A 114723-nucleotide genomic window follows, 5' to 3' on the forward strand; every position below is an offset into this window, starting at 1 on the left:
GCGCGGGCCGCCGCGTCGATCTTTTCGAGCAATGCGACCTTTTTGGTGAATTCTACGCCGTCGAGCGGGCTGGCATCGGTGTAGAGATGGCGATTGGTCGCCACCGGCGGCGCAGCCAGCGGGCTTTTCGTGGTGTCGAGCAGCGACAGCGTTTCGCCCGCGCGCCGGATCGCGGCGGCCGAAATCTCGTTCGCATGGGCAAAACCGGTCGTCTCACCCGAAACGCCGCGCAGGCCAAACCCCGCTTCGCGCGAGTAATCGGCCGTGCGCAGGCGACCGTCGTCGAAGGAAAAGCTCTCGCTTGCCGTGAATTGCAGGAACAATTCGCCATCGTCGCAGCGCGACAGCGTCTCTCGCGCCAGGGCCTGCGCGGTATCGGGATCAAGCTGTTCGGGGCGATAGAGAAGCGAGCGGGGATCGGCGGGAATGGTCATCAGGCCAATATAGGCAGCGCTTGCCCGTTTGGACAGCGCCGCGTTATTGAAGGATCAGATCCGCTGTTCCTGTGCCGCACCGACCGAGGGATCGACGCCCGTGACATCGTGCGCGGGGCCGCCCGCCAGCACGAAGCGACGGTCGCAATAGCCGCAGTCGACATAGCCCTTTTCGTCGATTTCCAGAAACACGCGCGGATGGCCCAGCGCCGAGGGGCGATAGCCGCTGCCGGCACGAATATCGCTGGCGCCGTCGCATTTGACGCGAGTGGTTTCGGTAAGGACGATTTCGGGCGTGTCGGTCATGGCATTGCCGATTATCAGCGGGCTTCGCGGATTTCCAGATCAAAACGTGCGCTCTTTGTGCCGCTTCGCCCTTTACGCGCGCACATGCGTGCCCCACATGACCGGGCATGAACCCGCTTGCCCAATCCGCCATCTCGATCCGCAACCTGTCCAAGACCTATGCCCCCACGGGCAAGGGGACGGCGCCCAAACAGGCCTTGAGCGATGTCAGCTTCGATGTTCCGCGCGGGATGATCTATGGCCTTCTGGGTCCCAATGGCGCGGGCAAATCGACGCTGATCAATATTCTTGCCGGCCTCGTTTCCAAGACCGAGGGCGAGGTTTCGATCTGGGGCTTCGACATCGACAAGGACCGGCGCAACGCCAAGGCCAGCATCGGCATCGTGCCGCAGGAAATCGTGTTCGATCCGTTCTTTTCGCCGATCGAGGTGCTGGACGTGATGGCAGGCTATTACGGCGTGCCCAAGACCAAGCGCCGCAGCGAGGAATTGCTGAAGGCCGTGCGCCTTGAGGACAAGGCCCATGCCTATGCGCGTTCGCTATCGGGGGGCATGAAGCGCCGCCTGCTGGTGGCCAAGGCGATGGTCCATTCGCCGCCCATCCTGGTGCTGGACGAGCCGACGGCGGGCGTCGATGTCGATCTGCGCCGCCAGCTGTGGGAACTGGTCGTCGATCTGAACAAGCAGGGCGTGACGGTGGTGCTGACCACCCATTATCTGGAAGAAGCCGAAGAGCTTTGCGACCGCATCGCCATTATCAATCATGGCAGGCTGATCGCGGACAAGCCGACGTGCGAACTGGTCGGCATGGCGCGCGAAAAGGTCGTGGAAGTGACGCTGGACCGCGCCATCGGTGCGCCGCTGACGCATCCGGCGTTTCTGAAGTCCGAATTGTCGGACGAAAACACCATGGCGATCACATTCGACAAGGACCGCCTGACTGCGGGCGAGGTGCTATCGCTGGTCCAGCAACAGGGCTGCGCCATCGTGGACGTGACGACGCGCGAACCCGATCTGGAAGATGTTTTCGTTCAGCTGACCCGCGACCAGCTGGCCGATCAGCCCGCCTGATTTTTCAGAACATTGGCTTTGAACATCTGCTCCAGCTGCTCTGAAATGCGGGCAGGGCGCAGGCTTTGCGCGTCGACGCAGCACCAGCTGCTCTCGATCTCGGCCAGGATCTCGGCACCTTTGTCGATCGTGCGTTCGATGATCGTGCGGTAATAGGCGCGCGCGCCGCGAACCTTTTCCAGCACCGTATGGGCGACGACATCATCCCCCAGAAAGGCGGGTCTGCGATAGGTAATCTCGTGCTTCAGCGCGACCCACAGGCGGCTGCTGACCGCTTCCTCTGGCGCATGGGCGCGCCAGTGCGACAGCACCACGTCCTGCACCCAGCCCAGATAGCGCGAATTGTTCACATGCCCCATAAAGTCGATGTCCGAGGGATCGACGGTGATCGGCATGGAGAACGGGCTTGCTGACATGGGTGTAAATTACACCTTTTTCCCGATTCGCGAAAGGCGGGATTGCCCCGATTTCGGCACGGGATGCCCCCGATGAACCCCTATTCGTGCCGCAGCGCATCGATCGGGTTCAGATTTGCCGCCCGCCGCGCCGGAAAATAGCCGAACACGATCCCGATCGCGCCCGAAATCAGGAAAGCGGCGATATTGATGCCAAGGTCGAAGACCCATGGCAGTTCCATCAGCGGGATCAGGAAGAATACCAGCAGCTGCGCCAGCGCCAGCCCCAATATGCCGCCGATGCACGACAGCACGACCGCCTCTACCAGAAACTGCATCAGAACCTCGCTCGCCACCGCGCCGATGGCAAGGCGGATGCCGATTTCGCGCGTGCGTTCGGTAACCGATACCAGCATGATGTTCATGATGCCGATGCCCCCCACGACAAGGCTGATCGCGGCGATTGCGGCGACGATGGCCGTCAGCATGCCGGTTGTTTCCTGCAGGGTGTCGGAAATCTGCTTGGTATCGAAGATGTTGAAATCGTCGTCCTCGCCTTCCTCCAGATAGCGCCGGTCGCGCAATATGCGGGTCAGCGAGGCCTTGACCTGTTCGTTGTCGTAATTGTCGTCGATGCCGATGACGATGGTGCGGATGTCGGTAGTGCCAAGGAAGCGGCGCTGCACCGTCTTGACCGGCATGATCACTACATCGTCCTGATCCGAACCGAAGCCGCCGCCCTGTCCGCGCGCCGACAACAGGCCGATCACATCGCAGCTGACATCACCCACGCGGAACCGTTTGCCCAGCGGGTCGACGCCGCGGAACAGCTTCTCGCTCAGGGTCGAACCCACAAGGCACACGGCCTTGCCCGCCGCCTGTTCCTCTTCGCTGAACAGGCGGCCCGCATCCAGCGGCCATGGCTGGATCTGGAAATAATCATTGGTCGTGCCGCTGATCGTGGTGGACCAGTTCGCCCCTTCGTAAATGGCCGTGGCGCTGGACGATGCCTGCGGGGCGACCGCCTTGACCCCGCCCAGTTGCTGGCGGATCGCGATAATGTCGCCATTGTCGAACTGGCGCGGCGTGGCCCCGCCGCCGCCGCGCCCGAAACCGCTGCCCGGCGTTACCTGCAATACGTTGGAGCCCAGCGCCGAAATCTGTTCGGCCACGCCTACCGATGTCGCGCGGCCCAAAGTGACCATGGTGACAACGGCAGCGACGCCGATCACGATGCCCAGCATGGTCAGCAGCGACCGCATCGCGTGACGCCGTATCGACCGCAGAGACAGATAGACAGTGGTCCCCAGCATCAGGCGGTCCCCTCTGCTTGCGTGTGTCCGTTTCCGGCCAGATCACGGTCGATCAGCCCGTCGCGGAAATGCACGATGCGCTTGGCGAAATCGGCCATCTCTGGCTCGTGCGTGACCATCATCACGGTGATGCCGTCGCGGTTCAGCTCGGCCAGAAGCTCCATGATCTCGACCGATCTCTGGCTGTCGAGATTGCCGGTCGGCTCGTCCGCCAACAGCACTTGCGGATTGGTCACGATGGCGCGGGCTATGGCGACGCGCTGCTGCTGACCGCCAGACAATTCGCCCGGCGTATGGCCCGCCCAAGGGCCCAGCCCCACCTTGTCCAGCGCAGCCATCGCACTCTCGCGCCGCTCGCGCCGGTTGTCGCCGCGATAGAGCAGGGGCAGTTCGACATTTTCCAGGGCGGTAGTGCGGGGCAGCAGGTTAAAGCCCTGAAACACGAATCCCAGATAGCGCCGCCGGAGCAAGGCGCGCTGGTCGCGATCAAGCTCTTCCACATGATGCCCGCGGAACAGATATTGCCCCGCTGTCGGCACGTCGAGGCAGCCCAGAATATTCATCATGGTCGACTTGCCCGAACCCGACGGGCCCATGATGGCCACGAAATCCCCCTCGGCCACGTCGAAATCCACGCCCTTCAACGCGCGGAACGCGGTTTCCCCCGCGCCGAACACCTTGGTTATCCCGCGCAGGGATATCAGCATGGAAGGGGCGGGCGCGTTCATGCCAGCGGCCTATTCCGCGCCTTCGCCCGCGCTGTCGGATTGCTTGCCGGTGATGATTTTCATCCCTTCCTTCAGCTCTCCCGACACGACCGAAGTCATCAATCCGTTGCTGTCGCCCAGCACCACCTGCACCGGCTGCGGCTGCCCGTCATCGCCCAGCACATAGATCAGCTGGCGTGCGCCGCGCCTGATGGTGGCGGTCTTGTCGGCATTGTCGCGGCGGGGCGGGCCGATCTGGATGCCGCCCGCGTCCTCGCCGCCCGCATCGGGCCGGAACGACAGGGCCGCATTGGGGATCATCAGCACATCGGTCAGGTCCGAGGTGACGATATCCGCCGTCGCGGTCATGCCCGGGCGCAGTTTCAGATCGGGATTGGCCACCGACAGATCGGCGGCATAGGATACCACCTGCCCCGTCGTGCTGGTCGATGCGCTGCTGGTGCCCGACGAGCTGGCGGCCGATGCAGTCAGGTTCGATCCGATTTCCACCCGCGTGATCGTGGCGGGAAACGCCTCTCCCGGAAAGGCATCGACGGTGAAGCTGGCCTTCTGGCCGCGCTGCACCGTGCCGACATCGGCCTCGTCGATGGCGACTTCCAGCTTCATTTCGGACAGATCCTCGGCAATCACGAACAGGGTCGGCGTGCTGAACGATGCAGCGACCGTCTGGCCGGGGTCTACCTGCCGCGCCAGCACCACGCCCGCGACGGGGGACCGGATAATCGCGCGTTCACGCTGCGTGCGGCTTTGCGCCAGCGTCGCTTCGGATGCGACGACATTGGCCTGCGCCACGCCCAGCGCGGCCTCTGCCCGTTCCAGATCGGCCTTGCCGGTCTGCAATTCGGTCAGCGACGGCACCTTGCCGCCCGACAGCTTGCGCACCTCTTCCAGCCTTGCATATTGCGCCTTGGCCTGTGCCAGCGTTGCCTTGGCCTGCTCGACCTGCGCGCGATTGGCCGACAGCTGCGCCTCGCCCTGACGGATCTGGTCCTCGATCTGTTCGGGATCGATTTCGGCCAGCGCCTGTCCCACCGTCACGCGGTCGTTCACATCGACGAGCACGCGGGTGACAAGGCCCGATAATTGCGAACCCACCGTCACCTGATTAGTCGGAGCCAGCTTGCCCGTGGCCGACACGCTGGTGACCAGCTGGCCGCGCTTTGCCTCGCTCGTCACATAGCCGGTTGCTTCCTCTCCGCCGAAACAGCGCGAAAGCAAAAGCAGCAGCAGAACGACGCCTGCCGCGATCAGCCAGAATTTGGGGCGGCGATACCAGACGGGCCTTGCCTTCTCGCCAAGGAAGTCTTCGACGGATTCATCGGCCATGGTCAATCCTGCCCTTCGTCGGCTGCGCCATAGAGCGGCGGCATATTGTCGGGGTCGCTGTAATCGCCGGTGGGGTCCCATCCGCCGCCCAGCGCATCGAACAGGGCGATCAGCGCATTGGCACGGTCGGCATGGGCCTGCACCAACCCGTTGCGGGAATTGAGCAAGGCGATTTCCTGCGTGTTCAAAGTGGTGAAATCGGTAAGGCCGGTGCGATATTGCGCGCGGGCATAAATGGCCGAATTATTGGCCGCATCCAGCGCGGTGGTGAAATATCCCGCCCGCTCGTCCGCGCTTTGTTTGGATACGACGGCATTCTCCACATCCTCCAGCGCGGTCAGCACCGTGCCGCGATAGCTGGCAAATGCGCCGTCGGCGGCAGCCTCGGCCGAACGGGCCTGCGCGGCCAGCTGACCGCCCGCGAAGATCGATTGCGCGATACCGGCGAACAGGCCGCCGGTGATCGTGTCGAACAGGTCCGAAAAGCTGGTGGCATTGGTGTCGAGGCTGCCGTTGATCGACAGGCTGGGCAGCAATTGCGCCTCTGCCACGCCGATCCGTGCGGTGGCGGCAGCCAGCTGGCGTTCGGCAGAGCGGACATCGGGGCGGCGGCGCAGGATATCGGCGGGAATGCCCGCGCCTGCCTGTTCGGGGCCCAGCGGGATCGGGGCCGGTTCGTCCAGCAGCGGCTTTACCGCGCCCGGCGCCTGCCCCGTCAACACGCCGATGCGCGAGACGGCGGCATTATATTGCTGGCGGATCTGCGGGATCGTGGCAGCGGCCTGCGCACGGCTGGACCGCGCCTGTTCCTGATCGACCGCAGACACCAGCCCCGCCATCACGCGCCAGCCCGCGATTTCCAGATTCTCGTCCTGAATGGCAAGGCTCGCCTCTGCATTGGCAAGTTGCGCCTGATAGGCGCGGGCCGCGACGTAATTGCGCGCCACCTCGCTCTCTACCGCGCGCATGGTTGAGGCATAGTCGAAGCCCGCCGCTTCCAGATCGGCACGGCTGGCCTGAACCCCGCGCCGGATGCCGCCGAACAGGTCGATCTGATAGCTGGCGTCGAGGCCGAGCGAGAAACTGTCCGCCCCGCCGCCGCCCGCGACGACCACCGTGCCGTCGGGCTGGGTCAGCGTGGTGCCGCCGCCGCGCAACGGCTCTGTCCGGTTATAGCCGCCCGAAACCGAGAGCGAGGGATAGAGTGAGGATTGGCTGACGACCAAAGCCTCGCGCGCTTGCCGCAAGCGTGAAAGGGCGAGGTCGAGGTCGGTATTGCCCTGTACCGCCTGTTCGATCACGCCGGTCAGCACCGGATCGTCGAACATGCGCCACCAGTCGACCAGCGCGGCGGTTTGCGCTTCGTCAGGGGCGGGCGTGGGCACTGACCAATCGGCGGGCACCCCCAGCGCCCCGGCCTCTGCCGGTTCGTAATCCGGTCCGGACATGCAGCCCGCCAGCAAAAGGGCCAAGGCAGGCGCAGCCATGATATGGCGCGGCGTGAACAATTATCTGACTTCCCTGAGCATATTATTGGCGCATGCTTGTTATTAGCTGCGATGTGGGCCCTGTTTTCTTGTCGAGGTCAAGCCCGCAACCCGCTGATTAGGGGCAATTGTGCGTAACTTCCTCTTGCCGATAGCCTGAATTGTCGCTCTGCTTGAGTTCGGCCCCATGCATCAGGGTTTTTCATGCAGTCCGGCACGGTCTCGTCATGGTGTTATCGGGGTCAAACCGGATGCGAAACTTCAACCAACTTGGTAATTTCCAGCTTAAATTCGGACATTTCGCACCATTCTGGATGTAAAATTTTGTATCAGCGGTGTCCATTGAGGGCTTGGGGGGAAATGGTGTGACGAATATTTCACCAATGCAGAGCGTAAGGCCGATGCGGAGAGTAAGGCTGGCCGCCATCATTGCGGCAGTCACTTGCATGTCGATGGCGGGGCAGGCCGGTGCGGTGCAGGGCGCCAAGATTTCCTCGCACATCGAACTGGCCGAGGCGGCCGCCGATTTGCAGCCGGGCGAATGGGTCTGGGCCCCGCAGATCGCCGCAGACGGCCCGGTGACCGTGCTGGTCGATCTGACGTCGCAACTGGCGACTGTCTATCGCAATGGCGTGGCCATCGGCATCTCGACCGTGTCGACGGGCAAGCCGGGCCATGAAACCCCGACCGGCGTGTTCCAGATCCTGCAAAAGGACGCCGATCACCGGTCGAGCACCTATAATAACGCGCCCATGCCCTATCAGGAGCGCCTGACGTGGGACGGGGTGGCGCTGCACGCGGGCGGACTGCCGGGCTATCCCGAAAGCCACGGCTGTGTCCATCTGCCCTATACTTTCGCGAAAGAGCTGTTCCAGATCACCAGCATGGGTGGCACCGTGGTGGTTACGGGGCGGGCGGGCGATCCGGTGACCCATCCGGCGGGCGGCGTGCTGGCCCCGATCGACGAACTGGGCAATGCGGCGCAGCACCATGCGCTGTCCGCCGACGAGCAATGGGAATGGAACCATCAGGTTCCCGACGCGGGGCCTCTGTCGATTATCGTTTCGACCACCGACCAGCGTGTGGTGGTGATGCGCAGCGGGCAGGAAGTGGGCCGCGCCCGTGCCGTGATCGACGGCTTCATGGGCGCGCATGTCGCCACGCTGCATGTGTCAGCCGACGGGGCGCATCACTGGATGCTAATCGGCGTGCCGGGGCATGAGGATGAGGCAGGGCGCGAACTGGATGCCGCCGCGCTCAACCGGTTGCGCCTGCCTGAAGGGTTCCGCACCATGCTGAACGACCGGATCGGCGAGGGGACGACCGTGCTGATCACCTCGGCCAGCGTGGGCGCGCATAACAGCGGAAAGCAAATGACCCTGATGGCGGCGAACGATTAAAACGTGCCGATCGCGCAGGTGATTACCGGTCCACCAGCGCAGTGATACGGTGCAGGAACGGGTGATGCGGCGCGGGCCCGCGCTGGATCTGGCTGAAAATGCCGCCCGCCATGCCCGCCAGCTTCGTTTCGACGCACAGGATCTCCTCGCCCTTGCGGATGTCGATATGGGCGCGCAATTGGCCGTCGAACGTCAGATTTACGCCCTCTGCAGCGGGAAATTCGGCCAACAGCATCTGCCGTAACTGGCCCAGTTGCTCGCTAAGTCCGCGATCGGCGGCGGTTTTTGGAAAGGGCTCTACCTGCCCCGAAGTTTGTGCGGCACCACTGGACATGAAGACCCCCCATCTAAACGACCTGACCCTGCGTTAACTTTTACCAGAACGCTGCCGATTCGGCGAGCGCGATAAGGGGGCCGGATGCGCTTTGCCATGATCGATACGGCTTGCGGCCCGATCGTTTCGCGGCCAGAAACGCATCCATGCCGAACGCGCCGCAAAATTGCCGAAACCGCCATCTGCTGGCGGAACTTCGCATCGCTCTGTTCGTGATCGCTGCCTTACTGGCCACCGCGATGCTTGTCGGCGGACCGGCCCGCGCGGCTGCGCCCGCGGCGGGCACGGCCCTTGTCACCAAGGACGAAACGCAAAAGGCCCTCGCCACGGCAGAGGCGATGTTCGCAGGCTTTGACGATAATGCCGCAAGGGCACGTGCCCTGCTGCTGACGCCTGCCGACGATTTTTCCAGTGACGAGACGGCGAAGCTGAACGAAGTGCGCCGCCAGCTTGCCGCCGACCGCGACAAGGCGAACGGTTTTGCCGAACAGGGAACGACCGCTTCGCGCGTGCTGAAGGCGCAGATCGCGGCACTGGGCCCCGAACCCGCCGATGGCGAGAACGAGCCCGAAGCGGTCACGGAACGGCGCAAGCAATTGGAGACCGAACTGGGCAAGGTTCTGGCCCCGACTTTCCGTCTGAGCGAGGCTGGCGCGCGCGCCAGCGTTCTTGTGACCGAGCTGGACGAGCGGGCAAGCTCGCTCAGGAAACAGCGGCTGACCCAGCGGGGGTTTTCGCCCCTCGATCCGCGTCTTTGGATGCGCAGTGTTCGCGAACTGGGCAATGCGGTTGGCATCGCCCGCGCCCATATGGCGACCAGTTTCGCCAAATATGACGCGGGCGAAGTGACCGGTGCCTTCGCGCTGGCCGTGGGATTGCTGCTGTTCGGGCCGGTCGCGGGCTATGTCATCTGGCGCAGGCTGGGCAGGCGGCTGACGGCCTGGCACTTGCAGGAAAATTCGATCGCGCGCCGCCTGCTGGTCGCGGTGGCGGCGGATGCCACAATCGGGCTGATCTTTGCCATCGCTCTCTTGGCAGGCGTCTTCGCGCTGATGATCTTCCTGCTGCCAGTGGTGCCGGTCGAAACGCTGGCGGGCCTGGTCGCGGCCGTGGTTTCGGCCAGCCTGTTCGTGGCCGTGGCGCACTGGATCGGGCGCGGCATATTGAATTCGCCGTTCCCCGAATTGCGCCTTGTCACCCTGCCACCCGCCCGCGCGAAAAAGGCATTGCGCGCGATCAAGCTGATGGCGGGGGTGCTGGGCGTCGAACAGGTCATCGGATCATTGGAAGAGGCCGGGCAGATCGGCCCCAATTTCGCGCGGCTCGCGTCGGCCATCATGGTCGGATTCGGCGCATGGCTGTTGTGGCGACTGGCCAATTATCTGCGCGAGGGGCGGCGCTTTTACGAAGAACAGCAGCGCGCCGAACCGCACGGCCCGTCGCCCGACCACGGGATCGATTTCTCGACGCCGATGGCCCGCTTGCTAAAGCTGTTCGCGATGGTGTCGATCGCTGCCGTTCTGGTGGGCTACGAACTTCTGTCGCGCTTTTTCTTTTCGGCCAGCCTGCTGTCGCTCTCCATCATTGGCATTGCGGTCTATCTGCACCGGTCCTTCGTGCTGGTGATCAGCGCCTTTGCCACCGGTTCGCTGTCCCGCTATCGCCGCGGGCTGCACCTGTTGCCGCTGCTGACCGGCCTGATCGAGACGATTGTCGTCATCATGCTGCTGGCCGTCGTCTGGGGCTATGACGCGAACGAGATCGGCGACGGGCTGATCATGCTGCGCGAGGGCGTGTCGTTTGGCGATGTGCGGCTGTCGTTGGGCGATGTGGCGACCTTTGCCGCCGTGTTCTTCATCGGCTATTTCGTGACCCGCTGGCTCCAGCGCTTCCTCAAGGTTTCGATCATGCCCGAATTCGCGATGGAGGCAGGGGCCGAGGCCGCGATCCTGACCTTTATCGGCTATATCGGCATATTCCTTGCCGCGCTGATCGCGGTGGCGACCACTGGCCTCGACCTGTCCAGCCTTGCCTTTGTCGCGGGTGCCCTTTCGGTCGGGCTGGGGTTCGGCCTGCAATCGGTGGTGGAGAATTTCACCAGCGGCATCCTGCTGCTGATCGAAAGGCCGATCAAACAGGGCGACTGGATCGAGGTGGGCGAATATTCGGGCATTGTGCGCAAGATCGCGGTGCGGTCCACCCATATCGAGACATTCGACCGCCACCAGATCATCGTGCCCAATTCGCAGCTGATTTCAGGCGTGGTGGTCAATCGCAGCTTTAGCACGGGCCCGGCGCGCATCGTGGTGCCGGTCGGCGTTGCCTATGGCACCGATCTGGAACGCGTGCGAAAGATCCTGCTGGAAATCGCCAATGCGAATGACGATGTGCTGGCCGATCCCGAACCGGCGGTCGCCATGGTCGGATTTGGCGAGAGTTCGATCGACGTGAAAATCCTCGCCTTTGTGCATCAGGCGACCGATGGCGCGCCCACGGCTTCGGCGATCAATTTCGAAATTGCGCGGCGCTTCGCGGAAGAGGGGATCGAAATTCCGTTCCCGCAACGCGACCTGCATATCCGCACCGCGCCACCGGCCCTGGACGGCAGTGCGAAGCCGGCCTGACCGGCCCGTCGAACCGATCTGAGCAACCAAAAGAAAACGGCCCGCTTCCCATGGGGAGGCGGGCCGCTTCTTTGCCGGAAAACCGGTGGTCCGATTACTCGGCCGGAGCAGCTTCGACAGCGGCGTCAGCAGCGGGAGCTTCTTCAGCAACCGGAGCAGCAGCTTCGTCAACCACAACGTCGGTTTCTTCGACGATGGGCTCTTCGACGACGGGCTCAACAACTTCTTCAACGGCTACTTCTTCGGTGGTCGCTTCTTCAGCGGGTTCCGAGCAAGCGGTCATCGCGAAAGCAGCGGTGCTGGCAGCGAGAACGAGAGCAATCTTCTTCATGTGTAAATTCCTCGAATGCCCGACTCACAACGAGCGGGCAGCGTCCTAATATGCGATATCATGGCAGGCTGTCCATATTCTTGCCACATTCTCGCCAAAATTTATTTCACGCCACTTACGGGTGAACGATGGGCGGCTGCGGAGCTTCCTCGTCCTGCTCGTGCACTTCGATCAGGCCGCGACCGACATGGCTGTGGCGATGGCCGTACAGGAAATAGACCGCCAGCCCGATGGCGCCCCAGGCAGGCAATACCAGCATCGCCTCTACCGGCAGGTTTACGTAAAGCGCGATACAGCCCGCCACCGCCAGCGGGGCGACGATCCACACTGCGGGTGTTTTGAACGGGCGTTTGCGCGCAGGATCGCGGCGGCGCAGGATCATCACGGCCATCGCGACCATGAAAAAGGCGAACAGAGTGCCCGAATTGGAAATATCGGCCAATTGCCCCACCGGCAGCAGCGCGGCGGCAATGGCAACGCACACGCCGGTGATCATCGTCACGATATGCGGCGTTTTCCAGCGCGGGTGGATGGTCGCCAGCTTCTCGGGCAGCAATCCGTCGCGCGCCATCACAAAGAAGATGCGAGTCTGGCCATAGAGCATCATCAATATGACCGAGGGCAGTGCCAGATTGGCGGCGATGCCGACCAGATTGCCTGCCCATCCCTGGTTCACCGCGCGCAGCACATGGGCCAGCGCTTCGTCCGAACAGACCAGCGGCTGCGCCCCTTGTGCGGCCAGCGCGGCACATTCGCGCGCGAATTCGGCCGATCCGGGCGCAACGCCCAGCGATGTCGGCTGCGCCCCGATGGTCCCGATCGCGCCCACGGTGACCAGCAGATAGAACAGGGTGCACACGACAAGACTGCCGATCAGGCCGATCGGAACATTGCGCTGCGGATCGCGCGTTTCCTCTGCCGCGGTCGATACCGCGTCGAACCCGACATAGGCGAAAAAGATCGACGCCGCCGCGCCCACGATGCCCAGACCGCTGGTGCCGGCGGGGCCGAACCAGCCATTGGGGGCAAAGGGCGTGAAATTGCCGCTTTCCATGCCCGGCACGGTCAGCGCGATGAACAGGGTCAGCGCGGCAACCTTGATCGCGACAAGGAAGGCATTGAAATTGGCGCTTTCCTTGGTGCCGACAACCAGCAGTGCCGTGACCGCCAGTGCGACGCCGATGGCGGGCAGGTTGATGATGCCATGGGTAAAATCGACACCCTGCAACGACCATGCGGGGCCCGCCGATAAATAGGATGGCAAGGCAAAGCCGGTCGAACTTTCGATCAGCCCCATGAAATAGCCCGACCAGCCGACACAGACTGCCGCTGCCGCCACCGCGTATTCAAGGATCAGCGCCCAGCCGACCATCCATGCCAGCAATTCGCCCATGACGGCATAGGAATAGGTATAGGCCGAACCCGAAACCGGCACCATCGACGCCAGTTCGGAATAGCAAAGGGCCGCCACCGCGCACACGCCGCCCGCGATCACAAAGCTCCATATCATGCCCGGTCCCGCCTTTTGCGCGGCGGCGGCGGTCAGTACGAAAATACCGGTTCCGATGATCGCGCCAATGCCCAGCAGCATCAGCTGTATCGGGCCAAGCGAGCGGGGAAGGGCGTGTTTTTCCGCCGTGGCCAGAATGGCGTCGAGCGGTTTGATCCTGCTGGGCATCAGATGCAATCTTTCGGCAGGCGTGACTTTACGCAACCATGCGCAGGGCGGGAACACGGCCGCCCGACGGATCGATCACGCATATTCATCGCGGAATTGGGGGATGGGCACGTCTACTTCGCCTCAATCAAGGAAGGCATTGAAGCCGCCGCCTGATTCAGATCGGGCACGTGCCGGGTGGCGATTTACGACAGATTCGCGGCATCAGCCATCGAAATTTTGCGCATGGCTGCAAATTCCGTGCGGAAGTCGTTTTACTCCGTGCCCGTCGCTTCGTCCTGCGGATCGAGAGGTGGCTGGTTGCGCGGCGAAGGGTTGGTCGGCAGTGCGAAACCCTTGCCCACATGCAGGCGGTGCTTGACGATGACATATTCGCCCTTGTCGGTATCGAAGAACGCATATTGCACTTCAGGCCGCTCGCTCTCGGCGCGGCGCGACATGTCCTCGCCCAGATCGGGATGGCATGCGCGGCGCTGGTCGCTGGCATACCACGCGTCGAGCAGGGCCTGTTCCTTGGCGCGAACCTCCTCTTCGAAGAAATTCTTCTGCGGTTCGGACCCATTGGCATAGCTGGCCGCCGCGCTGGCCGCATAATCGCCGATGTCGAGGCCCGAGGCATATTGCGCCACATGCGCCAGCTCGTGAAAGAACAGCCGCTCGTTCAGTTGGTTGAGCTGCGCCGGATCCTTGGGCACGGCGATATAGATGTCGTTCTGCCGCGTGATGCCCAGCACGCCGCGGCCGAATGCGACCTCGTTGATGATGTCGTCATTGCGGAATTCGGGATGGAAGCGCACGCGTTGCCAGTCCGCCTTGCCGATCAACGCCTCCTGCTCGTTCAGAAACGAGATGACACAGGGGTGAAGCGGCGTTCCATTGCGGCGAAGACCGGCGATGTCGACAGGGCGCAGGCCTGCTTCGGGCATATCGTCATACGCCAGCACCGCATTGCGCGCGGCGGGGGTGATCTTGGGCGTGCCGACGGTTTCCAGCACCCAGAACGCGCCCGCCGCACCGCCCAGCGCGCCCGCCAGCAGGCCGGTGATGCCCGCGCCCGCGATCGCGAATGCGAGCATGCGGCGGGGACGCCGGCGCTGCGGTGCGGCGTTCTGTGCGCCGGTATCGGGCACGGTGTTTTCCAAGGTGTCGCGCCTCCTTCATCAAGGGGCGAAACGGACGATCGCGGGCCAGTGCCAAGGGGCACGGGTTCCCGCGCCCATCCGGCTTCGCGGTCTACCCGTCCATCATGGCTGACACCATACACCGGCATGCCTTGCGACACGCTTAATTTTGCCGCCTTAATGGCGCGCGGTTTTGGCCCTTGTTCCGCCGCAATCGGGCGGAATTCCGCCGTTTTTCCTATATGATTGCGCTGGTGTCGAAGCGCCCCGCCGACATGCGTTCCGCGACAGCCTGCGCGCCTTTTCCTGCCAGCATTTCGCGCAATTCGTCGCCCAGCGGGTCGTTGACCAGAGAGCCATCGGCAAGATGCGCCAGCCATGCGCGGAATGCCGCACGGATCGCGGGGCAATCGCCGCCGCGCGCGGCGTGCCATGCCACCGTATCCAGCCAGCGTTGCGGGATCTTTTGCGACCCGTCCATGGCGATCTGCGCCAGCCGGTGCCGAACGGCCGGTTCGGCAAAGCGTTCGATCAGGCTGTCGGCATAGGCCGCCAGATCCTGATCGGGCGCGGCGTCGATGGTGGGGGCGGCTTCCTCGATCATCAGGCGGTGCGCCAGTGCTCGCAATTCGGGATCGGCCACAGCCTCGTGCACAAAGGTAAGGCCGCGTTCCAGCCCGCAATAGGCCAGCATGGAGTGCGCGCCGTTCAGCATGCGCAGCTTGGCCGTTTCATACGGGGCGACATCGGCCACAAGCTGCGCGCCGTGATCCTGCCAGCGGGGGCGGGGGCCGGCAAAGCGGTCCTCGATCACCCATTGGCTGAACGCTTCGGTCAGCACCGCGCCTTCGTCGCGCATGCCAAGCGTCGCCTCCAGCGCGGCGCGGTCCTCTTCGGTGGTGGCAGGGACGATGCGGTCGATCATCGTCTGCGGGCAGGTGCAATGCTCTGCAAACCAGCCCGTCAGCGCGGGGTTCTTCGCCGCCAGCCAGTCGTGCATCAGGCGGTTCAGCTGCGTGCCGTTATCCGCCAGATTGTCGCAGGACAGCAGCGTCAGGCCAGGCAGGCCCGCGTCCTTGCGCCGCGCGAGCGCGTCGGCCAACAGCGGGTAAAAGCTTTTTTCGGCAAGCGCGATATCCAGCGAGCCGTCGGCGGCGCGGGCATAGCCCTTTTCGGTGACGGTAAAGCTGACGATCCGGCAATCGGGCGATGCGATGCGCGCGACCACTGCTTCGGGGTCTTGCGGCGCCACGATCACTTCGCGGACAGCGCCTACCACGCGGGTGGAGGATGTACCGCCCCCGCGCGCCGTTACCGAATAGAGCCCGTCCTGCGGGTTCAGCTGATCGGCCACGCCTGCCGAACGCAGCGATACGCCGCAGATCGCCCAGCCCTGATCGCCAGCATTCATCGCAAGGTCGGTGTACCATGCCTGATGCGCGCGGTGGAACGCGCCAATGCCGAAATGGACGATGCCGATGCCTTGGCGCTGGCGGTCATAGGACGGGACCGCGACGTCGGCAGGCAGCGCGCCGAGTGTTTCCGACGACAGCCTCACAGGTGATAGGCCTTTTTGACGAGGTTATACGACAGGTCCTGCGCCAGTTCGGCGGCTTCCCAATCCTCGATCCGGTGCTCTGCGACCAGCTGTGCCAGAAAGCCGCAATCGATCCGGCGGGCAACGTCATGGCGCGCGGGAATCGACAGGAAGGCGCGGGTGTCGTCGTTAAAGCCGACCGTGTTGTAGAAACCGGCGGTCTCGGTGGTGTTGTGGCGAAACCGGCGCATGCCTTCGGGGCTGTCGTGGAACCACCACGACGGGCCCAGTTTCAGCACCGGATAATGCCCTGCCAGCGGCGCGAGTTCGCGGGCATAAACGCTTTCGTCCAGCGTGAAGAGAATGATGGAGAGGTCGCGGCTGTTGCCGAACCGGTCGAGCAGCGGTTTCAGCGCGTGGACGTAATCGGTTCGCGTCGGGATGTCGGCCCCCTTGTCGCGTCCGAAATTCTCGAACAGCCAGCCGTTGTGGTTGCGGAACGATCCGGGGTGGATTTGCATGACAAAGCCATCGTCAATGCTCATCGCTGCCATTTCGGTCAGCATCTGGGCGCGGAACAGCTCGGCATCCTCGGCACTCGCCCTGCCACCCTTGACCCGGTCGAACAGCAGCGCGGCTTCGGCCGCCGACAGGTTCGCGGTGGCGGCAGTCGGGTGGCCGTGGTCAGTGCTGGTCGCGCCCATCGTCTTGAAGAATTCACGCCGTTGGCGGTGGGCATTCAGATAGCCCTGCCATGTACGGCAATCTTCGCCTGTCAGTTCCGAAAAACGGTCGAGATTGGCACTGAACCCTTCGAATTCGGGGTCGACCACCGGATCGGGGCGATAGGCAGTGACGACGCGGCCGGTCCATCCGCTGTCACGGATCGCGGCGTGATGTTCCAGCGTGTCGAGCGGGCTCTCGGTCGTGGCGATCACCTCGATCCCATAGCGATCAAACAGCGCGCGGGGACGGAACGCGTCGGTCGACAGCGCCTCGGTAATCGTGTCGAAATACATGTCCGCCGTTTCGGGCGACAGCTGTTCCTTCATCCCGAAAGCTTCGGCGAACACCCAGTCGAGCCACATGCGCGAAGGGGTGCCGCGGAACAGATAATAGTTGTCTGCCAGAATGCGCCACGCCTTGCGCGGGTCGGCGGGATGGCCCGAAATGCCAAGGTCTTCGAGCCGGACACCTTGCGAATAGAGCATGCGGAACAAATAATGGTCCGGAACCAGCAGCAGTTCGGTCGCATTGCCAAAGCTTTCGTTTTTGGCGAACCAGCTGGGGTCGGTGTGGCCGTGCGGGCTGACGATCGGCAGGTCCTTTACGCTGGCGTAAAGTTCGCGGGCGACCGCGCGGACGGCCGGATCGCTGGGCAGCAGGCGATCGGGGTGCAGGTTGAGCGGGCGGGGCATAAATCTCTCCGTTGCGCCGCTGAAGGCCGGACGCGCAAGACATGGGGCGCGTTGCCGGAATCGCGGTCTTGTGGTAACCGGTGTCAAAAGCGGTCATGCAACCACTTTTTGATGGAATCAACCGGCCAGACAGGCAAAAAGGGCCGGTGGAGAAAGATAATATGAATTACGAATCAATCGATCAAGTCCGCATGCCCGCGGTCATGCGTTGCCATGCCAACGATACGGTGCTGGTCGCGCTGCGCGATATTGCCGCGGGGGAGACGGTGGAAGCGGCGGGCGAGACGGTTACCGTTGGCGCCGCGATCCGTTCGGGGCACAAGATCGCTTTGCAGGATCATGCGGCGGGCGATCCGGTGATCCGCTATGGAGAGCAGATCGGTCTGGCAAGCGCGCCCATCGCGCGCGGCGATCATGTTCATTCGCATAATCTGAAGACCGCGCTGTCGGGCGAAGTTGCCTATGGCGATTTCGCGGGGCCGCAAGCCGATACCGGCGCGGCAAAGCTAGGCAGCTGGCGCGGGTACAGGCGGGCGGACGGGCGCTTTGCCACGCGCAACGAAATCTGGCTGATCCCCACGGTCGGCTGCGTCGCCCCGATGTGCGAAATGCTGGCGCGCGAGGCGGAGCAGCGCCACGCGCACGCGATTGCGGCGGGGCGGATCGACGGCATCGTCGGCTTTGGCCATCCGCATGGCTGTTCGCAGCTGGGCGATGATCTGTCGGGCACGCGCGATGCGTTGGCGGCGCTGTGCGACAATCCCAATGCGGGCGGCGTGGTGCTGATCGGGCTGGGCTGCGAAAGCAACCAGCTGGATGCGATGATCGAACATGTTCCCGAACGCAGCCGGTCGAAATTGCGCGTAATGCGCGCGCAGGACCCGGGCGACGAATATGACCGCGCCAATGCGCTGATCGATGGGCTGGTCGAGGAATTGTCGGGGCTGGAGCGCGAGGAAGCCCCCGCCTCCGCGCTGGCTGTCGGGCTGAAATGCGGCGGTTCGGACGCGCTTTCGGGCGTAACCGCCAATCCGCTGCTGGGCCGTTTCAGCGACCGCGTGGCGGCCAGCGGCGGGCGGCTGGTGCTGACCGAAATTCCCGAGATTTTCGGGGCCGAAACCTCTTTGTTCGCGCGCAGCGTTTCGGGCGAGGTGCATGACAAGGCGACCGGCCTGCTCAACCGCTTCAAGCGCTATTTCCTTGAACAGGGACAGCCCGTTTCGGAAAACCCCTCTCCCGGTAATATCGAGGGCGGGATTACCACGCTGGAAGAAAAATCGCTGGGCGCGGTGCAAAAGGGCGGCAAGGCGCCGCTTGTCGATGTGATTGATTACGGCGGCACGGCGGACAAGACGGGCATGACCCTGCTGGAAGCGCCGGGCAACGATGCCGTATCGTCAACCGCTCTGGCGGCGGCGGGGGCGACGATGATCCTGTTCACCACCGGACGCGGCACGCCGCTGGGCTTTCCCGTGCCGACGGTGAAGGTCGCGTCCAATTCAAGGCTGGCCGCGAACAAATCCGGCTGGATCGATTTCGACGCGGGCCGCATGTTGAGCGAGCCGGCGGTCGATGTGGACGAGGATTTCGCCCGCACCCTGCTGTCCATCGCCAGCGGAGAGAAGACCGCCAGCGAAAAAAACGGCCAGCGCGTCATCTCGATCTGGAAGCGCGGGGTGACGCTTTAGGGCAGGCTAAATTCGCAGATGCAGCAATTTCCGGTTTGCATGCCGCGCCCGATCACGCCCATATTCAAAGCGGTTCAAGTGACGGGGTGGTCTGCATGAAAATCGGAATTGCAGCATGTTTTCTGGCGATGGCTTCGCTGGGGGGAACGCCTGCCCATGCGCAAAGCGGGGAAGGGGTCGAATCCCCTGCCAGGCCCGTGTTGGTTCCTGCCGATTTCGACGTGCCGGTACTTGTGGAGGCGGACGGGTTTACGCTTGTTCCGCTGGGGCCCGATCTCGTGCAGGTCGATTACGACGCCTATATGTCGTCGATCGACCATCTGCAGCAGACATTCTCGCGCAGCACGGCATGGCCGCACGAGAATATCTCTGACGAAGACGCGATGCGCGACATGGAAACCGAGCAGGCGCGGTTCGACGCGCGCGAATCCTTTGCCTATGGTGTGCTGACCCCCGATGGCAGCCGCGAACGGGGCAGCGTCTATGTCCGGCCCAGCAAGGTCGCGGGCTATGACGCGGTGGTCATGCTGTGGGTGACGCAGGCGGATTACGACGCAGGCTTCGACGGCGCGCTTTACGAATGGGTGAAGGGCTGGGTCGCGTCGGAATGGCCGTTCGAAAACGTGGCCTATCCGGGCCGCGCCATCGCGTGGGAAGAATGGGACGCGATGATCGCGGCTGCTGGAGAGTGACCCGCTAATTCCAGAGTTGTAGCAGCCCCAGCGACAGCCACGGGATATATGTGATCAGCACCAGCGCCAATATCAGCGTGCCATAGAACGGCCAGATCGTTTTCACCAATGTCGTCACCGGTATCTTGCCTACGGCAGAGCCGACGAACAGCACCGACCCCACCGGCGGCGTCACCAGACCGATGCCAAGGTTCAGCATCATGATGATGCCGAAATGCACCGGATCGACGCCCATGTTCATCGCAACCGGCAGAAAGATTGGCGTGGTGATCACGATCAGCGGGGCCATGTCCATGAATGTGCCCAGCACCAGCAGCATGATATTGATGATCAGCAGGGTCAGGATCGGGTTGTCGGTGATCACCGCGATCAATCCGGCAAGGGCAGCGGGCACTTCCAGCAGGGCCAGCGCAAAACCGAATGCCGTTGCCGCCGCGATGATGAACAGCACCATGGCGGCCGTGCGCACCGATTTGCCCGCGGCCTCCCAGAACTCTGTCCAGCCGAGGCTGCGATAGACGAAAATGCCGATCACGATCGTATAGATCACCGCAATGGCCGAGCTTTCGGTGGGGGTAAAATATCCCGACAGAATGCCGCCCATGATGATGATCGCGGTCATCAGCCCCGGAATCGCATAGATGGCGGCGGTCACGAATTTGCGCCATCCGGGGAAGCTTCCCTTGGGTAGGCCGCGTTTCTTGGCGACGATATAGGCCGTGGTCATCAGCATCAGACCGGTCAATATGCCCGGCACGATGCCCGCGACGAAAAGATCGCCGATGGAAACGCCGATGCCCGATGCGGCCGAATAGATGATCATATTGTGCGATGGCGGGATGAGCAGGCCAACGATGGCGGCGGTCACGGTCACGTTCACCGCGTAATCGCCGGGATAGCCCTTGTCCCGCATCAGCGGCACAAGGCTGGACCCGATGGCCGACGCGCTGGCGATGGCGCTGCCCGAAACGGCGCCAAACATCATCGACGCGCCCACATCGACCAGCCCCAGCCCGCCGCGCACACGGCCCAGCGCGGCATCGGCCACCCTGACCAGACGGTCGGCAATGCCCGCGCGATACATCAGATCGCCGGCAAAGATGAAGAAGGGGATCGCCATCAGCGTAAAGACGCTGATGCCCGAAGCCATGCGCTGTACGGCGACGACCAGCGGGATGTCGATCACCGCGAAACAGGCAAGCGCCGCGCCGAACAGTGCGAATGCGACCGGCACGCCAATGGCGAGCAGCACGAACAAGACGCCGAAAAGTACCAGCAATTCCATCAGTCGGCGCTCCCCGGCAAAACGTCGTCTTCCAGCCCGTCGTCATGGCGGGGCCTGAACATGTTTTCGATGGCGAACACTGCCATCAGCAAGCCGGAAACCGGCAATGGTGCATAGGCGAGCGCCCGGCTGAGCCCCAGCGACGGGATCACGTGTTCGCGCACCGCCCACAACAATTGCGTGCCGTAAATCGCGATGCACAGCCCCATCAGCGCGACCAGAATATTGATCACCCGGTGCAGCGTTGCGACGCCCTTTTCCCCGATCAGATCGTCGAGCAGGGCGATGCGGATATGGAACCCTTCGCGTACGCCTGCCGCCGCGGCGAACAGCACGTACCAGATCATCAGCAACAGGGCTGATTGTTCGGTCCACGAAGGGCTGGAATCGAGGATGAAGCGCCCGAACACCTGCCAGCCGACCACGGCGGTCATGATAACAAGGCCCAGCGAGCCGAGGCGGGCCAGCCAGTCGGAGATCGTTTTCATTCGGCCATCTCCCTATTCGTGGTGCCCGCGGCGGCCATTTCCTTGCCCAGCGTTACGATCCGCTGCGCGATATCCTGTTGCTGCGGCGTGATCAGGAACTGGTCCCAGACCGTTTCCATCTGTTCGGCAAAGGGCGCGGTGTCGACTTCGTTCACTTCCACGCCCGATGCGATGATGCGGCTGCGGCTGTCGGTGACGCGCTGGTCCCAAAGCTTGCGCATATAGGGCACGGAATCGCGCGCGGCCTGCCGGATCATCTGCTGGTCGTCGCCCGACAGCTTGTCCCAGCTGACTTTCGACATCAGCAGGATTTCCGGCGTGAAAAGGTGCTGGGTCAGGCTCATATAGCGGGCCACCTCGTAATGGCGGGCGCTTTCGAAACTGGGCCAGTTGTTTTCCGCCCCGTCGATCACCCCTTGGGCCAGCGACTGGTACACCTCGTCGAACGGCATCGGCACGGCATTGGCACCCAGCGCGTTCAGCATGGCGAGATAGAGGTCGGAGGAGGGCACGCGCAGTTTCAGCCCGCGCATATCGTCGGGCGTGCGGATGGCGCGGCGGGTGTTGTAAATGCTGCGCGCTCCGGAATCGTAGAAGCACAGGCCGATATAGCCCTGGTTCTCCATCGCGGTCAGGATCTCGTCACCGATCGGCCCGTCCAGCGCGCTGCGCATATGGGCGACCGACTGGAAGATGAACGGCAGCGACGGCGGGATCGTCATCGGCTCTACCGAGTTCAGCGGGGCGAGATTGACGCGGTTGAAATCGATGCCGCCGAACGCGGTGATTTCCAGCGTATCCCGCTCGTTACCCAGCTGCGAACCGGCGAATACCTTGATCCCCATGCGCCCGCCGCTGCGGTCGGACAGCAGGCGGCCCATATGCTGCACCGCCTGCACGGTCGGGTAATCGCCGGGGTGCGTATCGGCGCCGGTGAACAGGCCCGACAGGCGCGGCTGGCAACCCGCCAGCGCAAGCCCGACACTCGCCGCGCCGCCCGCGATCAGTCCGCGGCGCGAAATGGAAAAGTTTTGTTTCATACGGCGTCCGGATCGAAAGCGCGAAAGGTGAAATTGCGGAACCTGGCCGTGCCGGCCCGCGCGGAATACAGCCCCGGACGCAGCATAAGGAAACCGTTGCGCACATTATGGTGATAGCCTGACACTTCCATCCCCCGGTCGAAACGCAGCCATGTCTGCCCGCCGTCGCCGCTGGTGTCGAAAGTGACGATGTGGCGATCGTTGGTGACCCGCATCCTCAACCGTCGGCCATGCGGGTTCAAGGGGCGCGCGCGCTCTATCCCGTATTGGTGGGTGACGAAGCGGTCCTCGTCGAAACCGACACCGGCATAGAGCTTGTCGTCATAGAACAGCACCAGACCGGCCCGGCCGCCAGCCTCGATCTCTATATCGCATTCGAACATATAGGCCGGATCGCCCGCCGTGATCAGCAGCGGAGAGCCGGAGGAGGGTGCGTCGCCCTTGCCCTTCAGATGCAGCGTGCCATCGGCAACCCTGATCCGCTCCGCCTCTGTCGGGGAAGGGCGGAAGAACGACCATTTGCTGCCCAGCGCCAAAGGCTGCGAGAAATCGTCGGACAGCGCCATGCCATGCGGCACCGCTTCACCGCCCCTGGGCGCGGCAATGGGCTGCGACAGATCGCCGCCGGTCATTTCGAACCAGCCGTCATCGGTAAAACGCACCGGATCCATCAGGCACTGGCGGCCCAGCGTCCAGAAGCCGTTTTCATAGCCGTGATAGAGCGACCACCAGCTGCCGTCGGGCGCTTGCACCAAAGATGCGTGCCCGCGCGACCACCATGCCTCTGACGCGCTGGTCGTGCGCACCAGCGGATTCGCTGGATGATCTTCCCACGGGCCGTGTAGCGATTTCGATCGTGCCGCGATCACCATATGGCCGGTGGGCGGTCCCGCCGTGCCGCCCACCGCGGTGATCATATAGAACCAGTCCCCGACCTTGTGGATCTTGGGGCCTTCGGGTGCAAAACCCTCGACAATCCAGTCCGACGGATAGCGCCACGGGTCATAGACATGCTCCACCTTTCCGGCGAGCGAGAGATTGTCGTCCGACAGGCGCACGCGGTCTCCGCCCGAGAGGAACAGCCAGCGCGATCCATCCTCTGCCACGGCGTGGCAGGGATCGATATGATCGTGCAGCCCCAGCGGGACGGGATCGCTCCACGGACCTTCGATATCGTCGGCCCAGGTGACATAGATGTCGTTTTGCGGCTGCGCCTTTACAGGAATATAAAGGAGGTATTTTCCGCGATCCTTGTGCAGGCTGGGGGCCCAGACCGAACCGATATATTTGTGCAGCGCGGGCTTCAGCGGCTGCCAGTTCACCAGATCGCGCGAATGCCAGATCAGCAGGCCGGGATAGGCGTCGAAGGTGGAAAAGGTGACATAGTAATTCTCGCCATCCTTCAGGATCGCCGGATCGGGCCGGTCGCCCGACAGCACGGGGTTCAGGAACCGGTCGTCACCCAGATCGGCAATGCGTTTGCCCTCGCCATCGCGGCGCCAGTTCGTGGCGCGCGGGCGAGGCGCGGTGCTGGTTTGCGCCAATGCAGAGGCCGCACCCGTGCCGCCCGTCAGTCCGGCCAGCGATAGCAGCGCGGCTCCGCGAAACAGATCCCTGCGATGTGATTTCAAATGCGCCTTCGTCATGCTGCGATATCCAATCCGGCCCGATTCCTGCGGACCTCTCCCGTTAATTCTGTTCGGTTCAGGCCAGTTCGGTTCAGGCCCGTTTCAATCAGGCGAGACCCTGCGTGCGGGCCCAGTCGCGCCAAAGCTCGGGCCAGTGCCCGACGGGTTTGCCCGCCGCCTTGCGCAGACCAAAGCCATGGCCACCGTGCTGGAACAGATGGGTCTCTACCGCGATGCCGCGTGCCCTTAATGCTGCACGCAGCAAAAGCGCGTTTTCGACCGGCACGACATCGTCATCCTCGGCATGCAGGATGAAATGCGGCGGTGCGTCGGTGGGCACATTGCGGTCGGGCGAATGGGCAGCCTCCAGCGCCTTTGGCGGGTTGGGGCCCAGCAGCAACTCGCGGGATCCGGCATGGGCGAATTGCGGGTCCATCGAGATCACCGGATAGATCGGCGCGGCGCAGAACGGCTTGGCCGAAAGCGCATCGGCTGCGTCGCCCGGCGCATAGGTTTGCGCAGCGAAGCGCACGGCCAGATCGGCGCAGAGATGCCCGCCTGCGGAAAAGCCCATGGCGGCGACGCGTTCGGGGTCGATGCCGAAATCGCGATGGCGGTGGCGGATGATGCGTATGGCGCGCTGGGCATCGGCCAGCGGCACGTCGGCACGGTTCGCCCAGCCGTCATAGGGCAGGCGATAGAACAGGACGAAACAGGTGAATCCGCGCGCCGTGGCCCAACGCGCGAATTCATACCCTTCCTTATCCACGACAACATGCTTGTAGCCGCCGCCGGGGATAAGGAGGAGCGCCGCCCCGTTGGGGACATCGGGGCGGAATACGGCAAGACGCGGCACGGAAATTCCGAGCACGGCCCGGTCGGTGATGAGTGGATCGGTGGACCGTTCCGTCGTCACTTCGCTGGGGAGGGAGCCGGGTGAACCGGGCGGGCCCTTGGGCCACGTCTTGCCGGGCCACAAATCAATCGTTTCACGAGGTTGCGGGAGGCCCGGAGAGCTTGGGCCTCCCGCGCTCGGCGGTGCTGTTTGCGCCTCACCGCGAGTAGATATCAGGGTGGAAAGGACAAGGCCTGCGGTAAGAACCGATCTTCGATCAGAAATCATCGCGTTGCAACCCTGTCCCTTCGCCTCACCTATACATCATACATATCACATTTCAAACCGTGCACCGAACATGATGATGCGGCCGAAGTGATTGTTTTCATAGTTCCGCTTCGTATCGAGATCGGTCCAGCGATAACGATAGTCGTCGGTCAGGTTGGTGCCGTCGAGCATCAGCTCGATGCTGTCGGTCAGCTGATAGCGGATCGCCGCATCGAGATTGAACGACGAGCTGTACCCTTCGAGGAAGTTGCCGTTGCCGCTCGACCCGGTGTTGTAACCGTCGCGATAGGCGCCCGACACACGGACCGAGAAGGTGCCATTGTCGTAATAGACCGTACCGTTGGCCGAATATTCCGACACGCCGGCAAAGGTGACATTGCGGATTTCGCCGGTGTTGGTCGTCACGTCCTGCGAGCTGTCGACATAGGTCACGTTGCCGAGGACGCCGAAGTCGCTGATAAAGCCGTCACCGAATGCCGAGAACGGCAGGTTCAGGCCAACTTCCACACCCTGGATCACGGCGCCTTCGCCGTTCACCGTGGTGCGCGCAACGAACAGGCGGTCGGGATCGGTGCCGTTGACGACAGCGTCATAGGCGGGCGTGCCATTGTTCAGCAGCGAGAGCGGCAGGCCGCTTTGTGCGTAGGTCACGTCCTGAACGTCGCTGATCGGGAAGCTTTCGACATCCTTGCGGAACAGCGCGACCGAGGCGATGGCGCCCGGAGCGAAGTAATATTCGAAGGAGATATCGTAGTTCCACGCCCGATACGGGTCGATGAACGGATTGCCCGACGAAATGCCGAAGTTGAACTGGTCGACCGAACCGCCCGGCGTCAGCGAGCCGAGGCTGGGGCGGGTGATGACCTTGGCGACCGCGCCGCGAACGATGAAATTATCGGCGGGGAAGATGTTCAGGTTGATGGCGGGCAGCAGATCGTCATAGCTGCGCTTCACGGTCACATACTGGCCGCTGTTGAAGCCGCTCGACGACTGGTTGGTCTTGGCATAGCGCATGCCGAAATTGCCCGAGATGCGGACGCCCGGATCGAATTCGAAGCCGGTTTCGAAATAGCCGCCGTACACTTCCTCGGTCACGCCGCGTTCGTCGCCCTGCTGGGTGACGGCCGGACGGCCATAGAGGTCGAGGAAATCGGTGGTCGCATCCAGATCGGGCACGACCCAGCTGTTGGTGTTGCCCGACGGCTGGCCGGCGTTGCCCAGCTCGAACAGCTCCGCCATATCGGCAGTGACCGCCGCGCCATAGGCACCCGGGTCGCAAGTGAAAGCCGAGCAATAGGTGCTGTCACGACGTGCGCCGGTGGTGAAGAAGTCGAATTCGCGCCAGAACGGACCGGCCTTGAACGACAGCCCGTCGACCGGCTGGAATTCGAAGTCCAGAGCCACGGTCTTGAACTTGTTGGTCACTTCGGACGGACGGTCGCGGAATTCGGCCAGCTGGAAGTTGGTCGGGTTGGTGACATCCGTGCCAAAGACCAGCAGCGGGCTCTTCATATCGGTGTAGTCATAGGAATAGACGCCGTCCCGATCGTCGAAGATGATCGTGGTTTCGACCGGAATCGTCGCATCCGACTGCGAGAAGCCGCCCGACAGGCGCGCCATGAACGTATCAGTGAAGAACTGCTCCAGCTTGCCCGAGATCTGGTAGAATTCGGTCTCGCTCTCGCGGTGATAGCGTTCGTTGCGGATCCATGCATTGGTCAGATCCGCGCTGATCATGTTGTTGTCGCCGTCGATGGCATAGTTCGAGACATCGATGGTGCGCTCGTTCGAACGCAGCAGCACTTCGCCCCAATATTCGTCGCGGTCTTCCTTGAAGTTGGAATAGAGGCCGTCGATCTCGATATTGGTGTTTTCGCTCGGCTGGAACTGGATCGCGCCGGTCGCGCCCAGACGCTCGCGCTCGTGATTGACAAGGCCATAGCGCGGAATACGCGGGTGGAAGGCAGCGGTCACTTCGGCGCAGCCCGCATCGGCGGGGTTCGCGGTGCAGTTGACTCCATCGACTGAATTGAACTGCGCATTATTCGCCCAGCGCACCGAATTGTTGCCAAGCTCGGCGGTTTCATACTTCGACCATGCGACCGATGCCGACACGCCAAAGGTTTCGTCGTCGTTCACCCATGCGGCAAGGCCTGCAAGGCGAGGCGAGAGATCGTCGTTGAGGTCGTTGTAACGGCCCTGCGCCGAGGCAACGATCTTGCTGCCCGCGCCATAGGAAAGCGGGCTGCCGGTCGACAAATCGATTACGGCGCCCAGCGAACCTTCGTCCAGCGAAGCCGACGCGGTCTTGTGCACGACGATCGAGTTGAACAGTTCCGAGGCGAAGACGTTGAAGTCGAACGCGCGGTCGCGGTTCGAGGATGCGCCGTCGGTGGAAGTGGCAATCGTTTCCATGCCGTTCACGCGGACGCGGGTGAACTGCGCGCCCAGACCGCGCACGGTGATCGCGCGGCCTTCGCCCGCATCGCGTTCGATGGCGACGCCGGGAATGCGCTGCAGCGATTCGGCAAGGTTGGTGTCGGGGAACTTGGCGATGTCTTCCGCAACGATCACGTCGACCTGTCCGACGGATTCGCGCTTGGCCGCGATGGCTGCGTTCAGCGATGCGCGGAAGCCGGTGACGATGATTTCATCGGCCGGCGCGACCTGCTCTTCGATCTGCTCGACGGCTTCACCTGCTTCGACATCGGCGCCTGCGCTGGCGTCCTGAGCGTGCGCCATTTGCGGCATCAGCAACGCGCTGCCGATCAGCAGCGAGCTCTTGAAGTTCAGAATGCTACGGTTGGTCCTCATGGTATCCTCCCCATCATGCTCCGGATGGGATGACACCGGTTACCTGCGCGGGACGACTGAAATGTCCCTGGCAATCCGAATCTCCCACCCGGTTTTTGGTAACCGGTGTCATTACCTATTGCCGCTGCCGCCCCAGTCTGTCAAGAAACAACCAGCTGGGAGAATGATTGATGTTGAAAACTAAGTATTTCCATGGGTTTGTGGCGGGCGCATTGTTGCTTGCGGGCGTTGCAGCCCCCGCTTTTGCACAGCCCGGCGACCCGACCGAAGGGGGGAAGGGCGGCAAAATCGTGCGGGTCACCACGCTGGCAAAGGATGGCCCCGGCAGCCTGGCCGAGGCGCTGGCTATGAAGGGTCCCCGCATCATCGTTTTCGAGGTGGGCGGCGCGATCGACCTTGAAAAATCGGGCCTTGTGATCGATGAGCCCTACGTCACGATCGCAGGTCAGACCGCACCGTCCCCCGGCATCACCATCCTGCGTGGCGGCATTGACGTAAAAGCGCATGACGTAAAGATCAGCCATATCCGCGTGATGATGGGCGACGCCGGCGAACCAAAACGCAGCGGGTGGGAGGCAGATGCGCTTTCGACTGTCGCGGCGCATGATGTGGTCATCGAAAACAACAGCTTTATGTGGGCGGTGGACGAAAACATGTCCGCCAGCGGACCACGCTTTACCGGCGAGACGGTCGATGAATGGCGCAAGGGCACCAGCCACAACATCACTTTCCGCCTGAACCTTGCGGCCGAGGGGCTGGCCGATTCCAGCCATCCCAAGGGCGAACATTCGAAGGGGTCGCTGATCCACGACAATGCGACCAATATCGTGTTCGACCGCAATATCTGGGCGCATAACGTGGAACGCTCGCCATTGGTGAAGGGCGGGGCGCAGGTGTTGATGGTCAACAACTTCATCTACGATCCGGCATTGCGCGCGGTGCATTATAATCTGATGGATCTGGAATGGACCGACCACCCGCATGTTGCGGGCGAGATTACGGCGGTCGGCAATGTGATGCGCGGCGGCAATTCCACGTCGGAAGACCTGCCGTTCCTGATGCTGGGCGGCGTGGGCGACCTGAAATTTTACGGCAAGGACAATATCGCGGTGGACCGCCATGGTGAGGCGTTGCCGATGTTCGGCACCTATGGCCAGACGGCGGCAAAGCTGATCGAGGCAAAGGCTCCACTGGCCGACCTGTCGAAATATGATGTGATGCCTGCTGGCGAGGTCGAGACTGCGCTGCTGCGCAGTGCGGGCGCACGCCCCTGGGATCGCAGCGCCGAGGAAATCCGCGTGCTGTTCTATATCGCCGAAGGCCGCGGCGAGGTGATCGATTCACAGGAGGAAGTGGGAGGTTATCCCAGTTTTCCCGAGACCCGAGCAGCATTCGATCCGGCCTATTGGGATCTGGCCACTATGACGCCCAGAAACGGCATCTATCCCGGCCAGACCGTCGCGCCGCAGGAAGCGTTGAGCACGCGCGACCGCGAAATGCGCGAGCAGGCGAAATGATCGTCCGTGCCGTATTGGCCGTGTCGCTGCTGGGCTGTTCGGCCTGTGTCACGGCGGAGGAACCTGCTGGAAAGGCCCCGCCGATGGTTGTCGTCAGCGAAGGCGATGTGATGGTCCGCGAGGCGCCGCCCCATGGCGCGATCGGCATGTCCACCGCCTATCGTATCAGCGACGCCGCGCCGCAGCCGCGCACGATGGAATTCCGCCGCCGCGTGCTGGACGTGGGCGCGGCCATCGGCGAACACCCGATCGCGCATGACGAGGTCTATTACGTCACCGCGGGCGAAGGCGTGGTCATTTCCGACGGGGTCGAGGCCGCGCTCAAGCCTGGTATGGCGGCCTACCTCTACGACGGTGCGGTGGTCGGCATGCGGCAGACGGGCGAAGAGCCATTGTCGCTGATCATTGCCTATCCGGTGACCGCAAAATAGGCAGGTTGCTGCGCCCGATTAAGGGCGCAGCAATTTGCGCATTTCGGGGACTTCGCTCGCCAGCTCGTCGGCCATAACGGCGGCGAACAGCTTGCCGCCGAACTCGCCCAGATGGGTGTAGTCGTAAACCCATGTCATCCTGGCCACACGCAGATCGCTGGGCACCGGCGCTGGCGTCGGCCTGCCGGTGGCAGAGGGCAGGGTTTCGCCATCGATGGCCGCCGAGGCGGCCACTTCGGCAGGTGCGGGAATCTCTGCGGTCAAATTCTGGACCGACGGGCCGAGCGCCTGCACGATTTCGGTGCTGCGGGCATTCAGGTCGATCAGCGGCGTATCTGTTTCGGCAGCGACCTTGCGGATCGCCTCGGCCCACGGGTCAAGGTCCCGTTCGACCTTGCCGCCGTTGAACAGGCGGCGGGTGAGCGGCGTGAACAGAACCGGCACCGCGCCCGCCGCGCGCGCCTCTTGCACATAGCGTTTCATATTGGCGGGGAATTCACTTTCAAGATCGGTGGAGCGTCCGGGTTTCCCCGGCTGGTCGTTGTGGCCGAAACCGATCAGTGCGAACACTGTGCCATAGCCGCCCACTTTCATTTCGCCCAAGGCGATGTCCCACAGTCCCTCGGCACGGTAGGAACCGCTGCTGCGTCCGTTGCGTGCAAGGTTCAGGCAGGCCGTGGGGTGCGTGGTGTGATGCGCGCAGAACATCGGGCCCCAGCCATTGCCCGTGGCCGTGGTCGAATCGCCGACCAGGATGATTTTGTTCACTCCCTCGACCGTGCTTGTCTCGGTCGCCATTTCCGCGGCGGGCGGTGCGCTTTGCGCCATGGCGGCGACGGGTGCCATGCAGGCGATGGCGGCGAACAGGGCAGGCTTCATGATCAGCTATTCTCCCGTCAGATTCCGGGCTGGATATAGGGCGCGGTCGACCACATCTCGCGCTGCCAGCCGCGCGGGTCGTTCTCCATGGCGATGCGGTCCTGTGCCACCATCAATGTCGCGCGGTCGGGCAGCGTATAGGGAGCCCATTCGGCCAGCCCCGGCGTGCCATTGCGCGCAAGGCCGGTGAAGGCGCGCATCATCGCGGCGCTGATCTGGCGCGCGCGCCTGTCCGTGCCGGAAAAGCTGCCCGCCGCATCCAGAGTGCCGAAAACATAGGGCAGATCGTCGGTATGCGCCGCGCCGCGCCGCGGATCGATCGGGGATTCGCGGTCGAGTTGATAGACCCACGTCCGGCTCGCGCCTGCCTTTGCGCGCTCGTCCGCCTCGATCCATTGGCCGGGCCAGCTGCGCCCGTCGGTCGTCGCGGCATAGAATACGCGCTCTGCCGACCAGTAGGGGAAATGTTCGCGATATTGCTGCACCACGTAATCGGGGCGCAGATCGATGCGGATATTGGGGCGGATGCGTTCGGCGATGTTCGACCAGTCCAGCCCCTGCACATAGGGACCATCGGCGCTGATAAACGCGCGCGTCTCGTCCGTCGTGTTGCCAAGGATCATCGGGATCGACAGCGATTGCGACGCGGCATCGGGCCAGAACGGATGGCGCGGCAGGTTCGCCATATCGAGCACCGGCCCGAAATAAAGGCTGCCGCCAAGCACCGGATCGGTCGCGTCCAGCCCGTCGACCAGGCGCTCCGTGGGCAGGGCCTTGAGCGCGGCGACATCGCCCACGGCAATACCAAGGTGATCGAAGAAGGCCGTAATGCGTTTCAGTGCATTGGTCGGCCCGCTGGCGGTAACCTGCTGCCCGCTCATCGTGGCGGCGGAATGGAACAGCCCCTTGGCGGCAGGCATGGCCATCAGCGTCGCGATCTTGGCTCCGCCGCCCGACTGGCCGAACACCATCACGCGCGACGGATCGCCGCCGAATTTCGCCACATGATCGCGCACCCATTCCAGCGCGCAGATCAGGTCGAGTTGTCCCAGATTGCCGCTATCGGCATAGGCGCTGCCGAACGGGGCGAGCCACGGATAGCCGAAGACGTTGAGGCGTTGGTTGACGGTGACGACGACCACATCGCCATCGCCCGCCAGATGCTGGCCGCGGGTAACCGGATCGGTGACCGTGCCGCCATTATACGCGCCGCCGTGGAAATAGACCATGACGGGCCGCTTTGCCGCAGGGTTCAGCTCTGGCGACCAGATGTTGAGGAAGAGGCAGTCCTCGCTCGCCGGTTCGTCGGACTGGCCGCGTTGCGGGCAGATCGGTCCGAATGACTTTGCGGGCGTGGGATCGGACGCGAACGGCTGGCGCACGGGGCGGGCAAAGCGCTGCGCCGTGGCATAGCGGATGCCGAGAAAGGCATGGACGCCCGCCTGCTTTATGCCTTCATACCCGCCTACGCGCGGGGAGGAGGACTGGCCGAAGGCGGGGGCGGCTGCCAGTAATCCCGTGCCGATCAGCCCGCCCTTTAATAAGGAGCGACGGGTAGGGCGATCAGCGGCGGACATCGCCGCCTGCCGGATCGAACGCCTCCAGATCGGCCTCTGTCACCAGTACCATATCGCCGGGTATGCCATGTTTCAGCGCGGCGAGGGCAAGGCCCGATTTGGCCATGTCCTGCGCATTGCCGCCCTTCAGCCAGCTGCGCAGCATCCCCGCGGCATAGGCATCGCCGGTGCCGATGCGGTCGACGATATTCTCGATCCGCACTTCGTCGGTCTGCCAATGGCTTTCGCGCAAGTCGATCCGCGCTGCAAGGCGATGGGTGCCGGCCGTTTCCACATGGCGCGCCGTGCTGGCGATCAGCTGCAGATTGGGGAAATGCGCAAAGGCAGCCTCCGCCGCCTCGCGTCGACGGTCGGGGCCATCGCCCGAAAATGTCTGGCCCAGCAGCAAAGAGATATCGCGGTGGTTGCCGATCATCAGCGTGGCTTCGCTGACCAGTTCGGTCAGGATCGCGCGCGGATCGCTGTCCCACGCGTCCCACAGATTGGCGCGGTAATTGCCGTCGAAACAGATCGGCACGCCCGCTTCTTTGGCAGCGTTGACGGCGGCACGCGCCAGCGCCACGCCATCGGGGCCGAGCGCGGGCGTAATGCCCGACATATGCAACAGGCTGGCTCCGTCCAGCGCCTGCGCAAAGGGCAGGGTGGCCGGATCGGCCAACGCAAAGCTGCTGCCCGCGCGGTCATAGGTGACGCGGCCCGCAATCGGACCTGCGGGCGGTTCGAAGAAATACAGACCGATGCGGCCCGGCGCGGTGGCGATGAAACGCGCATCGCTGCCCGATGCGCCGATGGCCGCAATGGCTTTGCGGCCCAGCGGATTGTCGGGCACGACCGACAGCATGCGCGCCGGCAGGCCAAGGCTGGAAAGGGCGGCGGCGACATTCGCCTCTGCCCCGCCGACATCGATGGCCACGCTGCCGGCCTGCGCCAGCGGGATCTGGCCCTGCGGGCTAAGCCGCAGCAGCATTTCGCCGAAACATACGACGGGTTTGGTGTCGCCCTCGGTGCGTCCCTGCGTCATCATGCCGCGCTCATCGGGCGAGCCATCCGCCATCGACGGCCAGCACATGACCCTGCACATAATCCGCCGCGCTGCTGGCAAGGAAGACCGCCGCGCCGCCGATGTCCTTGGGATCGCCCCAGCGCCCTTCGGGAATGCGTTCCACGATCTGGCGCGCGCGGGTTTCGTCGGCCTGCAATGCCGCCGTGTTATTGGTCGCGATATAGCCTGGTGCAATCGCGTTGACGTTGATGCCCTTGGCTGCCCATTCGTTCGCCATCAGCTTGGTCAGGCCCGCGACGCCCGACTTGCTGGCGGTATAGCTGGGCACGCGGATGCCGCCCTGAAACGACAGCAGCGAAGCGATATTGACGATCTTACCGCGTTTGCCCGACTGGCTGGACCAGCCGGTCATGTGGCGCGCCGCCGCCTGACACAGGAAAAACAACGACTTCAGATTGGTGTCCATCACAGCATCCCAGTCCTCTTCCGAGAAATCCAGCGCGTCCTCGCGCCGGATGATGCCTGCGTTATTGACCAGAATATCGAGCGAACCAAGTGTTGATACCACTTTGTCGACCACTTTGCCTACCGGCTCGATCGAGGAGAGGTCGGCGGACACCAGCTCGCACTTGCGGCCAAGGGCGCGCACCTTGTCTGCGGTTTCGGTGGCTTCGCTGCGGCCCACAGCGGCGATATCGGCCCCCGCTTCGGCCAGCGCGAGGGCAATGCCCTGTCCGATGCCGGTGTTGGCGCCGGTGACGACCGCAACGCGGCCGGAAAGATCGAAGGGGCTGTTCATCGGGTCGTCCTCTCGGTTGCGCCGCCGCGAATCGGTTCTACGCATGGTCGGCACCGGCCATCGACATGGCGGCAGTCAGATAGGGGCGGGGGCAGCGCGTGCCGCCCCCGCGAAGTCCGTCGGGCCGTTACAGGCTCTTCAGATAGGCGCTGATTTCGTCGTTCTTGGAATTCGCATAGAAATATTCCGCGAATTTCTCGCCTGCGATCGCGCTTTTCAGCAGGTCCTGATCGACGTTCTTCAGCACGGTCAGCATGTCATGGGTGGCGGCGGCCTTGAAATCTTTCAGGATAACGCGGTTCTTCGCCATGATCTCTGCGCGTTCCTTGGGGTAGCCCGCGCCGGGTTCGTTTTCAAAGATCTTGCGATAGCAATCCTGCAGGTTCAACTCGGCAGCCCAGCCGAAACCCTTGGCATAGGGCATCGACATGCAGTTGCCTGCGTTGATCTGGCTGAACAGGAAGGCATCGGTCGGATCGATCACCAGACCGCAGAACACGCCGGGCATCGAATTGCAGGCCAGCATCGAACCCATGCCGGTGCCGCAACCGGTGACGACGAAATCCGCCGCGCCTGAATTGAGCAGGATGCCGGCGAGCAGGCCGTTCATCACATAGGTCAGCTGTGCGTCATCCTCGGGCGCATACATGCCATAGTGGAAGACTTCGTGGCCAAGCGGTTCGGCAACCGATTTCAGAGCATCGTGTACGATGCTGCTTTTGGCCGCCTGGCTGTTTTCGATAATCAGTGCAACTTTCATAACATCCTCGCTCGCTGGCTTGGGGTAGGCCCTTGGCGGCCTATGTTTACGGAACTTGATCCCACATCGGAAAGGCGGGTTAGGTAACCGGTGTCAAAACTCTAGATAGACGAGATGACAGGGGGATTTCAACCTTCATCACCCTATCGGTCCGGTTTCGGCGCTGCCACCGAAGATCGCCGGATCAGTTCCGACGGCAGGCGCGAGGGCAGCTTGTCAGCATCGGCCGAATCGATCAGCTTGTGCGCGGCGGTGCTGGCCATTTCGCGCACCGGCCAGCGCACGGTGGTCAACGGCGGCCAGATATGCGCGGCGATGGGGCTGTCGTCGAATCCGATGATCGACAGATCTTCGGGCACAAATATGTTCCTCTGCCGCGCCACATGCAGCGTTGCGGCGGCCATTTCATCGTTCGACGCAAAAATTGCGGTTGGCGGCGTTTCGCAATCCAGCAGGCGCTGTGCGGCGGCGATCCCCGAATCGAAAGTATACAGCCCCGGCGCATGCCATTCGGGCCGGTATTCCAGCCCGTGCCGTTTGATCGCGGCCAGAAAACCTTCGCGCCGTTCAAAGGCCGAGCGAAAGCCCTCGGGCCCTTCGATCAGGGCGATCCGGCGATGCCCCATATCGACAAGATGGTCGATGGCTTTGCCCACAATCTCGCGGTCGTTCGATTCGACCAGATATTGCGGTTGATCCAGCTGGGTCGAACCCATGCGGACATAGGCGCAATCCAGTTCGCGGCACAACGCGGCCAGTTCCTCGTTCTCGGAAATCGGGGGCAGGATGAACACGCCATAAGGGCGCTGCTTTTCCAGAAAATCGCGGATGTCGTCCAGCATCGCGGGCGAGTGACGGTCGACCGGGCGCACGACTAGCGCGAAATTGGTGTCGCGGATCGCATCCAGCACGCCGATCTGGAAATTCAGCACGGTCTGCGCATTCGGATTGTCGTGCAGCAATCCCAAAAGGAAATTGCGGCGCAGCGCCAGCGCGCGGGCCTGCGGATTTGGCACATAGCCAAGCTCCGCGATGACGCTTTCGACCTTTTTACGCGTATCGTCTTTCAACAATGCAGAGCGATTGATGACACGACTTACCGTTTTCTTGGAAACTCCGGCGATCCGCGCGACATCGTTGATGGTCGGCTGCCGGTCGCTTCTTCTGTCACTGCCCATCCCGTACTCCGCCCGTCCTGCACAGCGCAGGCCCCTTGTTTTGCAGTCCTAGCGTGAACTGGCCACGCCGGTAAACTGCGGCGCTCTCTCATCCGCTTCGCCGCATTGTTCGGGGCACCCGAGCCGACCATATTCCGGGCCAGGCCATCGGCGATGCCTCCCGCCCCCTCTCATCGGGAAGCACTTGCTTTCCCGCTGCGGTTCATTATGACACCGGTTTCCTAATTGTGAAAGACAATCGTTGAGGGGATGATGGACAGCCACGCTGTAGAGCGCATTGCGCAGGCATTCGTTACCGCGCGCACCCAGGGAAAGGCCCTGCCGGAATACCCCGGCGACCGGCCGCTGACCCTTGCCGATGCGTATCAGGTTCAGGATCACGCCCTGCAATTGTGGGACCGTTATGTCGGCGGCTGGAAAGTCGGCAAGATCCCTCCGCCGCGCGATGCAGAGCTGAGCGCGAACCGGTTGATCGGCCCGATTTTCGAGGATGTGATCTATCATCAGGCGGGCAGCCCGCTGGCCATGCCCGTGTTCGCCGACGGCTTTGCCGCGGCCGAGGCCGAATTTGCAATCCGCATACGCGTTCCCGAAAATGCCGCGCTGCCCACCAATGATGCCGAAACCTATGACTGGGTCGAGGAAATCCGCATCGGGATTGAGATCGCCTCCTCGCCCTATGCCGGTATTAACGAGGACGGACCCTGCGTCACCGTGTCGGACCACGGCAATAATGCCGGTCTGGTGCTGGGTGCGGTCGTCCCGCGCGAGATGTGGGACGGGATCAACGATATCACCGTCGAAACGATCATCGATGGTGAGACGGTGGGTACGGCGACGACCGCGAGCATGCTCGACGGGCCGTTCGGTGCGGTGCGGTTCCTGCTCAACAATCTGGCGGAACGCGGCCTGATGGCGCAGGCGCCGGGCTGGGTCTCTTCGGGTGCGATCACCGGTGTGCATGACGTAAAGGTGGGGCAGTCGGTCGAGGCACGGTTTGCCGGTATCGGTTCTGTTTCGGCTTTAATCACCGCCTGACTTAAAGCATTGGACGGGGCCGGAAGCGCCCCGTCCAATGCTGCGCGCAATGGCCTATCGCCCCAAAGCGTCCAGCGCACCATCTACCCTGCTGCGATAGCTGTCGCCGAACAGGCGATAATGGACCAATAGCGGCCACAGGCGATAGGCGGGGAGACGCTCGCGCCAGCCGCTGTCCAGTGCCAGCGTATCGAAAAACCGCGCGGGCGGGTGATCGAACAGGGTCAACATGGCGGCATCGACTTCGCGGTCGCCATAATAGCATGCCGGATCGATCAAACCTGCGATCCGCCCGCCGCGCGCCAACACGTTCCCGCCCCACAGATCGCCATGTAGCAAGGCGGGCGCAGGGGAATGCGGCAGATATTCGGGCAGGGCTGCGGCCAAAGCCTCCACCCGCTCCGCAAGCGATGTCGGCAGATGCGGAATAAGTGGGAGCAGACGGCGCTCCCCCCAGAATGTCGGCCAGTCGCTGCAAGGTTCATTGTCGATGCGGACGGGGCCGAACGCGTAATCGTCGGGCCAGCCATAGTCGCTAGCATGACTGTCATGCAGCCTTGTCAGCGTGGCGGCCAGATCGTCCCACGCGCCCGTTGGCCCGCCGTCGCTCTCGATCCACTCCATGATCAGCAGATCGCCGTCGCAGGCGGCGACCGCTGGGGCAGGGGCGCCGGTGGCAGCGATGGTGCGCAGCATGGCGGCTTCGCGGGCGACCAGCGGGCCTTGCTTGGCCACAGCCATGCGACCGTCCGCCAGCTCCAGCCGCCACCCGCCTGCCAGATCGCCGCCATGCAGACGCCGGACGCCTGAGATTTTGCAGCCGAGTAACCCGCTGGCAAGAACAGCGACGGTCACCCCGTCAATCGCTCCACCAGTGCAACTGCCGCGCGATCGACCTGCGACCATGTCGTGTGGACCCTGCCTCGCCGCCGAAATAGGGATCGGCCACCGGCTGTCCCTCAAGCCCCTCGACCAGATCGAGCAGCAGGGCCAGTCGCGCGGTAGCATCCGCGGGCGCGCGGCGCTGCAGTTCGGCCAGATTCTCATGATCGAGTGCATAGATATGGGTGAAGCGATAGAAGTCTTCTGCCGCCACCTGCCGTCCGCGATAATGCGCGATATCGTGTCCATTATGCAGCGCCACCGCCTGCGCGCGCGGATCGGGCGGTTCGTTCACATGCCACGATCCGGTCCCCGCCGAACCGACATCCGCTTCCACCGCTGCCTCTGTCAATCGCGCCCGTAATGCCGCCTCGGCCAGCGGCGAGCGGCAGATATTGCCAAGGCAGACGAACAGGACGGCGGGCGTGGATCGGCTATCGGTCATGCCGCCATGCTAGGCAGCGTTCTGGCTGATCACCAGCCTTATGGAAGCCAGCTTTGCAATGAACGCCGGTCAGGCCGCGTGTTTGCGCCTTGCATTATAGGCGCGGCGGATATGCGCCGTCATCAGCGCTTCGGCCCATTCGGTGTCGCCACGTTCCAGTGCCTCGGTAATCTCGAGATGTTCGGACAGAGACCGGTTCACCTGTTCGCGTTCATAGGCGAGCGCGGTCAGATGGACGACGGGTTGCAGCACCAGCCGCCCCAACAGACCCGCCAGCCGTTCCGATGCGGAGGCATGCAGGATCAGCGAATGGAACCTTTCGTTCAGTGCCAGAAATGCCTCGTCATCGAGGATTTCGGCGGTGACGACAGCGCGCATCTCCTCGTTCACCTGTTTCAGCTCGGCGATCGTGTCAGCGTTGATTCGACCCGCCGCCAGCCGTGCCGCATGCGATTCGAGCATGCCGCGCAGGACGAACACCTCTGCCACGTCGGCTTCGGTCCATTCGGCGACATAGCTGCGCTGGCTGTCGGACCGGCGCACGAACAGTTCGGTTTCAAGCTGGCGGATCGCCTCACGCACGGGGGTGCGCGATACGCGGCACAGATCGGCCAGCTCTTCTTCTTTCAACTGGTGGCCGGGCGGTAATTCGCCCGAGAGAATCTTTTCGCGCAAGATACGATAGGCCTGGTCCGAGGCTTTCTTCATGATGTCCTTCAATGGGCCGATGCGGCCTTTCGCTGTCGGTCATTCGCGTCTAGAGGGACGCGAATGACTCGCAATGACCGGACGCCCGCTTGGCGACGGCTTCAGCGGAAATCAAGCCAAACTGTATACGCAATGGTCGAAATGGCTTAGTTTTCTTCGCATTTCCCGCCGATCGACCCGATTGAGTATGCTGTTGTTGGTGCGACTCACGCGCTCAGCCCTGCGCCGCGCAGGAAAAACTCGGTCCGCTTGCGCAGTTCTTCGGCAGTGGGCGGCTCCATTGATCCGTGGCTGATTGCTTGCATCTGAAAGTCGAACGCGATCAGTCCGGTGAACAGATCGGCCAGCTTGACGGGATCGCCAGTCATTTGGGGATAGGTCGTGGACCATTCGGTAAACAGGCGGCGCAGTCTATTCAGCGCCTTCATCTGCGAGCGATCGAAGAAGTTGCGTGCGAATTCCGGATTGCAGACGCTTCGTGCGATCACGATGCGGGTGATGGCCATATTCGAGGGGGCAAGAAAGATGGCCGAGAGTTCGGCGGCGATCCGGTGGAGCGCCTGATCCGGCGGCAGGTCATTTGCGGCCACCGTTTCGACAAGTTCGTGACCCAGATCGCGCGATTGCGACAGCACTGCGTCTAGCAGCCCTTCCTTATTGCCGAACAGCTTGTAGAGTGTCGCGAGTGATCCGCCGGCGCGCTCGACCACTTCGGCCAGAGTCGTCTGCTCGTAACCCTGTTCGATAAAAAGGTCCCTTGCGGCCTGTTGAAAGGCCTGTCGGCGCCGGTCGAGCCTTTCTTGCTGGGGGCTTTCCAAAAATTTCACTCCCGTCGGGTTTTTCCGTCTTGAACTCTCTTGTGTAATAACTATTACGCCTTCGCAACTGCAAAATCGGAAGCGCGCATGCGAATTAAAATCATTTCTCTGGCGGCTACGGCCCTTGCCCTGGCGACTCTTGGTCCGGCCGGATGCGGCATGGGTGACGAACAGGCTGCCCCGCAGGCCGTGCCTGTGCGCACCTATACGGTGACCGCGATGGATGTGCCCAATATCGTCGAACTGCCGGGTCGCGTGGCTGCGATCCGTACCGCGGAAGTGCGCGCGCGGGTAACCGGCATCGTCCAACAGCGTTTGTTCACCGAAGGAACGGATGTGGGTGAGGGGCAGCCGCTGTTCCGGATCGACCCGTCAGAAATGCAGGCCAGCTATGCGCAGAGCGAGGCGAGCCTCGCTCGTGCCAAGGCCACGGCAGACAATGCGCGCGCGGTGGTCGAGCGTTATCGCCCGCTGGTCGATGAAAACGCCATTAGCCGCCAGGAATATGACGCCGCCGTCGCCGCCATGCGCGAAGCGGATGCCAATGTGGCGCAGCTTCGCGCCGAACTTCGCGCTGCCGGGCTGCAACTGGGCTATACCACGGTGCGTTCGCCGATTTCGGGCCGTGCTGGCCGCGCGCAAGTGACCGAGGGGGCGCTGGTCAGCCAGGCCGAAGGCACCCTGCTGACCACGGTGGAGCAGATCGACCGCGTTTACGTCACCTTCAACCAGTCTGCCACCGAGCTGCTGCGCCTGCAACGCGCGATGGCCGAGGGGGAGATCGACCTGCCCAGCCGCGATGCGATCGATGTGCAGATCATGTTTCCCGACGGCACAGCCTATCCCATTGCGGGCAAAGTCGATTTCCTTGCCGTATCGGTGCAGGAGACGACCGGTACGGTCGAGGTTCGCGCCGAAGTTCCCAATCCGCGCAGCCAGTTGCTGCCCGGGGAATTCGTGCGCGGTCGCATCGCGGTGGGGACACGCAAGAATGCCGTCACCGTGCCGCAGGCCGCCGTGCTGCTGTCGAACGATGGGGGCAGCGTCTATGTCGTTGGCGCCGACAATACGGTCGAACCCCGCAAGGTGACGCTGGGCCAGATGGTCGAGGGGAACTGGATTATCGAAAGCGGCCTGAAACAGGGCGACAAGGTGATCACCAGCCGCTTGCAGGTCTTGCAACCCGGCATGCCGGTGACCGAACAGAACACGCCGACCGGGCAAAAGGCTGCGGGCCAAAAGCAACCCTCAGCCAAGCAGACGGCGACCAAGCAGTCGAGTGGCGCAACCGCACGCGGGGCCGAGTAATTCCATGGCACGCTATTTTATCGACAGGCCGATATTCGCCTGGGTGATCTCGCTCGGCATCCTGCTGGCGGGCTTCATCGCGTTGCGCGGTCTTCCGATTGAGCAATATCCGGAAGTTGCCCCGCCCTCGCTCAGCATCGAAGTCGCCTATCCGGGCGCGGATGCCGAGACGCTGGAGGAAAACGTCACGCAGGTGATCGAGCAATCGCTGAACGGTGTGGAGGGTTTCCTCTATATGAACTCGTCCAGCACCTCGTCGGGTACGGCGTCGATCACGCTGACTTTCGAGGCGGGGACCGATATCGATATCGCTCAGACCGAGGTGCAGAACCGCCTGTCGACGGTGGAAGCGCGCCTGCCCGAACAGGTCCGCCAGCAGGGCATTCAGGTCCGTCAGGCGAATGCCGGCTTTTTGATGATTTTGGGTCTTACGTCGAAAACCGGTCAACTGGACGCGGTCGGCCTTGGCAATATCGCGACCAATCAGGTGCTGGACGAACTGCGCCGCGTTCAGGGCGTGGGCGATGTCACCCTGTTCGGTTCGGCCTATGCAATGCGCATTTGGCTCGATCCCGACAAGCTGGCTTCTTATAATCTGTCGCCCACCGCCGTGCTGGCCGCGATTCAGGAACAGAACAGCCAAACCGCAGGCGGTTCGCTGGGCGCGCAGCCGTTCGTGGACGACCAGCAGCTGACCGCGACAATTACCACGCAGGGTCGTTTCAGCTCGGCCGCGGAATTCCGCCAGATCATCCTGCGCGCTGAAACCGGCGGAGCCACCGTACGGCTGGCTGATGTGGCCCGTGTCGAACTGGGGGCGGAAAGCTATGGCTTTGCCGCCAGTCTCAACGGCAGCCCCATGGCCGGCATGGCGGTGCAACTGGCCACCGGCGCCAATGCACTGGCTACCGCCGAAGGCGTCCGCGAGCGGATGGAAGAGCTTTCAGGAACCCTGCCGACGGATGTCGAATGGTCGGTTCCCTACGACACCACGCCCTTTGTCGAGATTTCGGTCGAGGAAGTGATCAAGACCCTGATCGAGGCGATGGCGCTGGTCTTCCTGGTCATGTTCCTGTTCCTGCAAAGCTGGCGCGCAACGATCATCCCCACGCTGGTTGTGCCGATCGCGCTGATGGGTGCCTGCCTTGGCCTGTGGGTTTTCGGATTTTCTATCAACGTGCTGTCCCTGTTTGCCATGGTGCTGGCGATCGGCATTCTGGTCGATGACGCCATTGTGGTGATCGAAAATGTCGAGCGCATCATGCGCGAGGAGGGCCTGCCTCCGCTTGAAGCGACGCGTAAGGCGATGGACCAGATCACCGGCGCGATCATCGGCATCACGCTTGTCTTGATAGCTGTGTTTGTACCGATGGCGTTCTTTCCGGGATCGACAGGCGGCATCTATCGTCAGTTCTCGCTTACCCTGTCGGTTTCAATCTTCTTCTCGGCGCTGCTGGCGCTGACATTGACGCCTGCGCTCTGCGCCAATTTCCTGAAGCCCATCGAACAGGGCGACGGGGACGAACATGGGCATGGGGAGCCGGTTCCGCCCGCCGCCATGGAAGAGCCGGGCTGGCGCGGCATGCTGGCAAAGCTGCAATATCGCGCAGCCCGTCTGTTCGCAGGCTTTAACCGCTGGTTCGCGCGCATGACCGAGAAATATGCGCGCGGGAACGAGCGTATTCTGTCGCGTCCGATGCGCGGGCTGGCCGTATTCCTGATGCTAGGCGTGTTCACCGCATTTCTATTCACCCGTTTGCCCACTTCGTTTTTGCCGGATGAGGATCAGGGCTATCTGATTACCGTGGTTCAGACCCCGGCAGGCGCGACCATGGCCCGAACTGACGAGGCGCTGGCTCCGATCGAGGAATTTTGGAGTTCGCAGAACGAAGTCGAAGATCTGGTCGTACTGCGCGGTTTCAGCTTTTTCGGGCGCGGGCAAAATGCAGCCATGATGTTCTCGTCCTTTGAACCCTGGGAAGAGCGGACCGCGCCCGAAAGCGGCGCAAGCGCCATTCTGGGTCGTGCAGGGCAGGCTTTTGCAGGTATCGACAATGCGTTGGCCTTTCCGATACAGCCCCCTTCAATCCAGTCTTTGGGTCAGGCCAGCGGTTTCACCATGAAGCTGCAGGATCGTGGCGGATTGGGGCGCGAGGCGCTGACCAATGCGCGCAATCAGCTGATGGGCATGGCAAGCCAGAGCGACCTCATTGCCAATCTGCGGCCCGAGGACCAGCCGCCATCGCCCGCGCTGGAACTGACGGTCGACCGTGTGCAGGCGCGCGCGCTGGGCCTTTCGATTACCGATGTGAACAATGCGCTGTCGATCAATAATGGCTCTGCCTATGTGAACGATTTCACCTATCAGGGCCGTGTACTGCGCGTGATGGTGCAGGCCGATGCGCCCTATCGCATGACGCCCGAGGATGTGATGTCGCTGCGCATTCCCAACGACAGCGGCGAGCTGGTGCCTTTCAGCTCTTTCGCCACGGCCGAATGGTCGGCGGCGCCGCCCAGCCTCGGTCGCTATAACGGCTATCCTGCAATGACCCTGTCGGGAACGGCGGCACCGGGAAAATCGTCGGGCGATGCGCTGGCCGAAATGGAACAGCTGGCATCGCAACTGCCGGCGGGCATCAGTTATGAATGGACCGGCCTCAGCTATGAAGAGAAGCAGGCGGGCGGGCAGATCGGCCTGTTGCTGGGCCTGTCGGTGATCGTCGTCTTCCTTGTGCTGGCGGCATTGTACGAAAGCTGGGCGGTGCCGCTGTCGGTATTGCTGGTTGTGCCGATGGGCGTGCTGGGCGCGGTGCTGTTTTCGATGCTGCGCGGGCTTTCGGCGGACGTCTATTTCAACGTCGGCCTGATCACCATCATCGGCCTTGCCGCGAAGAACGCGATCCTGATCGTCGAATTCGCGATCGAGGAAGAGGAGCGCGGATTGTCTCCGCTGGAAGCGGTGAAGACAGCGGCGCGATTGCGCCTGCGTCCGATCATCATGACCTCGCTTGCCTTTATCCTTGGCATGGTGCCGCTGGTTCTGGCCAGCGGTGCGGGCGCGGCCAGCCGGATCGCGGTGGGCACGGGCGTGATGGGCGGGATGATCGCCGCGACCGTGCTGGGCATTTTCGTGATCCCGCTGCTCTATCTGATGACGCGCACCTATCTCAGCCGCAGGCAGCCGTCGGCCGCGGGGCACATGGACGAACCGGCCGAAGCGCCCGACGGGGAGGCAGCACGATGAGCATGCGTCACACCGCTCCGCTGGCGGCGATCGCCATGGTGCTGGTCTTGCCGGGCTGCATCAATATGGCGCCCGATCATGTCACGCCCGAATTGTCGACCGCGCCCGCGTTCGATCCCGAATACGGGCCCGACGGCACGGTGGTCGCGACCAGCCTGTCCTATCGCGACTGGTTCGCCGACCCGCGCCTCGATGCGCTGATCGGTGCGGCGCTGCGCAACAACCGCGATCTTGTCGCCGCCACCGCGCGGATCGAACAGGCGCGCGCGCAATATCGCATCCAGGACAGCCGCCGCCTGCCCAGCGTGGTCGCCAGCGCCGATGCCACGCGCACCCGCACGCCTTTGACCGGCGCCATCGCCGGTGCCAGCGGCGATACGAGTGCGATCACGGTCGATAATTTTCAGGTCGGCGTCGGCGTCAGCGCGTTCGAACTGGACTTCTGGGGGCGGGTCAGGAACCTCAGCGATGCGTCGCGCGCGCAATATTTGTCGAGCGTCGCGGCGCAGCGGGCCTTTTATCTCTCGCTGATCGCCGATGTCGCCACCACCTATTACGAACTGCTGGAAACGCAGGATCAGGTGGAACTGGCCATCGCCACCGTCAGCAGCCGCAGCGATTCGCTGATTATTGCCAAACGCCGCCTCGACATCGGGGTGACTTCGGCGCTGCCGATGCGGCAGGCCGAAACGCTGTTGACCGCGGCCCAGCAGCAATTGGCCAGCCAGCGACTGGCCGAGGCGCAATTGCGCAACCAGCTGGCCGTACTGGTCGGCGGGCGCATCCCCGACGATCTGCCCGAAGGTCTGGCGCTGGAAGAGCAGGGCAATGGCATGCGGCTCGATCCCGGTCTGCCGTCCGAGATGTTGCTGGCGCGGCCCGATGTCGTCGCGGCAGAGGAAAACCTGCGCGCAGCGCGTGCCAATATCGGCGCCGCGCGGGCGGCGTTCTTTCCGACGATCTCGCTGACGGGCAATGCCGGTTTCGCGTCGGAAACGCTGGGCGGCCTGTTCGACGAGGGGATCTTCGCATGGAGCGCGGGTCCGTCGATCAGCCTGCCGATCTTTGACTGGGGCGCGCGGGAAGGCGATCTGGATTACGCCAAGGCACTGGAGGTCGAGGAAGTCGCCAATTACGACATGGCGGTGCAGACGGCATTCCGCGAAGTGTCCGATGCGCTGGCCGGTCGCCGCTGGCTGACCGAACAGGTCGCGGTGTTGGAACGCACCGTCGCCGCGCAGGAAGAGATCGACCGCATTTCGACCCTGCGTTACCGCGAAGGGGTGACCGATTATCTGGAAGTGCTGGACGCCGAACGGTCCCTGTTCAGCGCGCAGCAGGATCTGATCACCACCCGCCGAGCCCTGTTGCAGAACGGGGCCACGCTTTACGTCGCGCTGGGCGGCGGGTTCGAGGTGAACGGAAGCGAGATCGAAGGCGCGGGGGGCACGCCGGTCGACGATTGACCGGCATGCGTCCTGTTCGCGATTACTTCGACAGGCCCTGAAACACAAAACGCTGTACGCGGCGGCCGCTGCCCACTTCGGTAGTATATACATTGCCGTGGCTGTCGACATCGACACTGTGCAGCCAGATGAACTGCCCCGGATAGCGTCCGTTGCGACCAAAGCTGCCGACGACTTCATGCGTTTCGCGCAGCAGCACCCAGACGCGGCCGTTCATCATGTCGGCGACATAGACATAGGTTCCATCGGGGCTGAACGCGACATCGCTGGCCGAACGCGTGCCGCCGGTGCCGGGTGCGATCACGATATCCTGCAGGAATTCGGCCCCGTCCGCGGTTTCGCGGAACAGCTGCAGCCGGTTGTTGCGCCGGTCGCAGACATAGATCGTGCTGTCGGGCCCTCGCACGACGCAGTGCACGATATCGCCGAAGATTTTCGCCTCCGGATTGGCGCCGCCGTCGGCGGTGCTGCTCGCCTGGCTCTGGTCGAATGGTTCGTCCCGCGTGCCGCCGCCGGGCACTTCGCCATAGGCGCCGAACAGATGCGTCATTGCCAGATCGGTGCCGGCCAGTTCCACGATACGTTTGTTAATATAGCCGTCGGCGACCAGCACCGAATCCGCATTGGCGGCGATATCGGCGGGATTGCCAAGGCTGGTGCGCGATTCGTTACCGCCGGTTTGCCCGCGCGTGCCGAAATGGCGGATATATTTGCCGTCGGCGGTAAAGTTCATCACCACGTGATCGCCGTCGCCATTGCCGCCGATCCATACCGTGCCCTTGTCGTCGACATACAGGCCATGAACATTGGCGGGCCATTGTTCCCCCTCTCCTTCGCCGGGGGCGAGATCGGGGCCGCCCCAGCCCGACAGCAGGTTCCCGTCCTGATCAAAGCGCAGCACATGCGGCGGCAGGTTGCAGCAGGCGACCGCGATGGGCGGGTCCTGTGCAAGGCCCGATTCGGTCTGGTCGAGCGAATTGGGGCGCGTCAGCACCCAGATATGATCCTGCGCATCGACCGACAGCCCGGGCGACTGGCCAAGGATCATGTCATCGGGCAGGCGCGGCCATGATGCATCGGCCTTGAACAGGGGCATGGGCACGGTGTCGTCCACCCGTTCGCTGACCACATCGACCAGCGTGTCGGCCATGGCAGGCGGCGGGGCAACCAGCGTACCGGCAAGGCCCGTGGCGGCGGCAAGCAAAGGCAACAGCGATCGGCGCATCGGTACTCTCCCGTTAAAAATCATGCTTTCATGATCATGGTGACGCCCACGACCGCCAGATAGATCCCGAATACCCGCCGCAACAAGGCGGGGCTGAGCCTGTGCGCGGCGGCAACGCCCAGCGGCGCGCTGGTCATGGCGGTGGCGATGATGGCGATGGCGGCGGGCAGGCTGACATGGCCGATCGACAGCGGCGGCAGTCCGGCCTCTCCGAAACCGGTGATGGCATAGCCGATGGCTGCGGGGATAGCGATGATCGCGCCAATGCCCGATGCCGTGCCGATGGCGCGGTGGATGGGCGCGCCGCAGCTTGTCATCGTCAGTGTCGTGATCGTGCCCCCGCCGATACCCAGCAGCGCGGAGATCAGGCCAAGGAATCCCGCCAGCCCCGCGCGGGTCGCGCCAGTGGGCATGGCGCGCGCCAGTTGCTGGCGTTCGGGCCGGACGGGCAACAGGAAATAGGCGGCAAAGGCCAGAACGCCCCCGCCGAAGATCAGCGCCAGCGTTGCGCTGGATGCGAAATCGGCGATCAACGTGCCCAGCACCGTTCCCGCCACGATCCACGGCGCCCAGCCCTTGATAAAGGGCACGTCGACTGCCCCGCGTTTGCCATGCGATTGCACCGATCGCAGCGATGTGAAGATGATCGTCGCCAGCGATGTGCCGATGGCCACATGCATCACCTGATCGGACGACGTACCGAGCATCGGCAGAATCAGCGTCAGCGCGGGCACCACGACGAACCCGCCACCGATGCCGAACAGCCCCCCCGCGAAACCGGCACCAAGCCCCGCCGCAAGCAGCGCGAAATAGGGGAGGAGGGAGAGCGCGGTATCGGCCAAGATGTAACCAACCATACGCGTACTGTAACCGGCGTCGAGTATTATTGTTGCGCTGCAATACAATGTACCACTACGCCGCGATAATAGCGGGGCTGTGACAGCGGGCATTAACGAAAAGCTTACCAAGCCCGGCTTAGTTTGCCACCTATGTTCGCGCTTGCTCGGAAAAACGCCCGTAATGGGCCTCCCGTGGCCGATGACCGGCCTGTTCCCGCTCAACCCGAATCGGGTGTGGCGCGCAATGGCGCGCTGGGCGGCGGATTGTTGAAGCGCATGGGGCTTGCCGCCCCGGCTACCCCCAAGCTTCTGGGCCTGCAATATGCGGCCTTGGCGCGCACGGCGTTCCTGCGCTTCGCGGTTTTAGTGGGCGCGGCGGTTCCCGCGATCACGTTCTGGATCGACAGCTCGGGCCTGTTGCTGGCAGGCGGCTGGTTCCTGCTGGTCGTGCTGATCGCGGCGGCCATGCTGCGGATGGAGCGGGGCTTTATCGACGCCGAACGCCGCCAGCTCGCCGCAGAGGAGCAACGCACCCATCTGGCGGTGGTCAGCATTGCGGGCCTGTTGTGGGCGGGGCCGATGCTGGCGTTTCCCGATGCGATGGCCAGCGGCAATGCACCGCAATATGCGGTCATGGCGCTGCTGATCGGCGTGTTCGTGCTGGCGCTGTCCGCTGTGCCGATCGCTGCGATGGTGTTTATCGCGATTTTCGGCGTGGCCGGTGCGATTTCGATGGTGCTGGCTGGCGATTTCGCGGGCACGGTCGCGCAGATCGCCTTTGGCGTCGTCGTCGCGGCGGGGGCCATGTCCCTGTCGCGCCTCTATCTGCGCCTGCGCCTGACAGAGGCAAATCTGGCCGAAAAGCAGGAAACTGTGTCGCTGCTGCTGCACGAGTTCGAGGAAAACTCGGCCGACTGGCTGTGGCAGGTCGATGCATCGCGCCGCGTGCGCGGGGTTTCGCCCCGTTTCGCCCATGCGCTTGGGCTGGAACCGCGCGAGGCCGATGGCGAACCGCTGCTGCGCCTGATCGCGGGCGAGGGCTGGGATACAGGCGCGCTGCCGTCATCGCTGCGCGATCTGGCCGAGCGGCTGAAGCGGCGCGAGAGTTTTTCCAACATGATGGTGCGCGTGTCGATGAACGGCCGCACCCGCTGGTGGGAATTGTCGGGCACTCCCAAGCATGACGAGCACGGACAGTTCGCCGGTTTTCGCGGTGTGGGTTCCGACGTGACCGAACAGCGCGAAAGCGCCGAGAAAATCGCGCAGCTGGCCCGTTACGACCAGCTGACCGGCCTGCCCAACCGCATGATGCTGACCGAGGCGCTGGGCACCGCGCTGCAACGCGCCGAACAATGGCGCACGCGCTGTGCGTTTCTGATGATCGACCTCGACCGGTTCAAGGCGGTCAACGATACTTTGGGGCACCAGATCGGCGACAAGCTGCTGGCACAGGTGTCGCGCCGCCTGCGGGTGCTGATGGGGCAGCATGACACTTGCGGCCGTCTGGGCGGCGACGAATTTGCCGTGGTGATGGCCGATGTGAACGACCGCGAGGCGGTGGACCGCATGTCGCACGCGATCATCGATGTGCTGTCCAAGCCCTATGACGTCGATCACCACACGCTTTACGTCGGCGCGTCGGTGGGGTCTGCCGTGGGGCCGCGCGATGCGCGCACGGTGGAAACGCTGATGCGCAACGCCGATCTGGCGCTTTACCGGTCGAAGGACGAGGGCGGCGGCAGCCATTTCGCCTATGAGCCGCAAATGCACGCCCATGCCGAAGAACGCCGCAAGCTGGAATTCGCGCTGCGCCACGCGCTGGAGCGGGACGAGCTTGAGCTGAATTTCCAGCCCGTGGTCGATGCGGTGACCGAGGAGATCCTGAGCTTCGAGGCGCTGATGCGCTGGAACAGTGTGGAATTTGGCCGCGTGTCGCCTGCCAAGTTCATCCCCATTGCCGAGGATACGCGCCTGATCGTGCCCATCGGCGAATGGGCCCTGCGCCGCGCCTGTGACGAGGCGGCGCATTGGCCCGGCCATGTGAAGGTGGCGGTGAACGTTTCGGCCGAACAGATGCTGGACGCCAATTTCGCCAGCACGGTTGTTTCGGCCCTCGCCGCCAGTGGTCTGTCGCCCGAACGGCTGGAACTGGAAGTGACCGAATCGATCTTCCTGCGCGATGGCGGGGCGGCGCAGTCGACGCTGAACCAGATCCAGTCGCTGGGCTGCAAGGTGGCGCTCGACGATTTCGGCACCGGCTATTCGTCGCTGGGCTATCTGCGCAACAACCGCTTCAGCACGATCAAGATCGACCGCAGCTTTGTGCAGGGCGCGGCCAAGGATAGTCCCGAATCGCTGGCCATCATCCGCGCCGTGGTCGCCATGTGCGATGCACTGGGCATGGAAACGACGGCGGAAGGCGTCGAGAGCGAGCGCGAGCTGGAGCGTATCCGCCAGCTTGGCTGTTCGAAGATTCAGGGCTTTCTGTTCGGCCGCCCCATGGGCGCATTGGAAGCCAATGCGCTGCTGGATCAACGCGCCGAACGCCGCATCGCCTGAACGGGCCTAATCCGGCAGCACATCCGCGCCGAATCCGGCGGGGAGGAGTTGCGAGATCGTCATTTCCAGCACCTCGTCGCCTGTGGCGCTGGCCGAGATGACCACGATGTCGCGCCTTGACAGAGAGGCCGCCTCGGCAATGGCCTGACGGCAGCCGCCGCAGGGGGTGATAATGTCCTCCCCCGCGATTGTGCCGCCCGCCTTCGGTCCGCCGGCCACCGCGACATGGGTAATCCGTGCAAGGCCGAATGCGTGCTGCGCGGCGGTCAGCGCCGATTGTTCGGCGCACAGGCCCAGCCGGTAACAGGCGTTTTCCATATTCGCGCCGGTCACGACCGAGCCATCCTCGGCCATGACCGCGCAGCCGACGTGAAAGCGCGAATAGGGGGCGTGCGCCTTGGCCGCTGCCTCGCGCGCCAATGCGATCAGCCGGTCGCGGATATTGTCGTCCATCGGGTCCTACTCTGCGGGTTTGGCAATCGGGACCGCTTCCTTGAACGTGTGGGTGACATAGGGGAAGGGGATTTCGATGCCCGCAGCATCCAGTGCCTTCTTGATCGAGCGGACGACATCGCTTTTCGTCTCGCGCCGGTCGCGCGGGCGCGCGTCGGACCACCACTGGACCAGAAAATCGACCGAGCTTGCGCCATAGGACCATGCAAAAACGCTGACCGGCTTGTCGGTGTCGATCGCCTCGATCCCGTCCATCGCACCGCGGATCACTTCCATCGCATGGTCGAGATCGGTGTCATAGGAAACGCCGACCGTCAGCTCGTCCCGGCGGATATGCGCGTCGGTCAGGATCTGAACGGGGTTCTTGAACAGCGCAGCATTGGGCATGATCGTCAACTCGTTCGAAAGCTGGCGGATATGGGTTTCGCGCAGGCTGATATGCTCGACCTTGCCCAGCACGCCCTCAACCTCGATCACGTCGCCGATATTCATATTCTCGCGCAGCATGATCAGGACGCCGGCAAGGAAGTTTTCGAAAATATCCTGAAACGCAAAGCCGATGGCCACGGTGCCAAGACCAAGGCCCGCGATCACGCCTCCGGGTTCGAGGCCGGGCAATACGACTGTGGCGGCGATCATCAGCCCCACGATCCACACGCCGACGCGGGTCACGGTGGCGATCAGATTGCGCAGGCTTTCGCGCAGGTTCGCGCGCTGCGACAGCCCGTTGGTGATGCGCACGGCGATCTTGGCGGCCAGCCATGTCACCAGTATCAGCACCAGCCCGATAGCAAGGCTGGGCAGCGATGCCACCAGCCCCTGGGCCATCGACATCAGTTCTTTTTCGATCGTCGCTACATAATCCATGGGAATCCTGAAATTTGCCTGGCGGAAGAGATTGCTTGCCGAAAGGGAGCGGCGGAGGGGCGGATCGGTTCCCGAAACGGGCCGTAATCCATCGTCCTGTCGCATAACAAGCGCATGGCGGGGGATGCAATGGTGGGTGTCCGTGGTCCGATCCTGGGGACGACCCTTGCCTTCGGGCGCGGGTCGGGTCAGGGGCAGATCATTGCATCGAACCGGTTCACGCCATCCGCACAGGAGCATTCACAGCATGATCGACCGCCGCACATTCCGCCGCAGCCTGTGCGCCATCGCCGCCATGGCGGGCGCGCTATGCGCCAGCCAGCCCGCGCTGGCATGGGGCGCGAACGGGCACCGTATCGTGGGCGATATCGCGCAGCGCTATCTTTCGCCGCAGGCCCATGCGGCCATGCTGGAAATTCTGGGAACGGAAACCTTGGCGGAAGCAGGGCCCTGGCCCGATTTCATGCGTTCGGACCCCAGCGAATACTGGCAGAAGACGGCCAGCCCGTGGCATTATGTCACCGTTCCCGACGGCGAACATTACCACGAAGCGCCGCCGCAGGGCGATTCGGTCACCGCGCTGGCGGGCTTTGCCGAAACCCTGCGCGATCCCGATGCCAGCCTTGCCGACAAGCAGGCCGCGCTGCGCTTTATCGTGCATATCGTGGGCGATCTGCAGCAGCCGCTTCACGCGGGCAATGGCACCGATCGCGGCGGCAATGACGTGCAGGTGACATGGTTCGGCAAAGCGATGAACCTGCATGCCTTGTGGGATTATGCCCTGCTCGACAGTCAGGAATTGTCATACAGCGAATATGCCGAATGGCTGAACGGCAATCTGACGCCGCAGGAAATGCGCGACTGGGCCAGCCCCGATCCGCAGGTGTGGATCGCCGACAGCGCGGCGGTGCGGCCCAGCCTTTACCCCGCCGATCCCAAGCTGGGATATGAATATAATTACAAGTTCAAGGGCGTGATGGAAGAGCGGCTGCAAAAAGGCGGCTTGCGTCTTGCCGCCTATCTGAACAAGGTGTTTGCGCCGGAATAAGGATGCGCCGGAATAAGGATGCGCCGGAATAAGGATGCGCCGGAAATAGGATGCGACGGAGCAGCGCCTAAGCGTGCTGCTCCGTTCCGCCCGGCTCCATCCTTTTGGCAAGGCGCACGAGCAGCGCGATCACCGGCGGCACCAGCACCAGCGACAGCACCACCTTGGCCAGCGCCTGCCCCATGATCAGATCGGCGATCGGGCGCACGCCATAAAATGCGACCGTGATGAAGATCAGCGTATCGATCACCTGGCTGATGATCGACGCGACCGCCCCGCGCGCCAGCATGGGCACTTTCACCAGCACGGCCAGCCGCGAAAAGATCAGCACGTTCAGCGACATGGAAATGCCATAGGCGATGATCCCCGCCGCCATCAACCGCCAGCTTTGCCCCAGCACGATGGGGAACGCGTCTTTTGCAGGTTCCCACATCCCCTCGTCCGTGGGCAGGGCCAGCACGATAAAGGTCAGGAAAATCGCCATGACCAGCGGCACGAACCCGAAACGCACCATCTGCGTCGCGGTCTTTTGCCCGTAAAGCTGCGCTACGCTGCTTGAGATCGAAACGAGCAGCAGGAACGGAAAAATCCCCGCCTCTACCGCCAGCGGGCCCAGTGCCACCTGTTTCGCACCCAGCACGCCCGCGATGCAGGTCATCCCGCCATAGAACAGCGCGTAAAGGAACAGGGGTTTGGGATATCGGGGCGAAAGGTCGATTTCGCGGGTCGCGGTCTCTATCATGGCGGGACACTAGCGGAAAATGCGCCCGGGGGAAGCGCGCGGCAATCGATAGCCCACAATCAACCGGTTCGCCCGATCATGGTTCTGGCAATCAAGGTTCTGGCGGCGCGATCTGCTTGAGCATCGGCGCAGCTTGTAGCAATAGGGTCGGATAAACGCCTTTTTCCCGCTGCTGCCGGTATCTCTCCTTCATGCAAACCCCTTTCGTGAGCCTTTTGGGCATCGCCCTTATCCTGCTGATCGCCTTTGGCCTGTCGAACAACCGGCGCGGAATCAGCATTCGCATCGTCGGCGCGGCATTTGCATTGCAGACGGTGATGGCGCTGCTGGTGCTGCGCACGCCATGGGGCGCGGCGGTGATCGCGGCGATGGCGCGCGGTGTATCGAACCTGCTGGGCTATGCGGCAGAGGGGACGAATTTCATCTTCGGTCCGCTGGCCAGCCCCGAGATCGGCGGCAATAGCTTTGCCATTGCCGCGCTGACGGTGATCATCTTTTTCGCCAGCCTTGTTTCGGTCCTGTATTATCTGGGCGTGATGCAGCTGATCATCCGCTGGGTCGGCGGCGCGATCGGCTGGGTCACGGGGATCAGCCGCGTCGAATCGCTGGCGGCGGCGGCCAATATCTTCGTCGGACAGTCGGAAAGCCCGCTGGTGGTGCGTCCCTATCTGGCGGGGCTGGCGCCGTCGCGGCTGTTCACGTTGATGGCTGTAGGCATGGCGGGCGTGGCGGGGACGATCCTTGCCGCCTATGCCAGCCTGCTGGGGGAACAATATCTGCCCTATCTGCTGGCCGCCGCGTTTATGAGCGCGCCGGGCGGTATTCTGATGGCCAAGATCATCATGCCCGATCCCAAGGAGCCTTCGGCCTCCGCAGAGGGCGAGGTGGATTTGCCCGAAAGCCGCCGCAGCGGCGAGGGGCCGGCAGCGCTGCTGCCCGAAGGCGGGCGCGATTCGGCGGAAACCGCCGACGACATTCCCGACGCCCATGATGACGAGGAAAAGCCCGCCAATGTGATCATGGCTGCCGCGCAAGGGGCGCAAACGGGCGTGAAGCTGGCCGTGGCGGTGGGCGCGATGGTGCTGTCCTTTGTGGCGCTGGTGGCATTGGCCAACGGGCTTCTGTCAGGCGCGGGCGAGCTGGTGGGCGTCGAAGGGCTGACCTTCCAGTCGGTGCTGGGCTGGATATTCTCGCCGGTCATGTTCCTGCTGGGCATCCCCTGGAACGAGGCGCAGGTGGCGGGCGGATTGTTCGGCACCAAGATCGTGCTGAACGAATTCGTCGCCTTTATCGAACTGGGCGGATACGGGCCCGACGTGCTCAGCCCGCGCAGCCGCGCTATCGTCACCTTTTCGCTTTGCGGTTTCGCCAATGTGGCATCGATTGCCATTCAGATCGCGGTGATCGGCGGTCTTGCGCCCAACCAGCGGCCCGTGGTCGCGCGGCTGGGGCCCAAGGCGCTGGCAGCCGGTTCGCTGTCGAACCTGATGAGCGCGGCACTGGCGGGACTCATGTTGCCGATGTAAGGGCGCACCCATGACCGACACTCCCATGACAAGCACCCCAATGACCGACACTATCGCCCATGTTTCGCTGACCCAGCCGGTGGACACGCTGGCCCAAGAGCTGGGCCGCAGCTTTTCCGAATTCGGCTTTGCCGTCATATCGGACCACGGCATCGATCAGGATCTGATCGCCCGGGCCGAACGGTTGAGCCGCGAATTCTTTGCCCTGTCCGAAGATACCAAGCGCGCCTATTTCATCCAAAACGGCGGCGGCGCGCGAGGCTATACGCCCTATCGCACCGAAAAGGCGGTGGGTTACGATACGACCGATCTGAAGGAGTTCTGGCATGTCGGGCGCACGTTGCCCGATGGCGACCCGCTGGCCGAATTCATGCCCGCCAATGTCTGGCCGGACGAGCTTCCCGAATTCCGCGAGGTGTATGAGGCGCTTTATGCCGAGTTTGACAAGGCGGGGCTGAAAATCCTGTCGGCCATCGCGATTCATCTGGGTCTGGCACCCGACTGGTTCGATGCCACGGTCGATCAAGGCAATTCGGTGCTGCGCCTGTTGCATTATCCGCCCGTGGAGAATGCCGAAGGCGCGGTGCGTGCGGCTCCGCATGGCGATATCAATACGATCACTCTGCTGTTGGGCGCGGAAGAGGCGGGGCTGGAACTGCTGTCGCAGCAGGGCGAATGGATTCCCGTATCGCCCCCGCCGGGCGCGCTGGCAGTGAATATCGGCGATATGCTGTCGCGCCTGACGAACGACAAGCTTCGCTCGACCATCCACCGCGTCGTCAATCCCAAGGGTGCGGCATCGCGGCGCAGCCGGTTTTCGATGCCGTTCTTCCTGCATTTCCGGCCCGATTTCGTCATCGAGACCCTGCCGCAATGCGTCGATGCGGAACATCCGGACCAGTATGAGCCGCTGTCGAGCCACGATTTCCTGATGCAGCGGCTGCGCGAGATCAATCTGACCAAATAGGGCCTGACGAAATAGGGCGCATCATTCAGCCAAGAAGCGCGCCTTGGACAGGCATTCGCGCCATTCGTCCGCTCCGTCGCTGTCGGCCACTATGCCCGACCCGACCCCGAATGTCGCGCGCCCGTCTATGGTCAGCCGCAATGTGCGGATCGCCACGTTGAAACAGGCGCCTTCGGCGTCCATCTGCCCGATCGCTCCGCAATAGGGGCCGCGCTGCCAGCCCCGGTCAGTCCCGCCTTCGACCGCATCGATAATCTCCATCGCGCGCAGTTTGGGCGCGCCGGTGATCGAACCGCAAGGGAACATCGCGCCGAACAGAGCCGCCGCATCGAAACCGGCCGCCAGCGTGGCACGTACCGTGCTCGTCATCTGGAACACGGTGGGATAGGCCTCGATACGGAACGGCTGCTCGACGCGCACCGATCCCGGCAGGGCAAGACGCGACAGATCGTTGCGCATCAGATCGGTGATCATCAGGTTTTCGGCGCGGTCCTTGCGGCTGGCGGCCAGATCACTGGCAAATGTGCGGTCTTCTTCCGCATCGGCGCTTCGCGGGCGAGTGCCCTTCATCGGGCGGGTTTCGATCTCTGTGCCGCGCGCGCGAAAGAACAATTCGGGCGAGAAGCTGAGCAGCCATTGCAGCCCGTCGAAAACCAGCGCGCCGAACCGCGCCGCTGCGCGCGGACGGATCGCGCGATAGATCGCCAGAGGATCGCCCTGCCATATGCCGGCGAGCGCAATGGTCAGGTTCGCCTGATAGATGTCGCCCGCGCGGATCGCCTCGATAATGTTGTCGAACCGCGCGAGATAGGCATCGCGGCCTATCACCGGCTGCATCGCGCCCAATGCGCCCCCGCCATCGCTGTGCCGCGCCAGCCAGCCATCGACATCGCCGACCGGCATGGCGGTCACGCGGTCGAACGCGCCCATCCACATCAGCGGCCCGGCGGACGGACGGCGCAGCGGTGCGAGCCGCGGGTCTAGCGCAAAGCCCGCGTCATAGCCGATCCAGCCCGCGATCCGCTCTCCCGCCTGACGCAGGGATTCCAGAGTTTGCAACGCGGCCGGAATATCGCCGTGGTCGCAAGGGGCCAGCATGTCGCGCGCGCCTTCGAACAGGCGGGCGGTGCCGGTTTCAAGATCCTCTATCAGTGCAAAGGGAGAGGGCATGGCCGCGTTTAACCGAGCCGCCCGTCACGGGCAAAGGGGAAGATCATGCACCACCGGACCGCGGCCCTTGCGATGCCGATTGACGGTCCGGCGAAAATCTGCCAACCGCCTGCTCCGCTCTGAAGCTTGGCTTCGCGGGTGTAGCTCAATGGTAGAGCAGCAGCTTCCCAAGCTGACGACGAGGGTTCGATTCCCTTCACCCGCTCCAGCGCCGGCCCTTTGGCCCGCGCATGGCACGCGGGCCTTTCGCCGATCAGCGGATCGGGCAATCCGGGCTGAGCCGGAAATTCAGGTAATTATCGACCGAACGCATCAGATCGTCGAATTCATGTTCGAAGAAATGGTTCGCGCGCGGAATCTCGTCATGGTGGATCGTGATGTGCTTTTGCGTGCGCAGCTTGTCGACCAGCTTTTGCACCGCGTTCGGCGTCACCACCGTATCGGCCGCGCCCTGAATGATGATACCGCTGGCAGGGCAGGGCGCCAGGAACGAAAAATCATACATATTCGCGGGCGGCGCGATAGAGATGAAGCCGCGGATTTCCGGCCTGCGCATCAGCAATTGCATGCCGATCAGCGCGCCGAACGATACGCCCGCCACCCAGGTGACCTGCGCTTCGGGGTGGATCGTCTGCACCCAGTCCAGCGCGGCGGCGGCGTCGGACAATTCGCCGATGCCATTGTCGAAACTGCCCTGGCTGCGCCCTACGCCGCGAAAATTGAAGCGTAGAACGGCAAAGCCGCGCGCGGCGAAATCCTTGTACAGCGCCTGCGTGATCCGCTCGTTCATCGTGCCGCCGCCCTGCGGGTGCGGGTGCAGGATCAGCGCCAGCGGAGCGCGCGGACGCGGCGCGGGGTGGTAGCGGCCTTCGAGGCGGCCTTCGGGTCCGGGAAAAATAACGGAAGGCATCGGTGGAATTGGCACCTGTTGCTGCCCTGTATCGGGCCGAACGGCCCACAGGGGTGTGATCTGAAATTTCAGCCTATATAGATAGGGATTGCAAGAGCGCAATCTTGCGCTTGCATGGCGTGCCGATCCGCTACGCCCTTTCTGATGACGAGGTTCCCGCTGAATTCCACCTATCTCGATCATGCCGCCAGCGCCCCGCTTTTGCCGCAAGCGCGCGAGGCGATGCTGGAAGGGCTGGCGCTGGACGCCAATCCGTCGAGCCCGCATCGCGCTGGCCGCGCGGCCAAGGCGGCGCTGGAAGATGCGCGGGCGCGGGTGAAAACGGCCCTGGGGTGGAGCGGCGAGGTGATTTTTACCAGCGGCGCGAGCGAGGCGCTGGAAATCGCGCTGACCCGCAGCCACGCGGCGCGGCGGATGATTTCGGCGGTGGAGCACGAAGCTGTTTCGCGCCATGTGCCGGGGGCGGCAATATTGCCGGTGGGGCCGGACGGTCTGGTTGATCCTGCGGCTATCGGCGATTGCATCGATACTTTGGTCGCGGTGCAGCAGGTGAACAACGAAACCGGCGTCATCCAGCCTATCGCCGAGATCTATGATGCGGTGCACGCGTCGGGCGGGCTGTTGCTGGCCGATTGCGCGCAAGGGGCAGGCAAGATCGCGCTGCCGCCCGCTGGACTGGCATGCGACATGGCGGTGATCAGCGCGCACAAGTTCGGCGGACCGATGGGCATCGGCGCGCTGTTGCTGCGCGATCTGGGCCTGATCGCGCCGACTGGCGGGCAGGAACGCGGCTATCGCGGCGGAACGGAAAATGTCGCGGGCGCGATGGCGATGGCGGCTGCGCTCGAAGCGGGCGATGACTGGATGGCAGGGGCCGCACGGCTGCGCGCACGGCTTGAAGATGCGATCATCGATGCGGGCGGAGAGGTGATCGCCGCTGCCTCGCCGCGAATTGCGACAATCGGCTCCTATCGCCTGCCGGGGCTGGCAAGCATGGTGCAGCTGATCCGGCTGGACGGGGCGGGCATTGCGGTTTCGGCGGGCAGCGCCTGTTCGTCGGGATCGTTGAAGCCCAGCCGCGTGCTGATGGCATTGGGCCTTGACGAAAAGGCGGCGGGCGAGGTGATCCGCGTGTCGATCGGGCGCGAGACGGGGGAAGCGGACATCGATGCCTTTCTGGCCGTCTGGCGCGATCTGGCGGCGCAGGCCGGTTCGGGCGCATGATCTATCTCGATTATCAGGCGACGACCCCGCTTGCGCCCGAAGCGCGCGAGGCGATGCTGCGCTGGCTGGATGGCCCCGGCGGCACGGGTTTCGGTAATCCGCACAGCCCGCACCGTTATGGCAGGCAGGCCGAAGCGGCGGTCGAACTGGCGCGTGAACGCGTGACCGCGCTGTTTCCGGCGGGCGGGCGCGTGATCTTTACCGGCACCGCGACCGAGGCACTGAACATGGCGCTGTTGGGCAATGCACAGGCGCGCGCGGGCAAGGCCGCAGCCGTCAGCGCGATCGAGCATAGCGCGGTGTACGAAACAGCCGAAAGGCTGGCGGGGGGCAGGCATGTGCTGCCGGTCGGGCAGGACGGATTGCTGACCCGCATCAACGCGCTGCCCGAAGGAACGGGCGTCGTCGCCGTGATGCAGGTGAATAATGAAATCGGCACGATCCAGCCTATGGCCGAGGTGGCAGAGCTGGCAAGACGGGCGAATGCCTTTCTGGTCTGCGATGCGGTGCAGGCGGCGGGCAAGATCCCCATTGCCATGGCCGATGCCATCGCGATCAGCGCGCACAAGCTGCACGGACCCAAGGGGATCGGCGCGTTGTGGCTGCGCGAGGGGGTGGAGATCGCTCCGCTGATCACCGGCGGCGGGCAGGAATATGGTCTGCGTTCGGGCACGCTAAGCCCCGCGCTGATCGCGGGCTTTGGCGCGGCGGCGAAACTGGCGACGGAGCGGATGGAGGAAGACGCCGCCCATGTCGAAGCCCTGTGGCACCGCGCGCGCGAATTGTTTGACGGCTGGACGTTGAACGGCAGCGCCGATGCGCGCTGGCGCGGCAACCTGAGCCTGAGGAAAGACGGTCTGGATGTCGCCCGATTGATGAGCGAGGCACGCAATGTGGCTTTTTCGGCGGGGTCGGCCTGCGCATCGGGGTCGGGTAAGCCCAGCCGGGTCTTGCAGGCGATCGGTTTGCCTGCCAATCTGGCAAAAAACACGATACGGCTGGGATTTGGCCGATATACGAGCGGAGAGGAGCTGGAGGAAGCCGCGGCTGCAATCAATGCGGCTGCGCAAGCGCAAGGTGCTTGATTCAGATGGTCCGCGTCACATTCGTCAGCCCCAAGGGTGAAAAGATCGAAGCCGAGGGTGCGGCGGGATCGACCCTGCTGGAAATCGGGCAGGCAGCGGGCATGCCGCTAGAGGGCACTTGCGAAGGCCAGATGGCCTGTTCCACCTGCCATGTGATCGTGGCCAGCGAATGGTTCGGCAAGCTGCCCGTCGCCAGCGACGATGAAGAGGATATGCTGGACCTTGCCGCCAATGCCGGGCCGACCAGCCGTCTGTCGTGCCAGATCATCGTGAATCAGGATCTGGACGGAGTCGTCGTGCGCGTGCCCGACACCGCGCATGACATGATGCGCCGTTAACGAAGGGCAGGATTTAACCCTTTTGCGCAATGCTGTCCGGGCGCGTCGTTAAGCTTTTCGCCCAAGATGGAACCTGCGCGTTTTTCGCCGGTTTTCTGCCATTTCCGATGGCCATCATGGCGTCGGACGGTGTCGATGCTGGGCCAATTTCCCAACGGTTCGCCGCATTCCGTTAAGTAAAGTTCCAAAGGCTTTCTTGAAGCCTTGCGGGTCATGGTCTGCCCCATGGTCAGACCCACGCCTTTGCGCCTGTGCCGCCGGATCGCGCCTGCCTTGGGGGCCGCCGCCATTGCTGCGGCCGTGATGCCGGTGTCCGCCGCGCAGGCCGCGCCGTGGAACGCTGCCGCCTTTACCGCGTGGCAGTTTGCCGATGCCGCCCAGGAATATGCCGGCAAGAATTGCGGGCCTGCCGTCGCACGGGCAGAGCGCGAGCTGCAGCCCGTGTCGGCGCTGGACCGCATCCGCATGCAGCAGGCGGGTATCGCCGATGGCAATATGGCGGTGTCGCATCGCCGTCCGGCTTATATGCCCGCTGTCGCCATGCGCGCACCGCCTGTGACGATGGAACCGGCGGCCGCGGGCATCGGCTGCGCGCCACTGGCACCCGCCGCGCGCTGGATGGCGCCGGTTGCGCCCAAGCGCGCAGCGGGGCGGCAGTTACGGGACTTTGGGCGTCAGGACTTTCTGGCCAGCACCATCGTTCCGATCCGCCGCACTGCCTTTGATGCGCAATGGGCACGCGTCAGCGCGCGGGGGGCGGGGCAGGCCAATGTGCGCGCCGCGATGTTTAGCGCGGGCGAGGGGGCAAGCCGCCGCGAGCAGGTCGCCGCCGTCAACCGCTGGGTCAATGGCCGCGTCCGCTTTACCGAGGATACGGTCAATTATGGCCAGCGCGATTACTGGGCCGATGCCGCCGAGACTTTGCGCCGCGGCGCGGGTGATTGCGAGGATTACGCCATTGCCAAAATGCAGATCCTTGCCGCCATGGGCATCGCGCGTGAGGATATGTTCCTGACGCTGGCGCGTGACAATATCCGCCGCGCCGATCACGCGGTGCTGGTGGTAAAGCTGGACGGGCAACCGGTGGTGCTCGACAATGGCAGCGATGCGCTGCTCGATGGATCGGTCGCGAATGATTTCCGCCCGGTCTACAGCTTCAGCGGCGACCGCCGCTACCTCCACGGTTTCTGACCGGAACCTATTGCTCGGTCAGCGCGGTCGATAGCCCGCGGGTGAACGGCGTCAGCAGATAGCCCAGCACGCTTTTGCGCCCCGTGATGATTTCGACATCGCAGATCATCCCCGGCATGATCGCCAGTCTTTGCCCGCCACGCTCCATGAACGCGCGGCTCGTCTCTACCTGGACGAGGTAATAGCTCTCGCGCTCATTCTCGTCATAGACGCTGTCGGCGCTGATCTGGCGGACCGTGCCCGCCAGCCCGCCATAGATCGAGAAATCATAGGCGGTGACTTTCACATTGGCGCGGTCGCCCACCTTGATAAAGGCGATGTCGGACGGGCGGATGCGCGCCTCTACCAACAGGCGTTCGCCGGTGGGGACGATCTGCATGATCGTTTCGCCCGGCGAGACAAAGCCGCCGACCGTGGTGATCTGCAGATCGTTGACGATGCCGTCGACTGGCGCGCGCAATTCGTTGCGTTCGACGCGGGCTTCGGCGCCGCGGATCGATTGTTCGTTCACCGCGATGCGGGTGGCGAGTTCGCTGCGTTCGTTCAGGGCCTGCTGCTGGAAATCCAGCCGCGCGCTGGACAATTCCGCCTGCGCCTCGCGCACGGCGGCGCCAGCGCGTTGCACGCCTTGCCGCGCGCCGCTAAGCCGCCCGCGCAAATCGGCCAGATCGCGCTGCGCGGTCAGCAATTCTGTTTGCGGCACGATATTCTTGGCCGCCAGCGGTGCCAGCATGTTCACCTGTTCCTGCGCCAGCCGCGTGCTTTCTTCCAGCGACGTGACCGTCGCCTCTCCCTCGCGCAAGTCCCGGCGGCGTTGTTCGACGGCGGCTGCCAAAGCGGCTTCGCGGCTGCGGTTGGCGGCGGCGCGCACGTTTTGCAGGCGCGCTTCCTCGGCACAGACGCTGCCCGGTTCGCAACCGGCGCTGGTCCCGCTGGCTTCGCGGTTTAGGCGGTCGGCGCGGGCGGACAATCGCTCGGTCTCGGTCTCCAGCTGGCCCAGCTGGCTGGCGCTTTCGCTGTCGTTCAGGCGCACCAGCAATTCGCCGCGCTTTACTTGCTGGCCGTTCTGGATCAGGATTTCCTCGACCGTCGCGGGGTCGGCGGCCTGTACCACTTGCACCTTGCTTGACGGGATAACGCGGCCCTGGCCTCGCGTGATATCGTCCAGCGGCGCAAAGCTGGCCCAGACCAGCAGCAGCAACACGCCAATGGCCGACACCACGATCAGGCGGCGCGCAGAATCGAGCCGTTCCCAGCCCTTTTGCATTCTGGCCATCGTCGAAGCGATCATTGCGCGGATGCCCCGGCCAGTTGCACCTCGGCGGGCTGGTCGTTCAATTGTCCCGCGACCAGCTGGCGGTAATGGCCTTGCGACGGGGTGGGCAGTTCCAGCTTCCACCCCTTTGTCGTGTCCAGCCGTCCGCCGATGTCGGCAGGGGCATGGCGGTCCGCGCTGCTGGGCGCGACGGTCAGCCCGTTTTCGAAATGGCCGGTTACCGGATCGGCGCCGCCCGCCAGCTGTATTTCGGGCTGGCGACGGAGTTCGGGGATGCGTTCGGCGCCTGCGTAAAGCTGGGTAAAGGCGCGCGCGCGCCCCGCACTGCCGTTGAAGCGATAGAAAATATGCGTGCCGATCTGCCGCACTTTGCCCAGAGTATAGGCCCAGCGGGGCACGACATAGTCGGCATGGTAATGGGTTGCCGAACCGACGCTTTTTTCGACATGGCCCGCCAGCGCATCACGCGCCACATCCTGCGCTTCGGCCCATGCGCGGGCCGAGGGGCGGCGCGCCAGCGAACCGTCGCAGGTAAAGCTGAATTGGCACACGGGATCGTTCACGCCCTGATAGACGACACCGCAGACCGAATTGGGATAGGCCGGATGGCGCACGCGGTTGAGCACGACCTGCGCCACCGCGCGTCTGCCGCTTTCAGGTTCGTAGCCCGCTTCGTAATAGATCGCCTGCGCAAGGCAGCGCTGTGCAGTCGCATCGCGGGCGGCAAAGGCGCGCATCGTTTCGGCAGGGGCACGGCTGGTGGCGATACCGGCATTGCGGGCCTTGGCACTGTCGCCCTCTGCCAGCAATTCAGCGCGATCGCCCCCGGTCAGGGCGATGATGGCGCGTTGCTGCTGCGCCGACATTTGAACGGGAGCGGGGATAGGCTGGCGTGGAGCGGGCAGGGGCACAGGTGCCGACAGCGCGAAACCCGCACCCAGCGCGGCGACCGCCCCAATGGCGCGGGTGACGAAACTAGCCATCGGACCGCATTCCCACGCTTCTGATCACCTCTTCCTTCGGACCGTCGGCAGCGATTCGCCCGCCGTCGATCACGATAACCCTCTCGCAAAGCTGGAATAATGCAGGACGGTGGGTAGAGACAATCAGCGTCTGGTCCGCTGTCAGATTCTGTGACAGGCACTGGATGAACAGTTTTTCGGTCTGCGCGTCCATCGCGCCGGTCGGCTCGTCAAGGAACAGCAGTTTCGACGGTGCGACAAAGGCGCGGGCAAGGGCGAGGAAATTGCGCTGCCCGCCCGACAATTGCCGCCCGCCTTCGCCGACGGAGCGGTCGAACCCGCCCGCATCGCGCGACAGATAACGGTCCGCGCCCACTTTGCGCAGTGCGTCGATCAGCTCTTCCTCGCTCGCGCGGGAGGATGCGAGCGAGAGATTATCCTTGATCGTGCCCGAAAACAGGTTCGAATCCTGCGCGACAAATCGGAATTCGCGGCGCAAATCATGCGGCCGGTATTGCAGGCTGTCGATTCCGTCGACCAGCATCGCACCTTCGCTGGGTGCAAACAGCCCGGCGATAATGCGGCCCAGCGTGGATTTGCCCGCGGCGACCCGGCCGACGATCGCGATACGCTCGCCCGGCCGGATTTTCAGATTGATGCCCGACAATGACGCGGTGTTCGCGCCCGGATAGGCAAAGCTGACATTGCGCAATTCCACGCTGGCGCTGCGCACTTGCGGGGGCAGCGAGGTGGAGCCCATGCGCCGCTCGTCCGGCTGGTCCCACAGGCGCTCGATCGAATCCATCGTCTCCTTCGTCTGCCGCCAGCGGGTCAGCAGATAGGCAAGCTGCCCTGCGGGAGAGAGCGCGCGGCTGGACAGCATCACGATGGCAATGATCGCTCCCATGGTGATGACGCCCGCGTCGAACAGGTAATATCCGCCGATTACTAGTGCGATCGTACTGAACTGCTGGAACGTCGCCGCCGCGCCGATGGCGGTCGAATTCACCTCGCGCAGCCGCTTTTGCGAGCGGCTGGCCATGTCGGACAGGCGGCGCCAGCGGCCCAGCATCTCGCCCTCGCCAGCAATGCTTTTCAGCGTTTCGAGGCCAGCGATGCTTTCCACCAGTTGCGTCTGTTGCAGCCCGTAATCGGCCTGCGCATCGCGGGCGGCATCGGTCACCTTGCGCTGTAGATAGAGGCCGAGCAGCGCCATGCCGGTAATCGCAAGGATCGGCACCAGGGCCAGCGGACCCGCGATAATCGCGATAAAGGCCACGAAAATGACCAGAAAAGCGACATCGACGACCAGAACCACCGTGGTGGAGGCAAAGAAGTCGCGCAGCACGGCATATTCGCTGACCCGCGCGACCAGATTGCCGGTGTGTCCCGATTTCTCGGCCAAAGGCGTTGCCATCACGCGCGCATAGATTTTTTGCGATAGCGATATGTCCAGATCGCGGCTGATCCCGTCGAGCACATCGGTGCGCGCACGGCGCAATGCAAATTCCAGCGCAAAGGCGATCAGCACGCCGATTGCCAACACCCACAGGCTGGCATCGGCGCGGTTGGGGATCACGCGGTCATAGACATTCATGGTGAAGATCGGCAGGGACACCGCCAGCAGGTTGATCACTACCGAACCCAGCAGCACCGGCCAGAACTGGCGGCGGCGCTTGGTAATTTCGGACCAGAACCAGTGCTGGCGTGCCTTTTTATGCCACGGCTGGCCCGCGTCGCGTATGGCGGTGGGATCACCCTCAACCGACAGCAGGGTCAGTCCGTCTTTGGCGGCATAGCCATCGGCAGGCTCCCAATGCTCTTCACCAGAGGCAGGGTGCCATGCCAGCACATCGCTGTCGTTCCGGTCGAGCAGCAATGCCAGCATGCCATCGGGCCTGCGCACGATCATCGGGAAGAGCGAGGCATCGAGCGGCAGTTTCTTCGCCGCCCGCTCTTCATAATTCAGGCCCAGCAGTTCCAGCGCAGGGGCGGTCTGGTGCCATGGCAGCAGACCGTCGGCGCCCATCGCCAGCGCGCTGTTCAGCATGGCGGGCGCGAAGGGCGTCTCGAAATGGCGCGCAACCCGCGCAAGGCAGGCGATCAGCGGATCGCTTGCACTGGCATCGGCGGCGGTGCTGCGGGCCATATCCATGGGCATATGCCTGTCGTTCATCCGTCCGGCCTAGCCGGAACCGTGCTTACTTGGGGTAAACGCGGCCCTGGCGTTCCGCCGCAACCGGCGGGCCATAATCGAAACGCTCACGCTCGGCCTCTCCCGCACCGTAATGCGGTTCGACCGTCAGTGCCGTCAAAAAGCGGTTGGTCGCCGCCAGCACTTGATATTGCGCGAAAATTTCGGAAAAGCGGGCGCTTTCAAGGCGGACCTGCACATTATAGCGCGTGTTCTGCGCATCCAGCACGTCGAGCAGCGAACGGCGGCCGATGTTGAACTGTTCCTGATAGCTGTTGATCAGTCCGTCGGTCACCGTGCTTTGCGTGGCCAGTTCCTGCACCACGCGCTTTTGCGTTTGCAGCCCGTTCCATGCGGTGCGCACGTCTTCCTCGGCATCGCGCTGCTGCGCGTGCATGGCGAAACGCGCCTCGCTCGAACGGCGGACCATTTCCTGATATTTCGCCTTGTTGATGCCGCTGTCGAACAATTCCCAGCGGACATAGGCGCGGGCCAGCACATCGGTGGTTTCGCCCTGGAAACCGTCGATATCGTCGCCAGCGCGGGCATAGGCCTCGACCCCTACGGTGGGATAAAGGTCGCCCTTGGCGCTTTTTGCCAGCGCATTGGCGGCATCCACATCGGCCTGCGCCTCGCGCACCAGCGGGTTATGCGTGCGGGCAAGGCCGATGGCTTCGGCCTCGCTGATCGGCAGCGACGCGGCCAGATCGGGCGGCAACATCACGGTCTGGATCGGCAGGCCCGTCAGGCTTTGCAGGCGGATGCGCGCGTTTTGCAGCGTTTCGCTTGCCTCGGCCTCGCGCACCAGCGCGGCCTGAAGCCGTTCTTCGGCCTGCTGGCGGTCGGCGATAGAGATCGAGCCCTGTTCCACGCCTTCGGTCAGATTGCCGACCAGCGTGCGGTGGAACGCGGTATTGTCCATGCTGGCGGCGACGACGCGTTCCTGCAGCAGCACATCCAGATACTGGCGCGCGATCTGCAGGCCGATGAATTCGCTGCGTTCCAGAACGCGCAGCGACGCGCCATCGACGCGGGCGGCCTGACGCAGCAATTCGCCGCGACGGCGGCCGAAATCGAACACGGTCCAGTCGGCGCGAACCTGCGCGTCCAGCGGGTTCAGCCAGTCGTCCGAGATGCCCAGCGAGCTGCGCGTGGGATTATCCAGCCGCCGCGCGCCGACACCGGCTTCGACCTCTACGCGCGGACCATACAGGCCCTGGGCCTGCTTGCGCTCGAACTGGATGGCTTCCTTGTTCATCTGCGCCTGGCTGATCTGCGGATGCGAATCCACGCCGATGGCCACGGCCTCTGCCATGGAAATCGTGCCCGACTGTTCCTGGGCGGTGGCCATCTGGCTGATCGCCATGGTCGAAACGCTGGCGACCAGAACGCTGGCGATAACGGTGATCTTGCGAAGGTTCTTCATTGTTCCTGCCCCTTAGCGAACCGTGATGACCACGCGGCGGTTCTGGGGATTGCGTTCCCCGTCCACCGTCTGCACCGCCAGATCGTGTTCGCCCCGTCCGGTGACGGTAATCATCTCCTGCGGGATACCCTGCGCGACCATCACATCGGCAACGGCCTGCGCGCGCGAGATCGAGAGCGCATCGTTATAGGCATCGCTGCCCGAACGGTCGGTGTGGCCGATCACATCGAAGCCCGTCCAGCCGCAGGTCTGCGTGTTCGACCGCAGGAATTGCGCCGTGGTCGCCGCGGTTTCGGGCGCCATACGGGAATCGAAATCGAAGAATACCGTGCTGACCGACTGGTCGCAGATCGGCGGGCGCACCGGCGCGGGCGGCGGCGGAGGCAGCGGCGGTGCGGGCGGCGGCGCCATAAAGCGGCCATAAGCGGCATCGCATTTGCGGATCGAATCCTCGTCACGCAGGTCGTTCTTGGTAAAGCCGACCGCGATGGCGCATTGCACCTTCGCCTCTGACGCCCAGTGATAGCGCGCGTCGGTCGCGTTTACGATCGCGGGGTCCTGGGTCGCGGCCAGCGATGCATCGTACCGCATTTCCAGCGCGTCCCTGAGGTCGCGGTCGGACAGGCCCATCAGATCCTCCCCCGACTGCGCGAATGCGGGCGCTGCCAGCAACGAGGCGGTGAGCGATCCTGCCGCGAACGTGCGGAGAGTGCGAAATACCATTGTCAAATGCCCCCGTGTTCCGGTTGGGGCCCTTTCGCGAGGGCCCCCTTATCATTATCCATCCGATGCCGCGTCAATGCGCGGCCGCGGCCAGCATGGCCGCATCGTCGCCGTGGTCCATCGGCGCGGTTGCACCGTGGCCTGCGCCCGCGACCTGCCCGTTCAGCAAGGCCGCCAGATCGGCGGCACCCCAATCATGCACAGCCTGTCCCCCCGGATTCGACTGCGCCTGATCATGGGTCGAAGCGCCCTGTGCGTCGGCGGCCGCGGAGTCAATGATTTGGTTCACCAGATGGGAAACCGCATCATTTCCGGTCACTTCCGACAAGGCCTCGCGCACTGCGCCCAGCGAAGCCCCATCCTGCTGAACGAGGCCTTGCGCCCCCTCGGGCACCGGCTGGGCCGACAACTGAAGCAGCGCCATCATTTGCGCAGAACCGGCATCACTGGCGGGCGCGCCATGGTCGGTCGCGAAATCGGCAGCCGCCTGCGTCGATGCGCCCAGACCGGCAATCTCATGCGCGGCGGGGGCAGGCTGAACCGCAAGGCCTGCGTCATCGCCAAGGTCGTTCGCCGCCATCGAATGCGCTTGCGGTGCGTCGGCCACAATTGCTGCGACGGGCGCGCCCAGAGAGACTTGCGCAAAGCCCTGAATGTCGGTTTCGGGCTGGAAGCGGCCATTGTCCTGAGCGAACAGATGGTCGCGGCCCGTTTCCTCGAAATTAACCATCCGGTTGGCAAGAAAATAAGGTTCGGCCTGTGCGGCGCTCGACGCCATCAGCGCGGCGGCGCTGGCAGCGATGGTCGCCATTTCCTGCGAACGCTGGTCGGTTGCCTTGCTGCCAAGCTGATATCGGAAGGCCGCATCGACCAGCGAGCCCGTGCCGCCGTTAAAGCTGCCCGTACCCACGATACGCACTTCGCCATCGATCGCCGTGCCGGCATTGCCGTCGCTGACCAGCGAGATATCGGTAATCCCCGCCTCGGCCAAAGTCATGAATTCGCCCGGCTGGAAGACGCCGTCGCCATTGTCCATCCAGATGCCGAACTGGCCAAAATCGGCGTCACTGGCATCCAGCACATCGCCATACAGCGCGTGCAGTGTCTGAAGATCGGTCAGCCCGTCTTCGTGGAAGATAAATTCACTGGCGTCGTCAACAATGCCGTTCCCGTTCGAATCGCGCACCAGTATCGCATCGCCCGCGCCGATCCACGCGGTGTGGTCCAGCACGCCGTCGCCGTTGATGTCGTACATCACGCCAGTGTCGAGCGACTGGAAGTGGAAACCGTCACCGTCCATATCGAGCACGATCGGGTCGCCGAACGGGTTGATGAACAGGTGCTGGAAATCCTTGTCACCGTCGGAATCGGTCATTGTGACCTTCAGATCGATCGAAACCGCCTGCTCGTCGATAACCGAACGGATCAGCCCGATATCGTTGAATTTGACGACATCATTGTCGTTGGTCTCCGAACCGAATGCGACCGTCGAGCTGCTACCACCGGCATCGCCGGTTGCACGGTTCAGGTCAATTCCGCTGCCTTCCAGCCCGCTGGACGACGAAAGCAATTGCACGCCGGTGATGACATAGGCTTCATCGCCCTGAAGATAGTCGTTCGCTTCGATAATGACGAAACCGTCGTTGTTGTCGAGGACGGGATTGCCAAAGCCTGCGGGAATGGCGTCGCCGTTCAGATAGATATCGTCCGAACCGACGATGATTGTCCGCGTCGTCAGCGTGGTGGTCGGGTCGTTGGGGTCGGCCAGCTGCAGGACCACGATGAAATCTTCGTTCCCGCCTACACCGTCGAGGGTAAAGGTCAGACCCGAAACGAAGCCCGTCGCCGGCACGTCATATTGCATCGCATCGTGCGAGTGGAAGCGCAGCTGCAACATCTCGCCCTTCTGGATTGTGTCGCCCGCAACGCCAAAAGCGGTGTTGCTGGTCGAAATCCAGGTTTGCGATCCGCTAATGCTTTCGCCCTCTGACAGAACATTGTCACCGCCAGCGTTCAATACGCCGTCATAGCCCGTGATCTGCACATAGATCGTATCGTCGGCACCGTTGTTCAGCTCGTTGAGCAGAATTTCGCTTTGTCCGTTCGCGACGCCCGGCACTTCATAGGCAGTGCTCTTCACCGCTTCGGTCAGCGAGGTGACCGAGGTGAATTCGAAGCTGTCGGCAAGGGTCAGTGCGAAATTCGTGCCGTCATAGCTGATCTGACCGGTGTTCGAACCGGTCTGCCCATTGCTGTCGACGTAATCGAAAGAGAACTCCCAGACATTGTCGACCGGATTGTACACCGGCTGATCAATCGCGGTCAGTGCTACGCCATCGACACTGCTGCTGCCCAGAATCTCGAATTCTACCGCGGTGCCCAGCGTGCCGCCGAACATGCCATCGGTGCCGAAATTAAAGTTCAGAAAGGCGTGGGCGATCAATGCGTAATCATTCGTGCCCGACAATTCGAATGCGGTATATTTGGTCGACGGATCGATGCTCGGGCCGTCATCCTCAATCGTAAAGGTTCCATTGCCCAGATCGACGGATGCGCTGGCGCTGTCCCCGTCGCTGTCCGTGATCGTCGCCGTCAATTTCAGCACATCGGCGGGAAGTTCGATGGATTCGCCTTCGTCCCGTTCGGTCCAGAAACCGGGCACCGAATGCCAGATGTTTTCCGAGCGGGTAAAGGTAACCTCGCCCGTCGCTTCATCCAGCGAGATGCGGAAATATTCGACGCCATTGGCCATGCCGACTACGTCGCCGCCGTCCATTGAAAGCAGGATGGGGTCTCCCTGGCCGATGCCGTCGCCGTCGCCCGCCGTCAAATCGGTAGTGTCGAGAGCGAAGAGCCCGCTGGCCGTGCCATTGGCGGCCAGTTCCAGTGCATAGCTGGTGGCATTGGGTCCATCGGCACTGTTGGTAAAGGTGAACTGGGACGAGAAATCGGCCGAAACCGACCAGATGCCGTCTCCCGCCGGGGCCAGCCGTGATTCGTCGAGCAGCACAGACGGCACGTCGCCTTCGGCTGTGACGGCGGGAACGTCGTCGCCAAACGCAAGGTTTCCGCCCAGATCCACATTGGCGTGATCGGTCACGCTGTCGCCGTCGCCGTCGGTGATGGTCACGGTGTAGTTCGCGCCGATCAGCCCGTCGGCCAGAGCCGCCACGTCGCTGCCGGGCGCATGGTCAATCGCCTGCATTTGGCTGAGTGTAACCGCGCCGTCCGCGCCAAGCGTCACGGTGAAGACAGTGTTGCTGCCATCGACCGCGGCTTCGCTGCCCGCAGTGGAGCCGGTAACGGTCAGGCCGTCGTCGCTGATGAACAGGTTGATCGCCGCGCCGCCACTGGTCAGCCCGCTGGCGCTGCCTTCGGCCACCAGCAGGGTGAGGGCGAAGCTTTCGGAAATGCTGCCCGCGCCATCCGCGCCGTAATCCGCGCCGGTATAGCCGAACAGTGCCCCAAGGTTCAGGCTGCCTGCATCGCTACCGGGAAGCGCCGCATCGCTGGTCTGCGCGGCCGTGCCATCATCATTCGCGGTCGCGGTAATCGCGGGGCCGTCGTCTTCGAACAGCAGCGTCTGGCCGATATTCAGCGTGGCGCTGGCGCTGTCTCCATCGCCGTCGGTGATCGACGCGGTCAGCGTGACAAGACCTGCCGACGCCAAAGTCTCGGCCGCATCGGGTGCAGCCTCCACCGGGTCGGACGGATCGCCGTGGGCAATCGCGCGCTGTTGGTCCAGCGTGACGGTGCCATTGGCATCGACACTGACGGTAAAGGCGATATCGCCCGCTTCTCCGCCGACGCGGCCCACGACCACGCCGCCTTCGAGATAGAGCAGGATCGCATCGCCGGTCGCCGTATCGGTCAGCCCGCTATCGGCGGCAGCCGCTGCAATACCCAGCGTATAAGTGACATCCGCCGCGCCATCGGCACCCGCGACCAGATCGAACGCGCCAGAGAAATCGGCGCTGGCATCGGTTCCAAGCGTGCTGTCGTCCACCACCAGAACCGGCGCGGCGCTGCCCGATGCTGCGGCAGAGGGCACATCGTCGGTGATCGTCGCGTTAAAGCTGCCCGAAGCCTGCGTGCCGTCGCTGTCGGTGACGGTGAAGCCGATGCCGGGGATCGTGACGGCATCCTCGCTGCCGCCGACAGGGTGGTCGACCGGCTGCAACAGCGTGACGCTATAGCCATAGGTGACCGCGCCATCGACCGGTGCGGATACGGTGGTCAGCTCGATGGTGATGACGGTCGTTGCCCCGCCGTCGATGGTGCCGACGATATTGCCCGACGCATCGAGCGCGAAATCCACCGGCTGTCCGCCCGAGCTGATCGATCCGTCAAGCGCGTCGACATTGGTAAAGGCAAAGGCGGCGTGCGGATCGGCGGGGACGTCATTGTCGTAATCGACCACGATGGTGCCCGTCGTCACGGCCTGACCGGTTGAAGGCGTTTCCGACGGGTCGGTCTGGCCGCTGTCCGCATTGGCGGCGGGAAGGCCGTCTTCGTCCACTGTCGCATCATCGGCGCTGGTGATGACCGGCGCGGTGTCAATGTCGATGGTCAGCGTGACCGTCGCGGTCGATTTGTCGCCATCGGCATCAGTGATCGTATAGGTAAAGCTGTCCGCGCCCGTTGCGCCCGGATTGGCGGTATAGGTGAAGGTGCCATCGCCATTATAGGTTACGCTGCCCTTGGCGGGGCCGGTCGTCAGTTCGACGCCGGTGGTAAGGTCCACGCCGTCGGTGCCCGCGCTGTCGTTTGCGAACACATCGATATCAAGCGAGGGGGTGGTGACGGTAAAGCCGGTGTCGTCCGCCGCGACCGGACCATCGTCCTGAATGACGAAGATGCCGTTGCCCAGATCGACGAGAGCCGTGACCGTATCGCCATCGCCATCGGTCGCGCTGGCGACCAGAGCGAAAATGCCGTCGGCCAGTTGCAGCACCGCGCCATCGTCGGCATCGCTGCCGTCGGGGTGACGAATATTTGCGTAATCGGCCGTGAAAGCAAAGGTGACGCTGCCGCTCACGGGATCGAGCGTGATGGTGAAATAGTCGGTGCCGCCTGCCGAACCGGTGACGACATTGCCCACAAGGTTGAGCACGATCTCCGTACCGTCGAGCGCGTAGAGCCCCGAGCCCACATCGCTGCCATTGAGCGACAGGGCAAAGCTGGCCGAATCTAGCCCGTCGTTCCCCGCGCTGACCGCGAACTTGCTGCCAAAATCGACCGTCACGCTGGCGATGCCATCCGCGGCAAGCGGCGATTCGTCGAGGAAGGCGCGAACCGCATCCTGCCCGACCACGATCTCCGGTGCGTCGTCGGCAAAGGCGATATTGCCGCCAAGGTCGATGGTGGCGGTGCTGGTGGCGCTGTCGCCATCGGCATCGGTGATGGTGGCGCCATAGGTCGCCTGCACCAGCCCGTTCGCCAGCACGGCCAGATCGCTGCCTATGGCATGATCGATGGCCGCCGACTGGGTAAGGGTGAGGAGGCCCGTTTCGGGATCGACCGCGATGGTGAACACCGCGCCATCGGCAGTCGCGCCGGTCACCACATTGCCGTCGATCGACAGGGTAATCGGCAGACCGCCGCTGGTCAGCCCGCTGTCGGTTCCGGTCAGGGCCAGCCCATAGCTCTCAATCACGGTGCCAGCACCGTCGGTGCCATAATCCGCGCTGTTCGAGAAGATGGCCGACAGGTCGATCGAATCGCTGTCGGTGATCGCCACATCGCTGGTCAATGCGATGGCGTCAGCCTCGCCATTGGCGGATGCCGTGATGGTCGGGCCATCGTCGCCGATCACGAAAATGCCGGTGCCAAGATCGATCGACGCGCTGGCGGTATCGCCATCGGCATCGCTGGCCGTGACGGTCAGCGTGATCGCGCCAGCATCGGCAATCAGCGCGACCAGATCGTCACTATTGCCGGTGTCGCCATGGGTGACATTGGCGTAGTCGGCGGAGAAGGCGAAGGTCACATCGCCCGCGGCATCGACGCTGATCGTGAAATAATCGGTTCCGTCGGCCGATCCGGTGATCACGCCGTCGGCGATATTCAGAACGATTTCGGTGCCGTCCAGCGTGAACAGGCCAGAGCCAACGTCGCTGCCCGACAGGTTCAGCGCATAGGAAACGCTACCCATGCCATCGGCGCCGAAGCCTACGTCAAAGCTGCCCGCAAAGGCGATAGTCGCGCTATGGATGCCGTCCGCCGAAAGCGGAGATTCGTCCAGCAGGGCAACGCCCGCAGCTACGCCGGTCAGCGCAATTGCGGGGCTGTCGTCATTGATGGCCAACGCGATATTACCGGTAACGCTGTCGCCGTCGCCATCGGTCACGGTGACCTGAACCGACAGCACGGCATCGTCCTCACCCGCGCCGGTTTGGGCGACGGGGGCAAGTAGGGTGAATTCATATGCGCCGGTCGCGACATCGGTAATGGTCAGGGTAAAGATCGCCTCGCCCGTGACCGCGTCCTGACCCGTCAACGTATGGGTGGCGGCGTCCCAGACGGTTTCCACCGGATTGCCTGCCAGCGTAACAAGACCCGTATCGGCCGAGGGGGCAAGCGCGATATCGCCCACGCCATCGGGACCGAAATCCAGACCTGCCAGAGTGCCTGTGGCCGTGGTGGCATTGCCGTCGCTGTCGCCTTCGCCGCCCGCGATGCCGCCGGGCAGGCCGTCTTCGTCCACCGCGATGCTGGCCGCGTCGACCGCCAGAGCAGGGCCACCCTCGGTCAGGGTAACGGTGAATTCCGCCGTATTGGAAACGCTGCCGTCGCCATCGGTAATCGTATAGGTGAAGCGTTCCACCACCGTCTCGCCCGGCGCGACATCGACGGCGGGTGTATAGACCAGATTGCCGTCGACGATGGTAATGGTTCCGCCGTGATCGCCCGTGCCGATGGTGATGGCCGGATTGCCCACGCCATCCGCGCCGTAGTCATCGTTCGAAACCAGCCCGTCGACCGTACCCACGACCACACCCGACGCCTCGTCAGGCAGAGTGGCGAGATTGCCATCGTCAACCGCGATCGGAACATCGTCGATGATGGTGATGACAACATTGCCGGTATCGCTGTCGCCCTGCGGATCGACGACCGTGACGTCGAAATCGACCGTATTGCCGTCGCCGCTGGTATTGTCGGTCAGCGTATATTCGTACGTGATGGTCCCGTTGTTCAGGTCCACGCCCACGATCACCAGTGTGCCCGGTCCGATAGCCGTCGGCGGGAAGATGATGACCGGCTGCCCGTTCACGATTTCGAACACCGGCACGCCGTCGATCAGGATCTGGTCGACACCGTCGGGTGAAGTGAAATCAATGGTCCCGACGGTCGTTTCTCCGTTGCCTTCCTCTAATGTGCCGGCAGGTTCGGGGCCCTGATCGCCGTCGCGTGCGGGCAAGCCGTCTTCATCGACGATGGTGCCGGCATCGCTTTCGGCGACACGCGGAATATCGGTGATGATCGGAATTTCGTTCGGCTGGTTCTGATAGATCCCGACTTCGACATCGTCCTGCGTCGGGAACTGCAACTCGGTATAGGGAAGCAGATTGCCGATATCGAAGGCATCGTCGATGGGAAGCACCGGATCGGCAAAATTGCCGCCCGAACTGCGCGAGGTGCCTGCCTCCGGATCGAACCGGTCCTCGATCCCCAGAAAATCCTTCCAGTTTTCGTCGGGAATGCGCGTGCCCTGAACGACAAGATCGACGTCATAGATTGCCGCGTCGACGATCACCATCTGCGTGCCGTCGGGCAGGGCAACGATCAGGTTCTGGCCGTCGACTTCCAGGTCCGACAGCGTGGCCCCTTCGGGAAGGACGACCGTCGTGCGTTCGTCGGGATTGGCGATGGCGCGGCGGCCGGTTCCGGCGAAAGCAGCTGTGGAGGCATCCTGTGCCAGTTGCGCCTTCCCGGCTCCGTGGGTGGTCGGGGAATTTTCGTCCGACCCGTCCCTGAATGCCTCGCCAAACTTGTCGTTTGCGCCAAAATCCATCGTCAACGCCTCAATCTGTCGGGCCTATACCGGTCGGATTTGCACCGGTTCCGGCCCTGGGGCTGATCAGCGCGCCGGCTGCGTCCGCCCGTCCTGTTTTTGCGACGGACCGGTCCGGCCCGCCATCCCCTGTTCGAGCATCTGTTCCGCAACGAAACCGCGGCGCCGGCATCCATCCCCCGTCCGGACCTGCGCCTTGTCATCGCGACAGGGCCGGATTTTCAACCTATGCTCAATACCTTAATGTCGAGCCTTAACGGGTTCGGCACAACGGGTGCGTCCGACCTGAGCCAAAATGGGATAGGCTGGACGGAATCAGAACCCATCAAGTTAGGATGCCCCTGATTCTCAACGAATTTACGAAGATGCGAAAAGGCGGGCAAGCGTTCTGCAGGTGACAAATATCGTTAATACACAAGGTTAACGACAAGCTGCTCTAAACGCCTGTTTTTGCGACTCGGTCCAGGGCGTTTGTGAGCGGGTTAATCCGATACTGGCGGGACGTCGTCATGGACGACTGCGTCCGATCTGTGACGCCTGCGCACGGTTCTCGCGCCCAGCCACACCAGCCAGCCGATCAGTCCCAGCGGTAACAGCACGGTCAGCGCGGTAATCACCACCGCGAGGGTTATGCCAAGGATTGATCCGATATTGGCCAGTGCCTCGCGAATGGGGGAAAGGAAGCCGCCGCTGCTGGGCGCGCCCGAGGTATAGCTGATGTTGACGCGGCTGAATTCGACGCGGCCCTTCATTTCGGCCAGCCAGCTTTGCGCCTGGTCGATTTCCTCGTTCACTTGCGCCACGCCGCGCTCGGCCTCGACCAGTTCGGCGACACTCCCTTGGCGAGACGCCAGTACATCCATCAGACGGTCACGCAGCACGATCCGGGCGCGCAGCCTGGCTTCGGTGTCGACGATGCGCTTCGACAAATCCTCGCCGCTGATCGCGCTGGAAATCTGGCTGCCGCCCGCACCATCGGCCAGTTCCGCCAGCTTTACGCCAAAGACGCGCGCCTCGCTCGCGGCGACCGACAGGCTGAGCGAACCTTGCGCATATTCGCCTTCCATCCCCGATTGACGCATGTCGAGTATGCGGCAGGTTTCGGGGCCCTGCGCCTCACACAGATCGGCGTGGCGCATTTGCAGCGGTGCGATCGCTTCGGCGGGAAGGCGATAGCCGAAATCATAGACATAGGCGATCCTGGGCAGGCTGATCGCGATGGGGTTGGCTGCGGTCGAACCGTTGTCCGTGTTCATAATGGCAGGCGCCTCTGCGGTGGGCGATACGGCCATGTCAGCGACCATACGGTCGGCGGAATGGCCGCTTTCTCCTTCGCTGCATCCTGCCAAAGCCAGCGCTACTATGCCCGCCAAGACTCTCGATTGCCGCATTCTCGCCTCCATTATGCCTTATTATTGACACATTCTGCCGCAGTTCGCGAGCGCTCGCAAGGCGGTTTGTGCTGCGATGGCGGGGGATTGCCCGCGCCCGCTCCTTTGCGGCGCACACCCCGCTTGCTAATCCGCATCCATGGCCGACGAGATTCCCGATACGCTTGAACCCGATCCTTTCGACCGGCTGGTCGACGCGCCCTTCGATGCGGCGCTGTCCGAACGCTATCTCGTCTATGCGCTGTCGACGATTACCGCCCGTTCGCTGCCCGATCTGCGTGACGGGCTGAAACCCGTTCACCGCCGCCTGCTGTGGGCGATGCGCCAGCTGAAGCTGAACCCGACCGACGCATTCAAGAAATCGGCCCGCGTGGTGGGTGACGTGATCGGTAAATATCACCCGCACGGCGATGCCAGCGTTTACGATGCCATGGTCCGCCTCGCGCAGGATTTCGCGCTGCGCTATCCGCTGGTCGAAGGGCAGGGCAATTTCGGCAATATCGACGGCGATAATGCCGCCGCATATCGTTATACCGAGGCGCGGCTGACCCGCACCGCCATGCTTTTGATGCAGGGGCTGGACGAAGGCACTGTCGACTTCATCCCGACCTATAATGGCGAGGAGTCGGAGCCCGACATCTTCCCCGGCATCTTTCCGAACCTGCTGGCCAATGGCGCCAGCGGGATCGCGGTGGGCATGGCGACTAATATTCCCAGCCATAACGTGGCCGAGATTGTCGATGCCACGCTGAAACTGATCGACAATCCGCGCGCCGAACATGCCGAGCTGATGGAGGTCTTCCACGGCCCCGATTTCGCCACCGGCGGGCTGGTGGTGGACAGCGCCGATGTGATTTCGGCGGCCTATGAAACGGGGCGCGGATCGTTTCGCATGCGCGGGCGGTTCCACGCCGCCGAAGCCGCCAGCGAGGATGACCGCAATGCCGGGATCGAACGGCTGGGCGGCGGGCAATGGCAGCTGGTCATCAGCGAGATCCCCTATCAGGTGCAAAAGGGCCGGCTGATCGAACAGATCGCTCAGCTGATCGCCGATAGAAAACTGCCCATCCTTGAAGACGTGCGCGACGAAAGCGACGAGCAGATCCGCATCGTGCTGGTCCCGCGCAGCCGCAATGTCGATCCCGAACTGCTGAAGGAAAGCCTGTACAAGCTGACCGATCTGGAAAGCCGTTTCGGCCTGAACCTCAACGTGCTGGATGCGACACGCACGCCGCAGGTCATGGGTCTGGGCGAGGTTTTGCAGCACTGGATCGCCTCGCAGATCGATATTCTGCTGCGTCGTTCGCATCACCGGCTGGAACAGATCGCGCGGCGGCTGGAACTGCTCGAAGGCTATATTATCGCCTTCCTCAACCTTGACCGCGTGATCGAGATTATCCGGACCGAGGACGAGCCCAAACAGGTCATGATGGCCGAGTTCGAGCTGACCGACCGGCAGGCCGAGGCGATCCTCAATATGCGGCTGCGGTCCTTGCGCAAGCTGGAGGAGATGGAGCTTCGCAAGGAACACGACGCCCTATTGGCCGAGCGGGACGAGTTGCAGAAGCTGATCGACAGCCCTGCGCGCCAGCGTACGCGGCTGAAGCGCGATCTGACCGCGCTGCGCAAGGAATATGGCGAGGATACCAAGCTGGGCCGTCGCCGCACCACGGTGGCCGAGGCGGCACCCGCGGTCGAATTCAGCATGGACGCCATGATCGAGAAGGAGCCGGTCACCGTCATCATCTCGGCACGCGGTTGGGTGCGCGGGATGAAGGGGCATGTCGACCTTGGCGCCGACGGCATTGGGGGGGAATTCAAGTTCAAGGAAGGCGACGGTCCGGCCTTTGCGCTGCATGCGCAGACGACCGACAAGCTGCTGATCGCCAGCGGCGACGGGCGTTTCTATACGCTCGGCTGCGACAAGCTGCCGGGCGGGCGCGGCTTCGGAGAGCCGCTGCGCACCACGCTCGACATCGATTCAGGGTCGCCGATTGTCGCGGTGCTGGTCTATCGCAAGGGCGGGCAGATATTGCTGGCCAATAGCGCGGGTCGCGGCTTTGCGGCGGAAATGGACGAGCTGCTGGCCGAAACGCGCAAGGGCCGTCAGGTGGTGAACCTGAAGGACACAATCACGCTGAAAGTGGTGCGCGAAATCGCGGAAGCCGACGACCATGTCGCCGTGGTCGGTGACAATCGCAAGCTGGTGATTTTCAGCCTTGAGGAACTGCCGGTGATGGCACGCGGGCAGGGCGTTCAGCTGCAACGTTACCGCGACGGCGGGCTGTCCGACGCGATCACGCTGAAACTCGACGACGGCCTTTCGTGGAAGATGGGCGGTGACAGCGGGCGGGTGCGGACCGAAAGCGACATGTGGCAATGGAAAGTCGCCCGCGGCGCGGCAGGCCGCCTGCCGCCGACAGGCTTCCCAAGGGACAACCGCTTCGGCTGAGCATCGCTTGATGCGTGTCCGGTTGACGTGCGTTCAGGGTGACAAAGGTGACACCTTGTCACAGGCTGTCACCCTGCTGAAACCCGCAGAAACGCTGGCGTTCGGCCCCTTTGGGTGACACCGGCAGGAATCAGGAAAATTCGACATTGGGAAAGAGCCGCGAAGATTCGCGCTAGCGCGGATGCGGCGTGTAGGACAGTGGTTGTTGGACGGGCTACTAGCGGATTTTGGAGTAAGACGGGCTCTAAACGCCCAGCCAGTTCAGACCGTCCGGCAGGTCTTCCGCGGCGAAGTCCACTTGGAGTACGCGCCTGCTTCGGGGCTTAGACGATACCTCTGAAGCGTGTAAGATCGGGGTCGAATACACCCAAATGTCACCTGCTTCGGCGAGACAGGCGGCCGTGCCACAGTCCCGAACAACATCGCCGATTGCATCGATCGGTACCCGCCCGCGTTTGTGCGAGCCGGGGGCAATGAGGAGCGGCGCATTGGTAGTGGGCACATCATCGATGTGGGCGCGGAGCGTGACCATGCGCGAAAGCAAATCGAATGGCGGTGCAACATGCTGCATTCCACTCTTGACGGTCCATGGACCAAAGCCATTCACTTCCCGCTTTTGCCTCACGCAGATGGTGCGGTCCTGATGCCATGCGAGGGGCCAGTTGGCTTCGGGTGTTTTGTTAAATAGGATTGCCCGCACTGGCCTTGCGCGACTTCCCAAAACCGATCCGGCAATCCTGCCTATGCAGCCGTCAGTGGAAAGTATCGGTCGCAGCGCTTCGATGCCGCTTATGCGCACTCCGGCTTCGGCAGGGGGAAGTCCAGCCAGCGCCTCGATCAGATCGGAAAGGCAGGGAAGCAAAGCGCCTCTGAAAAGTTGTGCGCCGTCGACAGATAGGTCGAACTCGGAAATTACATCCATCATCGAGGGCTTAGCCAGCAGGGGCACTCTAGACAATGTCGGAAACCGGCTGACGCAAATCCTCTCCACCGCCGCTAATCCACCTTCGGGGGCGATTGTTGCGCGTTATCGCTGTCAAGGCGGGGAACGCAGCATCGCCTTACCCGCTCACCCGCCGGTCAGCGCGCTGACATCGTTGCCCTGCGCCTTCAGCCCCGCGACCACATTGGCCTGCGTGCGCGAAAGGTCCTGATGCGCGGCCTCGGTCAGCAGCGCATCCAGCGCCGCGCGGTCATAGGGGCGGCCCGCCGCGACGACCAGCGCGGGGCGGCGCAGCGTGGCGAAGCCTTGCAGCGGGTCCGCCCCGGTCAACACCAGATCGGCGGCCATGCCTTGCGCCACGGTGCCGCGCGCGGCGTCCTCACCCAGAACCTGCGCGGGGTTCAGTGTGGCCATGCGCAGCACCTCGGCGGGGGAGAGGCCTGCTTCGGCCAGCAGTTCCAGCTCGTCGATCAGCGATCCGCCGGGGATATTGGTGAAAATGCCCGCATCGCTGCCCGCCACCATCAGCACGCCCGCATCGGCCATCATCTTCGTCATCTGCTTATAGAATTCGAACGCGGCACGGTTGGGTTCGACCGCCTCGTTCGTCCAGCGGTCGTAAACCGGCTGTTCGGTCGCCACCAGCATCGGGTTCATCCATTCGCTGCCGGGGCGGCGCAGATAGGCGCCCTTCGTTTCGGCCACGTGGAGCAGATTGCGGAACGCGACCAGCGTGGGATCGACCGGTGTGCCCGATGCCGCGATCCGCTGTGCCAATGCGCGGGCGGCGGCGGGATCGTGGCGGTTGCGCAGCCCGTGCCAGACGATGCTTTCGACATGTTCGATCGTCACGAAATCCGCGTCGAGGAACTGGTCGAAGCCCATGTCGAACGGATGGTCCACCGGCACGCCGCTGGCGCGCACCCCTTCGGGAGTGTGGCCCATGACCGTCATGCCCAGCGTCGCCGCCTCTGCCCTGATGCCCGCCCATGCTTCGCGCGTGAGGTTGGAATAGACCTTGATATGGCGAAAGCCCGCCGCATGCTGCCAGCGCACGGCGGCGCGGGCTTCTTCTTCGGTGGCGACGAACTGGTGGTTCAGCTGCTCATTCGCGCCATGGCTGTTGAGGATGGGGCCGGTGGTCAGCAGGCGCGGCCCTGCCAGCGTGCCCGCATCGATCTTGGTCGCAAGATCGAGGTGGAAGGGCATGCCCGACGCATTGCGCACCGTCGTCACCCCATGCGCCAGATAGGCGCCCAGCGCCGCGCGGTCCCACACATGCACATGCATATCGGTCAGGCCCGGAAGGAGATAGCCGCCCTTGCCGTCGATCACCTTGGTGTCGTCAGGGGCGGTTATATCGGTGCCGATGGCGGCGATGCGGTCGCCGGTCACCAGAACCGATTGCGGCGCGCTCCATCGCGGGGTTTCGGCGGTAAGGTCGATCAGCCGGACATTGCGGATCAACAGATCATCGGCCCGCGCCGTGGCGGTTAGGCAGGCCAGCACCATGGCGGCCATGGCAAGCAATCGGGCAATCATGGTCTGCGTTTCCCCTCTCGGACCCGACGACAGGGTAACAGGCGGGGGCGGGATGGGAAGGGGACGTTGGTAGTTCTTGGCGGAACGTCTGGTATATTCGAGTGGCCGGATTGGGGTAGGAAGCTGACATTCCGATCAAGCAGCCAATCGCGTGGTTGCACTTGGATCAGTCATCGCTTCGATCATCCCAAGCGATAGCGTCTGTCGGATTGGTGATCGCTTTGAAGGCTCTCAACCCTAGCGCAACTATGATCCAGAAGAACAAGGCCCCTGCGGCTAATTTGGGAATTGGATCGGCTAGATTAAGTGCGAAAATCAGTAAAACGGCCAATAACACGCCAGCGACTTCGGAAAGTACTGCATGACGCGCTTTCTTGAGAAGCTGACTACCGAAACTCACTGGCCGAACTCCCTAGCCCGTCGTATTCACCAAACCGGTCCTAAAGGGTTAGCGGGAGTGGCCTAAGCTTCTGATCTGAATTAGGAACTGGGTGTCTAAGCCGAACCTGCCGCAGGGCAGAAAATGCCACAGGTCACCCCCGCATGAACAACGATATCGCAAGCGCATTTGGATTCCCAGCAGTCGGCCGCAAGAAAGTCACAGCCGCTTTCGACGGCGGCCGGCTTACCTCGGATGGCGGCGTGTTGCTGCTGGCACAGGCCGAACGAGCGATGGGGATCTGCCAGCGGCTTGCAGCCTGCATTTCCGATCCGCGTGACCCGGGCAGAGTGGTGCATCACCTCGACGATATCCTGCGCGCCCGCATCTTTGCGATCAGCTGTGGCTATGAGGACGCCGATGATCTCGACGCTCTGCGCGACGATCCGGGCTTCCGCCTGGCGCTGGGCAAGCTGCCGGGATCGGGCGTGGGGCTTGCGAGCCAACCGACCATGAGCCGGTGGGAAAATGCGCCGACTACGCGCGAGTTGGCCAGGATGATGGCCGCGATGATCGACATCTACTGCGCCAGCTATCCCGCCGCGCCGGCGGCGGTGACGCTGGATATCGATGACACCTGTGATGTCGTGCACGGCTATCAGCAACTCTCGTTCTGGAACGGTCATCACGGGGAGCGCTGCTTCCTGCCGATTCATGTCTACGACACCGCCACCGGTCGGCCGGTGGCAATGCTGCTGCGCGCCGGCAAGACACCGTCGGGCGCCGAGGCTGCCGGACACATTCGGCGCCTGGTGCGCCATCTTCGGCGGCACTGGCCCGATACCCACATCACCATCCGCGGCGACGGGCACTATGGGCGGCCCGAGGTCATGACGTTGTGCGAGGCGACCGGCGTCGATTACGTATTTGGTCTGCCGACCAACGCCGTGCTGCGTGCCGATCCCGAAATCGTCACCGTCGCCGATGCTTGTGCCGTCAGGCGGGCTCAACGCCAATGCCCGGTCCTGCGCAACTATGCCGAGACCCGCTACGGCGCCAAAAGCTGGAAATGCCAGCGCCGCGTCGTCGCCCGGATTGAGGCCAGCACGCTGGGCATGGACATCCGCTATGTCGTCACCTCGCTGACCGAAGGCTCGGCCGAGCACATCTACGACACGCTGTACTGCGCCCGCGGTCAGGCCGAGAACCTGATCAAGCGCCACAAGAGCCAGCTCGCCAGCGATCGCACCTCGTGCCGCTCGGCGGGCGCCAACCAGATGCGCCTCATCCTGCACACCGCCGCATACTGGCTCCTGTGGCGAATCCAGCAGGAAATCCCAAGAGCCACCGCACTCGCCACCGCCGAGTTCGCCACGCTGCGCCTGCGCCTGCTCAAGGTCGCTGCCCGCGTCATCGAAACCGCCACGCGTATCCGCGTCGCCTTCGCTTCGGCTTGCCCGGATGCCGGTGTGTTCAAGGCCATCACCACCAGTCTGCGACCAGCGCCCACATAGCAAGAGCGGCGGTGCCGCCGAACCCCTGAGCCCCAGTCCATCAACCTCGAAAAGCCCATTGCTCCTGCCGCGGTGAAAAACGCCGGTGGAGGCGTGCGCCTTGATCAATCAGGCACCGCCACATCGCCGTCCGAACAACACGAAGCGGTAGCCTCATGAATAGGACGGGCTAGCGATATGTCGATCGGGCCCTAGATGCCACGGAGGTGTTAACGTCCGCAATCGGTCGTGACCGGATACTCGCATTTCAGCCCGACAGCATGCAGTGACCCCACAACGAAAAAGGGCGGGAAAGCGCATCGCTCTCCCGCCCCCTTGCAATCGCCCTGATCAGCGCGCCCGCACTGCGCCCTTGTGCGCGCCGACGCCATTCGCGCCCTTGGGGCGGAAGCGGCGTTTGCGGCCCATGTCGTCGCGGGGCTGGCCGTCGCCGCGGTTTTCGGCATTCTTGCGCTGCTGACGCTGTTCGTAGTTCTTCGAACCGCCACCGCCATCGCGCTTCTGGCCGCCCTGGCCACCACGCCCGCGGCCGCGACCGCCGCCGCGTCCGCCCTTGGCATTGGGATCGCGTTCGGCGCCAGCCGGTGCGCGGCTGGGCTTGGGCAGTTTTTCCGCGTTGGCCACGAAATTCTCGGGGATGGGAAGCTGCACGGGGCGCACCTTCGTCAGCCGTTCGATGTCGCGCATATAGGGCTTTTCGTCCGGCGCGACGAAGCTGATCGCTACGCCGTCCGCACCCGCGCGCGCGGTGCGGCCGATGCGGTGGACATATTGTTCGGGCACGTTCGGGATTTCAAAGTTGAACACGTGCGAAACGCCCGAAACGTCGATGCCGCGCGCCGCGATATCGGTGGCGACCAGCACCGGCACCTTGCCGTCGCGAAAGCCGTCGAGGGCGCGGATACGCTGCGCCTGTGTCTTGTTGCCGTGGATCGCGGCGGCATTGATGCCCGCGGCGGCCAGATGGCGCACCACGCGGTCCGCGCCATGCTTGGTGCAGGTAAAGACGAGGCAGCGGTCGATCTCTCCGCTTTCGATGCCCTTCAGCAGCGAGAGGGTGAGGAGCGACTGCTTTTCCTTCTGGTCGATATGGATCGCATATTGCTCGACCCGTTCCGCTGTCGTGGACTGCGGCGCGACCTCGACCTTCACGGGGTTCTTGATGAAACGCTTGCCCAGCTGCGCGATGCTTTCGGGCATGGTGGCCGAGAAGAACAGGCTCTGCCGGTCCTGCGGCAGCAGCGCGGCCACGCGGGTCAGCGGCTTGATAAAGCCCAGGTCCATCATCTGGTCCGCTTCGTCGAGGACGAAGATTTCAACGTCGCGCAGGGTCAGCGCGCGCTGGTCGATCAGGTCGAGCAGGCGGCCGGGGGTGGCGACCAGAATATCGGTGCCCGCGACCAGCTTCTTCGCCTGCTTGCCGGCGGGCACGCCGCCGAAGATGCATTGCACCTGCAGCCGCGTGTTCTTGGCGTAAAAGCGCATGTTGTCGGCGATCTGTGCCGCCAGTTCGCGCGTGGGCGACAGCACCAGCATCCGGCACGATGCGGGCTGCGGGCGCACATCCTCACGGATAAGGCGGTCGATCGAGGGGAGCGAGAAGGCAGCGGTCTTGCCGGTGCCGGTCTGGGCGATGCCCAGAATGTCGCGCCCTTCCATCAGGGCGGGGATCGCCTGACGCTGGATCGGGGTCGGCTCTTCATAGCCTTTCGAGGCGAGGGCGCGGGTAATGGGTTCGGCGAGGCCGAGATCCGAGAAATAGGACAAATTATATACTCACATAGGCACGGCTCCGCATGAATGGCGGATGCGTGCGGGGCCTTTACGGCGACCCTAGCGTGATCGGGAAGCAGTGGTGTGAGCGCATGGGCAAACCCATGTTCGCATGCGGGGCCAAACTCGCCATTTCTGTCGGCGCGGCTCACGCGGGCATGCGAATGCGCCGGTTCATCCGGCGCTGTCACGGGCGGCTACATAGGGATGATTTGCGAAATGCGCAATGAAATTCGCGGATGCGGAAATCTTGGGTGTGCGCGATTTCAGTTCAGGGTGGAGCGAGAATGGTGGTGTTCGAGAACTGGCGCGCAGCGTACTTCCAGTACGTGAGCACCGGAAGCGCAGAAAACCGCCTTTCGTAGCCCGCCGTGGGCTGAAAGCGCGCTCACCCTACACCGGCTGCGGGTTGTGCGGGACAAGGATCAGCGTCCCGTCCTCCACCCGCCAGCTTTGCAGGCGCGACAGGAAATTCATGCCCAGCACATTGATGCCGTTCAGCCCCGGCGCGATCACCACGTCGAGGTCGCGTGCAAGGATATTACCCGCGCGCAATTCGCCCATGGTGGCGACCCGCCCGGGCGAGGAACCGTTGGCGGTCTGCAGCGCGATGGTGCCGCGCATCGGGTTCGCCTCTATCCGGCCGCGCTGGGCCGTATCGGGCGAAATCGCGGTCAGCGAAGCGCCGGTGTCGATCAGGAAGCGTTCGGGATGGCCGTTGACCGTCCCCTCCAGCCAGTAATGCCCGTCGCGGGACAAAGGCACCTGCGTCTCGCCCCCTTCGACCACTTGTTCGGGCATGCCCAGTTCGGCCACCGAAAGGCTGCGCGCGAAATCGCTGCCGCCCGACAGGCGCGCGACATCGATGATGGTCAGCACCAGCACCACGGCCAGCCCGAAACTGCCCAGACCGCGCATCAGCGAACCGGTGCGCGGCATGGTGCGGATGATCGCGCCGCCCACGATCGAGATGCCCAGCGCGATGACAGCCGCCATCAGCAGCGGGTTGCTGGCGAAAAGCTCTCCGTAAGGAAGCTGGGACAGGCGTTCGAAATCCATATGTCGCCTTGATAGCACGGCAAGGCTTGCGCCTGCATGACCGGCTTGCGGAGGGGAAGGGCCACGCTACATGCGCGCCTTGCCCACTTCCTCTACCAATATGGCGCGGGTGCGTTCCGCATCGGGGAACCCTTCCGCGATCCAGCGCCCTTCGACCGCGTGCAGCGTGCGGGCGACCAGCGGCCCCTTGCCGATGCCCGCCGCGACGATATCGCCGCCCGAAACCGGCAATTGCGGCACATCCCATCCCGTGACGGGCGCAGTGCTTTCGCCCAGCAGCAGCAAGCGATCCACCGCTGCCTCCACCCCAAGGCGATAGGCGAGCGAGCGGGGGTTCTGCGCATCATGTGCATCGCGCGCGGCGGCAAGGGCGATGCGCTTTTTCTGCGCATTGGAAAGCCGCAGGCGCGAGGCGACCTGCCGGGCAATCTCGGCATCGGGCGGCAGCAGGGCGGCAAGGCGGCGGACCGGATCGGCGGCAATATCCCCGCGCTTTTCGGCGTGCTGTAACGCGGCAAGGGCGGCAATGCCTTCGTCATCGACTTCGGGCAGGATCACCTGCAGCACGCCCAGTTCTGCCATGCGTTCGACGCTGGAGGCGGGATCGGGCAGGGCAAGGATCGACAGCAGCTCCATCGCCACACGCTCGCGCGAGAGGCCCTTCAGCGTCGAGGCAAGGTCGCGGCAGGCAGCCTCGGCCTTTTCATCCACGTCCGATCCGAAGCGCGCCTGAAAGCGGAAATAGCGCAGGATGCGCAGATGATCCTCGCGGATGCGCGTTTCGGCATCGCCGATGAAACGCACGATGCGCGCGTCCAGATCGGCCAGCCCGCCGAAATAGTCCGAAATGCGGAAATGTTCGGGGTGGGCGTACAGCGCGTTGATGGTGAAATCCCGCCGCGCCGCATCGTCAAACCATTCGCTGGCGAAAGCGACCGTGGCGCGGCGTCCGTCGGTGTCGACATCCTTGCGCAATGTGGTGATTTCGACCGGCCCGTGCGGCAGGATCGCAGTGATCGTGCCGTGTTCGATGCCGGTCGGCACGCTGCGGATGCCTGCCTGTTTCAGCAATTCCTGCGTGCGTTCGGGCACATGGCGTGTGGCGATATCGACATCGGCAGCCTCTATCCCCAGCAGCGCATCGCGCACGCAGCCGCCGACGAAACGGCAATCGTCCGCCCCCAATGCGGCGACCAGCGCGGGCAGATCGTCGCGCGCGGCCCATTGGGCCATGGGCATGGTGATATCGGTCACAGCTTCGGCCCCCGCAGCAGGCGGCGGCGCAGATTATACAGGATCGCCGCCGTCACGCCCCAGATCCGGTAATCCCTTCCCGAACCGTCAGCATAATGCATGTCCAGAAATTTGCGCTTCATCCCGTTCAGCTCGCCCGTCCCTTCGCGGATATTTTCGGTATCGAGCAGGAAGGACAGCGGCGCCTCGAACCAGCTGTCCACTTCGGCGGGATTGGGTTTCAGCGGCAGGTCGGGCGGCACGATGGCCAGCACGGGGGAAATGTCGAATCCGCTGCCGGTGCGGTAACGATCGCTTTCCCCGATGACGCACACGCGTGACGGGGGCAGGGCGATCTCTTCCTCCGCCTCTCTCACAGCGGCCTGTATCGGGGTTTCGCCGGGGTCTATCCCGCCGCCCGGAAAGGCGACCTGCCCCGCGTGGCGGCGCATGCGGGTGGGGCGCTGGATGAACAATATGCCGGGGCCTGCGCTGGCCGGATCGTCAGAGGGAAGGGGCCGGTCGGTAATCGCGACCAGCACCGCGGCGCGGCGGGGGCGTTCGCCCGCGGGCAGCCATTCGCCATCGTCGCGCAGGCCCGTGACCGTGCGCCGGTGGCCCGCGCGATAGAGCGAGGTCAGCCGGTCGTGCAGGCTGGTCATGAGGGAACCAGCGGAAATATCACGCCATCCGATTCGACCGCCAGCGCATCGGCATCGCGGGCGATCGCGATTTCGGCCAGCTGCGCATAGGTCGACCGGTCCAGCCGCGCCTCCAGCCTTCCGCGCACCAAAACATAAAGCGCGGGCGTATCGGCATCGCCGCGCGCGATGACGGGATGGTCGGGGCCGGCGGTGACGAATTCGTCGGTGTTGAGCCGGAAGACAAGGACCGGCATGCCACCGGCGCTGTCCAACTTTACGTCCACCGCGACGAAGGGCGCGTCCTCGACCGCGATGCTTTGTTTCTGATAGGGCAGGACCAGCCAGAAGCCGCCATTTTCCGCGTCATCATCCCTGCGCAGCAGCGAGGAAAAAGCGCGCACCATGGCGGGGCGGGTGATTTCGCTGCCTTCGTGGAACCAGCGTCCGTCGGCGCGGATTTCCATGCCGCTGTCGGCCGTCGCCTCGGGCTGCCATGTGTCGACAGGGGGCAGGCGGCGCGCGGCGACCGCTTCGGCTATTTCCGCCAGCGACAGGCCGGCAAGATCGGGTGGACTATCATAGGGCATCGCAGTTGAAGGCGATGCCAGATCGCACTAGCCGCGCCAAGGGCCGTTTACCCCTGCCATGGCCCCAGCGCGCCCATTTGCGGCAATATGGACGGGTTTTCGGTTCGCACCAGCAGTCGGGCGGGGTCATAGGGGCCGGGCAGGGTCCAGCCCTGCGTCGGCTGTGCGACGAAACCGAAGAAACGGCCGTAATACTCCGCATCCCCGATCAGCACTTGGGGCAGCGGCACGGCGCCGCCTGCCTGCAGCGCGGCAATGCTGGCCAGCATCAGCGCCTTGCCATAGCCCGCGTTCTGCAATTCGGGGACGACGGCGACGGGGCCGACCATGATCATCGGATGCGGACGCCCCTGCGGATCGGTCAGCGCGACGGGCCAGCACTGGATCGTGCCTGCCAGCAGATCCTCGTCATCCAGCGCGGCAAAGGACAATGCGCCCAGTGCCTCGGTCCCCTCGCGCACGGTATAGGCCGTGCGGCCATGGCGGTCGGGTCCGAAGGCACGGTCAAGCAATTGCTCGACCAAGGCGGGTTCGACCTGATCGATGGGGATGATGGTGGGCATGGGCGCGATGCGAACTCTGACGGCGGTAAAAGCGCCGCGCGGATAGGGGCTGCGCGCGGCGCTGTCGACCGTAATTCTGCTTTGCCGTCGGGTAGCGGGGTTTGGTTCAGCCCTGCGGCGTAAGGCGCCAGACATGCGCGTCCGGCCCGTCTTCGGCCACCCAGACCGATCCGTCCGCCGCCTCTGCCACCGCGCGGATACGGACGCCCAGATCGTAACGCGCGCTTTCGCTGGCGGTCTTGCCGTCCATCTTCACCACGACCAGCCCTTGGCTGCCCAGCCCCGCGATCAGCGCATTGCCCTGCCAGTCGGGGAACAGCGCGCCCGAATAAAAGATCATGCCGCCTGGCGCGATCACCGGATCCCACCATTCGACCGGCGCGACATAGCCGTCGCCGGGGGCATGGTCGGGGATAGGCTTGTTGTCATAGTGAATGCCGTTCGACACGTTCGGCCAGCCGTAATTCATGCCGCGCGCGACAAGGTTCAGCTCGTCCCCGCCTTGCGGCCCGTGTTCCAGATCCCACAATTGCCCCCGCGCATCGAAGGCAAGGCCAAGGATATTGCGGTGGCCATACGACCAGATCTGGGAATTGGCGTTGGCCTCGCCGGTAAACGGATTGCCGGGGGCGGGGCTGCCGTCGGGCAGTAGGCGGACGATGGTGCCCAGATTGTTCGACAAATCCTGCGCGGGCTGCATCTTTTGCCTGTCGCCCGATGCGATGAACAGAAAGTCGCCGTCGGGCGAAAAGGCGATGCGGTGCGAATAATGGCCGCGTCCGGTGACCTTTTCGTCCTGTCGCCAGATCACGCGCGGATCGCGCAGGGCGCATGCCTCTGCCTGATCGCATTGCAGCGTCGCGCGCATCACTGCCGCGCCGCGCGTGTCGCCGCTGCCAGCTTCGGCATAGCTGATGTAAACCGCGTGGCTACTGGCGTAATCGGGGGCGAACACGATATCGCCCAGACCGCCCTGGCCGCCGTAATCCACGTCGGGCACGCCACTGACATCGCCGGTGGTGCCGTCGGCCTTGCGGAACCTGATCGCGCCCGATTTCTCGGTCACGAACAAGGTGCCGGTGCCCGGTTCGAAGGCGATTGCCCATGGCTCGTCGAAAGTGCCCATGTCCTGTTTGGCAAAGCTGACCTGCATGGCGGCATTGCCGGCTTCTCCACCGGTGGCGGGGGTCGGGGTTTCCTGACAGCTTGCCAGCGAGGACGCGGCAAGCGATGCAAGGGCGATGCTGGCGAAACGCAGTGAATGGGATTTCATGACTAACTCTACTCCCGTGCGGCGCATCCTGTTCCGGCGGATGGCGCAGAAGTGATTATCGGCGTGGACGAAGCGGGGCGCGGGCCCCTTGCGGGGCCGGTTGTGGCCGCTGCGGTGCTGCTGTGCAAGCCGCGACCGGCAGGGCTGGGCGATTCCAAGGTTCTGACCAGGGCAAAACGCGCTGTGCTGGAACAGGCGATCAAGCGCCGCTGCGCATGGGGCGTGGGCGTGGTGGAGGTCGAAGAGATCGACCGGCTGAACATCTTTGGCGCGACCATGCTGGCCATGACCATCGCGGTCGAGGCGGTGTGCGCGAAAATCGGCTGCGATCCGGCCGAAGTGTTGGTGGACGGCAATCTGACCCCTGCCGGACGCCGCCCCGAATGGCGCTGGCCCGCGCGCGCCATCGTCAAGGGCGACGCGAAGGAGCCGTGTATTTCGGCCGCGTCGATCATCGCCAAGGAACACCGCGACCGCATGATGCGCGAGGCGGCGGCGATCCATCCGCAATACGGGTGGGAGCGTAACGCGGGCTATGGCACGGCGGAACATATGGAAGCGCTGCGCCGTTACGGACCGACCCCGCTGCACCGCCGCAGCTTTGCCCCCGTCGCCCAGCTGGAGTTGAATGTGTGAGTGATTTTACCGGTGCGGATCTGACCGGCCAGTCGGGCAGATGTTTCGTGGTGACGGGCGCGAATGCGGGCATCGGTTTCGCCATTGCCCATGCGCTGGCCGCACACGACGCGCGTGTCGTGCTGGCTTGCCGCAACGAAGATCGCGCCCGGGCGGCCATGGCGCGGATCGTGACGGATCATCCCGCTGCCGATCTGGACTTTCTGCCGCTGGATCAGGGCGATCTTGCATCGGTGCGCGCCGCCGCCGCGCTGGCCGCGAAAGAACCGCGGATCGACGCGCTGATCAATAATGCGGGCGTGATGGTCCCGCCGCTGTCCTTTACCAAGGACGGGTTCGAAATGCAGTTCGGGGTCAATCATCTGGGCACATTCGCCCTGACCGCGCTGATGCTGCCGCTGCTGGAACAGACGGCGGCCATTCATGGAGAGGCGAGGGTGGTGGTGACCGCCAGCATCGCGCACAAGAAGGGGCGGATCGCTTTCGACAATCTGGACGGATCGCAGGGATATGCCCGCATGCCGTTTTACCGGCAGTCGAAACTGGCCAATCTGCTGTTCGCGACCGAGCTGGACCGGCGGCTGCGCGCCGGCGCAAGCAAGGTCAGGGCGATCGCCTGCCATCCCGGCGTCGCGCAAAGCGAGCTGACGCGCCATATCCCGCTGCGCCGCATGTTCACGCCCTTGCTGGGCATGGTGCTCAATACCGCCGAAGAGGGCGCGTGGCCCGCCTTGCAGGCGGCATGCGATCCGGCGCTGTCGGGCGGCGAATATGTCGGATCGCGCGGCATTTTCGAAGCGCGCGGCCCGTCGGGTCCGGCGTTCCGCAGCGCGGCCTCACGCGATGCGGAACTGGCGAGGCGGCTGTGGGATGTGTCGGTCGACATGACGGGGATCGATCCCGCGCTCGCACCTGCGTGATCCGATAATAGTAAAACCAGCGAGTCCGGAAAGACACAGTCGCAAAGCGAGTCCGGAAAGACACAGTCGCAAGATGATGAGTCCGCCCGTGCCGCACGGACTCTATATCTTGGGGCGGGCGCGAAACCGCTGGCGACATCGCGGCCCCGCCACCGGGCGCGGAACGGATTCGCCGCGACGATCGGCGCTTGACGGCGAGTCCCCGTGGATTCACAAGGGGAGTTATCCACAGGGGACGGACCTTGAAAAAGGTCGCGTAAAGGACGGCATGGCCACGATTTTAAAGACCCGCGCCAAGGCGCGAACCGGCGAGACAGTCGCGCGATCGCGCCAGATGAGCGTGGAATTGCCGCTGGGCCGGATATTGGACGGCGACTGCGTCGAAGCGATGCGCAGCATCCCTTCGGGCACCATCGACATGGTGTTCGCGGACCCGCCCTATAATCTGCAACTGGGCGGCGATCTCGACCGTCCGGACGGCAGCCGCGTCGATGCGGTGGACGACGACTGGGACAAGTTCGCCAGCTTTGCCAGCTATGACGAGTTTACTCATCAATGGCTGGCCGAGGCGAAGCGCATTCTGAAGCCCAACGGCTCGATCTGGGTGATCGGCAGCTATCACAATATCTTCCGCGTCGGCACGGCGATGCAGGATGCGGGATTCTGGATCCTGAACGATATCGTGTGGCGCAAATCGAACCCGATGCCCAATTTCAAGGGCACGCGGTTCACCAATGCGCATGAAACGCTGATCTGGGCGTCGATGGGCGAAAAGTCGAAATATACGTTCAACTATCGCGCGATGAAAACGCTGAACGACGAGCTGCAGATGCGCAGCGACTGGGTTCTGCCGATCTGTTCGGGGCAGGAACGGCTGAAGAAGGGCGGGACCAAGGTTCACCCGACGCAAAAGCCGGAATCGCTGCTGTATCGCGTGATGCTGGCGACGACCAATCCGGGCGATGTCGTGCTGGACCCGTTCTTCGGCACCGGCACCACCGGCGCGGTCGCCAAGCGTCTGGGCCGCCAGTGGATCGGCTGCGAGCGCGAGGGCACCTATCGCGAAGCCGCGCTGGAACGCATCGAAAGCGCGCTGCCGCTGGACGAAAGCGCGCTGAAAGTGATGCAGTCCAAGCGTCAGGCCCCGCGCGTGGCATTCGGCGCACTGGTAGAGGCGGGCTATGTCCCCGCGGGCACCACCGTGACCGACAAGAAGCGCCGGTTCAGCGCCATCGTGCGCGCCGACGGTTCGCTGATGGCGGGCAGGGAAAGCGGGTCGATCCACGGGCTTGGCGCATCGCTGCAAGGCGCGCCGTCCTGCAATGGCTGGACCTTCTGGCACATGGAGAGCGAAAAGGGCCTGCAACCGCTGGACAATGCGCGGCAGCTTTACCTGTTGGCCACCGAGGATTGATCCGTTAGCCAGCGGCGCATGAGCAAGCTCTATCTTTTGCCGCTGGGCTTTGCGCCTTCTCCGCAGGCTTACGATGAAGGGGGCGATCCTCCCGATGTGATCCGGCTGGCGGGCACGATGTGCTATGTCGGCCAGATCGCGCTGATCGTGCGGGAAGGCGCGCGGGTTACGCGGCGGCAAATCCTGCGCCCGTCGGACATCGCGCCGGTGCTGGCCAGCCTGCCCGACGAGCTGGCCGCCGATGGCGAGGAGCAATATGCCAATCTGCGCATGGCGCACCCGCCGCTGCAACTGGGCGATCGCACGATCCGGATGGACCATCCGCAAGTGATGGGCATCCTGAATGTCACGCCCGACAGCTTTTCCGACGGCGGCGCGCATGACACGACCCAAGCGGCGGTCGGCCACGGCGTCGACATGCTGGAGGCGGGCGCGGCGATCATCGATGTGGGCGGCGAAAGCACGCGCCCCGGCGCCCCCGCCGTATGGGAAGGGGACGAGATTGCCCGCGTGCTGCCCGTGGTCGAACGGCTGGCGCGCGGCGGGGCTGCGGTTTCGGTCGATACGCGCAACGGCACCACCATGGCCGAGGTGCTGGCGGCGGGCGCGACGATGATCAATGACGTATCCGCCCTGCGCCACGATCCGCGCAGTGCCGAAATCGTGGCCCGTGCGGGCGCGGCGGTGGTGCTGATGCATGCACCGGGAAAAGGGTCTGACCTGCATGCCGATGCGACCTATACCCATGTGGTGTTCGACGTGTTCGATCATCTGCGCGCGCGGCGCGATGCGGCCATGGCGGCGGGCATCGCGCGGGAAAAAATCGTGCTCGACCCCGGTATCGGCTTCGGCAAGAGCGTGGCCGAAAACCTTGCGCTGATAGAGGCTCTGCCCCTGTTTCACGCCCTGGGACAGCCGTTGCTGTTCGCGGCCAGCCGCAAAAGGTTTATCGGCGCCTTGTCGAACGAGGCGCCTGCGGACAAAAGGCTGGGCGGATCGCTGGCGGCGGCGATGCGGGCGATGGATGCGGGCGCGCACATGATCCGCGTGCACGATGCGGCGGAAACGGTGCAGGCGATGCATGTGTGGCGCGGCATGCGCGATGCGGCGCTGACGGATTTCTCGCAACTGCCGCAATGACCGGCGAAAGCATGACGGCGCGGGATGCCGTGCAGCGCATTGCCGCATGGGCCGACGCGGCGGGGCTGGATTTCCGCCACGACGAAGGCACCGGCCACGGCGCGGTGTTCAGCCCCTGCGGGCGCTATCGCTATCTACTGTGGCGCGATGCCGGGCCGCAGCGCGCGATGATGGCGATTGCCATGCTGAATCCGTCGAAAGCCGATCATCTGGCGAACGATCCCACCATCGCCCGTTGCCATTCGCGGGCTTTGGAAGCAGGCCATTCGCTGCTGGTATGGAACCTGTTCGCCCTGCGTGAAACCGATCCGTTGCGGCTGAAGAAGCGGCGCGGACCGGTGGGCAAGCATAATGACGATGCGATCCGGCTGGCGCTGGAACTGGCGGCGCAGACCATCGCCGCATGGGGCGTGCATGGCGCGCATCGCGCGCGGGACCGCGCGGTGCTGGCCCTGTGCGGCGCGCTTGACTGTTACGGCACGACCAAGGCGGGGCTGCCGCGTCATCCGCTTTACCTCAGGAACGATGTGGTCGCGGTTCCCTACAGCGTATAGCCGCCGTCGCTGGCCAGCACCGCGCCGGTAATCGTGGCGGCCATGTCCGATAACAGGAACCCGATCTGCCCCGCGATTTCCTGCGCGCTGGCATAGCGGCCCAGCGGTGTCGCCATCTTGCCCATTGCCGCGATCGCGGCTTCGCGGCTGCCCGCGTCCTTTGCCATGCCGGCAAAGAATTCCATCCCGTCCCAGATCGGCGTATCGACCCCGCCCGGCGCGATGGCATTGACCCGCACGCCATCGGGCGCGACCTCTTTGGCGGCGACCCTGGCCAGTTGCACCAGCGCGGCTTTCGACGCGGCATAGGCGGCAGTGGTCGCCTCGGGCTTGGTCGCCGCGGCAGAGGCCGTGACGACGACGCTGCCCTTGCCGGCGCGCTGCATCGCGCCCAGCACGGCGGACAGGGTCAGGAACGCCCCGTCAAGATTGACCGCCATCACCCGCCGCCAGCGCGCGAAATCGGCACCGGCAATCGGAAAGGCATCCGAAATCCCCGCGTTCACCAGCACATGATCGAATGCGGGCCTGTCCGCGAAACCGGCCCAGAAGGCGGGATCGGAAACATCGCCCGCCACGCGCTCGACCTTGCAGTCCAGCGACAGGGCCGTCAGCCCGTCCGCATCCAGATCGACCAGCACCAGATGTGCGATGCCGCGCGCGTCCAGCCAATGCGCCATGGCCGCGCCAATGCCCGAAGCCGCGCCGGTGATCAGCGCGCTGCGGCCGGAAAAATCGAAATCGGCTGACGGGAGAATATCGGGCATGCGGGCCGGTGTGGCCCGATCAGGCCGCGTTGTCGATGCCCAGATCGGAAAGCTTGCGATACAGGGTCGATCGTCCGATGCCGAGGCGGCGGGCCACCTCGCTCATCCGCCCGCGATAATGGCCGATGGCAAGGCGGATCACATCCGCCTCGATCTCCTCCAGCGAGCGCAGGTGCCCGTCGGGTCCGAACAGGGTTACCCCGCCCGCATTGGCCGTGGCGCGCGGGCCGATATCGCCCACGATATTGGCCAGCTGCGGGAAATCCCCTTCGGTCAGCGCGTCGCGGTCGCAAAAGACGACCGCGCGGAACAGCACAGCCTGAAGCTGGCGCAGGTTGCCCGGCCATGCATAGCCTTCGAGCAAGGCGAGCGCATCGTCGGTAATGCCCAGATGGCGAAGCCCCGGCTGTTCGCCGATCAGTTTCAGGAAATGGCGCGTCAGCGGCGCGACATCGCATTGCCGCTCGCTCAGCGGGGGCAGCACGATGGAATTGCCGTTGAACGCCTCTGCCAGAACGGGTTCCAGCACGCCCTGCTGCATCAGGGTCTGGGCGTCATTGCCCGCCGTCGCCAGAATGCGGACATCGACGCGGAAGCTGTGCGCCGCGCCCAGAGGCTTGGCGATGCCGGTGATGATCGTGTCGGCCAGACGGTGCTGCAACGCGGGCGGCAGCCGTTCCAGATCGTCGATCATCAGCGATCCGCCATCGGCATTCTGCAATGCGCCGGTGCGCTGTTCGAAGGCGCCGGGAAACGCGCCGCGTTCATGGCCGTACAGCGCCGATTCGATGGCGGCGGGCGCCATGCCCGTGGTGTGCAGGATGATCAGCGGGCCGCGCGCACGCGGGCTGGCCGAATGGATCGCACGGGTCAGCAGTTCCTTGCCCGTGCCCGGTTCGCCCGCGACCAGCAGCGGCGCATGGCCGCGCGCCGCCTTGGCCGCGCGGGCCAGCGTGGTGCGGAAATTGGGCGACGACCCGATCATCAGGTCGAAATCGAGCGGTGCCTCGATCTTTTCGGTCAGCGGGGCCAGCTCGTCGGTGGCAAGCGCGTGCTGGACGCTGCTTTCCAGTGCATAGATCAGCCGTTCCGACGCGATCGGCTTGATCAGATAGTCGGTTGCACCCGCGCGCATCGCCTCTACCGCCAGCAGCGGAGAGGCGCTGCCCGTCAGGAATAAAAGCGGCAATTCGGGCGCGGCGGCGCGGAACCGCCCGATCAACCGGCACGAATCGTCGCCTGCGATCCAGCTGTCCAGCATCAGCGCCTGCGGCTTTTCGGCCGAGGTATCGTCCAGCATGCGCAGCGCCGTTTCCCCGTCGGGAACGGTCCGCATGCGCCAGCCTGCGCGGCCGGCCAAGCTATTGATCTGCCTGATCTGGCCGGCATCGTCGGCGACCAAAAGCATCAGGCGCGGTTCATCATCCACCATACTTGCCCCGTTGTGGTGGCGGAGAATCCCGTAACCACCCCCTGACGGCTTCTAACGGGATATCGTGAACAAGTGATTTATCCTGTTTACCGGCGCGCCGCCAGCAATGGTTTAAAAGGTAAATGCCATCGTCATGATTGGGGCATGAATGAGGCGTGGCGCCGCCTGCAGTGCAAGTGACTTGTCTGGAAAGGCCGCTCGCACTAGAGGCAGGGGCAAGCGGACGCGTCGTCGCGATTTCGTGCGACCGCCGCAACCGACGGGCGAATCTAGTTAAGGGAATGAACAGGGCCATGGAAAAGCCGGATACGATCGAAAAGGCGCAGTCGACCTATGCCAGCTTTGTGAACTGGTTCAAATGGGGCACGATCATCGTCGCCATACTGACTGCCATCGTGGTGATGATCATCGCCTGATGCCGGTTTCCGCGCCCCGCGCGCCAATGCGGGGCTTCAGCGGAAATTAACCGTTCATTGCGATCAATGGGCCCACGCAGCCGGTTGGCTTGCGGGGCCTTTTTGCGTAGGCAAAGGGCTGGACGACCAGTATTGAGGGACCACAGCCTTTTGCGAAAATTAGGCCTGATCGGCGGCATGAGCTGGGTTTCGACCCGCGCCTATTACGAAGACATCAACCAGATCGTGCAACGCCGCGTCGGTCCCACGGCCAGCGCCCCCTTGCTGATCGAAAGCATCGATTTCTCGCGCCTCTACCGCGTTACGGGCGGCGACCAGTGGGACCATGCCGCCGAAGTGCTGATCAAATCGGCCAGGCGGCTGGAAAGCGCGGGCGCGGGTGCATTGGTGATCGCCGCCAATTCGATGCATGCCGTGTACGACCGCGTGCAGGCCGAAGTGTCGATCCCCGTCATCCACATCGCCGACTGCGTCGCACGCAAGATGACCGAGCGCGAGGTCAGGCGCGCGGGGCTGCTGGGCACGCGCAATGTGATGATGGAGGATTTCTATCGCGAGCGTCTGGTGGTCGAGGATATCGAACTGCTGCCGCCCAATATGGACGTGGTCGAAACGCTGGACACGATCATTTACGACGAGCTGATGCACGGCAAGGTCCGCCGCGACAGCGAGCGTGAATTACGCACCATGATCACCAATCTGGAAAAGGCGGGGGCCGAAGCGGTGGTGATGGCCTGTACCGAACTGGACCTGCTGATCGACACGGGCGCCAATGTGCTGCCGATTTTCGATTCCGGCCATATCCATGCCGCCGCCGCGGCCGACTGGATCATCGGTGACGACACCCCGACCGAAAGCGTGATCGACGCGTAATCGGCGATTTTTCCGCCATTTCCGCGCGCGTTCCGTTTTTGATCCGGTTTGCCTGCGCGCCGCGATCTGCCATCGGGTTTGACGATGGACGATGTTCTTGCACCGGCTGAACCCGCGAATATGACCGTGGCGGGCATACGCGCCCGCTATGCCGCCGATCCGGCGCAGACCCGCGGGCGCGAGTTCGGAGAGGTCGAGGGCGGGGTGCGAGGGCCGCGCAGCGCATACCAGCGCGACCGCGACCGCATCATCCATTCGATCGCCTTCCGCCGGTTGAAGCACAAGGCGCAGGTGTTCGTCGCCCCCTATGGCGACCATTACCGCACCCGCCTGACCCATAGTCTGGAGGTCGCGCAGGTCGGCCGCGTGATTGCCCGCGCGCTGGGCCTGGACGAGGATCTGACCGAGGCTTTGTGCCTTGCCCACGATATCGGCCACGGTCCGTTCGGCCATGCGGGGGAGCGGGCGTTGCAACGTGCGCTGAGCCAACAGGGCGGGTTTGACCACAATGCCCATACCCTGCGCGTGCTGATGCGGCTGGAAAGCCCCTATTGCACGCATGAGGGGTTGAACCTGTCGTGGGAAACGCTGGAGGGGCTGGCCAAACACAACGGGCCGGTTTCATCCGCGAATCCGCTGCCATGGGCGCTGCGCGAACTGGACGATGCCTTCCCGCTCGACCTTGGGCGCTGGTCCAGCCTCGAGGCGCAGGTCGCGGCGCTGGCCGACGATATCGCCTATGACAATCACGACATAGAGGACGGCCTTCGCGCCGGTTTCCTCTCGCTCGACCAATTGCTTTCGATGCCCTTTATCGCGGACCAGTGGGACGCCATCGGGCGCAAGTTTCCCGGCGTGGCGCAGGACCGTTTGCAGCGCGAGCTGATCCGCTCGCAAATCGGCTGGATGGTCACCGATGTGATCGAGGAGACGAAGGGCCGCATCGCGCAGGCCGGTGTCGAAACCGCGCAGGACGTGCGAAATGCGGGCATGCAGCTGGCGGGCTTCTCGATCGGCGTGGCCGAGGCGGAGCGGAAGCTGAAGAGCTTTATGTATGAAAAGCTCTATTACCATCCCGCGCAAAAGCGCACGGCCGAACTGGCCGACAATCTGATCGCGGGGCTGTTCGCGGCCTATGCCGGCGATCCCGCGCTATTGCCCGAAGACTGGCGCAGGGCCCTGCCGGATGCGGAACCGCAGCGCAGCCGTCATATCGCGGATTTCATCGCGGGGATGACCGACCGCTATGCCATCCGCTGCCATGCGGAGATTTTCGGCCACGCACCCGAAGAGCTGAGCAATGTCTGAAGCGGGGTCTGAAGCGGGCGGGCTGCATATGGTGCTTGTCGGCGCGACAGGCCTGATCGGGCGCGAGATCATGGCCCGCAGCGGCGACCATCCCGACATCCGCCTGACGGCCATCGCCCGCCGCGAAGTGCCCCTTCCGCAAGGGGCGCGGATGGAAATGATCATTGCCGATCCCAAAAACTGGCGGCAGGTGATTGCGCAGCTTGCGCCCGACGTGCTGGTATCGGCGCTGGGCACGACATGGAAAAAGGCGAACCGCGACGAGGCTGCGTTCCAGTCGGTCGACCTCGATCTGGTGGTCCAGTGCGCCGATGGGGCATCCGATGCGCGGGTGCGGCAGTTCATCGGCATATCGTCGGTGGGCGCGGACCGCTTTTCCAAGAACCTCTATCTGCGCACCAAGGGCGAGATGGAGCAGGCCGTGAAAAAGCTGGCCTTTGCCCGTGTCGACATGCTGCGACCCGGCCTGCTGAAGGGCAAGCGCGAGGACGATCCGCGCGGCAAGGAACGGCTGGCCGCCGTGCTGTCGCCGCTGACCGATCTGTTCATGAACGGGTCTCTGCGGCAATATCGTTCGATGCCCGCGGGTGTGGTGGCCGATGCGATCTATGCGATGACGCAGATGCGCGCCGACGGGCGTTTCGTGCACGATAACGATGCCATCCACGCCGCGCTGACGCGCCGCACATTGCGCAGACCCGCGCTGGCGGGTGAGTGACGCTGCGCTGGTGAGTGAGTGACGCTGCGCTGGCAGGTGAATATACCGCTGCACACCATGAACCCTGTGCGCAACATGGCGCGGCAGGGCCTTATTTCGCCCCGCGCCGATTGACTTTGCACGCGCAGCATAGGACTTTGCCGCCACATCGCTGACCCGTGTGGGAGAGAGCTTGCGATTCGCCTGTTTGGGCGGGGACAAGCCGCCGAAGGAGCAACCGCCCCGGAAACTCTCAGGCAACAGGGACCATGTGGGTCGATAGCGATGCTCTGGAAAGTGCTGCGGCGGAAACGGCCAAAGCCACCGAAGGGGTATTCCGGACCGCCTTGGATCATATTCAAGGCATCCGGCGAAGCTCTCAGGTTTCCGCGACAGAGGGGGCCTTGCGCATATCCGATGCCGGACGCGCAGGCCTGACCTATTCACGGAGCCGAAATTTGACCGAGAGCATTTCCGAAGACCAGCTGGACGAAGTTGCGGGCCCCGAAACCCTGCCTCTCGACGCATGGCATCGCGCCAATGGCGCGCGCATGGTGCCGTTCGCGGGCTATCTGATGCCGATCCAGTATGAGGGCATCATCGCCGAGCACGAATGGGCGCGAACCAATGCGGGCCTGTTCGATGTCAGCCACATGGGCCAGCTGATTGTATCCGGAGCCGGCGCTGCCGAAGCGCTGGAAGCCTTGCTGCCGGGCGATATCTCGGCGCTGAAGCCGGGGCGCATCCGCTATTCGCTGCTGCTGAACGAGGATGGCGGCATTCTCGACGATCTGATGGTGACGAATGTGACCGTGGAGGGCGGCGAACCGGCCTATTACCTTGTCGTCAATGGCGCGACGAAATGGGACGATATCGGCCATTTGCGCGAATTCCTGCCTGACGAGATTGCACTCAACCATCTGGATGACCGCGCGTTGCTGGCGCTGCAGGGGCCGCGCGCGGCTGAAGCACTGGAACAGGTGATGCCGGGCGTCGCCGATGCGCTGAGCTTCATGCAGGGCAGCAGTGCAAGCTGGAACGGCGTTGACATCGGCATCAGCCGATCGGGCTATACCGGCGAGGACGGGTTCGAACTGTCGGTGCCCGCCGAAAAGGCCGAGGAATTGGCCGAGGCCCTGTGCGCGCTCGACATCGTAAGGCCCATCGGCCTTGGCGCGCGCGACAGTCTGCGGCTGGAAGCGGGTCTGCCGCTTTATGGCCACGACCTTGACGAAAAGACCGATCCCGTAACTGCCGATCTGGCCTTTGCCCTGTCGAAAAAGCGGCGGGAGACGGGCGGGTTTCCGGGTGCGGAGAAAATCCTTGCCCTGCTGGCCCATGGGCCCAGCGCCAAACGTGTCGGCCTGTTGATCACCGGCCGCATGGCCGTGCGCGAGGGTGCGCCGATCTATGCGGGCAATGCGCAGGTCGGCACCGTCACCAGCGGCGGTTTCGCGCCCAGCGTCGGCCAGCCCGTCGCGATGGGTTATGTCGAGGCGGGGCATGCGCTGTCGGGCACGAAGCTGACCATCGAGATGCGCGGCAAGCAGATCGAGGCGACCGTTACCGACATGCCCTTTGTGCCGCACCGCTATTTCCGCAAGAAATCCTGATTTCCCTGACGAATTCCCTTTCAAAGGACCACCACGCCATGAGCCTTTATTTCACCGAAGACCACGAATGGATTGCCGTTGAAGGCAAGACCGGCACCGTCGGCATTACCGACCATGCGCAGGAACAGCTGGGCGACATCACCTTTATCGAACTGCCCGAAACCGGCAGCGATTTCGGCAAGGGCGACAGCGTTGCCGTGGTCGATTCGGTCAAGGCCGCCAGCGACGTCTATACCCCCGTGTCGGGCGCGATCACCGAAGTGAACGGCGCGCTGGAGGACGAGCCGGAGCTGGTCAATAACGACGCCGAAGGCGACGGCTGGCTGTTCAAGCTGACCCTGTCCGACCCGTCCGAACTGGAAGGGCTGATGGACGAGGACGCGTACAAGAAATTCGTAGAGAGCCTTTGATGCGTTATCTTCCGCTGACCGAGGGTGACCGGTCCGCCATGCTGGCGACGATCGGTACCGATCATGTCGATGCCCTGTTCGCCGATGTTCCGGCAGAGGCGTTGCTGAAAGACCCCGTTTCGGGCCTGCCGATGCATGCCAGCGAAATGGCGGTCGAACGGCATATGAAAAAGCTGGCCGCGCAGAACCTGTCGGCAGCGGATGCGCCGTTCTTTCTGGGGGCGGGGGCCTATCGCCATCATATCCCCGCCACCGTCGACCATCTGATCCAGCGGGGCGAGTTTCTGACCGCCTATACCCCCTATCAGCCGGAAATCGCGCAGGGCACGCTGCAGGTCCTGTTCGAATTCCAGACGCAGGTCGCGCGGCTGTTCGGCACCGATATCGCCAATGCATCGATGTATGACGGGTCGACCGCATGCTGGGAAGCGATCGCCATGGCGGGCCGCATCACGCGCAAGTCGCGCAGCGTGCTGGGGCCGATCCATCCCCATTACCTGTCGTCGGCCGAAACCATGGCGCGTTTCACCGGCGATACGCTGGTCAGCGTGGGGCCGCAGCTGTCCGCCGATGCGGGCGAGGATGCGGTCATTGCCGAAATCGACGACAAGACCGCCGCCGTCGTCGTGCAATATCCCGACATCCTTGGCCGCGTGCCCGATCTGGCGCGGATCGCCGATGCCGCCCATGCGCGGGGCGCGCTGCTGATCGCCGTGGTGACAGAGCCGGTGGCGCTGGGCCTACTCGAAAGCCCGGGATCGCTGGGCGCCGATATCGTGGTGGGCGAGGGGCAGTCGCTGGGCGTCGGCCTGAATTTCGGCGGGCCCTATCTGGGCCTGTTCGGCGCGCGCGAGAAATTCACGCGGCAAATGCCGGGCCGCCTGTGCGGCGAAACGGTGGATGCCGATGGCAAGCGCGGTTTCGTGCTGACCCTGTCGACGCGCGAACAGCATATCCGCCGCGAAAAGGCGACCAGCAATATCTGCACCAATTCGGGCCTGTGCGCGCTGGCGTTTTCGATCCACATGACGCTGCTGGGCGGAGAGGGGCTGGGCAGTCTGGCCCGCATCAACCATGCCCGCGCGCTGGAAGTGGCCGAACGGCTGGGCGCGATTCCGGGTGTCGAGATCGTCAACGAAGGCAATTTCTTCAACGAGTTTACCCTGCGCCTTGTCGGCAAGGATGCCCGCGAAGTCGCCTATGCGCTGACCAAGCGCGAGATTCTGGGCGGCGTTTCGATGGGCCGCCTGTTCCCCGACCGCGCCGACATGGCCGAAGGGTTGCTGCTGGCGGTCACCGAAACGGTCAGCGACGAGGATATCGATTATCTGGCCGGCGCACTGCAGGAGATTCTGGCATGAGCACCATCAATCGCAGCGGCTGGAAGCCCGAGATGGGCGCGGTGGACGTCCACGCCTCCGAAACATCGCCCACGGCCAGCGGGGACCGCGCGCTCAACCTGGAAGAGCCGCTGATCTTCGAATTGCATTCGAAGGGCAAATGCGGCGTCGATTTCGACACTGTGCCCGCAACGGTCTCGCCCGCGCTGGCCAGATTCACCCGCAAGCAGCCGGTCGATCTGCCCGCGCTGGCAGAACCCGAAACTGTGCGCCATTACACGCGCCTGTCGCGGCAGAACTATGCCATCGATCTTGGCCCGTTCCCGCTGGGATCGTGCACGATGAAGCACAATCCGCGCCTGAACGAGGCGGTGGCGCGCATGCCGGGCTTTGCCGATATTCACCCGCTGCAGCCGATGGACACGGTGCAGGGCGCCTATGCGGTGATCGAGCAGCTGGCCGACTGGCTGATGAAGCTGACCAATATGAGCGCCGTCGCCATGAGCCCCAAGGCAGGCGCGCATGGCGAGCTTTGCGGCATTTTGTGCATGCGCGCCGCGCTGGAAGCGCGCGGCGATGCGCGCGAGGTGATCCTTGTGCCCGAAAGCGCGCATGGCACCAATCCGGCCACGGCGGCGTTCGCGGGCTATCGCGTGGAGAATATCCCTGCGACCGACGATGGCCGTGTCGATCTGGCGGCGTTGAAGAAGCGTTTGGGGCCGGATGTGGCGGGGGTGATGATTACCAATCCCAACACCTGCGGCCTGTTCGAACGCGATATGAAGGCGATTTCCGACGCGGTGCATGCGGCAGGTGGGCTGGTTTACTGCGACGGCGCGAATTTCAACGCCATCGTGGGCAAGGTGCGTCCCGGCGACCTTGGCGTCGATGCGATGCATATCAACCTGCACAAGACCTTCTCCACCCCGCATGGCGGCGGCGGTCCGGGCAGCGGGCCGGTTGTTCTGTCGGAAGCATTGGCGCCCTTCGCGCCGATCCCCTTCGTCCGCCGCGACGACAAGGGGCGGCTGCGCATGGTCGAGGAACGCGCCCGCGCCGATCATGCCCCGCAAAGCTTTGGCCGCATGGCCGCGTTCCACGGGCAGATGGGCATGTTCACCCGCGCGCTGACCTATATGCTGTCGCATGGCGCCGACGGGCTGCGGCAGGTTGCCGAGGATGCGGTGCTGAATGCGAACTACATTCTGCGCAGCCTCGAAGACGTGCTCGACGCGCCTTATGGCGATGCGGGACCGTGCATGCACGAGGCTTTGTTCAGCGATGATGACCTGCCCGAAGGCATGACGACGCTCGACATCGCCAAGGGCCTGATCGACGAAGGGTTCCACCCGATGACGGTCTATTTTCCGCTGGTCGTGCATGGCGCGATGCTGGTCGAACCGACCGAGACGGAGAGCAAGATCGGCCTCGACCGGTTGATCGGATCGCTCCGTTCGCTGGCAGAGCGGGCGAAGGCGGGCGACGAGACGCTGAAGTCCGCGCCCCATTTCGCCCCGCGCCGCCGGATGGATGAGACCAAGGCCGCCCGCAAACCCGTGCTGACGTGGAAATCCGCGCCCGGCGCGGCAGGCGAACCGGCGCTGAGCGAGCTGGGCGGAAGCTGATGCAGGCTGGCGGCGGCAATGGCGACACGCATGCGGGCGTGCGCTTTCCGCCGCCGCTGATCTTTCTGGGGCTGTTGCTGGCGGGGCTGGCGGCGAACGATCTTCTGGCGCTCAACCCCGCGATGCCGCAATGGCTGCGCGCAGCGGGCTATGTGATCGCGGCCACCGGCTTGCTATCGATCGCATGGGCGCTGGCGCAGTTCCGGCAGGCGGGGAATAATCCCGAACCGTGGAAGCCCGACACTGCCTTCGTTGCGGCGGGCCTGTATCGCATCACCCGCAACCCGATGTATCTGGGCATGGCGCTGGCCTATCTGGGGCTGGCGCTGGCGATGGACAGCCTTGGCGCGCTGCTGCTGTGGCCGGTCGCCGTCGCGCTGATCGACCGTCTGGTCATCATGCGTGAGGAACGCCATTTGCTGCGGCGTTTCGGCCCGGCTTACGAGGATTACCGAACCCGTGTCCGCCGCTGGATCTGATAGGCCCGACAGGGGGCACGACCCTGCCGACCGCTGGGTGGACGACCGCCGCCACGCCCCCGCCACGCAGCGCAACCGCGAACCCATTGGCGATTGTCTGGCCGACATTCTGCCTGCCACCGGCCTTGTGCTGGAAGTGGCAAGCGGGTCGGGTGAACATGCGCTGTTTTTCGCGCGGCGATTTCCCGCGCTGGAATGGCAGCCCAGCGATCCCGATGCGGATGCGATCCGGTCCATCGCCGCATGGCGCGAGGCGGAGGGCACCGCGAACCTGCGTGCGCCGGTGATGCTGGATGCCAGCGCGCCCGACTGGCCGGTGGACCGGGCCGATGCGATGCTATGCGTGAACATGGTCCATATCAGCCCGTGGGACGCGACAATCGGCCTGTTCGCGGGGGCTGCGCGTGTGCTGCCTGCCGGTGCGCCGCTGGTGATCTATGGCCCGTTCCGCTCTGCCGATATTCCCACCGCCCCGTCCAATCTGGAATTCGACCGGTCGCTGAAAATGCGCGATCCGCGTTGGGGGCTACGCGATCTGGCCGATGTCGATGCGCTGGCACAGGCAAACGGGCTGATGCCGAAGGCGCGGCATGGGATGCCCGCCAATAATATGCTGCTGGAATTTCGCCGCCTATGAAAACGCCCGCCGGTGGGGCGGGCGCTTTGCATTTGCGAATTTGGCAATGGCTTAATCGATGGCGTCTTCGCCAGCCTTGCCGACCGATTCGATATCCTCACCCGCACCCTTGACGGTGTTGCAGGCGGTTGCGGTCAGCGCCAGCGAGCCAAGCGCGCAGGCAATAGCGATACGACGGATCATAAGACGGCTCCTTCGGTTATTGTTGGGCGAATAACGCTGTGACAGTTAACCGGTTCCGCAGCGTGCTAATTGCCCTAGGGCGTAGACTCATTAGCGGCGATCCATAGGCGTGTGCAGAAGAGCTTGATGGCAGCGAGGAAGTTATCGCTTCGTTTGTCGTATCTGGTGGCCAAGCCTCTGGCGTTTTTGAGTTTCCCGAAGAAACGCTCGACCAGATTACGGTAGCGATACAGGAAGCTGCTGAACGCGAAGCCTTTGCGACGATTGCGCTTGACTGGGATGTTGGCGAAGCCACCCTGCGCGGTGATCTGACTGCGAATGGCATCGCTGTCATAAGCCTTATCGGCGAGAAAGGTGGTGGCGTTCGGCACGGCGGCCAGCAGCCTCTCGGCCTCACGGCAATCGCTCGCCTGGCCTTCGGACAGATGCAGTTGGATCGGCAGGCCGCGACCATCAACCAGGGCATGGATCTTGGTTGTCAAACCGCCCCGGGAACGTCCCATGCAGCGATTTGGGTCCCCCTTTTTAGGGTCGCACCGTGCTGGTGGACCCGGATGGAAGAACTGTCGATCATGACCAACTCGCCGTCGAAGGCTTGGCTCACCGCTTCGAGAAGGCGGTCCCACACACCGGCTTTGCGCCAGCGCACGAAACGGTTGTAGCAGGTGGTATGTGGGCCATAGCGCTCGGGAATATCAGCCCAAGGACTGCCCGTGCGAAAGCGCCACAATATCCCGTCGATGACCCGCCGGTCATCCACACGCGGAACCCCGCGAGGCTTGTTCGGCAACAACGGCTCGATCACCAGCCACTCATCATCGGTCAGTTCAAATCTACGACGCGTCATCCAAAGCTCCTTCCCGAAGCCTTGAATCAACCGCGCCCGCGCCGCGCAAGTCAGTTTATGAGTTTACGGCCTAGGGTTCCATTGTGCGCATCCGCATGCGCCGCAAGATCTGTTCGCGTACCACGATGATCACGCCCGCCGCGATAATCAGCGGCGCGCCCAGCCACAGGCTGGCGGGCGGCAGGCTTGCGAACAGGTACCAGCCATAGAACGCCGCCGCGATCAGCGAGACGTAATCCATCACGATAACGCTGGCGACCTGCCCAAACCGCAGCGCGAGGGTCAACAGAACCTGTGCCAGCGTGCCCGATATGCCGATCCCGATTAACAGCGCGAAATCGACCGGATCGCTCGTCCATCCGTCGAAGAACGACCAGATCAGCAGCAGCGGCGACGTGAACAGCGAGAAATAGAGCACGATCACCACGCTGTTTTCCGTTTGCGCCAGATCGCGGATCTGGATCGAGACGACCGCCACCATAAAGGCCGCCGCAATCGCCACGCAGGCCCCGATCAGCGGAATGTCCGCTCCTCCCGGGCCCGCCACTAGCAGTACGCCGGCAAAGCCCAGCAGCACCGCCATCCAGCGCCATTTACCGACATGTTCGTGCAGCACCACGGCCGACAGGATCACGGCAAAGATCGGTGCGGTAAAGCTGAAGGTCGTGGATACCGCCAGCGGCAGCAGGATGGGGGCAAGAAAATTCAGCACCATGCCCGTGCCGCCATACAGCGAGCGCATGAAGTGCCCGCCCAGCCGTTTCGTACGCAGAACGGCGAAACCCGTTGTCATGGCCAGCCACACCAGCAGGATCGGGATCGATGTCGCCTGCCGCACCAGCAGCATATGCGACAATGGCAGACCGTGTTCGTGGCCCAGCTTTACCATGGCGAACATGGTGGCCAGCGTCAGCGCCGCGCCCAGCCGCAACACCAGTGCCAGCGTGGGCCGTTGATTTGCTTGCGGCCTTGCGCCCGTTTCTGCCTGTTCGCTGCCGGTTGCGGCCGTGTTTTCCGCAGCTTCGGCCAAAAGCGTGTCGGGCTTATCGTCGGCAGGGCTTGGGGTGGGGGCCATAGAACCCTATGGAACCGTCACGCCCTGCGGATCAAGCGCGTTTTTTGCGCTGCAGCATGGGCAATGATGACGGAAAGGGCGCAAAAGTGATCGACTGGCTGATCGCAAGCGATGCGGGGCACTGGACGATGCTGGCGGCGGCGGCGCTGCTGGTGGCGGCACTCGCATGGCTGGGCGACTGGCGCCGGGCGCGCAGGGCCGTGCCCGATGCGGTGGGTTGCATGCCATGGACCGCGGTATTCATGGCCGCGCTGCTGGTGACGGTGATCGCCGGAACGCTGGCGTTCCTGACCTGGATGTCGCCCTAGGCGCGCGGATCAGAGGTGGGCGCAGCCGACGCCGCGCCCACTGAAAATATTACAGACAGGCCTGCAGGAACGCCTGATCGAAGCCGTACTGGCGCGCCTTTTCCAGCGTATAGGGGCGCAGGCCGGTCGAACGGTGCTCGCCGATGATCTTGCCGTCCTCGCCCTCGTCCAGATATTCGAACTTGAACAGATCCTGCGTGACGATGACGTCGCCTTCCATGCCGATCACCTCGGTGATCTGGGTGGTGCGGCGCGAACCGTCGCGCAGACGCTTTACCTGAACGATCAGGTCTACCGAATCCGCGATCTGCTTGGAAATCGCGGCCTTGGGGATCTTGATGTCACCCATCAGGATCATGTTTTCCATACGGCCAAGGCATTCGCGTGGGGAATTGGAGTGGAGCGTACACATCGAACCGTCGTGGCCCGTGTTCATGGCGGCCAGCAGGTCGAAACATTCGGCGCCACGAATTTCGCCGAGGATGATGCGGTCAGGGCGCATACGCAGGGCGTTCTTCACAAGGTCGCCGATGGTGATCGCGCCTTCGCCTTCAAGGTTCGGCGGGCGCGTTTCCAGCGGCAGCCAGTGCGGCTGCTGCAAGCGAAGTTCGGCGGCGTCCTCGATCGTCAGCACGCGTTCGCCCGGGTCGATCATCTTGGACAATGCGTTCAGCATCGTCGTCTTACCCGAACCCGTACCGCCCGAAATCACGATGTTCATCCGGCTGGCACCCGCGATTTTCAGCGCGGTGGCCATATTGTCGGACATCGAACCGAAATCGCGCAGCATGTCGATCGTGATCGGCTTTTCGGAAAACTTACGGATCGAAATCGCCGTGCCCTTCAGGCTGAGCGGCGGGACGATGACGTTGACGCGGCTGCCGTCTTTCAGGCGGGCGTCGGCCAGCGGAGTGGTCTGGTCGACGCGGCGGCCGACCTGGTTCACGATGCGCTGTGCGATCTGGAACAAATGATGTTCGTCGCGGAACTGGATCTTGGCGAGCTGCAACTTGCCCTTTTTCTCGATATAGGTCTGCTGCGGGCCATTGACCATGATATCCGACACGTCGGGGTCGTTCAGCAGCTCTTCCAGCGGGCCAAAGCCCAGCAACTCGTCGACCAGCACTTTTTCCAGCGCGAATTGCTCGCGCCGGTTCAGCGTGATCTTCAGCTCCTGAAGAACCTCCATGATGATCGGACGGAATTCTTCCGACAGCTCTTCCTTGGTCAGCGTGGCGGCCGCTTCGGGATCGACGCGTTCCAGCAGGCGGGGAAGCACCTGTTCCTTGATCTTGTGAACGCTGGCCTCGAACCCTTCGGGGCCCTTGTCCGCCTCGTGCACCGCGTTCGACCGTTCGGCCAGACGGGCCAGAGCCTCGTCCTGCGCATCCGGCTTATGCTCGGGCAGGGGCGGGAATTGTTCGTCCATGCCGGGCGGCGGCGGCGGAGTGGTGCGCAGCGGTTCGGACCCGCCCTTCATCGGCCGGGCAACCCCGAATGCGGGGCGCTGCCCCATGCCGCCCATTCCGTTCTTCCGGCCGAAAGCGTTCATCAATCCGTTCCCTGCAACTTGGCCCCGACCCGTGGGGCGCGACGCGCATCCGGCATGAATGGCTCAACGCCGTTCACCAAATGCTGACAGGGTTTGGTGAATAGGATGGAAACCTTGATTTTGTTTTAAGGGTGGCTCGATGATCGACGGATCGCGCAAACCACCCGCTGTAATTCGCTGTCTGAAAGAAGTGGATAGATCGGCAGACACAATATCTGTTCGGACGCACGAGATGCGTTGTGTAGTCGTTTTGGGTCGGCAGAGGGGAGGCTTTCATACATCGGCAACGAAGACAAAAGCGGATAGAAATAGCGTCTCGTGAAAATTCTTTCGCTTTTCAAATGCTCGTATAGACCGTCACGCGATAAAGGAAAATCGGACGTTACGAGGATCGGAAAATATGAATGGTTCGAGATCACCCCATCGGGAATTGGGGGCACATAGATTCCTTTGATGTCAGCAAGTCCCTCGCGATAAAGCCGATCGACTCGCGCTCTTTCAGAAAGCACAAAATCTATGTAATCCAGTTGAAGCAGGCCCATAGCCGCACTGGGTTCGCTAAGCTTCGCGTTGGTGCCGATATAGGGGATAGTCGTCTCGCTGGTGATGCCGAAATTGCGAAGGCTATTAATGCGATCGCGTTTGGCCGGATCGGAGACTGTGATCGCGCCTCCCTCGAATGTGTGAAACACCTTGGTCGCGTGAAAGCTTAAAGTAGAATAGTCGCCGAAACTGAACAGGCTGCGCCCTTCGAGGCGTACTCCGAATGCGTGTGCCGCATCATAGATCAAGGTTAGTTTATGGCGCCGTGCGATATTGGCGAGTGCGTCCACGTCGCAAGGGATGCCATAGCAATGGACTGCAAGTATGGCGCTGGTCCGATCGGTAATCGCTTCCTCGACGCGCGCGGGATTCAGATTAAAGCCATTGTCTTCGATATCCACGAATACAGGCGTAAGGCCGGCACGTAGGATGGAATGACTGGTCGCGACGAAGCTGTACGGCGTTGTTATGACTTCCCCGGTCAGTTGTGCGGCCTCCAGCACCATTTCGAGTGCAAGCGATCCGTTGGAAATAGTGGCGACCGACGGGGCACCCAGGAACTGTTCGAGTTTCTCTTCAAGTGCGTAGTTGAGAGGACCGTTATTCGTGAGGATGCCGCGGTTCCAGATGCCTTGCAGTATCTTGGTATATTCGTTGAGCGGCGGGAGGAACGGGCGGGTAACATAAAGAGGCTCTGGCCCCTCTGCAGGTTCGCGCAATTGTATTTGCGGCCCGCGATCGAATTTTCGATCTTCCATGAAAGTCAGATTGCTCCCGAACGGCAACTCGGTCAAATCGAGGTCCGCCTCATCCACCGGAATTTAACGCCGCACGCCTTGTTATGATTTGGAAAGGCTCGGTTCTAGAGCGGTTTTCGACCGATTTGAATCGATGAGGGATTCCCACCAGGTGTGATTTCTGATTCAGAATCCGTGCTGGTGAAGGAGGCCAGCATGGATGGGCCAACCTCTTTCGATGGATTTGCGTTCTCGGCTTCTGGCGGCAGTGGATGGCGGTATGAGTTGCCGCGCTGCTGCGGCCCGGTTTGGCGTTGCGCCTTCGACGGCGATCCGCTGGCGGGTGCAGCGGCGCGAGACGGGCGCCTTCGCGCCGAAGCCGCAGGGTGGCGACATGCGATCTCGCCGGGTCGAAGAGCGTGCGGGGGACATCCTCGCCATCTGGGAAGAGCGTAAGGACATCTCGCTTGAGGAACTTCGCCTGGCGCTGACCGAAGTTGGCCTGACCGTCTCCGTGGCCGGGCTGCATCGCTTCTTCGCGCGCAGGGGGATAACGCGCAAAAAAAGACTGGCCATGCAATCGAGCAGGACCGGCCCGACGTCCTGAAGCAGCGCCGGGAATGGTTCGAGAGCCAGATCGATCTGGAACCCGAACGCCTCGTGTTCATCGACGAGACGTGGACCGCCACCAACATGACCCGCAGCCATGGCCGCTGCCCGAAAGGCGAACGGCTGCGGATGGGTTTCCCGCACGGCCACCGCAAGACCACGACGCTCGTCGCCGGTCTACGCTTGACCGGCATGGTCGCGCC

The 114723-nt window shown here is 63.6% G+C and carries 98 protein-coding genes, 1 tRNA gene, 1 pseudogene and 2 riboswitches (2 of these 102 cut by a window edge); of the genes and pseudogenes, 39 read left to right on the forward strand and 61 right to left on the reverse strand.

Going from position 1 to position 114723, the window contains the following annotated elements:
* On the reverse strand, positions 1 to 434 hold the 5' end (the start) of the coding sequence (gene tldD / locus LOZ77_RS16605; RefSeq protein WP_230280052.1) for a metalloprotease TldD. 994 nt of this gene lie to the left of the window's left edge; 434 of the gene's 1428 nt are visible here — the first part of the coding sequence; it begins with the start codon at positions 432 to 434; the stop codon falls past the left edge of the window.
* 54 nt (positions 435 to 488) lie between these two features.
* Entirely contained in the window at positions 489 to 740 is a 252-nt protein-coding gene (locus tag LOZ77_RS16610; RefSeq protein ID WP_230280053.1) for a zinc-finger domain-containing protein, read from the reverse strand.
* Positions 741 to 847: 107 nt separating this feature from the next.
* Between LOZ77_RS16610 and LOZ77_RS16615 the strand changes: the two genes are divergently transcribed.
* On the forward strand, positions 848 to 1810 hold the full coding sequence (locus tag LOZ77_RS16615; protein WP_230280054.1) for an ABC transporter ATP-binding protein: 963 nt from the start codon (positions 848 to 850) through the stop codon (positions 1808 to 1810).
* Here LOZ77_RS16615 and LOZ77_RS16620 read toward each other — a convergent pair.
* The 5 genes from LOZ77_RS16620 to LOZ77_RS16640 form a co-directional block, all read right to left on the reverse strand.
* Positions 1798 to 2226, reverse strand: coding sequence for a thioesterase family protein (locus LOZ77_RS16620; RefSeq protein WP_230280055.1), 429 nt, complete (start codon positions 2224 to 2226; stop codon positions 1798 to 1800). The genes LOZ77_RS16615 and LOZ77_RS16620 overlap by 13 nt on opposite strands.
* 80 nt (positions 2227 to 2306) lie before the next feature.
* Entirely contained in the window at positions 2307 to 3518 is a 1212-nt protein-coding gene (locus LOZ77_RS16625; RefSeq protein WP_230280056.1) for an ABC transporter permease, read from the reverse strand.
* Positions 3518 to 4246, reverse strand: a complete 729-nt coding sequence (locus LOZ77_RS16630; protein ID WP_230280057.1) for an ABC transporter ATP-binding protein — start codon at positions 4244 to 4246, stop codon at positions 3518 to 3520. The genes LOZ77_RS16625 and LOZ77_RS16630 overlap by 1 nt, the downstream gene beginning before the upstream one ends.
* A gap of 9 nt (positions 4247 to 4255) precedes the next feature.
* The gene (locus tag LOZ77_RS16635; protein ID WP_230280058.1) at positions 4256 to 5572 is read right to left on the reverse strand and encodes an efflux RND transporter periplasmic adaptor subunit; all 1317 of its coding nucleotides are present in this window, start codon (positions 5570 to 5572) and stop codon (positions 4256 to 4258) included.
* Positions 5573 to 5574: 2 nt separating this feature from the next.
* Positions 5575 to 7059, reverse strand: a complete 1485-nt coding sequence (locus tag LOZ77_RS16640) for an efflux transporter outer membrane subunit (RefSeq protein WP_230281914.1) — start codon at positions 7057 to 7059, stop codon at positions 5575 to 5577.
* 401 nt (positions 7060 to 7460) lie between these two features.
* On the opposite strand from LOZ77_RS16640, the gene LOZ77_RS16645 reads away from it, so the two are divergent.
* Entirely contained in the window at positions 7461 to 8459 is a 999-nt protein-coding gene (locus LOZ77_RS16645; RefSeq protein WP_230280059.1) for a L,D-transpeptidase, read from the forward strand.
* Positions 8460 to 8481: 22 nt separating this feature from the next.
* Here the strand turns inward: LOZ77_RS16645 and LOZ77_RS16650 are convergent, their stop codons facing one another.
* A complete protein-coding gene (locus LOZ77_RS16650) occupies positions 8482 to 8793 on the reverse strand; it encodes a hypothetical protein (RefSeq protein WP_230280060.1) in 312 nt (103 codons plus the stop codon).
* A 146-nt stretch (positions 8794 to 8939) separates the two neighbouring features.
* Here LOZ77_RS16650 and LOZ77_RS16655 point away from each other — a divergent pair, with 146 nt between their 5' ends.
* Positions 8940 to 11417, forward strand: a complete 2478-nt coding sequence (locus LOZ77_RS16655) for a mechanosensitive ion channel family protein (RefSeq protein WP_230280061.1) — start codon at positions 8940 to 8942, stop codon at positions 11415 to 11417.
* Positions 11418 to 11511: 94 nt separating this feature from the next.
* Here LOZ77_RS16655 and LOZ77_RS16660 read toward each other — a convergent pair whose 3' ends face one another.
* From LOZ77_RS16660 to uxaC, 5 genes are all read right to left on the reverse strand, one after another.
* Positions 11512 to 11748, reverse strand: a complete 237-nt coding sequence (locus LOZ77_RS16660; protein WP_230280062.1) for a hypothetical protein — start codon at positions 11746 to 11748, stop codon at positions 11512 to 11514.
* Between the two features lie 115 nt (positions 11749 to 11863).
* On the reverse strand, positions 11864 to 13426 hold the full coding sequence (locus LOZ77_RS16665; protein WP_370638031.1) for an amino acid permease: 1563 nt from the start codon (positions 13424 to 13426) through the stop codon (positions 11864 to 11866).
* A gap of 254 nt (positions 13427 to 13680) precedes the next feature.
* Positions 13681 to 14568, reverse strand: a complete 888-nt coding sequence (locus LOZ77_RS16670; protein WP_230280063.1) for a DUF4157 domain-containing protein — start codon at positions 14566 to 14568, stop codon at positions 13681 to 13683.
* Between the two features lie 217 nt (positions 14569 to 14785).
* Positions 14786 to 16105 carry a mannitol dehydrogenase family protein gene (locus LOZ77_RS16675; protein ID WP_230280064.1) on the reverse strand — a complete coding sequence of 440 codons (1320 nt, stop codon included), beginning with the start codon at positions 16103 to 16105 and terminating at the stop codon, positions 14786 to 14788.
* A complete protein-coding gene (uxaC, locus tag LOZ77_RS16680; RefSeq protein WP_230280065.1) occupies positions 16102 to 17502 on the reverse strand; it encodes a glucuronate isomerase in 1401 nt (466 codons plus the stop codon). The genes LOZ77_RS16675 and uxaC overlap by 4 nt, the downstream gene beginning before the upstream one ends.
* A gap of 161 nt (positions 17503 to 17663) precedes the next feature.
* Here uxaC and LOZ77_RS16685 point away from each other — a divergent pair, with 161 nt between their 5' ends.
* Both LOZ77_RS16685 and LOZ77_RS16690 read left to right on the forward strand, forming a co-directional pair.
* Entirely contained in the window at positions 17664 to 19190 is a 1527-nt protein-coding gene (locus tag LOZ77_RS16685) for a UxaA family hydrolase (protein WP_230280066.1), read from the forward strand.
* A gap of 95 nt (positions 19191 to 19285) precedes the next feature.
* Positions 19286 to 19882, forward strand: coding sequence for a twin-arginine translocation pathway signal protein (locus LOZ77_RS16690; protein ID WP_230280067.1), 597 nt, complete (start codon positions 19286 to 19288; stop codon positions 19880 to 19882).
* A 4-nt stretch (positions 19883 to 19886) separates the two neighbouring features.
* Here the strand turns inward: LOZ77_RS16690 and LOZ77_RS16695 are convergent, their stop codons facing one another.
* From LOZ77_RS16695 to LOZ77_RS16720, 6 genes are all read right to left on the reverse strand, one after another.
* Positions 19887 to 21167: a TRAP transporter large permease gene (locus tag LOZ77_RS16695; RefSeq protein WP_230280068.1), complete on the reverse strand. Its 1281-nt coding sequence runs from the start codon at positions 21165 to 21167 to the stop codon at positions 19887 to 19889.
* Entirely contained in the window at positions 21167 to 21655 is a 489-nt protein-coding gene (locus LOZ77_RS16700; protein WP_230280069.1) for a TRAP transporter small permease, read from the reverse strand. The genes LOZ77_RS16695 and LOZ77_RS16700 overlap by 1 nt, the downstream gene beginning before the upstream one ends.
* Positions 21652 to 22695 (reverse strand): TRAP transporter substrate-binding protein, encoded by a 1044-nt coding sequence (locus tag LOZ77_RS16705; protein ID WP_230280070.1) that lies wholly within the window; start codon positions 22693 to 22695, stop codon positions 21652 to 21654. Before LOZ77_RS16705 ends, LOZ77_RS16700 begins: the two co-directional genes overlap by 4 nt.
* The gene (locus LOZ77_RS16710; RefSeq protein ID WP_230280071.1) at positions 22692 to 24341 is read right to left on the reverse strand and encodes a family 43 glycosylhydrolase; all 1650 of its coding nucleotides are present in this window, start codon (positions 24339 to 24341) and stop codon (positions 22692 to 22694) included. The genes LOZ77_RS16705 and LOZ77_RS16710 overlap by 4 nt, the downstream gene beginning before the upstream one ends.
* An 88-nt stretch (positions 24342 to 24429) precedes the next feature.
* Positions 24430 to 25446 carry an alpha/beta hydrolase gene (locus LOZ77_RS16715; RefSeq protein ID WP_230280072.1) on the reverse strand — a complete coding sequence of 339 codons (1017 nt, stop codon included), beginning with the start codon at positions 25444 to 25446 and terminating at the stop codon, positions 24430 to 24432.
* A gap of 45 nt (positions 25447 to 25491) precedes the next feature.
* Entirely contained in the window at positions 25492 to 28260 is a 2769-nt protein-coding gene (locus tag LOZ77_RS16720; protein ID WP_230280073.1) for a TonB-dependent receptor, read from the reverse strand.
* A 170-nt stretch (positions 28261 to 28430) separates the two neighbouring features.
* On the opposite strand from LOZ77_RS16720, the gene LOZ77_RS16725 reads away from it, so the two are divergent.
* Both LOZ77_RS16725 and LOZ77_RS16730 read left to right on the forward strand, forming a co-directional pair.
* Positions 28431 to 29777 (forward strand): polysaccharide lyase family 1 protein, encoded by a 1347-nt coding sequence (locus LOZ77_RS16725; RefSeq protein WP_230280074.1) that lies wholly within the window; start codon positions 28431 to 28433, stop codon positions 29775 to 29777.
* An 83-nt stretch (positions 29778 to 29860) separates the two neighbouring features.
* Positions 29861 to 30208, forward strand: coding sequence for a cupin domain-containing protein (locus LOZ77_RS16730; RefSeq protein ID WP_230281916.1), 348 nt, complete (start codon positions 29861 to 29863; stop codon positions 30206 to 30208).
* Positions 30209 to 30226: 18 nt separating this feature from the next.
* On the opposite strand, the gene LOZ77_RS16735 is transcribed toward LOZ77_RS16730, so the two are convergent.
* From LOZ77_RS16735 to LOZ77_RS16760, 6 genes are all read right to left on the reverse strand, one after another.
* Entirely contained in the window at positions 30227 to 31087 is an 861-nt protein-coding gene (locus tag LOZ77_RS16735; RefSeq protein ID WP_230280075.1) for a rhamnogalacturonan acetylesterase, read from the reverse strand.
* Between the two features lie 17 nt (positions 31088 to 31104).
* Positions 31105 to 32664, reverse strand: a complete 1560-nt coding sequence (locus tag LOZ77_RS16740; RefSeq protein ID WP_230280076.1) for a carboxylesterase/lipase family protein — start codon at positions 32662 to 32664, stop codon at positions 31105 to 31107.
* Complete coding sequence (locus LOZ77_RS16745; RefSeq protein ID WP_230281917.1) at positions 32651 to 33685, reverse strand: sugar kinase; 1035 nt, start codon at positions 33683 to 33685, stop codon at positions 32651 to 32653. Before LOZ77_RS16745 ends, LOZ77_RS16740 begins: the two co-directional genes overlap by 14 nt.
* A gap of 10 nt (positions 33686 to 33695) precedes the next feature.
* On the reverse strand, positions 33696 to 34466 hold the full coding sequence (gene kduD / locus LOZ77_RS16750; RefSeq protein WP_230280077.1) for a 2-dehydro-3-deoxy-D-gluconate 5-dehydrogenase KduD: 771 nt from the start codon (positions 34464 to 34466) through the stop codon (positions 33696 to 33698).
* A gap of 127 nt (positions 34467 to 34593) precedes the next feature.
* Positions 34594 to 35226, reverse strand: a complete 633-nt coding sequence (locus tag LOZ77_RS16755) for an RpiB/LacA/LacB family sugar-phosphate isomerase (RefSeq protein WP_230280078.1) — start codon at positions 35224 to 35226, stop codon at positions 34594 to 34596.
* 143 nt (positions 35227 to 35369) lie between these two features.
* Entirely contained in the window at positions 35370 to 36404 is a 1035-nt protein-coding gene (locus LOZ77_RS16760; protein WP_230280079.1) for a LacI family DNA-binding transcriptional regulator, read from the reverse strand.
* A gap of 252 nt (positions 36405 to 36656) precedes the next feature.
* Here LOZ77_RS16760 and LOZ77_RS16765 point away from each other — a divergent pair, with 252 nt between their 5' ends.
* Positions 36657 to 37442: a 2-keto-4-pentenoate hydratase gene (locus tag LOZ77_RS16765; protein ID WP_370638032.1), complete on the forward strand. Its 786-nt coding sequence runs from the start codon at positions 36657 to 36659 to the stop codon at positions 37440 to 37442.
* 54 nt (positions 37443 to 37496) lie between these two features.
* On the opposite strand, the gene LOZ77_RS16770 is transcribed toward LOZ77_RS16765, so the two are convergent.
* The 4 genes and pseudogenes from LOZ77_RS16770 to LOZ77_RS16785 form a co-directional block, all read right to left on the reverse strand.
* Entirely contained in the window at positions 37497 to 38297 is an 801-nt protein-coding gene (locus LOZ77_RS16770; RefSeq protein ID WP_230280081.1) for a fructosamine kinase family protein, read from the reverse strand.
* A pseudogene (locus LOZ77_RS16775) lies at positions 38294 to 38769 on the reverse strand (low molecular weight protein-tyrosine-phosphatase). Before LOZ77_RS16775 ends, LOZ77_RS16770 begins: the two are co-directional and overlap by 4 nt.
* A 69-nt stretch (positions 38770 to 38838) precedes the next feature.
* Positions 38839 to 39477: a GntR family transcriptional regulator gene (locus tag LOZ77_RS16780; protein ID WP_230280082.1), complete on the reverse strand. Its 639-nt coding sequence runs from the start codon at positions 39475 to 39477 to the stop codon at positions 38839 to 38841.
* A 206-nt stretch (positions 39478 to 39683) separates the two neighbouring features.
* Positions 39684 to 40295: a TetR/AcrR family transcriptional regulator gene (locus tag LOZ77_RS16785; RefSeq protein WP_230280083.1), complete on the reverse strand. Its 612-nt coding sequence runs from the start codon at positions 40293 to 40295 to the stop codon at positions 39684 to 39686.
* 159 nt (positions 40296 to 40454) lie between these two features.
* On the opposite strand from LOZ77_RS16785, the gene LOZ77_RS16790 reads away from it, so the two are divergent.
* Genes LOZ77_RS16790 through LOZ77_RS16800 form a run of 3 tightly spaced genes read left to right on the forward strand, consistent with a single transcriptional unit; the run spans position 40455 to position 46313 of the window.
* The gene (locus tag LOZ77_RS16790) at positions 40455 to 41603 is read left to right on the forward strand and encodes an efflux RND transporter periplasmic adaptor subunit (RefSeq protein WP_230280084.1); all 1149 of its coding nucleotides are present in this window, start codon (positions 40455 to 40457) and stop codon (positions 41601 to 41603) included.
* 4 nt (positions 41604 to 41607) lie between these two features.
* Positions 41608 to 44847 (forward strand): efflux RND transporter permease subunit, encoded by a 3240-nt coding sequence (locus tag LOZ77_RS16795; protein ID WP_230280085.1) that lies wholly within the window; start codon positions 41608 to 41610, stop codon positions 44845 to 44847.
* A complete protein-coding gene (locus tag LOZ77_RS16800) occupies positions 44844 to 46313 on the forward strand; it encodes an efflux transporter outer membrane subunit (RefSeq protein ID WP_230280086.1) in 1470 nt (489 codons plus the stop codon). The genes LOZ77_RS16795 and LOZ77_RS16800 overlap by 4 nt, the downstream gene beginning before the upstream one ends.
* Positions 46314 to 46335: 22 nt before the next feature.
* Here the strand turns inward: LOZ77_RS16800 and LOZ77_RS16805 are convergent, their stop codons facing one another.
* Together LOZ77_RS16805 and LOZ77_RS16810 are read right to left on the reverse strand one after the other, a co-directional pair.
* Positions 46336 to 47538, reverse strand: a complete 1203-nt coding sequence (locus LOZ77_RS16805; protein ID WP_230280087.1) for a hypothetical protein — start codon at positions 47536 to 47538, stop codon at positions 46336 to 46338.
* 20 nt (positions 47539 to 47558) lie between these two features.
* On the reverse strand, positions 47559 to 48383 hold the full coding sequence (locus LOZ77_RS16810) for a sulfite exporter TauE/SafE family protein (RefSeq protein WP_370638090.1): 825 nt from the start codon (positions 48381 to 48383) through the stop codon (positions 47559 to 47561).
* A 186-nt stretch (positions 48384 to 48569) separates the two neighbouring features.
* Here LOZ77_RS16810 and LOZ77_RS16815 point away from each other — a divergent pair, with 186 nt between their 5' ends.
* Positions 48570 to 50936 carry a putative bifunctional diguanylate cyclase/phosphodiesterase gene (locus LOZ77_RS16815; RefSeq protein ID WP_370638033.1) on the forward strand — a complete coding sequence of 789 codons (2367 nt, stop codon included), beginning with the start codon at positions 48570 to 48572 and terminating at the stop codon, positions 50934 to 50936.
* A 6-nt stretch (positions 50937 to 50942) separates the two neighbouring features.
* Here LOZ77_RS16815 and LOZ77_RS16820 read toward each other — a convergent pair whose 3' ends face one another.
* Together LOZ77_RS16820 and LOZ77_RS16825 are read right to left on the reverse strand one after the other, a co-directional pair.
* Positions 50943 to 51389 carry a cytidine deaminase gene (locus tag LOZ77_RS16820; protein ID WP_230280089.1) on the reverse strand — a complete coding sequence of 149 codons (447 nt, stop codon included), beginning with the start codon at positions 51387 to 51389 and terminating at the stop codon, positions 50943 to 50945.
* A 6-nt stretch (positions 51390 to 51395) separates the two neighbouring features.
* Complete coding sequence (locus tag LOZ77_RS16825; RefSeq protein WP_230280090.1) at positions 51396 to 52256, reverse strand: mechanosensitive ion channel family protein; 861 nt, start codon at positions 52254 to 52256, stop codon at positions 51396 to 51398.
* A 247-nt stretch (positions 52257 to 52503) separates the two neighbouring features.
* Here LOZ77_RS16825 and LOZ77_RS16830 point away from each other — a divergent pair, with 247 nt between their 5' ends.
* The gene (locus LOZ77_RS16830) at positions 52504 to 53304 is read left to right on the forward strand and encodes a S1/P1 nuclease (protein WP_230280091.1); all 801 of its coding nucleotides are present in this window, start codon (positions 52504 to 52506) and stop codon (positions 53302 to 53304) included.
* Between the two features lie 67 nt (positions 53305 to 53371).
* Here the strand turns inward: LOZ77_RS16830 and LOZ77_RS16835 are convergent, their stop codons facing one another.
* Positions 53372 to 54046, reverse strand: coding sequence for a queuosine precursor transporter (locus tag LOZ77_RS16835; RefSeq protein WP_230280092.1), 675 nt, complete (start codon positions 54044 to 54046; stop codon positions 53372 to 53374).
* Positions 54047 to 54237: 191 nt separating this feature from the next.
* On the opposite strand from LOZ77_RS16835, the gene LOZ77_RS16840 reads away from it, so the two are divergent.
* A complete protein-coding gene (locus LOZ77_RS16840; protein WP_230280093.1) occupies positions 54238 to 55572 on the forward strand; it encodes a NupC/NupG family nucleoside CNT transporter in 1335 nt (444 codons plus the stop codon).
* Positions 55573 to 55612: 40 nt separating this feature from the next.
* Positions 55613 to 56539 carry an isopenicillin N synthase family oxygenase gene (locus tag LOZ77_RS16845; RefSeq protein WP_230281919.1) on the forward strand — a complete coding sequence of 309 codons (927 nt, stop codon included), beginning with the start codon at positions 55613 to 55615 and terminating at the stop codon, positions 56537 to 56539.
* 21 nt (positions 56540 to 56560) lie between these two features.
* On the opposite strand, the gene pabB is transcribed toward LOZ77_RS16845, so the two are convergent.
* Positions 56561 to 57709, reverse strand: a complete 1149-nt coding sequence (gene pabB / locus LOZ77_RS16850; RefSeq protein WP_230280094.1) for an aminodeoxychorismate synthase component I — start codon at positions 57707 to 57709, stop codon at positions 56561 to 56563.
* Between the two features lie 134 nt (positions 57710 to 57843).
* On the opposite strand from pabB, the gene LOZ77_RS16855 reads away from it, so the two are divergent.
* Positions 57844 to 57917, forward strand: a tRNA-Gly gene (locus LOZ77_RS16855).
* Between the two features lie 45 nt (positions 57918 to 57962).
* Here the strand turns inward: LOZ77_RS16855 and LOZ77_RS16860 are convergent.
* Positions 57963 to 58619, reverse strand: a complete 657-nt coding sequence (locus tag LOZ77_RS16860) for an alpha/beta hydrolase (RefSeq protein WP_230280095.1) — start codon at positions 58617 to 58619, stop codon at positions 57963 to 57965.
* Between the two features lie 144 nt (positions 58620 to 58763).
* Here LOZ77_RS16860 and LOZ77_RS16865 point away from each other — a divergent pair, with 144 nt between their 5' ends.
* From LOZ77_RS16865 to LOZ77_RS16875, 3 genes are read left to right on the forward strand one after another with little or no spacing between them, the layout of a single operon-like run.
* A complete protein-coding gene (locus tag LOZ77_RS16865) occupies positions 58764 to 59843 on the forward strand; it encodes a cysteine desulfurase family protein (RefSeq protein WP_230280096.1) in 1080 nt (359 codons plus the stop codon).
* Positions 59840 to 60928: a cysteine desulfurase family protein gene (locus tag LOZ77_RS16870; protein WP_230280097.1), complete on the forward strand. Its 1089-nt coding sequence runs from the start codon at positions 59840 to 59842 to the stop codon at positions 60926 to 60928. The genes LOZ77_RS16865 and LOZ77_RS16870 overlap by 4 nt, the downstream gene beginning before the upstream one ends.
* 5 nt (positions 60929 to 60933) lie before the next feature.
* Positions 60934 to 61266, forward strand: coding sequence for a 2Fe-2S iron-sulfur cluster-binding protein (locus LOZ77_RS16875; RefSeq protein ID WP_230280098.1), 333 nt, complete (start codon positions 60934 to 60936; stop codon positions 61264 to 61266).
* On the opposite strand, the gene LOZ77_RS16880 is transcribed toward LOZ77_RS16875, so the two are convergent.
* Positions 61263 to 61481: a hypothetical protein gene (locus tag LOZ77_RS16880; protein ID WP_230280099.1), complete on the reverse strand. Its 219-nt coding sequence runs from the start codon at positions 61479 to 61481 to the stop codon at positions 61263 to 61265. The genes LOZ77_RS16875 and LOZ77_RS16880 overlap by 4 nt on opposite strands.
* 10 nt (positions 61482 to 61491) lie before the next feature.
* Here LOZ77_RS16880 and LOZ77_RS16885 point away from each other — a divergent pair, with 10 nt between their 5' ends.
* Positions 61492 to 62457, forward strand: coding sequence for a transglutaminase-like cysteine peptidase (locus LOZ77_RS16885; protein ID WP_230280100.1), 966 nt, complete (start codon positions 61492 to 61494; stop codon positions 62455 to 62457).
* Between the two features lie 7 nt (positions 62458 to 62464).
* Here LOZ77_RS16885 and LOZ77_RS16890 read toward each other — a convergent pair whose 3' ends face one another.
* The 7 genes from LOZ77_RS16890 to LOZ77_RS16920 all read right to left on the reverse strand — a co-directional run bounded on the left by LOZ77_RS16890 (position 62465) and on the right by LOZ77_RS16920 (position 78443).
* On the reverse strand, positions 62465 to 63733 hold the full coding sequence (locus LOZ77_RS16890; protein ID WP_230280101.1) for an HlyD family type I secretion periplasmic adaptor subunit: 1269 nt from the start codon (positions 63731 to 63733) through the stop codon (positions 62465 to 62467).
* 11 nt (positions 63734 to 63744) lie between these two features.
* On the reverse strand, positions 63745 to 64716 hold the full coding sequence (locus tag LOZ77_RS16895; RefSeq protein WP_230280102.1) for a cell wall hydrolase: 972 nt from the start codon (positions 64714 to 64716) through the stop codon (positions 63745 to 63747).
* Positions 64709 to 66871 carry an ATP-binding cassette domain-containing protein gene (locus LOZ77_RS16900; RefSeq protein ID WP_230280103.1) on the reverse strand — a complete coding sequence of 721 codons (2163 nt, stop codon included), beginning with the start codon at positions 66869 to 66871 and terminating at the stop codon, positions 64709 to 64711. The genes LOZ77_RS16895 and LOZ77_RS16900 overlap by 8 nt, the downstream gene beginning before the upstream one ends.
* Positions 66872 to 66896: 25 nt before the next feature.
* Positions 66897 to 68315, reverse strand: a complete 1419-nt coding sequence (locus tag LOZ77_RS16905) for a TolC family protein (protein ID WP_230280104.1) — start codon at positions 68313 to 68315, stop codon at positions 66897 to 66899.
* A 12-nt stretch (positions 68316 to 68327) separates the two neighbouring features.
* Complete coding sequence (locus tag LOZ77_RS16910) at positions 68328 to 69038, reverse strand: OmpA family protein (RefSeq protein ID WP_230280105.1); 711 nt, start codon at positions 69036 to 69038, stop codon at positions 68328 to 68330.
* Positions 69039 to 69111: 73 nt separating this feature from the next.
* Positions 69112 to 77052 carry an S-layer family protein gene (locus tag LOZ77_RS16915; protein WP_230280106.1) on the reverse strand — a complete coding sequence of 2647 codons (7941 nt, stop codon included), beginning with the start codon at positions 77050 to 77052 and terminating at the stop codon, positions 69112 to 69114.
* A gap of 482 nt (positions 77053 to 77534) precedes the next feature.
* Positions 77535 to 78443, reverse strand: coding sequence for a DUF4349 domain-containing protein (locus LOZ77_RS16920; RefSeq protein WP_230280107.1), 909 nt, complete (start codon positions 78441 to 78443; stop codon positions 77535 to 77537).
* Between the two features lie 139 nt (positions 78444 to 78582).
* On the opposite strand from LOZ77_RS16920, the gene parC reads away from it, so the two are divergent.
* The gene (gene parC, locus LOZ77_RS16925; protein WP_230280108.1) at positions 78583 to 80895 is read left to right on the forward strand and encodes a DNA topoisomerase IV subunit A; all 2313 of its coding nucleotides are present in this window, start codon (positions 78583 to 78585) and stop codon (positions 80893 to 80895) included.
* 244 nt (positions 80896 to 81139) lie between these two features.
* Here parC and LOZ77_RS16930 read toward each other — a convergent pair whose 3' ends face one another.
* From LOZ77_RS16930 to LOZ77_RS16940, 3 genes are all read right to left on the reverse strand, one after another.
* Positions 81140 to 81820, reverse strand: a complete 681-nt coding sequence (locus LOZ77_RS16930) for a phytanoyl-CoA dioxygenase family protein (RefSeq protein WP_230280109.1) — start codon at positions 81818 to 81820, stop codon at positions 81140 to 81142.
* A gap of 144 nt (positions 81821 to 81964) precedes the next feature.
* Positions 81965 to 83380: an amidohydrolase family protein gene (locus LOZ77_RS16935; protein WP_230280110.1), complete on the reverse strand. Its 1416-nt coding sequence runs from the start codon at positions 83378 to 83380 to the stop codon at positions 81965 to 81967.
* A gap of 166 nt (positions 83381 to 83546) precedes the next feature.
* Positions 83547 to 83780: a hypothetical protein gene (locus LOZ77_RS16940; protein WP_230280111.1), complete on the reverse strand. Its 234-nt coding sequence runs from the start codon at positions 83778 to 83780 to the stop codon at positions 83547 to 83549.
* A gap of 143 nt (positions 83781 to 83923) precedes the next feature.
* Here LOZ77_RS16940 and LOZ77_RS16945 point away from each other — a divergent pair, with 143 nt between their 5' ends.
* Positions 83924 to 85273 carry an IS1380 family transposase gene (locus tag LOZ77_RS16945; RefSeq protein WP_230280112.1) on the forward strand — a complete coding sequence of 450 codons (1350 nt, stop codon included), beginning with the start codon at positions 83924 to 83926 and terminating at the stop codon, positions 85271 to 85273.
* A 330-nt stretch (positions 85274 to 85603) separates the two neighbouring features.
* Here LOZ77_RS16945 and LOZ77_RS16950 read toward each other — a convergent pair whose 3' ends face one another.
* The 7 genes from LOZ77_RS16950 to LOZ77_RS16980 form a co-directional block, all read right to left on the reverse strand.
* Positions 85604 to 87040 carry a DEAD/DEAH box helicase gene (locus tag LOZ77_RS16950; protein ID WP_230280113.1) on the reverse strand — a complete coding sequence of 479 codons (1437 nt, stop codon included), beginning with the start codon at positions 87038 to 87040 and terminating at the stop codon, positions 85604 to 85606.
* A gap of 399 nt (positions 87041 to 87439) precedes the next feature.
* On the reverse strand, positions 87440 to 88105 hold the full coding sequence (locus LOZ77_RS16955; RefSeq protein ID WP_230280114.1) for a TIGR02281 family clan AA aspartic protease: 666 nt from the start codon (positions 88103 to 88105) through the stop codon (positions 87440 to 87442).
* Between the two features lie 66 nt (positions 88106 to 88171).
* A complete protein-coding gene (locus LOZ77_RS16960) occupies positions 88172 to 89344 on the reverse strand; it encodes a CCA tRNA nucleotidyltransferase (protein WP_230281920.1) in 1173 nt (390 codons plus the stop codon).
* An 11-nt stretch (positions 89345 to 89355) separates the two neighbouring features.
* The gene (locus LOZ77_RS16965; protein ID WP_230280115.1) at positions 89356 to 90000 is read right to left on the reverse strand and encodes a CoA pyrophosphatase; all 645 of its coding nucleotides are present in this window, start codon (positions 89998 to 90000) and stop codon (positions 89356 to 89358) included.
* Positions 89997 to 90569 (reverse strand): DUF1285 domain-containing protein, encoded by a 573-nt coding sequence (locus LOZ77_RS16970; protein WP_230280116.1) that lies wholly within the window; start codon positions 90567 to 90569, stop codon positions 89997 to 89999. Before LOZ77_RS16970 ends, LOZ77_RS16965 begins: the two co-directional genes overlap by 4 nt.
* Before the next feature lie 47 nt (positions 90570 to 90616).
* Positions 90617 to 91132: a GNAT family N-acetyltransferase gene (locus LOZ77_RS16975; RefSeq protein WP_230280117.1), complete on the reverse strand. Its 516-nt coding sequence runs from the start codon at positions 91130 to 91132 to the stop codon at positions 90617 to 90619.
* A gap of 106 nt (positions 91133 to 91238) precedes the next feature.
* Positions 91239 to 92405 (reverse strand): PQQ-dependent sugar dehydrogenase, encoded by a 1167-nt coding sequence (locus LOZ77_RS16980; protein ID WP_230280118.1) that lies wholly within the window; start codon positions 92403 to 92405, stop codon positions 91239 to 91241.
* Between the two features lie 51 nt (positions 92406 to 92456).
* On the opposite strand from LOZ77_RS16980, the gene LOZ77_RS16985 reads away from it, so the two are divergent.
* The 5 genes from LOZ77_RS16985 to LOZ77_RS17005 all read left to right on the forward strand — a co-directional run bounded on the left by LOZ77_RS16985 (position 92457) and on the right by LOZ77_RS17005 (position 97069).
* On the forward strand, positions 92457 to 93041 hold the full coding sequence (locus tag LOZ77_RS16985) for a ribonuclease HII (RefSeq protein ID WP_230280119.1): 585 nt from the start codon (positions 92457 to 92459) through the stop codon (positions 93039 to 93041).
* Positions 93038 to 93961 carry an oxidoreductase gene (locus LOZ77_RS16990; protein WP_230280120.1) on the forward strand — a complete coding sequence of 308 codons (924 nt, stop codon included), beginning with the start codon at positions 93038 to 93040 and terminating at the stop codon, positions 93959 to 93961. Before LOZ77_RS16985 ends, LOZ77_RS16990 begins: the two co-directional genes overlap by 4 nt.
* 334 nt (positions 93962 to 94295) lie before the next feature.
* The gene (locus LOZ77_RS16995; RefSeq protein ID WP_230281921.1) at positions 94296 to 95375 is read left to right on the forward strand and encodes a site-specific DNA-methyltransferase; all 1080 of its coding nucleotides are present in this window, start codon (positions 94296 to 94298) and stop codon (positions 95373 to 95375) included.
* Between the two features lie 18 nt (positions 95376 to 95393).
* Positions 95394 to 96515, forward strand: coding sequence for a dihydropteroate synthase (folP, locus tag LOZ77_RS17000; protein WP_230280121.1), 1122 nt, complete (start codon positions 95394 to 95396; stop codon positions 96513 to 96515).
* The gene (locus LOZ77_RS17005; protein ID WP_230280122.1) at positions 96512 to 97069 is read left to right on the forward strand and encodes a DUF1643 domain-containing protein; all 558 of its coding nucleotides are present in this window, start codon (positions 96512 to 96514) and stop codon (positions 97067 to 97069) included. The genes folP and LOZ77_RS17005 overlap by 4 nt, the downstream gene beginning before the upstream one ends.
* Here LOZ77_RS17005 and LOZ77_RS17010 read toward each other — a convergent pair.
* On the reverse strand, positions 97057 to 97836 hold the full coding sequence (locus tag LOZ77_RS17010) for an SDR family NAD(P)-dependent oxidoreductase (RefSeq protein WP_230280123.1): 780 nt from the start codon (positions 97834 to 97836) through the stop codon (positions 97057 to 97059). The genes LOZ77_RS17005 and LOZ77_RS17010 overlap by 13 nt on opposite strands.
* A 19-nt stretch (positions 97837 to 97855) precedes the next feature.
* Entirely contained in the window at positions 97856 to 99268 is a 1413-nt protein-coding gene (locus LOZ77_RS17015) for a sigma-54 dependent transcriptional regulator (RefSeq protein WP_230280124.1), read from the reverse strand.
* A gap of 293 nt (positions 99269 to 99561) precedes the next feature.
* Here LOZ77_RS17015 and LOZ77_RS17020 point away from each other — a divergent pair, with 293 nt between their 5' ends.
* From LOZ77_RS17020 to LOZ77_RS17065, 10 genes are all read left to right on the forward strand, one after another.
* Complete coding sequence (locus LOZ77_RS17020; RefSeq protein WP_230280125.1) at positions 99562 to 99684, forward strand: aa3-type cytochrome c oxidase subunit IV; 123 nt, start codon at positions 99562 to 99564, stop codon at positions 99682 to 99684.
* Between the two features lie 150 nt (positions 99685 to 99834).
* Positions 99835 to 100557, forward strand: a complete 723-nt coding sequence (locus LOZ77_RS17025) for an aspartate/glutamate racemase family protein (RefSeq protein ID WP_255671144.1) — start codon at positions 99835 to 99837, stop codon at positions 100555 to 100557.
* An 84-nt stretch (positions 100558 to 100641) separates the two neighbouring features.
* On the forward strand, positions 100642 to 101865 hold the full coding sequence (locus LOZ77_RS17030) for a deoxyguanosinetriphosphate triphosphohydrolase (protein ID WP_230280127.1): 1224 nt from the start codon (positions 100642 to 100644) through the stop codon (positions 101863 to 101865).
* Positions 101858 to 102583, forward strand: a complete 726-nt coding sequence (locus LOZ77_RS17035; protein ID WP_230280128.1) for an NAD(P)H-binding protein — start codon at positions 101858 to 101860, stop codon at positions 102581 to 102583. The genes LOZ77_RS17030 and LOZ77_RS17035 overlap by 8 nt, the downstream gene beginning before the upstream one ends.
* Positions 102584 to 102734: 151 nt before the next feature.
* Positions 102735 to 102842: riboswitch (glycine riboswitch) on the forward strand.
* A riboswitch (glycine riboswitch) is annotated at positions 102843 to 102968 on the forward strand.
* Between the two features lie 52 nt (positions 102969 to 103020).
* A complete protein-coding gene (gene gcvT, locus LOZ77_RS17040) occupies positions 103021 to 104175 on the forward strand; it encodes a glycine cleavage system aminomethyltransferase GcvT (RefSeq protein WP_230280129.1) in 1155 nt (384 codons plus the stop codon).
* Positions 104176 to 104213: 38 nt separating this feature from the next.
* A complete protein-coding gene (gene gcvH / locus LOZ77_RS17045) occupies positions 104214 to 104585 on the forward strand; it encodes a glycine cleavage system protein GcvH (protein ID WP_230280130.1) in 372 nt (123 codons plus the stop codon).
* A complete protein-coding gene (gene gcvPA / locus LOZ77_RS17050; protein WP_230280131.1) occupies positions 104585 to 105946 on the forward strand; it encodes an aminomethyl-transferring glycine dehydrogenase subunit GcvPA in 1362 nt (453 codons plus the stop codon). Before gcvH ends, gcvPA begins: the two co-directional genes overlap by 1 nt.
* Positions 105943 to 107550: an aminomethyl-transferring glycine dehydrogenase subunit GcvPB gene (gcvPB, locus tag LOZ77_RS17055; protein WP_230280132.1), complete on the forward strand. Its 1608-nt coding sequence runs from the start codon at positions 105943 to 105945 to the stop codon at positions 107548 to 107550. The genes gcvPA and gcvPB overlap by 4 nt, the downstream gene beginning before the upstream one ends.
* Positions 107550 to 108029 carry an isoprenylcysteine carboxylmethyltransferase family protein gene (locus LOZ77_RS17060; protein ID WP_230280133.1) on the forward strand — a complete coding sequence of 160 codons (480 nt, stop codon included), beginning with the start codon at positions 107550 to 107552 and terminating at the stop codon, positions 108027 to 108029. Before gcvPB ends, LOZ77_RS17060 begins: the two co-directional genes overlap by 1 nt.
* A gap of 37 nt (positions 108030 to 108066) precedes the next feature.
* A complete protein-coding gene (locus tag LOZ77_RS17065) occupies positions 108067 to 108666 on the forward strand; it encodes a DUF938 domain-containing protein (protein WP_230280134.1) in 600 nt (199 codons plus the stop codon).
* A gap of 51 nt (positions 108667 to 108717) precedes the next feature.
* On the opposite strand, the gene LOZ77_RS17070 is transcribed toward LOZ77_RS17065, so the two are convergent.
* The 3 genes from LOZ77_RS17070 to LOZ77_RS17080 all read right to left on the reverse strand — a co-directional run bounded on the left by LOZ77_RS17070 (position 108718) and on the right by LOZ77_RS17080 (position 110771).
* Positions 108718 to 108849: an entericidin A/B family lipoprotein gene (locus tag LOZ77_RS17070; RefSeq protein ID WP_230280135.1), complete on the reverse strand. Its 132-nt coding sequence runs from the start codon at positions 108847 to 108849 to the stop codon at positions 108718 to 108720.
* 74 nt (positions 108850 to 108923) lie between these two features.
* Positions 108924 to 109696 (reverse strand): IS5 family transposase gene (locus LOZ77_RS17075; protein WP_156170621.1). Its coding sequence is split into 2 segments (ribosomal slippage): positions 108924 to 109378 and positions 109378 to 109696, totalling 774 coding nucleotides; the frame shifts between segments, so codons are not numbered across the junction.
* Positions 109697 to 109766: 70 nt separating this feature from the next.
* Positions 109767 to 110771 (reverse strand): DMT family transporter, encoded by a 1005-nt coding sequence (locus tag LOZ77_RS17080; protein ID WP_230280136.1) that lies wholly within the window; start codon positions 110769 to 110771, stop codon positions 109767 to 109769.
* A gap of 56 nt (positions 110772 to 110827) precedes the next feature.
* Between LOZ77_RS17080 and LOZ77_RS17085 the strand changes: the two genes are divergently transcribed.
* Positions 110828 to 111079 (forward strand): hypothetical protein, encoded by a 252-nt coding sequence (locus LOZ77_RS17085; protein ID WP_230280137.1) that lies wholly within the window; start codon positions 110828 to 110830, stop codon positions 111077 to 111079.
* 49 nt (positions 111080 to 111128) lie between these two features.
* Here LOZ77_RS17085 and LOZ77_RS17090 read toward each other — a convergent pair whose 3' ends face one another.
* Together LOZ77_RS17090 and LOZ77_RS17095 are read right to left on the reverse strand one after the other, a co-directional pair.
* Positions 111129 to 112631, reverse strand: coding sequence for a CpaF family protein (locus LOZ77_RS17090; protein WP_230280138.1), 1503 nt, complete (start codon positions 112629 to 112631; stop codon positions 111129 to 111131).
* A 125-nt stretch (positions 112632 to 112756) separates the two neighbouring features.
* Complete coding sequence (locus LOZ77_RS17095; protein WP_230280139.1) at positions 112757 to 113989, reverse strand: DegT/DnrJ/EryC1/StrS aminotransferase family protein; 1233 nt, start codon at positions 113987 to 113989, stop codon at positions 112757 to 112759.
* Between the two features lie 142 nt (positions 113990 to 114131).
* Between LOZ77_RS17095 and LOZ77_RS17100 the strand changes: the two genes are divergently transcribed.
* Positions 114132 to 114723 (forward strand): IS630 family transposase gene (locus LOZ77_RS17100; RefSeq protein WP_230279141.1). Its coding sequence is split into 2 segments (ribosomal slippage): positions 114132 to 114468 and positions 114468 to 114723, totalling 948 coding nucleotides (it continues 355 nt past the right edge of the window); the frame shifts between segments, so codons are not numbered across the junction.

The organism is Croceicoccus sp. Ery15 (assembly GCF_020985305.1).
In the GTDB taxonomy this organism is placed as follows: Bacteria; Pseudomonadota; Alphaproteobacteria; order Sphingomonadales; family Sphingomonadaceae; genus Croceicoccus.

What these genes read in the sequence shown, in the direction of transcription:
- LOZ77_RS17035 (WP_230280128.1), top strand. Translation starts at nt 101,858, where the DNA reads ATGTCTGAAGCGGGGTCTGAAGCGGGCGGGCTGCATATGGTGCTTGTC.
- LOZ77_RS16980 (WP_230280118.1), bottom strand. Translation starts at nt 92,405, where the DNA reads ATGAAATCCCATTCACTGCGTTTCGCCAGCATCGCCCTTGCATCGCTT.
- LOZ77_RS16745 (WP_230281917.1), bottom strand. Translation starts at nt 33,685, where the DNA reads ATGACGCAGGGACGCACCGAGGGCGACACCAAACCCGTCGTATGTTTC.
- LOZ77_RS16825 (WP_230280090.1), bottom strand. Translation starts at nt 52,256, where the DNA reads ATGGATTATGTAGCGACGATCGAAAAAGAACTGATGTCGATGGCCCAG.
- LOZ77_RS16870 (WP_230280097.1), top strand. Translation starts at nt 59,840, where the DNA reads ATGATCTATCTCGATTATCAGGCGACGACCCCGCTTGCGCCCGAAGCG.
- LOZ77_RS16790 (WP_230280084.1), top strand. Translation starts at nt 40,455, where the DNA reads ATGGGTGACGAACAGGCTGCCCCGCAGGCCGTGCCTGTGCGCACCTAT.
- parC (WP_230280108.1), top strand. Translation starts at nt 78,583, where the DNA reads ATGGCCGACGAGATTCCCGATACGCTTGAACCCGATCCTTTCGACCGG.
- LOZ77_RS16615 (WP_230280054.1), top strand. Translation starts at nt 848, where the DNA reads ATGAACCCGCTTGCCCAATCCGCCATCTCGATCCGCAACCTGTCCAAG.
- LOZ77_RS16860 (WP_230280095.1), bottom strand. Translation starts at nt 58,619, where the DNA reads ATGCCTTCCGTTATTTTTCCCGGACCCGAAGGCCGCCTCGAAGGCCGC.
- LOZ77_RS16735 (WP_230280075.1), bottom strand. Translation starts at nt 31,087, where the DNA reads ATGAAGCCTGCCCTGTTCGCCGCCATCGCCTGCATGGCACCCGTCGCC.
- LOZ77_RS17020 (WP_230280125.1), top strand. Translation starts at nt 99,562, where the DNA reads ATGGAAAAGCCGGATACGATCGAAAAGGCGCAGTCGACCTATGCCAGC.
- LOZ77_RS16655 (WP_230280061.1), top strand. Translation starts at nt 8,940, where the DNA reads ATGCCGAACGCGCCGCAAAATTGCCGAAACCGCCATCTGCTGGCGGAA.
- LOZ77_RS16610 (WP_230280053.1), bottom strand. Translation starts at nt 740, where the DNA reads ATGACCGACACGCCCGAAATCGTCCTTACCGAAACCACTCGCGTCAAA.
- LOZ77_RS17070 (WP_230280135.1), bottom strand. Translation starts at nt 108,849, where the DNA reads ATGATCCGTCGTATCGCTATTGCCTGCGCGCTTGGCTCGCTGGCGCTG.
- LOZ77_RS16625 (WP_230280056.1), bottom strand. Translation starts at nt 3,518, where the DNA reads ATGCTGGGGACCACTGTCTATCTGTCTCTGCGGTCGATACGGCGTCAC.
- pabB (WP_230280094.1), bottom strand. Translation starts at nt 57,709, where the DNA reads ATGCCCTCTCCCTTTGCACTGATAGAGGATCTTGAAACCGGCACCGCC.
- LOZ77_RS16690 (WP_230280067.1), top strand. Translation starts at nt 19,286, where the DNA reads ATGAAAATCGGAATTGCAGCATGTTTTCTGGCGATGGCTTCGCTGGGG.
- LOZ77_RS16755 (WP_230280078.1), bottom strand. Translation starts at nt 35,226, where the DNA reads ATGAAAGTTGCACTGATTATCGAAAACAGCCAGGCGGCCAAAAGCAGC.
- folP (WP_230280121.1), top strand. Translation starts at nt 95,394, where the DNA reads ATGAGCAAGCTCTATCTTTTGCCGCTGGGCTTTGCGCCTTCTCCGCAG.
- LOZ77_RS16715 (WP_230280072.1), bottom strand. Translation starts at nt 25,446, where the DNA reads ATGATTTCTGATCGAAGATCGGTTCTTACCGCAGGCCTTGTCCTTTCC.
- LOZ77_RS16820 (WP_230280089.1), bottom strand. Translation starts at nt 51,389, where the DNA reads ATGGACGACAATATCCGCGACCGGCTGATCGCATTGGCGCGCGAGGCA.
- gcvPB (WP_230280132.1), top strand. Translation starts at nt 105,943, where the DNA reads ATGAGCACCATCAATCGCAGCGGCTGGAAGCCCGAGATGGGCGCGGTG.
- LOZ77_RS16970 (WP_230280116.1), bottom strand. Translation starts at nt 90,569, where the DNA reads ATGCCCTATGATAGTCCACCCGATCTTGCCGGCCTGTCGCTGGCGGAA.
- LOZ77_RS16640 (WP_230281914.1), bottom strand. Translation starts at nt 7,059, where the DNA reads ATGGCTGCGCCTGCCTTGGCCCTTTTGCTGGCGGGCTGCATGTCCGGA.
- LOZ77_RS16865 (WP_230280096.1), top strand. Translation starts at nt 58,764, where the DNA reads ATGACGAGGTTCCCGCTGAATTCCACCTATCTCGATCATGCCGCCAGC.
- LOZ77_RS16630 (WP_230280057.1), bottom strand. Translation starts at nt 4,246, where the DNA reads ATGAACGCGCCCGCCCCTTCCATGCTGATATCCCTGCGCGGGATAACC.
- LOZ77_RS16740 (WP_230280076.1), bottom strand. Translation starts at nt 32,664, where the DNA reads ATGTCCGCCGCTGATCGCCCTACCCGTCGCTCCTTATTAAAGGGCGGG.
- LOZ77_RS16795 (WP_230280085.1), top strand. Translation starts at nt 41,608, where the DNA reads ATGGCACGCTATTTTATCGACAGGCCGATATTCGCCTGGGTGATCTCG.
- LOZ77_RS17085 (WP_230280137.1), top strand. Translation starts at nt 110,828, where the DNA reads ATGGGCAATGATGACGGAAAGGGCGCAAAAGTGATCGACTGGCTGATC.
- LOZ77_RS16645 (WP_230280059.1), top strand. Translation starts at nt 7,461, where the DNA reads ATGCGGAGAGTAAGGCTGGCCGCCATCATTGCGGCAGTCACTTGCATG.
- LOZ77_RS16780 (WP_230280082.1), bottom strand. Translation starts at nt 39,477, where the DNA reads ATGAAGAAAGCCTCGGACCAGGCCTATCGTATCTTGCGCGAAAAGATT.
- uxaC (WP_230280065.1), bottom strand. Translation starts at nt 17,502, where the DNA reads ATGCCCCGCCCGCTCAACCTGCACCCCGATCGCCTGCTGCCCAGCGAT.
- LOZ77_RS16930 (WP_230280109.1), bottom strand. Translation starts at nt 81,820, where the DNA reads ATGATGGATGTAATTTCCGAGTTCGACCTATCTGTCGACGGCGCACAA.
- LOZ77_RS16720 (WP_230280073.1), bottom strand. Translation starts at nt 28,260, where the DNA reads ATGAGGACCAACCGTAGCATTCTGAACTTCAAGAGCTCGCTGCTGATC.
- LOZ77_RS17010 (WP_230280123.1), bottom strand. Translation starts at nt 97,836, where the DNA reads ATGCCCGATATTCTCCCGTCAGCCGATTTCGATTTTTCCGGCCGCAGC.
- LOZ77_RS16805 (WP_230280087.1), bottom strand. Translation starts at nt 47,538, where the DNA reads ATGCGCCGATCGCTGTTGCCTTTGCTTGCCGCCGCCACGGGCCTTGCC.
- LOZ77_RS16915 (WP_230280106.1), bottom strand. Translation starts at nt 77,052, where the DNA reads ATGGATTTTGGCGCAAACGACAAGTTTGGCGAGGCATTCAGGGACGGG.
- LOZ77_RS16705 (WP_230280070.1), bottom strand. Translation starts at nt 22,695, where the DNA reads ATGAAACAAAACTTTTCCATTTCGCGCCGCGGACTGATCGCGGGCGGC.
- LOZ77_RS16760 (WP_230280079.1), bottom strand. Translation starts at nt 36,404, where the DNA reads ATGGGCAGTGACAGAAGAAGCGACCGGCAGCCGACCATCAACGATGTC.
- LOZ77_RS16835 (WP_230280092.1), bottom strand. Translation starts at nt 54,046, where the DNA reads ATGATAGAGACCGCGACCCGCGAAATCGACCTTTCGCCCCGATATCCC.
- LOZ77_RS16730 (WP_230281916.1), top strand. Translation starts at nt 29,861, where the DNA reads ATGGTTGTCGTCAGCGAAGGCGATGTGATGGTCCGCGAGGCGCCGCCC.
- LOZ77_RS16650 (WP_230280060.1), bottom strand. Translation starts at nt 8,793, where the DNA reads ATGTCCAGTGGTGCCGCACAAACTTCGGGGCAGGTAGAGCCCTTTCCA.
- LOZ77_RS17030 (WP_230280127.1), top strand. Translation starts at nt 100,642, where the DNA reads ATGGACGATGTTCTTGCACCGGCTGAACCCGCGAATATGACCGTGGCG.
- LOZ77_RS17080 (WP_230280136.1), bottom strand. Translation starts at nt 110,771, where the DNA reads ATGGCCCCCACCCCAAGCCCTGCCGACGATAAGCCCGACACGCTTTTG.
- LOZ77_RS16895 (WP_230280102.1), bottom strand. Translation starts at nt 64,716, where the DNA reads ATGGCTAGTTTCGTCACCCGCGCCATTGGGGCGGTCGCCGCGCTGGGT.
- LOZ77_RS16765 (WP_370638032.1), top strand. Translation starts at nt 36,657, where the DNA reads ATGGACAGCCACGCTGTAGAGCGCATTGCGCAGGCATTCGTTACCGCG.
- LOZ77_RS16685 (WP_230280066.1), top strand. Translation starts at nt 17,664, where the DNA reads ATGAATTACGAATCAATCGATCAAGTCCGCATGCCCGCGGTCATGCGT.
- LOZ77_RS16840 (WP_230280093.1), top strand. Translation starts at nt 54,238, where the DNA reads ATGCAAACCCCTTTCGTGAGCCTTTTGGGCATCGCCCTTATCCTGCTG.
- LOZ77_RS17090 (WP_230280138.1), bottom strand. Translation starts at nt 112,631, where the DNA reads ATGAACGCTTTCGGCCGGAAGAACGGAATGGGCGGCATGGGGCAGCGC.
- LOZ77_RS17005 (WP_230280122.1), top strand. Translation starts at nt 96,512, where the DNA reads ATGACCGGCGAAAGCATGACGGCGCGGGATGCCGTGCAGCGCATTGCC.
- LOZ77_RS16900 (WP_230280103.1), bottom strand. Translation starts at nt 66,871, where the DNA reads ATGAACGACAGGCATATGCCCATGGATATGGCCCGCAGCACCGCCGCC.
- LOZ77_RS16700 (WP_230280069.1), bottom strand. Translation starts at nt 21,655, where the DNA reads ATGAAAACGATCTCCGACTGGCTGGCCCGCCTCGGCTCGCTGGGCCTT.
- LOZ77_RS16965 (WP_230280115.1), bottom strand. Translation starts at nt 90,000, where the DNA reads ATGACCAGCCTGCACGACCGGCTGACCTCGCTCTATCGCGCGGGCCAC.
- LOZ77_RS16620 (WP_230280055.1), bottom strand. Translation starts at nt 2,226, where the DNA reads ATGTCAGCAAGCCCGTTCTCCATGCCGATCACCGTCGATCCCTCGGAC.
- LOZ77_RS16995 (WP_230281921.1), top strand. Translation starts at nt 94,296, where the DNA reads ATGAGCGTGGAATTGCCGCTGGGCCGGATATTGGACGGCGACTGCGTC.
- gcvPA (WP_230280131.1), top strand. Translation starts at nt 104,585, where the DNA reads ATGCGTTATCTTCCGCTGACCGAGGGTGACCGGTCCGCCATGCTGGCG.
- LOZ77_RS16935 (WP_230280110.1), bottom strand. Translation starts at nt 83,380, where the DNA reads ATGATTGCCCGATTGCTTGCCATGGCCGCCATGGTGCTGGCCTGCCTA.
- LOZ77_RS16975 (WP_230280117.1), bottom strand. Translation starts at nt 91,132, where the DNA reads ATGCCCACCATCATCCCCATCGATCAGGTCGAACCCGCCTTGGTCGAG.
- LOZ77_RS16880 (WP_230280099.1), bottom strand. Translation starts at nt 61,481, where the DNA reads ATGACCCGCAAGGCTTCAAGAAAGCCTTTGGAACTTTACTTAACGGAA.
- kduD (WP_230280077.1), bottom strand. Translation starts at nt 34,466, where the DNA reads ATGAACAGCCCCTTCGATCTTTCCGGCCGCGTTGCGGTCGTCACCGGC.
- LOZ77_RS16945 (WP_230280112.1), top strand. Translation starts at nt 83,924, where the DNA reads ATGAACAACGATATCGCAAGCGCATTTGGATTCCCAGCAGTCGGCCGC.
- LOZ77_RS16665 (WP_370638031.1), bottom strand. Translation starts at nt 13,426, where the DNA reads ATGCCCAGCAGGATCAAACCGCTCGACGCCATTCTGGCCACGGCGGAA.
- LOZ77_RS16960 (WP_230281920.1), bottom strand. Translation starts at nt 89,344, where the DNA reads ATGCCCATGGCCCAATGGGCCGCGCGCGACGATCTGCCCGCGCTGGTC.
- LOZ77_RS16955 (WP_230280114.1), bottom strand. Translation starts at nt 88,105, where the DNA reads ATGGATTTCGAACGCCTGTCCCAGCTTCCTTACGGAGAGCTTTTCGCC.
- LOZ77_RS16845 (WP_230281919.1), top strand. Translation starts at nt 55,613, where the DNA reads ATGACCGACACTATCGCCCATGTTTCGCTGACCCAGCCGGTGGACACG.
- LOZ77_RS17060 (WP_230280133.1), top strand. Translation starts at nt 107,550, where the DNA reads ATGCAGGCTGGCGGCGGCAATGGCGACACGCATGCGGGCGTGCGCTTT.
- LOZ77_RS16660 (WP_230280062.1), bottom strand. Translation starts at nt 11,748, where the DNA reads ATGAAGAAGATTGCTCTCGTTCTCGCTGCCAGCACCGCTGCTTTCGCG.
- LOZ77_RS16800 (WP_230280086.1), top strand. Translation starts at nt 44,844, where the DNA reads ATGAGCATGCGTCACACCGCTCCGCTGGCGGCGATCGCCATGGTGCTG.
- LOZ77_RS16910 (WP_230280105.1), bottom strand. Translation starts at nt 69,038, where the DNA reads ATGGTATTTCGCACTCTCCGCACGTTCGCGGCAGGATCGCTCACCGCC.
- LOZ77_RS16695 (WP_230280068.1), bottom strand. Translation starts at nt 21,167, where the DNA reads ATGGAATTGCTGGTACTTTTCGGCGTCTTGTTCGTGCTGCTCGCCATT.
- LOZ77_RS16830 (WP_230280091.1), top strand. Translation starts at nt 52,504, where the DNA reads ATGATCGACCGCCGCACATTCCGCCGCAGCCTGTGCGCCATCGCCGCC.
- gcvH (WP_230280130.1), top strand. Translation starts at nt 104,214, where the DNA reads ATGAGCCTTTATTTCACCGAAGACCACGAATGGATTGCCGTTGAAGGC.
- LOZ77_RS16635 (WP_230280058.1), bottom strand. Translation starts at nt 5,572, where the DNA reads ATGGCCGATGAATCCGTCGAAGACTTCCTTGGCGAGAAGGCAAGGCCC.
- LOZ77_RS16905 (WP_230280104.1), bottom strand. Translation starts at nt 68,315, where the DNA reads ATGAAGAACCTTCGCAAGATCACCGTTATCGCCAGCGTTCTGGTCGCC.
- LOZ77_RS16725 (WP_230280074.1), top strand. Translation starts at nt 28,431, where the DNA reads ATGTTGAAAACTAAGTATTTCCATGGGTTTGTGGCGGGCGCATTGTTG.
- LOZ77_RS17015 (WP_230280124.1), bottom strand. Translation starts at nt 99,268, where the DNA reads ATGGTGGATGATGAACCGCGCCTGATGCTTTTGGTCGCCGACGATGCC.
- LOZ77_RS16710 (WP_230280071.1), bottom strand. Translation starts at nt 24,341, where the DNA reads ATGACGAAGGCGCATTTGAAATCACATCGCAGGGATCTGTTTCGCGGA.
- LOZ77_RS16875 (WP_230280098.1), top strand. Translation starts at nt 60,934, where the DNA reads ATGGTCCGCGTCACATTCGTCAGCCCCAAGGGTGAAAAGATCGAAGCC.
- LOZ77_RS16885 (WP_230280100.1), top strand. Translation starts at nt 61,492, where the DNA reads ATGGTCAGACCCACGCCTTTGCGCCTGTGCCGCCGGATCGCGCCTGCC.
- LOZ77_RS16920 (WP_230280107.1), bottom strand. Translation starts at nt 78,443, where the DNA reads ATGCGGCAATCGAGAGTCTTGGCGGGCATAGTAGCGCTGGCTTTGGCA.
- LOZ77_RS16890 (WP_230280101.1), bottom strand. Translation starts at nt 63,733, where the DNA reads ATGGCCAGAATGCAAAAGGGCTGGGAACGGCTCGATTCTGCGCGCCGC.